Origin of the sequence: Frigoribacterium sp. VKM Ac-1396, from assembly GCF_015350895.1 — a bacterium.
Lineage (GTDB): Bacteria > Actinomycetota > Actinomycetes > Actinomycetales > Microbacteriaceae > Frigoribacterium.
This window is the reverse complement of the sequence record NZ_JADKSD010000003.1, coordinates 366,582-478,463: the sequence shown is the minus strand read 5'-3', so window position 1 is coordinate 478,463 and position 111,882 is coordinate 366,582. Positions and strand designations below refer to the sequence as shown.

Here is a 111,882-nt window from a genome sequence, read left to right as displayed (position 1 = left end):
TCCGGGAAGGACGGCTCGGGACCACTCGACGGATCGGCGTGAGAAGAGACCGGGGACGAGAAGAGCCCGACGCGAGAAGAGCCCGGGCACGAGAGGAGCCCGACACGAGAAGAGCCCGGGGACGAGAAGAGACCGGGCACGACGAAGGGCCGCCACCCGGGGGAACCCGGGCGGCGGCCCTGACGTGGTGCGTGCTGCGGCGAAGAACGCCGCACGAGGCCTACTGCAGGTAGAGCTGCAGGTCCTGGCTGACGGCCTTGGCGAACATGCGGAGGCGTGCACGGCTCTCGACGCGCGAGACGGCCTGGCGCGACGAGTGGACGCGCTTCGAGATCTCGTCGAGGGTCATCGGCTGGTCGTCGTCGAGGCCGAAGCGCATGCGGATCACGCGGGCCTCGTCGTCGGGCAGCGTCGCCACGAGGGCGTGCATGTCGCGGTTCAGCAGCGAGCTCTCGGTGGCCTGCGTGGGCGACGGGGTCTCTTCGTCCTCGATGAAGTCGCCGAGCTCGCTGTCTTCTGCATCGCCGACGACCGTGTGGATCGACACCGGCTCGTGCGAGCGGGACTTGAGCTCGATGAGGTCGGCGACCTCCATCGCGACCTCTTCGGCGACCTCGTCGACGGTGGGCGCGCGGCCCAGGTCGACGGTGAGGTCACGCTCGGCACGCGAGATGCGGTTGATGCGCTCGACCGTGTGCACCGGGATGCGGATGGCACGGGCCTTGTCGGCCAGGCCGCGGGCGATGGCCTGACGGATCCACCAGGTGGCGTAGGTCGAGAACTTATAGCCCTGCGTGTAGTCGAACTTCTCGACGGCGCGGACGAGGCCGAGGTTGCCCTCTTGGATGACGTCCATGAAGGGCAGGCCGCGCTGCGTGTAGCGCTTGGCGATGCTGACGACGAGGCGGAGGTTCGCGGTGATCATGCGGTCCTTCGCACGCTCGCCGTCGTGCTGCAGCCAGCGGAGGTCGCGCAGCATCTCGGCGTGCGCCTTGGTGCGGTTCTTCTTGACCGCGTCGGCCGCCTGCAGCTCTTTGAGCTTCTCGCCGGCGAAGAGGCCGACCTCGATGCGGCGGGCGATCTCGGTCTCTTCCGCTGCGTCGAGCAGCGGCATGCGACCGATGTGGCGGAGGTAGTCGCCGACCTGGTCGGTGGAGGCCCCGCGGACCTGCGACAGGACCTCGACCTCGGTGTCGTCGGTGGCCGTGGTGGTGTTGCGCGTGGTGACGGAAGTGGTCGTCATCGTTCTCTCCCTGCTCGAAGTACTGACCTGATGTCGCGTCGATTAGTTCGTGAAGCTCTTCGGCGTGGTTCAAGTCTGGCGTGCACCACCGTCGGGCCAGAAGTCGGTGCAGCCCCTCGCGGGCCATCTCGGAGCGCACGTCCAGAGTTTCGACGCCGACGGGGTACGAAGGCGGACGACGTTTGACAGCAGCTCGAAACGGGTATAGGCGGCCGCTAGCACGACGGGGGTACACATTCTCAGGTCCCTCACCGGAAACCTGGCAGCAAATCTGTCGGGGGTACGCACGACGGCACCGCGAGCCGAGGAGGCGCGGTGCCGTGACCCGAGGACGCCCGAGTCGACGGGGCGCCCCGGCAGGAACGAGGGAGCGGGGCTAGACCGCGCGGCGGTCGGTGGCGCCGAGGCCGGCCTCGCGGCGCGACTCGTCGCGCTCGTCGGCCTCGGCCTTGGCGCGCTCTTCGGCCTCGACCTTGGCGTAGACGGCACGCTCGGTGCGGTCGGAGCGCAGCAGGGCCCGGACGATGAACCAGAAGATGAGGCCCACGACGATGGTGGGCGTCACGGAGAAGACGATGGCTCCGGCGAGGGACTCAGGCACCCGACCAGGGTACGTCGCCCGGCTGGGGAACACCACGGGCACCTCTCGACGCCGAGACGACACACGCACGCAGACGACACAGCCACCGAGACGACACAGACGCCGAGACGACGGAGGCGCGGTGCCCGACCGGCACCGCGCCTCCTGCCCTCGAGGCGGTCGCCCGACGCGGGCCGACCGGGCCGACGCGGGCCGGCCGCGGGCCTACTTGACGAGCGGGAAGAGGATCGTCTCGCGGATGCCGAGGCCGGTGATGGCCATCAGCAGGCGGTCGATGCCCATGCCCATGCCGCCGCTCGGCGGCATGCCGTGCTCGAGCGCGGTGAGGAAGTCCTCGTCGAGGCGCATGGCCTCGGCGTCGCCGCGGGCCGACAGGGCCGCCTGCTCGACGAAGCGTTCACGCTGGATCACCGGGTCGACCAGCTCGGAGTACGCCGTGGCGAGTTCGAAGCCGCGGACGTAGAGGTCCCACTTCTCGACCACGCCGGGCTTCGAGCGGTGCTGGCGGACGAGCGGACTCGTGTCGACGGGGAAGTCCACGACGAAGGTCGGGCGGTCGAGCGACGGCTTGACGAAGTGCTCCCAGAGCTCTTCGACGAGCTTGCCGTGGGTCTCGTGCGGCACGACGAGGTCGACCGTGGCGGCCAGGGCCTGCAGGTCGGCCACGGTCGTCGACGGCGTGATCTCGACGCCCGCGGCCTCGCTGAGCGACTCGTACATCGGCACGCGGGCCCACTCGCCGCCGAGGTCGTACTCGGTGCCGTCGGCCAGGGTGACGAGGTGCGACCCGGCGACCGCCGTCGCGGCGTTCTGCACGAGCTCTTGCGTCAGGCGGGCCATCTGGGCGTAGTCGCCGTAGGCCTGGTACGCCTCGACCATCGCGAACTCGGGCGAGTGCGTCGAGTCGGCGCCCTCGTTGCGGAAGTTGCGGTTGATCTCGAAGACGCGGTCGATGCCGCCCACCACGGCACGCTTCAAGAACAACTCGGGCGCGATGCGCAGGTAGAGCTCGGTGTCGAAGGCGTTGCTGTGCGTCTGGAACGGCCTCGCCGCGGCGCCGCCGTGCATCGTCTGCAGCATGGGCGTCTCGACCTCGAGGTACTCGTACGAGTCGAAGGTGCGGCGCAGCGACGAGACCGCCGCAGCCCGGGCACGCACGGTGGCGCGGGCCTGGTCGCGCACGATGAGGTCGAGGTAGCGCTGACGCACGCGGGTCTCTTCGCTGAGCTCGGAGTGCAGGTTCGGCAGCGGCAGGATGGCCTTGGCCGCGATCGACCACTCCGACACCATGATCGACAGCTCGCCGCGACGCGACGAGATGACCTCGCCCTGCACGAAGACGTGGTCACCGAGGTCGACCAGCTCCTTCCAGTCGGCGAGACGCTGCTCGCCGACCTCGGCCAGCGAGACCATGGCCTGGATGCGGCTGCCGTCGCCGGCCTGCAGAGCGGCGAAGCAGAGCTTGCCGGTGTTGCGCGCGTGCACGACGCGACCCGCCAGGCCGACGACGTCGCCCGAGCGGCTGTCGGTCTCGAGCTCGGCGTACCGGGCCCGCACGGCGCCGATGGTGTCGGTGATCGGCACGCCGACCGGGTACGCCTCGACGCCGGACTCGAGCAGGCGGGCGCGCTTGTCGAGCCGCACCTGCTTCTGCTCCGACGCCTCGCGGGCGGCGGTGGCGGCCTCGTCGTCGGGGGTGGTGGTCGGATCGGGCGCGGCGGTCATGTGTCAGGTGCTCCTGGGGTGGTGGAGGGGGCGGGAGGCGCGGGCCGGGTCAGGCGCGCGGGTCACCGAACGCGGTGGGGCCGTCGTCGAACGAGGCCATGTCGATGGTACCGGGGCCGGCCGAGCCACCGGCCTCGCCGAGGGCGGCGTCCATGGCCGACCGCATCAGCGGGGCGAGCAGGCGGCCGGGCTCGGGCAGGCCCAGCTCGGTCAGCAGCCCGACCGACTGCTGGACGATCGCGGCCGAGAACTCGGTGGCGGTGGCGATCGCCTCGGCGTAGCGCTCCCGGTCGGCCTCGGCGACGACGACGGGCTCGGCGCCCATCTCGACGACGAGCGCCTGCCCGATCGGCTGCACGGGGGTCGGGGCGGTCACGGCGCACCAGGCGTCGCGCAACCGCACGAGGTCGATGGTCGTGCCGGTGAAGGCGAGGGCCGGGTGGATGGCGAGCGGGATCGCCCCGGCGGCGAGCGCGGGCCGCAGCACCTCGAGCCCGTGACGGGGCGAGGTGTGCACGACGAGCTGGCCCGGCTGCCAGGTGCCCGTCGCGGCCAGACCCTGCACGAGGTCGGCGAGCTGGTCGTCGGGCACTGCGAGCAGCACGAGCTCGGACCGCTCGACGATCTCGGGGACGGTCAGCACGGGCACGCCCGGCAGGATCGCCTCGGCCCGGTCGCGGCTGCGCTCGGACACGGCCGAGATGCCGACGATCGCGTGCCCCGCGGCGGCGAGCGCGGCGCCCAGCACCGGGCCGACCCTGCCGGCACCGACGATGCCGACGCCCAGGCGGCCGCTGCGTCGGTCGCCGCCGCGCGATGCCGCGCGGGGGTCGGAGCTGCGCGGGTCGGAGCTGCGGGGGTCGGTCACGGGGTCTCCTCGCTCCAGCGGTGGGTGCGGTCGGCGCGGGCGGCGGCGACCGCCTCGCGGCTGGCGGTGGTGAAGAAGCCGAGGGCGTCGTCCTGGTCGAGGGCGCCGATCTCGGCGACGATCGGCCCCTGGACGGTGTGCAGGTGCACGGTCGCGAGCCGCAGCCGACGACGCAGCGGGCCCTGCACGAGCCCCACGCTCTGCACCCGGGGCAGCGGCACGATGACGAGCTGACGCCAGATCGCACCCTTGCGCAGCAGCAGGGCGCCCGGCGCCGAGCGGAACCCGTTGCGCCGCCACGAGAACCACCGCAACACGGCGGCCCGCCGGGGCGACACCGTGAAGCCGCCGTCGGTGCCACTCGACCGGAGGCCCCCCTCGACGAGCGAGAGGGTGTGCTCGGTCGTCGTCTCGACGGCCTCGCGGACGGCAGGAGGCGCGGCGTCCGTCGGCACCGGAGGCGCGGCCGCGTCGGTCGCAGTGGCGACGGCCTCGAGGACGTCCGCCGGCGCGGTCGAGTCGACCGGCGCCTCCTCGGCGGCGACGCCCACGGCGGCCACGCCGACCAGCTCGGGCAGGATCAGTTCGAGGACGCGGCGGACGTCCTCTTCGTCGCCGACCGGCAGGATCGTCGTGTTCTCCTGCCCGGCGGCGCCCTTGGTGCTCGAGCGCGAGGCGCGGTTGATCTTGACGTCCCACCAGCCGAACGGGCGCCAGAGCAGCGGCTGGCTGACCTTGACCGAGTGGATGCGGCCGGGCGGCAACGTCTCGTTCGAGGTGGAGAAGAGCCCGTAGCCGATGCGGACGCCGTCGCGCGTGCCGGCGATCGTGTAGCGCAGCGACTTCGTGATGCGGTTGACGTAGAACCCGCCCGAGCCGAGCACGGCGGGCAACAAGGCGAAGAGCAGGAACCACTCGCCCGTCGTGATCACGCTGACGGCGATCGCGACCACCGCGGCCACGAGGAAGAGCGTGTACCCGCTCAGCACGATCGACCCGATCAGCCGCCCCGGCGACAGCTCGACGACGGACTGCGGCGGCGCCTCGTCGGGGTCGAGCTCGGGCGCGAGGAACTCGTTCGCGCGCTGCCCGACGAGACCGCCGAAGCCCGCCCGGTGCGGGGCCTGCGCGTCGGGGCCGGCCGTGGCCGAGGCGGGGTCGAGGGTGGCCGATGCCGTCGGGCCGGCGTGCGATGCGGTCGTCGCGTCGGCCGGGCCGCCCTCGGTCGCGACCGGCGCGTGCTTCTGCTGCGCGCCTCCTGCCCTCCGCAGGATCTCGCGGCGCAGGTCGTCGGCCGAGGCCGAGCGCAGGTAGGCGAGGTTGACGTTGGCGTCCTGCCCGGCCTGGTTCACCTCGAGCTTGGCGGCGCCGAAGACCCGGGCGAGCAGCGGGCGCTGGATGTTGATGCCCTGGATGCGGTCGAGTCGTGCCCGGCGGTTCGTGCGGAACACGATGCCGCTGCGCACCTCGACGACGTCGTCGCCGACCCGGAAGGTGTTCATCCGCCACGACAGCCAGGCCCCGCCGACGAAGAGCGCGATCACGACGACCACGGCGAGCAGCAGCAGCCCCAGCCAGCCCTGGTCGACGACGTAGCCGAACGGGTCGCCCTCGTCGCCGCGCCGGCCGCCCGGCACGAACAGCTCGACGACGTACTCGCGCGCGTTGTTGAACAGGATCACCATCACCGCGACGAGCGCGATGCCGCCCTTGAGCAGCGGGGTCGCCGGGTGCAGGCGGTGCCACTCGCCGTCGGTGAGGGCGGCGACCTCGGGAGGCGCGGGTCGGGCCCCGCTCCCGTCCGACCCGGTGCGGGGGTCGCTCACAGGCCGGCCCGACGCGACTCGGCCAGCTCGACGAGGCGGTCGCGCAGCCGCTCGGCCTCGTCGGCGGGCACGCCGGGGATCGTGACGGCCGACGCCGCGGCCGCGGTGACGAACTTGAGGTCGCTGAGGCCGAGCGCGCGCACGACGGGCCCGCGGTTGATGTCGATCAGTTGCATGCGGCCGTAGGGCACGGCCACGACCCGCAAGAAGAGGATGCCCTTGCGCAGCAGCAGGTCGTCCTCGCGCAGCTGGTAGCCGATCGCCCGCACGCGGCGGGGCGTGAGGGCGGCCACGACGATCGTGACGACCACCACGACCGCGGTGATCGCGTAGGTCCACCACTGGCCGATCAACCACAGGGGGGCGGTCGCGGCGGCCACGATCAGGCCGGTGACGAGGTAGCCGACCAGCTCGGGCCAGACGTACTTCGGCGAGACGCCGGTCCACTGGGCGTCGGGGATGTCGAGTCGGTCCATGTCGGCGTCTCTTCCGGTCGGCGTCGGTGTCGTGCGGTGGCGTGGCCGCGGCCGGTCAGACCGCCTGGGTGCCCGAGCCCGAGCCGCGCTCGTCGTCGGCGGGCGGGACGGTGCACATCCGCTCGGCGACGATGCCGGCCGCGAGCAACCCGGCGCCGCCGACGACGGCGACGATCGTGGGCACGAGGGAGCCTACAGCGAGCCCCACGCCCCGTGACAGGACGAACAGCAGCACTCCCCCGGCGAAGCCGCCGAACAGGGCGCCGGCCAGGCTGCTCGCCTTGGCCAGCAGAAGCACGCGCGTCGCGTAGTAGGGGTCGACGCGCTCCTTGCTCGAGCCCTGGGCCACCCGTCGCACCGGCACGGCCATCGAGACGACGACGGCTCCGATGCCGAGCAGCACGAGGCCGGTGGCGGCGGGCAGGACGATCGAGGGCTGCCGCATGGCCACGAGCACCGAGTCGAGGACGAACCCGGCCGCCACGGCCACGATGATCAGGCCGACCAGGGTCGAGGGGCGGGTGTGCTTCACGGGGCTCCTGGGCTGGGGGCGGGGGTGGGGTCGGGGGTGGGTTCGGGGGCGCCGACGGGCTCGGGGCCGGGGTCGGGGTCGAGCAACGAGGTCGCCCCGGGCACGGGGCGGCTGTGCTCGGTGAGGCGGGACGCGAGGTCGGCGACCCGCCCTGCTCCCGCGAGCCGCGCCTCCGGGTCCAGCTGCAGCCAGGGCTCGAGCACGAACGCGCGCTCGGCGGCGCGGGGGTGCGGCACCTGCAGGCGCTCGGTCTCGATGCGCTCGTCATCGAGGGCGACGACGTCGAGGTCGAGGGTCCGGTCGCCCCAACGCACGTCGCGGGTGCGTCCGTGCGTCGCCTCGATCGCCTGCAGCGCGTCGAGCAGGGCCTCGTCGTCGAGCGTGACGTCGGCCAGCAGCACGGCGTTCAGGTAGGTGGGCTTGGTCGGGTCGGGGCCGTCGAGCGTGACGGCGGTGGACGACACCGGGGCCGAGGCCGCGACGACCGTCACGCCCGGGGTCGCGTCGACGGCCCGCACGGCCTCGCGCAGCAGGGTGTCGCGGTCGCCGAGGTTCGAGCCGAGGGCGATGACCGCCCGCCGCCGGACGCGCGGCGCGGTCTGGCGAGGCGCGGCCGGGCCCGGCCCGGTCACGCGCGCTCCCGGCTGATCGTGATCGACACGTCGCCGAACGGCACGGTGATCGGGGCGCCGGGCTTGTGCACCGTGACCTCGGTCGCGACGGCCGCCCGGTGGGCGAGGACGACGGCGGCCAACCGCTCGGCGAGGGTCTCGATCAGGTCGACGGGGTCGCGTTCGACGGCGGCGACGAGTTCTTCGGCCAGCACCCCGTAGTGCACGGTCTCGCCGAGGTCGTCACCCGAGGCCGCGGGGGCCGTGTCGAGGTGCACGACGACGTCGACGACGAACTCCTGGCCGTCGCGGCGCTCGTGGTCGAAGACGCCGTGGTGCCCGGTGGCCCGGACGCCCTCGAGGCGGAGGACGTCGAGGCCCCGCGCACGCAGGGCGGCCGGTGCCGCCGCCGAGCTGCGTTCGTCCTGCGGAACGCTGTCACGCGACGCGCCGCGGTCGCTCTCGGACGAGGCATCGGACAGCCCGTCGTGGCCGGTGGCGCGGCCGCTCACGCGTGCCTCGCCGGTCGACGGGGTGCGGCGGCGCCCTCGGTCCAGGCCTGCAGCACGTCGAGGGCGGCCCGGGTGCCGGCGACGTCGTGGACGCGCACGCCCCAGACGTCGGCCTGCGCGGCCAGCACGCTGACGACGGCGGTCGCGGGGTCGCGGTCGGCGGGCGGTGCGCCCTCGGGCACGAGGTCGGCCAAGAAGCGCTTGCGCGACGCCGCCACGAGCACGGGCAGTCCGAGCCGGCCCAGCACGTCGAGGTGCGCCAGCAGCTGCCAGTTCTGCGCGCCGACCTTCGAGAACCCGAGGCCGGGGTCGAGCACGATCGACCCGGGGTCGACGCCCTGGGCGACGAGGGCGTCCACGCGGGCGGCGAGCTCGTCGACGACCGTGCCGACGACGTCGCCGTCGTAGTCGCGCGAGGCGGCGGAGGGTGCGTGACCCGAACCGTCGAGGCGCCCGCGCCAGTGCATGGCCACGAAGGTGCGCCCGCTCTCGGCCACGACCCGCGCCATGTCGACGTCGGCGAGACCGCCCGACACGTCGTTGACGATCTCGGCACCGGCCTCGACCGCGGCGGCCGCGGTCGACGCGTTCATCGTGTCGATGCTGACGCGCACACCCTCGGACGCGAGCTGGCGGACCACGGGCAGCACCCGTCGCAGCTCGTCGGCCGGTTCGACGCGGGCCGCACCGGGCCGGGTCGACTCGCCGCCGACGTCGACGACGTCGGCGCCCTGGGCGACGAGCGTCCGTGCGTGGGCGAGGGCGGCGTCGACGTCGAGGTGCCGTCCGCCGTCGCTGAACGAGTCGGGCGTCACGTTCAGCACCCCCATCACGACGGGCCCCGGTCGGCGCCGCACCGCGCGGTCGCGCGATCGCCGGAGCTCGGACGCAGGAGGCGCGGCGTGCGACCGCGGGCCGGTCGCGCCCCGGTCACGCACCACCGGTGCCGCGTACGACGCCTCGCGCTGCCGCTCGGGTCGTGCCCGGGCCTCGACCACGGGGCCGACGTCGTCGAACGACCGCTCGTGCAACGGCCCCTCGAACCGGCCGCCGGCCACGAGCCGACGCCCGGACCGGGTCGCGACCGCTCGGTCGGGCATGGGCACGGGGTCGGGGTCGGCGGCCGCGGTCGGGCCGGGCGCAGCGGCTACGGCGGCCGCCGGCGTCTCGGAACCGGCATCCGCCGAACGTGTCGTGGGCGTCCCGGACGGCAGACCGGACCCGGGCGTCGTCGCGGGAGTGTGCGTCACGGGCGGCAACTGGGCCGGCGGGCGGACGGCTGCGGTCTCGTCGAGGGCCAGGACGAGCCGCCCCTGCGTGACGAGCCCCTCGGCGGTCTCGTCGTCGGCGACACGGGCCGACGACGGTGGCGCGTCGACCACCACGTCGGCCGGGTACCGCTCTCGACCCCGGGGTCGCCTCAGCGGCGCCTCGGAGGGTGCGGCGGGGGTTCCGCCGGACTGGTCGGTCACGGGGCGGTACCTCCGTTCGGTGCTGGGGACGAGCCCTCAGGCTAGCGACCGGCTGCGCCGTGGCGCAGCCGGTCGGGCCGATCGTGCGTCAGGCCGTGGCGATGCCCGGCGTCGTGCGGGGCGGTCGCGTGCGGGCCGGCTTGGTGGTCGGCTCGGAGTCGACGCCGCCGTCGACGGCCTCGGCGTCGACCGGCGACTTCGTCGGCATGGGGATCGCCGGGCGGTCGGACACGGGGCGCTTGTCGCTCGAGAGCCACTGCGGGCGCTCGGGCAGCTTCTTGACGTCTTTGAAGATGACGGCGAGCTCGTCGTGGTCGAGCGTCTCTTTCTCGAGCAGCTCACGGGCGAGGAAGTCGAGCACGTCGCGGTTGTCGTTGATGACCTCCCACGCCTCGTCGTGCGCCTGCTCGAGCAGGACGCGCACCTCGGCGTCGACGGTCTCGGCGATGTTCTCCGAGTAGTCGCGCGAGCTGCCGTCGCGGCCCATCATCATCTCGCCCGACGCCTGCCCGAGCTTGACCGAGCCGACCTTGTTGCTCATGCCGTACTCGGTCACCATCTTGCGGGCGGTGGCCGTGGCCTTCTCGATGTCGTTCGAGGCGCCCGTGGTGGGGTCGTGGAAGACGAGCTCTTCGGCCACCCGGCCGCCCATGGCGTAGGTCAGCTGGTCGAGCAGCTCGTTGCGGGTCACCGAGTACTTGTCTTCGAGGGGCAGGACCATCGTGTAGCCGAGGGCACGACCGCGGGGCAAGATCGTGATCTTGGTCACCGGGTCGGTGTGCCGCATCGCCGCCGCCGCGAGGGCGTGACCACCCTCGTGGTACGCGGTGATGAGCTTCTCGTGGTCGTTCATGATGCGGCTGCGGCGCTGCGGGCCGGCCATGACGCGGTCGACCGCCTCGTCGAGGGCGCGGTTGTCGATCAGCTGGGCGTTCGACCGGGCGGTCAGCAGGGCGGCCTCGTTGAGGACGTTCGCCAGGTCGGCACCGGTGAACCCGGGCGTCTTGCGGGCCAGCACCTCGAGGTTGACCGAGGCCGCGAGCGGTTTGCCCTTGCCGTGCACCTCGAGGATCTGCCTGCGACCGTCGAGGCCGGGGGCGTCGACGCCGATCTGGCGGTCGAAGCGGCCGGGACGCAACAGGGCCGGGTCGAGCACGTCGGGGCGGTTGGTCGCCGCGATGAGGATCACGTTGGTCTTGACGTCGAAGCCGTCCATCTCGACCAGCAACTGGTTGAGGGTCTGCTCGCGCTCGTCGTTTCCACCGCCGATGCCGGCACCGCGGTGGCGGCCGACGGCGTCGATCTCGTCGACGAAGATGATCGCCGGGCTGTTCTGCTTGGCCTGCTCGAACAGGTCGCGGACGCGGCTGGCGCCGACGCCGACGAACATCTCGACGAAGTCCGACCCCGAGATCGAGAAGAACGGCACGCCGGCCTCACCGGCGACGGCCCGGGCGAGCAGGGTCTTGCCGGTACCGGGAGGGCCGTAGAGCAGCACGCCCTTGGGGATGCGCGCCCCGACGGCCTGGAACTTGGCGGGCTCCTTCAAGAACTCCTTGATCTCTTCGAGCTCTTCGATGGCCTCGTCGGCACCGGCGACGTCGGTGAACATGACCTGCGGCGTCTCCTTCGACGCGAGCTTGGCCTTGGACTTGCCGAACTGCATGACCTTGCTGCCGCCGCCCTGCATGGACGAGAGCAAGAACCAGAAGATGACGCCGATGATCAAGAACGGCAGCAGGATGCCGAGCAGCGACATGAACCAGCTGGTCTGCGTGACGGTGTCGTCGAAGTTCTCGAGGTTCGCGTCGTTGATCGCGTCGACGACCTCGGAGCCACGCGGCGTCGCGTAGTAGAACTGCTCGGCCTTGTCGCCGTCTTTCAGGACGAGGTCGACGCGCTGCTCGTTGCTGAAGATCGTCGCGGACTTGACCTGGTCGCCCTGGATGGCCTCGAGGCCCTTCTGGGTCGAGATCTGGGTCGTGCCGGCACCGCTGATCAGGCTCCACCCGATGCCGATGCCGATGACCGCGATCACGATGTAGATGATCGGACCGCGGAAGAGTTTCTTGAAGTCCATGTCAGTACGGGCGACGCCCGACACCTTTCTGCAGGAAGAACGTGAGCAAAAGGGTACATCGGAGCCGCTATGCGCCGGATGGGTGTTCGCCGAGGGCTTGATCCGCCCCGCCGGGGGGCGGACCGCTAGCTGTAGACGTGGGGCGCGAGCACCCCGACGCCGCGCAGGTTGCGGTACTTCTCGTCGTAGTCGAGGCCGTAGCCGATGACGAAGTCGTTGGGGATCTCGAAGCCGACGTACCGGACGTCGACGGCGACCTTGGCGGCCGCCGGCTTGCGGAAGAGCGCGAAGATCTCGACCGAGGCCGCGCCGCGCTTCTGCAGGTTCTCGAGCAGCCACGACAGGGTCAGACCCGAGTCGATGATGTCTTCGACGATGATGACGTCGCGGCCGTGCAGGTCGCTGTCGAGGTCTTTGAGGATGCGCACGACGCCCGACGACTTGGTGCCCGAGCCGTACGACGAGACGGCCATCCAGTCCATCGAGGCGGCCAGCTTGAGCTCGCGCGAGAAGTCGGCCATGACCATGACGGCGCCCTTGAGCACGCCCACCAGCAGCGGCTCGCGGCCGGCGTAGTCGGCCTCGACCTGCCGGGCGACCTCGGCGATCTTGTCGTGGATCTGCTCTTCGGTGTAGAGCACGCTGGTCAGGTCGGCCTCGATGTCGCTGAGTTCCATGGTGGTGTCGTGCTCCTGGGGTCGTGGGGTGCCGAGGGGGGATCTCAGGAGGCGCCGGTCGCCGAGAAGTGCAGCGCGCCTCCGGTGCGTACAACTGTAATGCCCGGCAGCGACACGGCCCCCTGGCCGTGCCAGTCGGTGACGAGCCGGGCGACCTCGAGGGTCTGCGCCCGCGAGAGGGAGACGCCGAACTCGCCCTGCACCGCGAGCCGGATCAGCCGTTGCCGCAGAGCCGCGGGGTTCGCGGCGAGCCCCCGGACGTCGAGCGAGATGCCGGCCTCGGCGTGGTCGGCCAGCTCTTCGGCCAGTTCGTCGGCGAAGTGGTCGAGGGCGGCGGAGTCCTCGCGGAGGGCGTCGGCGGTCCGGGCGAGCGCCTCGGTGATGCCCGGCCCGAGCTCGCGCTCGAGCATCGGCAGGACGGTCTGCCGCAGCCGCACCCGTGTGAAGGCGGGGTCGTCGTTGTGCGGATCGGCCCACGCCTCGAGGCCGGCGTCGGAGCACGCGGCCGCCGTGGTCGCGCGACCGACGCCGAGCAGGGGTCGGGCGTAGAGGCCCGACCGCGCCTCCATGCCGCTCAGGCTGGTCGCGCCGCTGCCGCGGGTCAGGCCGAGCAGCACCGTCTCGGCCTGGTCGTCACGGGTGTGACCGAGCAACACGGTGCGGGCCCCGTGCTCGGCGGCGGTCGAGGCCAGGGCGGCGTACCGGGCCGTGCGGGCCGCGGCCTCGGGGCCTCCCTCGGTGCCGACCGACACCCGCACGTCGACGACGGGGTCGAGCCCGAGGCCACGGGCCTGCTCGGCGGCGCGGGCCGCGACGGTGCGCGAGTCGCCCTGCAGGTCGTGGTCGACGACCACCGCCCCGGCGCGAAGCCCCGCGCGGGGCGCCTCGAACGCGACGCCCGCCGCGAGCGCCAGCGAGTCGGGCCCGCCGCTGAGCGCCACCAGCACGAGGTCGCCCTCGTCGTGACCGGACAAGGAGGCGCGCACGGCACGTCGGACGTCGGCCGTCGCGGGGGTCAGGCGGGGTCTGTCGGGCATCTTGTAACGTTAGCGACACCGCCGACCCGTCGGGTCGGACCCCCAACGACGCATCGCAAGGAGCACACCCATGGCCGCGTACGACGCCGTGATCGAGATCCCCAAAGGCAGCCGCAACAAGTACGAGGTCGACCACGAGACCGGTCGCGTCTACCTCGACCGCGTCCTGTTCACCGGGTTCGTCTACCCGACCGACTACGGCTTCTTCGAGAACACCTTGGGCCTCGACGGCGACCCCGTCGACGTGCTCGTGCTGCTCGACTACCCGCTGTTCCCGGGCGTGGGCGTGAAGGTCCGCCCGGTCGGCGTCTTCAACATGACCGACGACGGCGGCAGCGACGCCAAGGTCATCGCCGTCCCCGCGAAGGACCCGCGCTGGGAGCACATCCAGGACGTCACCGACGTGCCCGAGTACCTCCGCAAAGAGATCGAGCACTTCTTCGAGCACTACAAGGACCTCGAGCCCGGCAAGTGGGTCAAGACCGAGGGCTGGGGCGACGCCGCCGAAGCCGAGGCCATCGTCGAGGCGGGCATCGTGAAGCTCGCCGACGAGGGTCACTGACCCCTCGCACCCCGGCACGACGAAGGGCCCGACACCAGGTGGTGTCGGGCCCTTCGGCGTGGGTGCGGCCCGAGGCGGGCGCGGTGGCTAGAGCTTGATGCCCCGATCGGCCATGAACGGCTGCGGGTTCTGTGCGACGCCGCCGACGCGGGTCTCGAAGTGCAGGTGGCAGCCGGTCGAGTTGCCGGTCGACCCGACGTGGCCGATCTGCTGGCCGGTGCCGACGGCCTGGCCGACGCTCACCATGATGCCGCCGTTCGGCTGGTGGCCGTACCCGGTCGTGATGCCGTTGCCGTGGTCGACGAGCACGAAGTTGCCGTAGCCGCCGTACCAGCCGGCGTAGGTGACGACGCCCGCGGTGGCCGCGTAGATGGGGGTGTTGCAACCCGCGGCGAGGTCGGTGCCGGCGTGCAGGATGTACGCGTGCGTGACGGGGTTGACCCGCATGCCGAAGCCGCTCGAGATGTTGCCGCCGGCGGGGCGGGTCCAGCCCTGGGGCGAGACGACGCCGAGCGCCGTGCCGTTGGTCGCCGCAGCGGCGGCCGCGGCGGCGGCACGCGACTCCTCGACGCCCTTCTGGTACTCGGCCTCGGTGTGGTCGACGTTCGTCTTCAGGGTCTCGAGCTGGGCCTGCAGCCGCGCCTGGTTCTCCTGCTGCGCGTCGAGAGCGTCGCTGGCGGCCTGGGCGGCGTCGTTGGCGTCGGCGAGGGCCTGCTGCGCCGTGTCGGCGAGCACGGCGAGGGCCGCCTCGGCGACGGCGGCCTGGTCCGACAGCCCCTGCGCCGTGTTGCGGTCCTGGGTGGCCTGCGCGTAGATGCCGTCGGCCTGCTCGGTGAGCTTGCTCATCGCGCCGAGCTTGTAGAGCAGCTGCCCCGCCTCGCCCGGGTCGGCGAGCAGGCTGCCGCTGACGCCGTTCGTGCCCCCCGAGCGCCCGAGCTGCGCGGCCAGCTGGCCGGCGCGCTCCTCGCTCGCGGCGGCGACCGTGTCGGCGGCGTCGGCCTGCGACTGCAGCTGTGCGGTCTTGTACTGCGCGTCGTCGTACGCGGACTGGGCTTTCTGCAGCTCGTCGCCGCGCTTCTCGGCCTCGGTGTTCTTCGCGTCGAGGTCGGACTGCATCTGCGTCAGGATGCCCTCGAGGTTGGTGATCTCGGCCTGCTTCGCGGCCTCGTCGCCCCGGGCCTTCTGCACGTCCTCCCACGACGGGTAGGTCGCGGCGCTGGCCGACGACGCCGGCAGGCCGACGACTCCGGCGGTGAGCAGCAGCGACGCGGCGGCGATCGTGACGACCACCCGGGCCAGTCGCGAGGACGGCGCGAGCGGGCCCGACGTGAGGCTCGCCAGGCGGGCTCGGCCGGGTCGGCGGGTGGTGGTCATCGAAGGGGTCCGATTCGTCGTGACGGCGTCGAGTCCGTCGTGCCGGGGGTCGCCGTGTGGTCACACGCTAACCCGGGCGGGCGGTCCCGTACAGCACCGGAAGGGCAGCGCGCACGGGCGGGCCGACCCGAGGGCGGGCCCGAACTCTCGAGAACGACTTGAAACTAGCCGTCGCGGGGACCATCCCCGGTCAATCGCGACGGAGTGGCGGGCGAGTCGCGTGACCAGAACGGGGGACGAGGAGGCGCGCCCGCCGACCCGGCGTCGCCCCGTTTTGCTTTTGGCCCCGATCATCCGTATGCTCTGTGATCGGTTGCTATGACGTCCTCGGACACGGCCCCATCGTTTAGTGGCCTAGGACACCGCCCTTTCACGGCGGCAGCACGGGTTCGAATCCCGTTGGGGTCACCAGCGCCGAGCATCATGACACCGCACCACCTGCACCAACCACAAGAGAACATCGAGTACGCTGTCTCACAGCAGCAAGTTTGGCCCTGTAGCGCAGTTGGTTAGCGCGCCGCCCTGTCACGGCGGAGGTCGCCGGTTCAAGTCCGGTCAGGGTCGCCAAGGCGAGTTCATCGCCTGGGGGCTTCGGGCCCTCACGGCTGGGTAGCTCAGTTGGTAGAGCGTTCGACTGAAAATCGAAAGGTCCACGGATCGATGCCGTGTCCAGCCACAGAAGGCCCCGCTCAGGCGGGGCCTGACTCGTTTAACAGACCTGACTCGCTTAGCGGGCCTCACTCGTTCAGGAGGGCAGCCACCACGGTTGGCCGCCGGGCGGTCGCGTGAGCATCGGTCACGACCCGGCGGTCGTCCCACCGCGCAGCCGCTGGCTCGACCCCCTGGTGGCCGGTCTCGCAGCGATGCTGCTCGGTGCGGCGGCCAGCTGGGTGCCCTCGTACTGGAGCGACGAGGCGACGACGCTGCAGGTCGCCCGGTTGCCCCTCGGTCAGCTGCTGGCCTTCGTCGACCAGCGCGACGCGGTGCACACCGTCTACTACCTGCTCATGCACTTCTGGATCGGTGCCTTCGGCGAGGCCGAGGTGGTGACGAGGTTGCCCTCGGCCGTCTTCGTCGGGGCCGGTGCCGCGGGCGTGCTCGTCCTGACGCGGATGCTGACGACGCGTCGCACGGCCCTGATCGCCGCCGCCCTCTTCGCGGTGCTGCCGCGGTTCACGCTCGAAGCCGCCGAGGCCCGGCCCTACGCCCTCTCGGCCGCCCTGGCCGTGTGGGTGACCGTCCTGCTGCTCGTCGCGTCCCGGCGACACCGTCGGCGGTGGTGGATCGGATACGGCGCCGTCCTGGCCGGCTCGATCGCCACCTTCGTGCCGCTCGGCCTGATCATCGTCGTGCACGGGGTGTTCCTGCTGCTGGCGCCGGCACAGCGCCGTCGTCGCGGAGCCCGCCACCGCCTCCTCGGTTGGTCGGTCTCGACCGGGGCCGCGCTGTTCGCGACCGCGCCGGTCATCGGGACGGTCCTGGCCGAGCGTTCGCGCCTCCTCGGCGAGGCCGACCCGTCGACGGGCGCCGACATCACGTGGTTCACGGTGCTGGTCGAGCCGTGGTTCGTCACCGGGCTGGCGTTCGCGGTCGTCTCGGCGGCGTTGCTGATCCTGCTCGGGACTCGCCTGCGCGACCGGTCGCGGACGCCCGGCAGCGTCGTCCTGCTGGGAGCGCTGTGGGTGGCCCTGCCCGCGGGGATGCTGCTCGCCCTGGGTCTCGCGCTCTCACCTGTGTTCACCTCACGGCTGGTCACGTTCTCGGCCCCGGGCATGTGCCTGCTGCTGGCCGTCGCCGTCACGGGCTTCCGCCGCCGGTGGATCAGCATCGCCCTCGTCGCCCTGCTGGTCGTCGCCTCCGCCCCGACGTACGTGCTGCAGCGCCTGCCGACCGGCAAGGGCGGCGGCAGCGACCTGTCGCAGCTCTCGAGCTACATCGAGAGCCAGGCCCGACCGGGCGACGCGTTCTTGCTCGACGCGACCGGCACGGTCTCGACCCGCCCGCGCCAGGCGATCTACGCCTACCCCGGCCGCTTCGCCGCGCTCGACGACGTAGCCTTCGTCCGCTCGGGACTGCCCTCGGGCTCGTACTCGGACGTCACGCTGCGACTCGACGACGAGGACGACGCCGCCGAACTCGCCGACCGCCTCTCGTCGGTCGACCGGCTGTGGATCGCGAGGCTGTCGGTCGACGTGCTCAGCGACGCCGACCTGCGTCAGCTGCGCGACCAGGGCTACGAGATCCGACAAGAGCACCGCACGGGTCGCAGCGTCGTCTACCTGTTCGTCCGCCCGTCGGACTGACGCCCTCGCCGGGGCTCGACGGGCCCCGGCGCCGGAGGCACGGCCCGGCCCGGGTCTGGCCGGGCCGGCCCGGGCGTCAGCGCCGCAGTTCGAGGGTGCAGCACTTGACGCCGCCGCCGCCGAGCAGCAGCTCGGAGAGGTCGACGCCGATCGGGTTGTAGCCGCGCTCGCGCAGCTGGCGCTCGAAGCCCTTCGCGCGGGCGGCGATGACGACGTTGAGGCCGTCCGAGTACGAGTTGAGCCCCAGGATGGCGGCGTCCTCCTCGCTGACGAGGATCGCGTCGGGGAACCGCGTGCGCAGGATCGCGAGCGACGCGTCGTCGAAGGCGCTCTCGAGGTAGGCGATGGTGTGCCGACCGTCGACGGGCTCGGGGTCGAGCACGGCGATCGCGGTGTCGAGGTGGTAGAAGCTCGGGTTCACCAGGGTGAGGCTGACGACCTCGCGGCCGTAGACGCGGCCGATCTCGTCGTGCGAGCTCGAGTCGCTGCGGAACCCGGTGCCGGCGAGGATCACGTCACCCACGAGCAGGAAGTCCCCCTCGCCCTCGTTGGTCTCGGCGGGCTCCGCCACCTCGAAGCCGGCCGAGGCGAACCACCGCATGTACGCCGGGCCCTCGGCCTGCCGCTCGGGGAAGGTGAAGCGCGCGCCGTAGGCGACGCCGTCGAGGACGAAGCCGCCGTTGGCCGCGTAGACCATGTCGGGGAGGCCCGGTTCGGGTTCGATGAGCTCGACGTCGAAGCCGAGGCCGACGTAGGTGTCGTAGAGCGTCTGCCACTGCTCCAGGGCCCGTGCCGTGTCGGTAGGCTGGGCCGGGTCCATCCAGGGGTTGATCTTGTAGCTGACGGTGAAGTGCTCCGGTCGGCACATCAAGACGGTGCGGTGGCTCGCCACGCGGGCGGCGTCCCGTCGGGCGGTCGCGTCGGGCAGGTCGGTGGGTTCGATCGTCAGGCTCACCGGATCAGTGTCACATCGCCGGCGCGCACGATGCCGAGCTCCGACGCACTTTTCTTGCGTATTTGTGAGCCTTCATGCAGTTTTCGGGCGTATCGTCCTCGTGTGGACAACCTCGATTACGGCATCATCGACCTGCTGCGCCAGAACGCCCGCGCCGGGTACGGCGACATCGGCGCCTCGGTCGGCCTCAGCGCCTCGGCCGTGAAGCGGCGCGTCGACCGGCTCGTGGCCGACGGGGTCATCAAGGGCTTCACCGTCCAGGTCGACCCGGCCGTCGACGGGCTCGGCACCGAGGCCTACGTCGAGCTCTTCTGCCGAGGGACGGTCTCGCCCCAAGAACTGCAGCGCATCCTCGGCACGGTCCCCGAGGTCGTCGACGCCGGCACGGTCACCGGCAGCGCCGACGCCATCGTCCACATGCGCAGCCGCGACATCCCCTCGCTCGAAGAGGCCCTCGAGCGCGTCCGCAACGCCCCGAACGTCGATCACACGCGCAGTGCCATCGTCCTGTCGAAGCTGATCAGCCGCCGCTCGGCCTGACTCCGGCGCACGCCGTCGGGCCGCGCCTCAGAGACGGAGGTCGGCCAGCGCGGGCTCGAGCCGACCGTAGCGGTGGGCCGTGATCGAGACGGACTGCTCGCGGACGAAGGTCAGCAGCTCGATGCGACCCTCTTCGGTCACCTCGCCCGACACGATCGTCACGTCGGGGCTGCCCTGCACCGCTCGGGCCAGGGCCGCCGGGTCACCGCCGACCAGGCGGATGCGCAGCCCGCGGTAGGCCCGCACCGCCTCGGGCGACGCGACGGGCCTCGAGTCGTCGACCCGCGCCTCCTCACGCGACGCGGGTTGGCCACCCGCGGCCTCGGCCAGCAGGTCGAGCACGTCGGGGCCGGCCGCGTCGGCCGCCTCGCCCTGCAGGGCCCCCGCCGCGGCGCGGGCGACGAACGACGCGTCGCTCTCGACCACGACGTCGCGCACCCGGACCGGGGACGAGGAGGCGCGCCACAGGTGCACGAGCCCGGCCGGCACCGGCACCGCCGAACTGATCGTCAGGGTCGCCCCCGCGCGTGCCCCGGCGGCCACGAGCCGGATCAGCCCGGCCGGGTCGGCACCGGCCGAGAGCCGCACGGTGACCGCGTGCGGGCGGTAGCGCAGGACGTTGCGCTCGACCACGAGACCCGAGACGTCGCGCGCCAGGCCGAACTCGGCCTCCCAGGCGTGCTGGTCGCTCTCGACGGCGGTGCGGAGCGAGTCGAACTGCTCGAACGACAGGGACGGTCGGGCGGCGTCGACCAGACGGGTCACACCCCCGGAGACGTCGTGCAGCCGCAGCGACGGACGAGGCTCGTGCGGCAGGTGACGCCACGAGCCCTGACCGACCAGGGCATGGGGGCCGACCGGCTTGAGACCCCGGCCCAGGGCGCGCCGACCCCAGCCCCCGGTCGGGCGCCGACGGACCCGGGCCCCGGTGGTCGGGCGGCCGACCACCAGGTCGCCGGCGCGCACCGTGTGCAGCCACTCGTCGACCTCGTCGACGTCGAGCGTGTGCAGGCCCGCCACGTCGCCCCCGCCCTCGGCGTTCTGCAGGGCGACGGCTTCGGCCAGCGTCTCGACCACGACGAGACCCACGACGGGTACGGCGTGCGGAGTGGAGGCGAAGGCGCCCCGGGGGTCGACGACGACGCGGACCCCGGGCGAGCACAGGGACCCCGTCTCGTCGAGCGGCCGGGGCTCGAGCAGCCACGACTCGCCGGGGCCGAGCACGGTCAGGGCGTCGAGGTCGGTGCCGGTGGGCGTGGCGCCGAGCGGGCCCACCGTGGTCGTGACGACGTCGGCCGGGCCGACGGAGACCGCCTCGAACGCCTCGCGCAGCAGTCGCCGGAACGTCGCGCCGTGGCCGACCGAACCGACGGCGATCACGAGGTCGAGTGCTCCGTGGCCGCGACCGGCGTGGTCGACGACGCTCGTCACGACGTCGGCGGCGGCGCGCTCGAGGTCGGCGGCGGGGGTGACGACGATCGAGGTGACCCCGGTCGTCCGCACGGCGAGGTCGAGCTCGGGGCGCGCCTCTCGGAGGGCCACGACGGCGTCGACCGTCGAGTGCCCCACGACCCGGTCGACCGACGGGTGGAGGAGCAGGGCACGGTCGTGGTCGGGGTCGTCGGCCTCGACGAGGGCCAGCAGCGAGTCGGGCACGCCGACGGCCCAGAGCGCCTCGGCGACGACGGCGACCGTCCGGCGGCGGGTGCGCGGCAGCCGGACCACCACCGCGCTGCCCGCCCCGAACGCGGCGAGCGTGGCCTCGACCGTGCTGGCCACGGGGGTGACGGGGTCGGGCAGCACGACGGTGAGGCGCGGCGGCCGGTGCTCGGCGGTGACGATGGTCGCGAGGTCGCGGGTCAAGCCGGCCAGCCGGTGCGCGGCGTCGACGGCGGCACCGACCTCGTGGTCGGCCTCGGACAGGGTCGCGCCCGACTCGCTGATCGACACCTCGATCAGTCGTGACCGCCGGAGCGCGAGCTCGCGTCCCGCGAGGTCGAGCAGTTCGGCCCGCGTGGCCGGTTCTTGCCGGCCCCAGGCCGCGCCCGCCTGGGAGGCGCGGGTCGTCAGGGCCTCGACGGCGTCGGCCTCGAGGGTGGGCGCCGCGTCGGCGGTGTCGACGCCGGCCGTCGACCGCCGTGCCCGACCGAGCACGCCCCGGCCCCAGCGCCGGTTGCCGTCGAGCGACGGGTCGGTGTCGGCCTCGGCGACGAAGTCGAGGACGTGGTCGGCGCCCTCGTCGAGCGGACCCGAGCGGTCACGTCGACGACGCGGGGTGGTCGTCAACTCGTCGACCGCCCCGAGGGCCCGTTCGTGCCGACGGGTCTCTCTCGCGAAGGCCGCCTCGTGGTCGACGTCGAGGGTGCTCACGAGGAACCCGGCGGGGTCGGCGAGCGCGTCGAGCCTTCCGACGAGGTGCCGCACCGCGGAGTCGAACCGGTCGGGGTCGATCACCGGCACCTGCAGGACGAGCCCGGGCAGCTCGGACCGAAGGACCTCGGCGAGGCCGGGCGTCAGCCCCGACCACAGCTCGACGTCGAGCAGGTGCTCGGTGCCGTGGCGGCGTGCGACCGTCACCGCGTGGGCCACGTCGAAGACGTCGTGCCCCGCGAGCCCGACGCGGGCGACGGCCGCGTTCTCGGGTCGGAGGGCGAAGTCGACCAGGCGGAGGTGGCTCGCGTCGGTCTCGTGCTTGGCGTCGAAGGTGACGACGGGCCAGTCGTTCAGGCGGGCGTCGACGATCTCGTCGAGCCGCGACCCGCCCTTGACCAGCCGCACCGTGATCGGGGCGCCGCCACCGTCGACGCGCGCCCGGGCCCAGTCGGTCAGCAGCCGCAGCGAGTCGAGCGCCTCGGGGACGTACGACTGCACGACGATGCCCGCCGTGTCGGACTCGTGACCCGGCCGGTCGAGGAGGCGCGTGAAGACGTCGATGGTCAGGTCGACGTCGGCGTGACGGTCGACGCCGAACGTGAGGAGGGTGCCCGAGGTCGCGGCGAGGTCGACGAGGGGCCCGAGCCTCGAGACCGCCAGGTCGCTCGTCTCGTCGAACGCCCACGGCGACGTGGGCCCCACGAGCTCGCGCACGGTCGTCGTGACGCGCTCGACGTCGGGCCGTTCGACGAGCGCCGTGGTGGCGGCGAGCCGTCGGTCGGCCTCGGCCGGGCCCGACACCGTGGGCCCCCAGGCCGTGACGTCGAGCCGGACGCCGTCGCGTCGCAGGGCGCCCAGGGCCTGCCCGAGCTTCTCGGGTGGCGCGTCGACGAGCAGGTGGCCGACCATGTGGCGGAGCGCCCGGCGGGCGACCGGCATGATCGGTCGTGGCGCGATCGGGCCGAAGCCCCCGCCGAACGAGATCGCCGCCCGCAGGTGCCAGGGCAGCAAGGCCGGGGTGCGGCGGCTCAGCGCGTCGAGGGCGGCGGCGGCCACCCGGTCGTCTTCGGGGCGCACCACGCGGTCGGCGAACCCCCGGGCGAAGTCGAGGCCCTCGGGGTCGCGCAGCACCTCGGTCAGCCGGGCGGCGGAGCCCTGCACCGGGACGGCGTGGGCGGCGTCCCACCAGCGGCGGGCTGTCTCGATGGTCTGCTGCGTGACCTCGTCGGCGTGAACATCGGACATGGCTCGAGGATATGCCGCACCACCGTCCCTACACTGGGCGAATGGCCGACGAACTCACCGACGAGGAGTGGGTCGTCTGGGACTCCTTCTACGTCATGAGACGGCGACTCGACCGCGCGCTCGAGGTGCGCCTGCAGAGCGACTCCGGGGTCTCGGCACCCGAGTACGAGATCCTCGTCGGGCTGGGTCGCAGCAGCGATCGACGCTCACGCGTCCGCGACATCGCCGAGCAGATCGGCTGGGAGAAGAGCCGGGTGAGCCACCAGGTGACGCGCATGGAGCGCCGGGGCCTCGTCCGCCGGACGGAGTGCTCGTCGGACGCCCGCGGCACGTGGGTCGAGCTCACCGCCGACGGCCGCCGGGCCATGCTCGCGGCGACCCGGGGCCACACGGCTGCGATCAAGCGCTACTTCACCGACGTGCTGGCCGGCGACGACGACGTCGTGCGTGACTTCTCGCACCGGGTGCTCGAGGCGATCGGCACCGACGCGTCGCCCGACGGGGTCGTCGGCCCGGGCACCGGCGACCGCACGAGCCGCCTCGACCAGCAGGTCGGGGCCGCCGACGTCGACGCCACCGACACCAGCGACTGCGCCCGCTCCGCCGTCTGACCGAGGTCGCGTGGGCCGAGCCCGGTCAGTGGAAGCGGTGGTCCTGGATGGTCATGCGCGGGCCGAAGCGCGGCTTCGCGAAACCGCTGCCGGTGATCAGTCGCATGACCCGTTCGCGCTGACCGCGCCACGGCTCGAGCAGCTCGAGCATGCCGTCGTCGTCGACCGGGCGGCCGATCAGCGCCCACCCCACGAGGGCGGGCAGGTGGTAGTCGCCGACGCTCGGGCTGTCGGGGTCGCCGTGGGCGCGCTGCGTCGTCTCGGCTGCCGTCCACACGCCGACCCCGGGGATCGACCGCAGGCGCCGCGAGACCTCGTCGCCCCCGCGGCCGAGCGCGAGGGTGCGCTCGAGGGCCGGGGCCACCGCACAGACCCGCATGACGGTGGCCGACCGCTGGGGGCCCACCCCCGCGCGGTGCCACTGCCAACTGGGCACGCGCCTCCAGCCCTCGGCGTCGGGCGGGGCGACGAGCCCCTCGGGCACCGGGCCGGGGGCGGGTTCGCCGTGCCGTCGGACGAGCTCGCGCCACGCACGCCAGGCCTCGACGCTCGTGACCTTCTGCTCGAGGACGGCGGGGACGAGCATCTGCAGCACCTGGTTGGTGCGGGTGAGCCGGAGGCCGGGCGAGCGGTGTCGCGCCGCCGACAGGAACGCGTTGCCCGAGACGTCGAGCCCCGACCAGTCGTCGCCCCGCCCGAGCATCTCGGGGGCGTGGCGGACGGCCCACTCGGCGCCCGGCCCCCACGCGCTGATCGCCACGGACGAGGAGGCGCGGCTCGCCGAGACGACGAGGCTCGCGACCCCCTCGGGCGTTCGCAACGCCCGCCACACGCGGTCGCCGTCGACACGGAACGTCGGGTCGCCACTGCCCCGACCCAACGGCCGGAGCGCGGCGCGCACGTCGACAGGAGCCTCTGGTCGGTAGACGTCGTCGACGCGCCGGACCGGGCGAGGGTCGGCGACGGGAGCGTGGACGGACGAGGGCACGCCGTGATGCTAACCCGGCCCGCCGACACTCACGGTTCGCTCGTGGGCGTCGCGGCGGCGGGTGCGAGCGCGTCGAGCAGCGCGGTCACGGCCCGGCCCCGGGTGCCGTCGGAGCGCGTCAGCCCCACGCGGACGCTCGTCTCGAAGGCCTGCCACGCCCCCACCGGCAACTCGAGCCCCAGGCTGATGACCGCGTGGCCGAGACGGGGCCCGACGTCGTCGAGGGTCCGCGCCAGGGCACCCGACGCCGGCACCGACGCCATGAGGCGCAGGACGCTCGACGCAGGACGCAGCGAGACCGCGGTCAGCGGACGGCCCTCGACGCGGTGGGCCCACGGTCGCACGCCCGTCAGCAGCCGGTCGACCTCGTCGGGGTCGGGGCCGCCGTCGGCCGCGGGCCGGTCGATCGACCAGGCCAGCAGGTGCGCGTAGAGCGACCGCGCGTCGTCGAGGTCGTCGGCGTCGGGCAGGGCCACCCGCGTGTACCGGTTCGCCGCGAGCAGGACCAACCCCCCGTCGCCGAGGCGTTCGAGGGCGGTGCGGATGGGCGTCCGCGAGACGCCCAGCCACGCGATGAGCTCGTCGTCGACCAGGCGTTCGCCCGGCGCGAGCACCCCGTCGAGCACGGCCCGCGAGAGGACGGCGTGGACGCCCGAGCTCAACGTGGCCCGGCCCGGCCCGATCACGGTGGCCGACGACGGGGCCGGAGCGACGGGGCCGGGCCCCGCCATCGCGACCAACCGGGCGGCGAGCCCGCCCAGCACGGTCGCGACGTCGGCCCCGATGGTGTCACCGGCGGTGTGGCCCACGGCGTCACCCGCGGTGTCACCGGCGGTGCCGCCCGCGGCGTCGCCGGAACGTGGCGCGGCGTCGAGCGGCGGAGGCGCCGAGAGGACCGCCCGCAGGTCATCGAGGGCCTCGAGCACGGCCCGGCCCGCCTCGCGGTCGAGGGCGGGCAGGTGGTGCCGCAGGACGAGGCCGGTCGTCTCGAGCCGGCGCCGCAGCAGCTCGTTCGACCCGGCGACGCCCGTCAGGCGGGACGCCACCTGCACCGCGTCGTCGACGAGCCCGGCGGCCGTCGCGCCCGCCCCTCGGCCGGCCGTCGGTCGCCCCGCTCGTCCCCCGCCGCCGAGCAGCCCACCGAGCGGCCCGTCGGGCAGCCCGTCGGGCAGGCCGTCGAGCAGCCCGTCGAGCAGCCCGTCGAGGGCCTCGGCCAGCTCGGCCCGGACGCCGGCCCCCTGGGTGGCGGAGGCGTCGACGACCGCGAGGCCGGCCAGGACGCAGCCCGTCGCCAGAATGTCGGCGGCGGCCCCGGCGCGGCGCCGCACCACCCGGGTCTCGCGCGTGGAGGCGGTCTCGACGAGCCCCAGGCCGGCGAGTCTCGCGAGGGCCACGCGGATGGGGGTCCGCGAGACGCCCAGCCAGCGTTCGAGGTCGACGTCGCGGAGGCGCTCGCCCGGTGCCAGCGAACCGTCGAGGATCGCCGCCACGAGGTGGTCGAAGACGGCGTCCTTGTGCAGTCGGCGCGGGATGGCGTGTTCGGCGGTGATGGGGACGGGCATGTCGGCCTCTCGTCGGCGTGTGTCACATGTCGCATGAAAGCATAGGGCATACATGCCCTGTGCACGGTGCCCTTCCGGTAGGCTCCCGCCGTGTCGACCCCCAAGATCGTGCTGTTCTACTCGTTCACCCCCCTGGCCGACCCCGAAGCCGTGCGGCTGTGGCAGCACACCCTCGCCGAGCGGCACGGGCTGACCGGCCGGGTGCTGCTGTCGCGGCACGGGGTCAACGGCACCCTCGGCGGCGACCTGCCCGACGTCAAGCGATGGCTGCGCGCGACCCGGGGCTACGGGCCCTTCTCGGGTCTCGACGTGAAGTGGAGCGAGGGCACGGGCCGGGACTTCCCGCGATTGTCGGTCAAGGTGCGCGACGAGTTGGTGACCTTCGGCGCCCCCGACGAGCTCGAGGTCGACGAGCACGGCGTCGTCGGGGCCGGCACCCGACTGTCGCCCACCGAACTGCACGACCTCGTCGAACGCGAGGACGTGACGTTCTTCGACGGGCGCAACGCGTTCGAGTCGCGCATCGGCCGGTTCCGCGGGGCGGTGGTGCCCGACGTCGCCACCACGCGCGAGTTCGTGGCCGAGCTCGACAGCGGCCGCTTCGACCACCTGAAGGACGAGACCGTCGTCACCTACTGCACCGGAGGCGTGCGGTGCGAGGTGCTGAGCTCGCTGATGGTCGCCCGCGGGTTCACCCGGGTGCACCAGCTCGACGGCGGCATCGCGCGTTACGGCGAGCAGTACGGCGACGACGGCCTCTGGGACGGCTCCCTGTACGTCTTCGACGGGCGTGGCTCGGTGGAGTTCAGCGACCACGCCGCCGTCCTCGGTCGGTGCGTGGCCTGCTCCGGGGCCACCAGACGCATGCAGAACTGCGTCGACCGCGACTGCCGCGAGCAGCTCGTGGTCTGCGACGCGTGCGCGTCGGAGGGCGAGGTGCCCTGCTCCGCCCACCGCGCCTCCCGGGTGGTCGCCGTCGCCGGGTGACCGTCGCCGCACGCAGCGGCCTGTGACCACGGGCACGCCCCGGGCGTAGGGTCCGCGACATGACTGAGACCAACGACAGCAGCAAGATCGGCGAGGTCCTCGACGCGGGCCGCATCGGCATCCTCACCACCCAGAGCAGCAACGGCCACCTCGTGAGCCGTCCGCTCGCCCTGGTCGACCGGGACTTCGACGGCAAGGTGTACTTCTTCACGCGCGACCCCTCCCCCAAGGTCGACGACGTCACGGCGCACCCGCAGGTGAACGTCGCCGTCGAGACCGGCAAGGGCTACCTCTCGCTGGCGGGCACGGCGTCGGTCGTGAAGGACCCCGCCCTCATCGACGAGCTGTGGACCCCCGGCGCCGAGGCGTGGTTCGACGAGGGCCGCGACGACCCGGGCGTGGCGCTGCTCGAGGTCGACGTCGACACGGCCGAGTACTGGGTCAGCAACGAGCCCAAGGCCGTCACCCTCTTCAAGTACGCCAAGGCCGCCGTGACCGGCGGGCACCCGAAGAACGTCGCCGACACCGGCACCGTCTCGCTCTAGCCGAGGAGGCGCGCGCGGGTCGTCCGGGACGGCCCGCGCGCCTGCCCCGTCGGGTCAGCCGCAGGTGACGGTCTGGCCGTCGGCGTTGACGTAGTCGCCCGGGCCGAGTTGCGCGCACGCGGTCGCGAGCTGCGAGTAGTAGCCGAGGGCCGAGACGGCCCACGCGATGCTCAGCACGATGACGACCGAGGCGACGACGACGCCGACGAGGGCCAGGGTGGCCGGTCCGCCGGCGGCCCGTGCCCGGCGGGCGGCCACGATGCCGAAGACCAGGCCGAGCGGCGCGAAGAAGACGCCGAAGACGACGGCCGCGACGGCGAGACCGCGCCCCCCGTCGTCGGAGCGGGGCGGGGACGACGACCAGTCGTCGTCCGCGGGGAAGAAGTACGAACCGAGGCCGGCGTTCTCGGCGCGGGCGTCGCTCGGTCCCACGGCGGTCGGCGCGGGGTCGGCCGTCGGCGCCCATACCTGGCGGCCGTCGGAGCCCCAGGTGGGCGAGCCCGCGGGCTGCCCGACGGGCTGCGACGGGAACGGCTGCTGCGCGGGGACGGGCTGCGGGGCCACGGGTGCGTCGAGCGGCCAGCCGTGGTCGGTCGGGGTCGCCTCGGGGTGCACCGGCCGAGGCGGGCCGAACGGGAACTCGCCGCGCTCGGGCTCGCTCGACGCGGGTCGGGCGAAGCGTGCCCACGGCGACGGCGGGCGCGCCGGCTGCTCGTTGCTCATGCAGGCGAGGGTAGTACGACCGCCTGCGCGCCCCGGCCGTGAGGCGACCGGCGTCGCGGACGGGTGCCGCGCCTCCTGGTGGTCCATGATGGGACTCGACCTCGGCCCGTCGACAGGGCCCCTCGATGCGATGGAGCCCCTCGATGCGAATCGGCATTCTCACCAGCGGCGGCGACTGCCCCGGTCTCAACGCGGTCATCCGCGGAGCCGTGCTCAAGGGCACGCAGATCCACGGACAAGAGTTCGTCGGGTTCCGCGACGGCTGGCGCGGCGTCGTCGACGGCGACGTCATGCCCCTCACCCGCAAAGAGATCCAGGGCATCGCCAAGCAGGGCGGCACGATCCTCGGCACGAGCCGCACCAACCCCTTCGAGGGCGACGGCGGCGTCGACCGCATCGCCGAGAACATGGAGCGGTTCGGCATCGACGCCATGGTCGCGATCGGCGGCGAGGGCACCCTGGCCGCCGCCAAGCGCCTGACCGACGCCGGGCTCAAGATCGTCGGCGTGCCCAAGACCGTCGACAACGACCTCGGCGCCACCGACTACACGTTCGGCTTCGACACCGCGGTGCAGATCGCGACCGACGCGATGGACCGCCTGCGGACGACCGGCGACTCGCACAGCCGGTGCATGGTCGCCGAGGTCATGGGCCGCCACGTGGGCTGGATCGCCCTGCACTCGGGGATGGCCGCGGGCGCCCACGCCATCCTCATCCCCGAGCAGGCGACCAGCATGGACCAGATCGTCGAGTGGGTGCAGTCCGCCTACGACCGCGGGCGCGCCCCGCTCGTCGTCGTGGCCGAGGGCTTCGTGCCCGACCACGAGAGCGACGTGCACTCCGAGCGCGGCCTGGACGCGTTCGGGCGACCGCGACTCGGCGGCATCGGCGAGCGCCTCGCCCCCGTCATCGAGGAGCGCACCGGCATCGAGACCCGCGCCACGACGCTGGGCCACATCCAGCGCGGCGGCACGCCCACCTCGTACGACCGCGTACTCGCGACCCGCCTCGGCATGGCCGCGAGCGACGCGGTCGTCGAGGGGCGCTGGGGCCGCATGGTCGCCCTGCGCGGCACCGAGATCGTGCACGTGTCGTTCGAGGAGGCGCTCGACAGCCTCAAGGTCGTGCCGCAGAACCGCTACGACGAGGCCGCGATCCTCTTCGGGTGAGGCGGGGGCCGGGGGCCCGACGACTCGTCCCCAGGCCCGGCGACCCCCTGACCGCTCCCGGGTCCGTCGCGCAGCCGATGTGCTCGCGGCCGGACTCTGACAGTCTCGACGCATGATCACGTTCATCGTGGTGGGGGCGATCGGGCTCCTGCTCCTGCTCGTCAGCATCGTCGTGGGCGACCTGCTCGACGTGTTCGACGTCGGTGACGGGCTCGTGTCGGGCGTCGCCCTGGGCGCGGCCCTGGCCATCTTCGGGCTCGCGGGCGTCGTCACGTCGCAGACCGACCTCGCGCCGGGCTGGACGTACGCCGTCGAGGTCGGCATGGCGCTCGTCGCTTTGGTGCTGATCCAGCTCGTCGTGCGTCGGGTGACCCGTCGCGAGAGCGGTGGCCACTGGTCGCCGGTCGGCTTCGTCGGCGTCACGACCGAGGCCACCGGCCCCGGCGGGGGCGAGGTGCGCCTCGACGGCGTCCGCGAACTCGAGCGCCGACTGGCCACCAGCGCCGAGCGCATCGAGCGCGGCGTCCGGGTCCGCGTGGTGGCCGAGAACGGCCCGCGGGTCGAGGTCGCGCCGCTCGGCGACCCGGCACCCGCTGATCCCCAGACCAACTGAAAGGAAGCCCCGTGGACTTCATCTCCTCCAACGTCAGCGTCGTCGCCATCGTCGTCGCCGTCGTCATCGTGCTCGCCCTGCTGTCGTTCGTCGCCAGCCGGGTCCGCCGCGTCCCGCCGAACGAGGCGCTCATCGTCGTCGGCCGTGGTGCCGAACGCTCCGAGGGCGGCGGCATCTCGAGCCCCCAGAAGGTCATCATCGGTGGCCGCACGTTCGTCTGGCCGATCTTCCAAGAGGGGTTCAAGCTCTCGCTCGAGCAGTACCAGACCCCGGTCGAGGTGCAGGCGATCGACGCCAACTACATCCGCACCGCGGTCAAGGCGACGGTCAACTTCAAGGTCACCGGCACCGAGGACGGCGTCCGCCGCGCGGCCCAGCGCTACCTGCTGCAGCAGCAGCAGCTGCCCGTCATCGTTCAGCAGTCGCTCGAGGGCTCGATCCGCGGCCTGATCGGTGGGCAGCCGGTCGACGACCTGGTGAAGAACTTCTCGCGGCTCGCGGCCGACGCGGTCAACGAGACCAAGGGCGAGCTCGCCGAACTCGGCCTCCAGATCGAGACCATGAACATCCGCGAGATCGAGACGCCCGGCAGCACCTACCTCGCCGACCGCGGTCGGGCCGAGGCCGCCGTCGCGAAGCAGAACGCCGACGTCGCCGAGGCCGAGGCCGAGCGCATCGCCGCCCTGGCCCGCATCGGCAACACGCAGCAGACGGCCGAGCGCCAGCTGCAGCTCGACGTCCGCCAGGCGCAGATCAAGGCCGAGACCGACCGGGCCCAGGCCGAGGCCGCCGCGGCGGGCGAGCTCGCCCGGGCCATGCAAGACAAGCTCGTCGCCGAGCAAGAGAGCATCGCCGTCGCCGAGCAGGCCAAGGTCAACCAAGAACGCCTGAACATCGAGGTCCGTCAGCCGGCCGAGGCCGCGGCCTACGCGTCGGTGCAGAACGCCGAGGCCGAGCGCGACGCCGCCAACGCCGCCGTCGAGGCCGAGGCCTTCCGTCGCACGCAGCTCGCCGACGCCGCCCGCAACGCGGCCGAGAACGAGGCGGCCGCCGTCGAGGCGGCCGGTCGCGCCGAGGCCGCCGCCATCAAGGCCAAGGGTCTGGCCGAGGCCGAGGCCGTCGACGCCCTGGCCGAGGCCCAGGGCAAGTTCGGGCAGGCCGCCCTCGCCTCGCAGGTGATCTCGCGCCTGCCCGAGATCGCTCGCGAGATGGCGGCCCCGATGGGCAACATCGACGCCCTCACGGTCGTCTCGACCGACGGCGCGAACGAACTGACGAAGTCGGTGGCCAACAACATGACGCAGCTGCAAGACGTCGTGAAGGCCACGACCGGGCTCGACCTGGTCAGCGCGCTCGGCGGGTTCCTCGGTGCCCGCACCGGGTCCGCCGACGGCGTCCCGGCCTCGCGCCCCCGCACCACCGAGGGCGCGTAGCCTCCAGCCATGCGTGCCGTCGTCGTCGAGCAGGGCCGGGGCCCGGCCCTGCTCGACCGTCCTGAGCCCGAACCCCACGACGGCGAGGTCCTCGTCGAGGTCCTCTGGTCGGGGGTGAACTACAAAGACGGCCTCGCCCTGCGCGGCGACCCCGGGGTGGCCAAGATCGACCCCCTCGTCCCGGGCATCGACGTGGTGGGGCGCGTCGTCGCGGCCTCCGGTGAGGTCGCGCAGGGTGACCTCGTCGTCGTCAACGGGGCGGGGCTCGGCGAGACCCGTGACGGTGGTTACGCCGATCGCGTCGTCGTGGCCTCGGAGTCGCTCGTGGTGCTGCCCGAGAACATCTCGCCCCGCCGGGCGGCAGCCGTCGGCACGGCGGGCTTCACGGCGATGCTCAGCGTGCTGCGACTCGAACGCGACGTGGCACCCGGCGACGGCGAGATCGTCGTCACGGGGGCGGCGGGGGGCGTCGGCTCGGTGGCCGTCATGCTGCTGAGCCGTTTGGGCTACTCGGTGACGGCCTCGTCGGGCAGGCTCGAGACCGAGTCCGACTACCTGCGGTCGCTCGGGGCGACGTCGGTGATCGACCGCGCCGAGCTCGCGAGCGAGGGGCGACCCCTCCAACGGGCGCGATGGGCGGGGGCGATCGACGGCGTCGGCAGCAGCACCCTCGCCACCCTCCTCGCCCAGACCTCGTGGGGCGGCGTCGTCACGGCGTGCGGCCTGGCCCAGGGGTCCGACCTGCCGACGACGGTGCTGCCGTTCATCCTGCGGGGCGTGACGCTGGCCGGCGTGAACTCGGTGGACGCGCCTCCTGCCCTCCGGCGCACGGCCTGGCGGCGCCTGGCCGCCGACCTCGACCTCGACCTGCTCGACACCGCGACGACCGAGGTCGACCTGGCCGACGTCGTCGACGCCGGTCGCCGGGTGCTCGCCGGCGAGACCCGCGGGCGCACCGTCGTCAGGGTCGGTGCCTGACCCGTTGCTCCGAGCCTGCCGGGACCTCTCGCCTGAAGTACCGGATACGCGATAGATTGTCGGGCATGGAAGGTGCGACATGCACCCCCAGGCGGCGTAGGGAGCCGTCGACGACCCGAGCCCAGGAGCCCCGATGCCCATCCCCCAGAACTCTGACGCGCCTCCCGCCCCTCGTCGCCTGCTGCGCGACGTCGTCTACGACAAGCTCTTCGTCGCCATCATGGACGGCACGGTCGAACTGGGCGAACGGTTGAACGACGACGAGCTGGTCGCCTGGCTGGGCGTCTCTCGCACCCCCGTGCGCGAGGCCATCGCCAAGCTCGCCGACCAGGCCATCGTCGACATCGAGGCCAACCGCTACACGCGCATCGTCGCCCCCACGATGGCCGAATTCGTCGACACCGTCGAGATCGGTTACCAGGTCTGGGCGATGTCGGCCGAGCGCGCGACCCCCGCCCTGACCGACCAGCAGCTCTCGACCGTCCTCGGGGTGCTCGACGCCCGGGTCGCCGCCTTCGAGAAGCGCGAGCCCGAAGACGCCGTGGCGCTCGACGCCATGAACGAGCTGCTGCTCTCGGCCGCGGGCAGCCCCTCGTTGGTGCGCCTGTCACTGGCGAGCGGACCGCGACTGCTGCTGCTCGTGCGCCGGGCCTTCGCCGCCGGGTTCTTCCCCTGGGACGCGGCGCTCACCTTCAGCCGCGACCTGCGGACGGCCTTCGCCGACCGCGACGCCACCGAGGTGGGACGCCTCATCCGCACCCAGCCCGAGAGCTGGACCGAGTTCTTCAGCGACGTCGAGGCCTCCGGCCTCTTCCCGGTCGAGTCCCGACGCCCCTGACCCGAACGGCCGCCCCGACGACGGCCGCACCCCACGACCGAGCATCCGAGAGGGAGCCCATGCCCATCCCCACCCCCGAGACCACCCCGGCACCGCGCCGACTGCTGCGCGACGTCGTCTTCGACAAGCTGCTGGCCGCCATCGGCGACGGCACGCTCGAACTGGGCGAACGGCTCAACGACGACGAGCTGGTCAGCTGGCTCGGCGTCTCGCGCACCCCCGTGCGCGAGGCCATCGCCAAGCTCAGCGACTTCGGCCTGGTCGACATCGAGGCGAACCGCTACACGCGGGTCGTCCAGCCGTCGATGACCGAGGTCGACGACACCCTCCACGCCGCCCTGGGCGTCTGGAGCCTCGCCGCCCGACGGGCCGCCGTCACGATGGACGACGCCCAGCGCAAGGAGTTCCGGGCGCTGGCCAAGTCGGTCACCTCCGCCCTGAAGGCGAAGAAGTCCGACCACGCCTTCGAGTTCAAGCGTCTGATCGACGGCCTCGTGGGCTACGCCGCGAGCCCCTCGCTCGCCCGGATGGAAGAGACGGTGGGTGCGCGCACGGCGCTGATCCTGCGCCTCTCCGGCCCGGCGTTCTCGGTCGAGAACGCCGTCGCCTTCACCGATTCGCTCGTCACGGCGATCGACCAGGGCGACGGCGAGGCCGCGGCCACCGTGCTCGTCGGGCCCGAGACGCAGGAGTACGCCAGGCAGCTGCTCGACGGCCTGCGCGAGCAGGGCACCTTCCCCGCCTGAGCCGTCACGGGTCGATCGTGGGCGACCTCCGACGGTCGACCTGAGACGGTCGCCCGAGACGGGAACGACGCCGCCGCCCGAGAGGGTGGCGGCGTCGTTCGTCGTGCCGGGACGGTGCGGGTCGAGCAGGCGCGCGCCCGGGTCGCCCCGAGGCCGACGACGGTCGGGCCGATCCGAGGTCGGTCGGTCTCAGCCGGGGACGACGGCGCGGGCCGCCGCGCGAGCCGCGGCGGGCAGCGCCTCGACGATGCGCGACACCGCCTCGTCGTCGTGCGCGGCCGTCACGAACCACGCCTCGAAGACCGAGGGGGGCAGGTTGACCCCGGCGTCGAGCATGGCGTGGAAGAAGGGCGGGTAGCGCCAGGCCTGTTGTGCCCGCACGTCGTCGTAGTTCGTGGGCGGGGTCGCCGTGAAGGCGAACGAGAACAACGAACCGGCGCGCTGCACGGTGTGCTCGACGCCCTCGGCAGAGAGTGCCTCGGAGACGGCTCGCGACAGGGTGTCGGACACCGCGTCGAGGTGGGCGTAGACCGCGGGCGTCGCGAGCCGCAGGGTGGCGAGCCCGGCGGCCACGGCGACCGGGTTGCCGCTCAGGGTGCCCGCCTGGTACACCGGGCCGAGTGGTGCCAGGAAGTCCATGACCTCGGCCCGCCCACCGAGGGCGGCGAGCGGCAGGCCACCACCGACGACCTTGCCGAACGTGACGAGGTCGGGCTGCCAGCCCGCGCCGTCGGGCACGACCTGCGAGGCCTCGAGGCCCCACCACCCCGCTCGACCGACCCGGAACCCCGTGAGCACCTCGTCGACGATCAGCAGCGAACCGTGGCGTCGCGTGATCTCGGAGAGGCTGCGGTTGAAGCCGCGGTTCGGCGCGAGCACGCCCATGTTGGCGGCGGCCGCCTCGACGATGACGGCGGCGATGCGCGGGCCGTGTTCGTCGAAGGCCGCTCGGACGGCGTCGAGGTCGTTGTAGGGCAACACGAGCGTCTGGGCGGCGGTCTCGGCCGTGATGCCGGCGGAACCGGGCAGCGACAGGGTCGCGACGCCCGAGCCGGCCTCGGCCAGCAGCGAGTCGGAGTGGCCGTGGTAGTGGCCGGCGAACTTCACGAGCAGGTCGCGGCCGGTGTAGCCGCGAGCGAGCCGGATGGCCGTCATGGTCGCCTCGGTGCCGGTCGAGACCATGCGCAGCTTGCCGATAGGGCGCTGGTCGTCGACGGCGACGCGTTCGCGCACGAGTTCGGCGAGCTCGGTCTCGGCCGGGGTCGAGGCCCCGAACGACAGGCCGCGTGCGGCGGCCTGCTGCACGGCCTCGAGCACCTCGGGGTGCGTGTGGCCGAGGATGGCCGGGCCCCACGACGCGACGAGGTCGACGTACTCGCGCCCCTCGGCGTCGGTGACGTACGCGCCCTTGGCTCCGACGAGGAACCGCGGCGTGCCACCGACCGAACCGTAGGCGCGGACGGGCGAGTTGACCCCGCCGGGGATCGACCGCTTCGCGCGGGCGAAGTAGGTGTCGTTGCTCTGCTCGGTCATCAGAACCGCTCTTTCTGGAGGCGCGTGGCCAGTTCGGTGGCCCAGTACGTCAGGATCGCGTCGGCGCCGGCCCGCTTGATCGAGAGCACGCTCTCGTACGAGGCGGCGTCGAGGTCGATCCAGCCGTTCGCGGCAGCCGCGTGGATCATCGCGTACTCACCGCTGATCTGGTACGCCCAGACCGGCACGGTGCTGGTCGCGGCGGTCTCGGCGAGGACGTCGAGGTAGCTCATGGCGGGCTTCACCATGACGACGTCGGCACCCTCGGCGATGTCGAGGTCGACCTCGCGCAGCCCTTCGCGACCGTTGGCGGCGTCCATCTGGTAGGTGCGGCGGTCGCCGACGAGGGTGGACTGGACGGCCTCGCGGAAGGGGCCGTAGAAGGCCGACGCGTACTTCGCCGCGTAGGCGAGCAGCGCCGTGCCCCCGAAGCCGGCCTCGTCGAGGGCGTCGCGGGCCGAGCCGATCTGGCCGTCCATCATGCCGCTCATGCCGATCAGCTGCGAGCCGGCCTCGGCCTGCACGACGGCCATCTCGTCGTAGCGCACGAGGGTGGCGTCGTTGTCGACCGAGCCGTCGGCGGCGAGGACGCCGCAGTGGCCGTGGTCGGTGAACTCGTCGAGGCAGAGGTCGGTCTGCACGACGAGGGCGCCCTGGGCGGCGTCGACCGCCACGCGGGTGGCCACGTTGAGGATGCCCTCGGGGTCGGTCGCGCCCGAGCCGACGGCGTCTTTCTCGAGCGGCACGCCGAACAGCATCACGCCGCCGACGCCGGCCTCGACCGCCTGCTCGATCGCCCGGGGCAGGCTCGACAGGCTGTGGTGCACGACGCCCGGCATGGACGAGATGGGGCTGGGCTCGTCGATGCCCTCACGGACGAACATCGGCAGCACGAGGTCGGCGGGGTGGAGGCGGGTCTCGGCGGTCAGGCGGCGCAGGGCAGGGGTTGCGCGCAGGCGGCGGGGCCGCACGCGGGGGAACTCAGACATCAGTCCTTCTCGGTGGGGGGCGTTCCGGCGGTCCGGCCGTCGAGGGCGTGGTCGACCACGGCCTCGACGAGGGCGGCCGCCGATCGGGTCTCGGCGATCAGGTGCACGGGCAGTCCCGCGGCACGGGCGTCGAAGGCGGTGCGCGGGCCGATGCACGCGACGAGCGTGGCCGCGGGCAGGGGGGCCAGTTGGGCGGCGATCTGACGGGCCACGCTGCCCGAGGTGACGAGCAGCACGCCGATCGAGCCGTCGGCGACGCCGTCGCGCACCTCGGCCGAGACGGGCACGCCGACCGTGCGGTACGCCGACACGAACTCGGCGTCGAACCCACGGGCCGACAGCCCGGCGACGAGCGTCGGTTCGGCGAGGTCGGACTGGGGCACGAGGACGCGACCGGTGACCTCGTCGGCCGGCCACTCCTTGACGAGCCCACGGGCCGAGTTGTCGCCCTCGGGCACGAAGTCGACTCGCACGCCCGCCAGGCCCAGGGCCGAGGCCGTGGTCTCACCGACGGCGGCGACGCGGGTCGACGCCGGGGGCCGGATGCCGCTGCCGACCAGCACGTCGACCGTCGTGGCGCTGGTGACGACGAGCCACTCGTAGACGCCGGCCTCGAGACGGGCGAGCGCCGCGGCCAGCAGCTCGGGGGTCTCGGCCGGGGCGAAGTTGATGAGCGGGGCGATGACCGGTGCCGCACCGCGCGATCGCAGCGAGGCCGCGACCCCGTCGCCCCACTTGCCGCCGCGCGGCACCAGGACGCGGACGCCCTTCAGGGGCTTGTCGGCCGTCACGAGGCGCTGCCCAGGGGGTCACCGCCGGACGGTCCGCCCCCGAGCGGGGCGAACTCGGCGGCACCGGAGTCGAGCAGCTCGTCGACCACGCGGCCGGCGACCTCGTGCACGTCGGCCAGGCGGGCGACGAGCGGGCCGTCGTCGAGCGAGACGGCGTGCGACGAGCTGAGTCGCCTGCTGCCGTCGGGGCTGTAGACCGTCGCGCTGAGCAACAGCAGCCCGGCGTCGACGACCGCGCTGGCCCCCACGGGTGCGGCACAACCGGCCTCGAGACCGGCCAGCACGGCACGCTCGGCCGTCACGACGAGCCGGGTGTCTTCGTCTTCGACGGCGGCCAGCCCTCGGGCGAGCGACTCGTTCGGGTCGCCTTCGCGCACCTCGACGGCCAGGGAGCCCTGACCGGGCGCACTGGGCCAGAAGCCGAGCCCCAGCAGTTCGGTCGCCGCGTCGAGCCGGCCGAGCCGACCGAGACCGGCGGCACTCAGCAGCACGGCGTCGAGGTCGTCTCCGACCCGGCCGAGACGCGTGTCGACGTTGCCCCGGATGTCGACCACCTCGAGGTCGGGGCGGCGCGACCGCAGCTGGGCGGCCCGCCGAGGCGAGCCGGTGCCGACCCGGGCCCCCTCGGGCAGCCCCTCGAGGGTGAGGCCGTCACGGGCGCACAGGGCGTCGCGGGCGTCGGCCCGGGCGGGGGTCGCCCCGATGACGAGACCGGGGTGGCTGGCGGTGGGCAGGTCTTTCAACGAGTGGACGAGCGCGTCGCACTCGTCGGCCAACAGGGCCTCGCGCAAGGCGCTGGCGAAGACCCCGGTGCCGCCGAGCGAGGCGAGCGACTCGCCCGAACCCTGCGACCGGTCGCCCTCGGTCTTGATGCGGACGAGTTCGACGTCGCGACCCGTCGCGGCCGCGATGCGGTCGGCCACGGTCGTCGACTGGGCGACGGCCAGCGCGCTGCCCCGGGTGCCGATGCGGATGGTCGCCACGGGTCAGGGGGCCAGACCGGACAGGGCCGGCTTGAACCCGAGTCGCACGTTCTCGCAGCAGCCCGGGCGGCACACGTCGTACCAGGGGCCGAGGTCGGTCACGTGCGGCCGGTCTTCGGCCGGGACCCCGTCACGACGTTCGAGCACGAGGTCGACGAGCCCGGCGACGTAGGTCGGGTCGATGCCGGGCGTCGGGGTGCGCGTCGCCCAGAAGCCGTTCTTCTCGCTGGTCTCCATCGCCTCGTTGTCCAAGTCCCACATGACCTCCATGTGGTCGCTGACGAAGCCGAGCGGCACGATGACGACGGCACGCGTGGGCCCACCGGCCAGGTCGTCGATGGCGTCGTTGATGTCGGGTTCGAGCCAGGGCATCGACGGCGGGCCGCTGCGCGACTGGTAGACGAGCTGCCAGGGCACGGTCGTGCCGCCACCCTCGGGCAGGTCGAGGTCGAGGGCGGCCTCGGCCGCGGCCATGACGACCTCGGCGACCGCCTTGTGCTGCGCCGCGTAGGCGCCGTCGGCGTCGAAGCCGCGCGCCTCGGGCCCGCTCTTGGCCGCGTCGGTCGACGGGATCGAGTGCGTCGCGAACAGCACCTGCACCTCGGTCGACAGGTCGAGGCCCTCGTTCTCGGCTCGGGCCTTCACGAGGGCGTCACGGACGCCGTCGATGAACGGCTGCACGAAGCCGGGGTGGTCGAAGAATTGGCGCACCTTGTCGATCTGCATCGTGCCTTCGAGGCCGGTGGCGTCGAGCGCCATCGCGAAGTCCTCGCGGTACTGGCGGCACGAGCTGTACGACGAGTAGGCGCTGGTCGCGACGGCGATCAGCTTGCGGAACCCGCGCTCGTCGGCCTCGCGCACGGCGTCGGCCATGTACGGCTGCCAGTTGCGGTTGCCCCAGATCACCGGCAGGTCGATGCCGCGGCTCGCGAGCTCGGCCTCGAGGGCGGCCTTGAGCTCGCGGTTGTGCTCGTTGATCGGGCTGACGCCGCCGAAGTGGCGGTAGTGGGTGGCGACCTCTTCGAGCCGCTCTTCGGGGATGCCCCGCCCGCGCGTGACGTTGCGGAGGAACGGAATGACGTCGTCCTGCCCCTCGGGGCCGCCGAAGCCCGCCAGCAGGATGGCGTCGTAGTCGGTCGGCTCGGAGACGTGCTCGGGGCCCGCGGCCGCGGCCGGGGTGGCGTTGCGGACGAGCTGCCCGTTGGTGATGTTGCTGGTGTCGGTCACGACAAGACCTCGATGATGTCGGTGGTGGGGATGCGTCGGCCCGTGTAGAACGGGATCTCTTCGCGGACGTGGCGGCGGGCCTCGGTGTAGCGCAGGTCGCGCATGAGGTCGACCAGCTGGACGAGCTCGGGAGCCTCGAGGGCGAGGATCCACTCGTAGTCGCCGAGCGAGAAGCTGGCGACCGTGTTGGTCAGCACCGCGCGGTGCTCGGAGCCCTGCTTGCCGTGGTCGGCCAGCATCTGGCGCCGCTCGGTCTCGGGCAGCAGGTACCACTCGTAGCTGCGGACGAACGGGTAGACCGTGAGCCACGTCTCGGGCGCCTTGCCGCGCATGAAGGCCGGGCTGTGGTTGCGCGAGAACTCGGCCTCGCGGTGCATGCCCATGGCGTTCCAGGTGGGCAGCAGGCCGCCGAGCACGTCGGTGCGCAGCAGCTGCCGGTAGGCCGACTGGACGGCCTCGGGCACCTCGCCGTGCAGCCAGATCATGATGTCGGCGTCGGCACGCAGCGCGCTGACGTCGTAGAAGCCGCGCACGGTGACGCCGAGGCCGGCGAGGGCGTCGACGACCGCGTCGAGCTGCGGGACGTCGTCGAGCTCGGGCGCGTAGGGGTTCTGGGGGTCACGACGCAGCACGGCCCACAGGGTGTAGCCGAGTCGCTCGGCCGTGGCCGGCGTGCTCGACGAGGCCTCGTCGGCGTCGGTCTGGGCGGGTGCTGCGGGTGATTCGGACGTCGGCAGTACGCGCGCTGCCGCGTCGGCGCTGGAACTCATGCAGTCATTCTCCCTCTCGGCTCGCTGGGAGCCCAACCAGGTTGCTCCCGGTCGAGCGAACGGGGCCGGGGCCCGGGCTGGGGACGAGACGAGCAGTCGGTCAGCGTCGCTTGACGACCGCGACGACGACGCCCGCGACGGCCAGCGCACCCGCCCCGGCGGCGGCGAGCCACGGGGTCTTGTCGCGGTCGAACGACGACTTGGCCCGGTGACCGGCGATGCCGAGCTGCTTGGGCACGTTCAGCTTGTCTTCGAGCTCGTTGAGGGTGGCCGCGAGCTCGGCGCGCGTGCGGTCGATGTTGGCCTGGATGTCGCTGCTGTCGCTCATGGGGCTCCTGTCGGGAACGGGGAAGGCGGGAGGGTCGACGAGGCGCGTCGGCGCCCGTCGAGGAGGCGCGTCAGCGGTCGTCGAGGCGGGCGCCGGGGATCGAGCCCACGCCCTTGACGGCCTTGAGGTCGGCCTTGAGGCTGGCGATGGTCTTCTCGGGGACGGCAGGCAGCCCCTTCTTGATCGCCTTGTACCCGAGGAACGCGAGCAGGGCGGCCACGAGCAACAGCACGCCCGCGACGATGAGCGCCGAGGCCCAGCCGGGCAACCAGATGGCGAGCAGCAGGACGATGCCGGTCAGCAGCACGCCGAGCATCGCGAAGACGAAGACGAGGGCCCCGACGAGGAACCCCGCGCCGATGCCGAACGCCTTGAGCGTGCCGATGACCTCGTACTTGAGCAGGGCCAGTTCGCCCTTGACGAGGTCGGTGACCAGTGACGGGACGTCCTGCACGAGGGCGAAGAGCGACCGCGGCTTCGTCTTGTGCCGCACCTTGTCGCTGCGCGTCGAGTCGGTCACTTCTTGCGACCGCCGCCGAAGAGCTTGGAGATGCCGCGGGTGATCCCCGTGACGACGGCGTCGACGCCGTCGGCCGTCTTGGCGCCGGCGAAGTCCTGGCCTTTGACGACCTGACGCTGCACCGCCCGGCTGTTCCAGACCTTGGACGCCCTCTCGGTGATCTGCTCGTACCGGTCGTGACCGGCGCGGGCGCCGAGCACGAATCCGACAGCGGCTCCGGCGACGAAGATCAGTTTGCCTCGCACGGGGACTCCATTCGTGGTCGTACGCGCGACGGCATGTGCCGCACACGTCCGTCCAATGTAGCCCGAGCGGGCTGCCGGACGCCCGCGCCGGACCGAACCCGACCGACCCCGTGGGCTCAGTCGCGCGGCGGGGACGACGTGAGCGACGCCACGAGGGTGGCGGCCTGACGACGCGAGTGCGCGACGATCGCGGCGAGCCCGCGGCCCGCCACCGCGCCTCCTGCCTGCACGACCTCGACCACGGGCGTGGTCACGGCCGCCGCCTCGGCCCGGCGCGGGGAGTCCCAGGTGGCGCGGCCGAAGCCGACCAGGTGGCGGTCGGCGAGGTCGACGCCGAGCAGCGTCGAGGCGTCGGCGAGCGCCGCGTCGCGCACCTCGGCGTCGGGCGTGCCCCGGTCGACGACGGGCGAGTCGAAGCTGAGCCGCAGCACGTGGCGCCCTTCGGCGAGGTCGGCGAGCCAGCTCCACTTGACCGTGGCGTGGGTGAGCGCCTTGGCGCGCAGGCCGGTCGAGCCGGGGGCGACGAGGACGCCCGTGCCGCGGGGGGCCGCGTCGAGCTCGGGGCGCTCGACGACCAGGGTCGCGAGCGTGATCGCCCCGGGCGGCACCGAGGAGGCGCGGGTCGTCAGGGCCACCGCGTCGTGGTCTCCGACGGCGAGCACGACCCGTCGCGCCCGGACGTGCGCACCGTCGGCGGTCTCGACGCCCGTCTCGTCGATCGACCGGACGCGGGTGCCGAGGCGGACGTCGACCCCGAGCCGGTCGAGGTCGGCGACGATCGGGTCGACCAGCCGGGCCAGGCCGCCCCGGATGCCGGCCACCGCCGAGCCGGCCGGGGCGAGCGCGCGCAGCCCGAGCACGGCGGCGGCGAGGCTGCCCTCGCGCTGCAGGGCCGAGCGCAGCCCCGGGGCGACCCGGTCGGCGGCGAGCAGGTCGGGGTGCAGCGAGTGGACCCCCGAGACGATGGGGCTGACGAGCCGATCGACGACGGCGTCGCCCATGCGGGCGCGCACGAGACCCCCCAGCGTGGTTTCTTCGGACCCGACGTCGGCGGGCAGGTCCGCGTCGGCGAGCGCACGCCGCACCCCGACCTCGCCGACCACGGCCCGGACGTCGGGCGCGGTCGGGTCGCCGGGGATGCCGAGCAGCCCCGTGCGCGGGATGGGAAAGGACTCGCCGTCGGCCTCGTGCAGCCAGGCGCCGCGCGGGTCGGGCAGGACGATGTCGTCGCCCAGGCCGAGCTCGGTCGCGAAGCCGGCGACGGTGCCGCCACGGGTCGCGAAGCTCTCGGCCCCGGCGTCGAGGGCGATGCCGGCGACCACGTGGCGCGAGACCTCGCCGCCGAGCCGGTCGGACGCCTCGAAGAGCACGACGCCCAGCCCGGCGGCGGCCAGGTCGCGGGCGAGCACGATGCCGCCCATGCCGCCGCCGACCACGGCGACGTCGACGGCGCCGCCCGAGGTGGCGACGGGCGGGGTCACAGCGTGTGGGCGAGCTCGACGATGCGTGTCAGCACGTCGGGGTCGGTCTCGGGGCTGACGCCGTGGCCGAGGTTGAGCACGTGGGCGGGGGCCGCCCGACCGCGCTCGACGACCTCGCGCACGTGGGCCTCGAGCACGGGCCAGGGCGCCTGCAGCATCGCCGGGTCGACGTTGCCCTGCACGGGGGTCGCCCCGCCCAGCCGACGCGAGGCCTCGTCGAGCGGGATGCGCCAGTCGACGCCCACCGCGTCGGTGCCCACGTCGCGCATGGCGGCGAGCACCTCGCCGCTGCCGACGCCGAAGTGGATGCGCGGCACGTCGAGGTCGGCCACGTGCGACAGGGCGCGGGCCGAGTGGCGGGCGACGTGCGCGGTGTAGTCGGCGAGCGACAGCGAGCCGACCCACGAGTCGAAGAGCTGGGCGGCGCTGGCGCCGGCGAGCACCTGCGCCCGCAGGAAGGCACCCGTCACGTCGGCCGCCCAGGTGAGCAGGGCGTCCCAGGTCTCGGGGTCGCCGTGCATCAGGGCGCGGGCCCGGATGTGGTCCTTCGACGGGCCACCCTCGACGAGGTAGGCGGCAAGGGTGAAGGGGGCACCGGCGAACCCGATCAGCGGCGTGCTGCCGAGCTGCGCGACGGTCTGGGCGACGCCCGCGGCGATCGGGGCCAGCGCCTCCTGGTCGATCGGCCGGAGGGCCGCGACGTCGGCCGCCGTGCGGATCGGCGTCTCGAGCACCGGCCCGCGACCGGGCACGATGTCGACCGCGACGCCGGCCAGCTTGATCGGCACGACGATGTCGCTGAAGAAGATGCCCGCGTCGACGCCGTGGCGGCGCACCGGCTGCAACGTGATCTCGCTCGCCAGGTCGGGGGTGAGGCAGGCGTCGAGCATCTTGGTGCCGACGCGCAGCTCGCGGTACTCGGGCAGCGAGCGCCCCGCCTGGCGCATGAACCACACCGGCACCGTCTCGGGTCGGTCGCCGCGCAGGGCACGGACGAGCGGCGACCGGGTCGTGAGGCCGGTGGCCAGGGGGTGCTGATCGGGCAGGGCGGGGTTCTGGGTCACGGGGTCGATCCTCCCATCGCCCGCTGGGCGTCGAGTCGACGAGGCGCGTCGGGTCAGCGAGGCGCGTCGGGCCGAGGAGGCGCGGGTCACGAGACCTTGACGACCATCTTCCCGACGTTGTCACCGCGCATCAGCCCGGTGAAGGCGTCGAACGTCGAGTCGACGCCCTCGACGACGGTCTCGTCGTACACGACGTCGCCCGCGGCGAGCCACGGGCCCATCTCGGACTGGAACGCCGGAGCGAGGTGGCGGTAGTCGCCGAGCGTGAAGCCCTTCATGGTCAGCCCGCGGGTGACCATGTTCGTCATGCCGGTGATGCCGACCGGGGCGCCGGTCGAGTTGTAGTTCGCGATCGAACCGCAGAGGGCGGCGCGACCGCCGGTGCGGAACGAGGCGAGGGCGGCCGAGAGGTGGTCGCCGCCGACGTTGTCGAAGTAGAGGTCGATGCCGTCGGGCGCGGCCTCGGTGAGCAGCTCGGTGACGTCGCCGTCGCGGTAGTTGAAGGCGGCGTCGAAGCCGTACTTCGAGGTGAGCAGCTCGACCTTCTCGGCCGAACCGGCGCTGCCGATCACGCGCGAGGCGCCCTTGAGCCGGGCGATCTGGCCGACCATCGTGCCGACGGCCCCGGCGGCACCCGAGACGAAGACGACGTCGCCCTCGCGGATGCCGGCGATCTCGGTCAGGCCGACGTACGCCGTGAGGCCGGTGAGGCCGAGCACGCCCAGGTACGCCGACAGGGGCACGCCGTCGACCGGCTGCACGGCACGGAACGCGGCCGCGCCTCCCTGGGCCACGTCACGCCAGCCCTGCTCGTGCAGCACGACCGTGCCGACGGCCAGGTCGTCCGAGCGCGACTCGACGACGCGCCCCACGGCACCGCCGGTCATGGTCTCGCCGAGGGCGAACGGCGGGACGTACGACTTCACGTCGTTCATCCGACCGCGCATGTAGGGGTCGACCGACAGGTACTCGTTCTGCACGCGCACCTCGCCGTCGGCGAGCTCGGGCAGCGTCACCTCGACGCGGGCGACGTCGTCGGGGGTGGGCTCGCCGTGCGGGCGGGCGACGAGCTGCCACTGGATGCTGGTGGTCGAGGTCATGGTGTCTCCTTGGTCGATGCGGGGCGGGCCCGGTCGGAATGCGAGGCCGGGCCCTCGTGTTGCAAGTTGCAACCGTCGTGCGGCATTCCCGGCCACTCGACGTCGAGTCAACGCCCAGCCGAAAACGCCGATCAGAGTTAGGATCACCCAGTGCTCATCTGCCTCACGGCGTCCCACCGGAACGCCAGCTTCGACCTCCTCGAGAGGCTGAGCATCGGCGCACCCTCGGCGGTGGGCACCTTGGTCGACGGCAGCGACTTCGTCAGCGGCGCCGTCGTGCTCGCGACCTGCAACCGCTTCGAGGCCTACCTCGACGTCGACGAGCCCCTCACCGCGGGCAGCGCCCTCGCCGTCGAGGCGACCATCGAGACGATGAGCACCGCCAGCGGCGTCGAGGCCGACGACCTGCGCGACAGCGTCCGGGTCATCACGGGCGACGAGGTCGTCGAGCACCTCTTCGCCGTCAGCTCGGGCCTCGAGTCGGTCGTCGTCGGTGAGGACGAGATCTCGGGCCAGGTGCGACGCTCGCTCGAGCGCGCCCGTCACGACGGCACCACCTCGCGCGACCTCGAACGGCTCTTCCAGAAGGCGTCGCAGACCTCGCGCGGCATCAAGAACCAGACGAACGTCGGAGGCGCGGGTCGGTCCCTCGTCCGCCTCGCCCTCGAGCTGGCGTCCTCGCGCGTGACCGACTGGGCCGAGGCGCGCGTCCTCATCGTGGGCACCGGCCAGTACGCGGCCACCACCGTCGCGGCCCTGCGCGACCGGGGCGCCGACCAGTTGGCCGTCTACTCGGGCTCGGGCCGAGCCGAGTGGTTCGGCCTCAAGCACGCCGCGACGCCCTACGACGACCTCGCGACAGCCGTCGCCTGGAGCGACGTGCTGATCACCTGCACCTCGACCACCGAGCCGGTCGTCACCCGCGACGTCGTGCGCCCCGGCGGCCGCCGCCTGGTCATCGACCTCGGCCTGCCCCGCAACGTCGACCCGCTCGTCTCCGACGTCGAGGGCGTCGAGCTGCTCGACCTCGAGACCATCAGCTTGCACGCCCCGCTGCCCCAGCTCAGCGCGGCCGACGACGCCCGCGCCCTCGTGTCGTCGGCGGCCGCCGAGTTCCAGGCCGTCGCCGCCGAACAGTCGCTCACCCCCTCGGTCGTCGCGCTGCGCAAGCACGTCTTCGACCTGCTCGACGCCGAGATCGAGCGCGCCCGGTCGCGCGGCGACTCGTCCGAGCGCACCGAGTCGGCGCTGCGCCACCTCGCCGGCGTCCTGCTGCACACCCCGTCCGTCCGGGCACGCGAGCTGGCCCGCGAGGGCCGCGGCGACGAGTTCCGCGACGGTCTCGAGGCGCTGTTCGGCGTGACCGACGCGCGCCGCGCCTCCTCGTCCTCGAGCCTGCGGGCCGTCGACGACGACCGTCGGGCCTCGGCGGGCTGACCGGCCGCCGGTCGGCCGTGCGCCGGCCCACCGTCGTCGTGCCCGAAGATGGCCTGATGGACACCATCGTCGTCAGCGCGCTCGCCCTCGTCCGCGACCGGCGGATGCTCATGGTCACCGCGCGCGACCGTGACGTGTTGTACCTGCCGGGCGGCAAGCTCGAGCCCGGCGAGACGTCGGCCGAGGCCCTCGTCCGCGAGTCACGCGAAGAGGTCGGCGTCGAGCTCGACCCGGCGACCGTGGCCGAGCTGTTCACCGTCGTGACGCAGGCGCACGGTGAGCCCGAGGGGCGCCAGGTGGCGATGACGGTCTTCGCCGCCGACCTCGACCCGACCAGCCCCGAGCCGGCACCCGCGGCCGAGGTGGGCGCGGTGCACTGGGTGACGTCGGCCGACGCCGACCGCTGCCCCCCGGCGGGCGTCGCCACGCTCGACCGCCTGCGGGGGCTCGACCTGGTCGACTGACCCGGGCGGGCCGGGTCGCGGAGCCGGCCGGCCGGCCGTGCAGGGCCGGGCAGGGCAGGGCCGCGAAGGGCCCGAGGCGGGTCAGTGCACGTACTCGAGCGCGTCGGTCCCCACCGCGCGCACCGCCTCGAGGGCCCGGAGGCGGTGGGCGAGGGTGAGTTCGTCGAACGTCACGACGACGCAGTAGGCGACGCTGCGCCGGGGCCCGCGCAGCACGCCCAGCTCGGCCCGCACGCCCGCGTCGCCACCGGTCGCGTGGACGATCTGGAGGTCGTGGTCGAGCCGCCGGTGCCCGAGCGGGTCGAGGCCGAACGGTGCCGCGACGAGCGAGGTGTCGGCGCCGAGCGACAACCAGCCGAGCACCCGGTTCGACACCGACCGGTCGACGACCTCGCCGCGGGCCAGCGACACCGCCAGCCCGGCGAGCTCGTGGGCCGTGCCGACGGCCAGCGCCGGTGCGTCGTCCGGCCCGCGCGTCGCCCGCGTCACGTCGAGCAACGCGGTCTTCGTCAGGCCGAGCGACTCGCCACGGGCGCGGACGGCGGCCAGGCCCACCAGGCCGATCAGGGCGTCGATCGCGGCCGCGTCGCGGAACGCCCCCACGAGGGTGGCCGCGTCGGTCACCGGCAGGCGCGTGCGACGCAGGTAGGGCCAGACGCCGCCCGGCCCCTGGTCGCCGGGGGCGCCGGGGCGCTCGAGCTCGTCGAGGGGACGCAGCGTGCCGTCCTCGATGCGGGCCGACACCTCGATCAGCAGCAGCACGGCGCCGAGCTGGCCGACCGGCAGCGCCAGGTGCTCGTCGACGCTCAGCAGGTCGTCGCCCGAGTCGAGGTCGCTGACCGACGCCGAGACCTGCCCGCCCGCGAGCGCCAGGTCGCCGAGCGCCGCGAACGACGAGGCGAACGACTCGAGCGCGCGACCGCCGCCGTGACGCGGTTCGTGGTCGGAGTCGTCGTCGCCCCCGCGTCGGGCGCGGCGGCCGGGCCCGGGGTCTACCAAATCGTGACGCGCTCCTCGGCCGGCAGCCACAGGGCGTCGGTCTCGGTCACGCCGAAGGTGTCGTAGAACTCGTCGATGTTGCGGACGATCTGGTTGCACCGGAACTCGTTCGGCGAGTGAGGGTCGATCGAGATCAGCCGGACGGCCTCTTCGTCGCGCAGCGTGATCTGCCAGGCCTGGGCCCAGCTGAGGAAGAACCGCTCGGCGCCGGTCAGGCCGTCGATCACGGGCGGCTCGGTGCCGTCGAGCGAGATCAGGTAGGCCTTCCAGGCGATCGAGAGGCCGCCGAGGTCGCCGATGTTCTCGCCGATGGTCAGGGCGCCGTTGACGTGGTGGTCGGGCACCTGCTTCGGGGCGAGCGCGTCGTACTGCGCGATGAGCGACGAGGTCAGCTTCTCGAAGGCCTCTCGGTCGGCAGGGGTCCACCAGTCGGTGAGCTTGCCGTCGCCGTCGTACTTGGAGCCCTGGTCGTCGAAGCCGTGGCCGATCTCGTGGCCGATGACGGCGCCGATCGCCCCGTAGTTGGCGGCCGCGTCGCGGGTCTCGTCGAAGAACGGGAACTGCAGGATCGCCGCGGGGAACACGATCTCGTTCATGCCGGGGTTGTAGTACGCGTTGATGGTCTGCGGCGTCATGAACCACTCGTCGCGGTCGAGGGGCTTGCCGATCTTGCCCAGCTCGCGGTCGAACCCGAACGCGGCGGTCGCCCGCACGTTGCCGACGAGGTCGGTCGGGTCGATCTCGAGCGCCGAGTAGTCGCGCCACGTCGAGGGGAACCCGATCTTGGGCGTGAACTTCTCGAGCTTGTCGAGGGCGCGGGCGCGGGTCTCGTCGGTCATCCAGGCGAGCTGCGAGATGCTCTGCCGGTAGGCCTCGACGAGGTGGGCGACGAGGACGTCCATCGCGGCCTTGGCGTCGTTCGCGAAGTGCCGCTCGACGTAGATGCGGCCGACGGCCTCGCCGAGCGCGCCCTCGACGAGCGAGACGCCGCGCTTCCAGCGGGCCCGCTGCACGGGGGTGCCGGTCAGGGTGCGACCGTAAAAGCCGAAGTTGGCCTGGACGAAGGGCGTCGACAGGTAGGCCGCCATCGAGCGGACGATCTGCCAGCGCAGCCAGTCGCGCCAGGCGTCGATGCGGTCGTCGGTCAGCAGCGTGGCCAGGCCGGTCACGAACGAGGGCTCGCGCACGACGAGCTCGTCGAAGACGCCGGCCGGCCCGCCGACGGCGTCCCGCCAGACCGTCAGGTCGACGCCCTCGGCGAGCGCGTCGAATTCGGCCCACGGCATCAGGTTGTAGGTCTTGTCGCTGTCGCGCGTGGCGACGTTGCTCCAGTGGTGCGAGGCCAGGTCGACCTCGAGGGCGACCACGCGGTCGGCCCGTGCGCCCGGCTCGTCGAGCCCGGCGAGGTCGAGCATCTGCTCGACGAAGGCGCGGTACGCGGTGCGCACCGACTCGAACTTCTCCTCGCGGTAGTACGACTCGTCGGGCAGCCCGAGGCCGCCCTGCTCGGCGAACACGACGTAGCGCTCGGGGTCGCCGGGGTCGTTGTCGACGAAGAGCTGCACGACGCTCGGCACGCCCTGCTTCTCGAGCGAGCCGAGGAGGCCCGTGAACGAGGTCACGTCGGTCACGTCGTCGACCTGGGCCAGCAGTGGTTCGAGGGGGGCGGCACCCAGCGCCTCGACGTGCTCTTCGTCGGTGAAGCTGGTGAACAGGTCGCCGACCTTGCGGGCCTCGGTGCCGGGCTCGGCCGACTGCGACTCGACGACGATCTCGTGGACGGCCTTCTCGGCCTCTTCGGCCAGCAGGTAGAAGGAGCCGTAGCGCGCCTTGTCGTCGGGGATCTCGGTGCGGTCGATCCACTTCCCGTTGACGTGCCGGAAGAGGTCGTCCTGCGGGCGGACCGCCGGGTCGAGTTCGTCGGTCTGGATTCCGCTGCTCAGTGCATCGCTCGTCATGCCCGCCAGCCTACGGCGGCCCCGCCGCTACAGTTCTGGGCATGGCACTCCCCTGGTCGCTGCACGGCGACGGACGAACGGTCGACGCGACCGAGATCGTCGCACCCGAAGAACGACTCACCTGGCCGCGCACCATCGGGCTGGGCGGCCAGCACGTCGTGGCGATGTTCGGCGCGACCTTCCTGGTGCCGATCCTCACGGGGTTCCCGCCGAGCACGACCTTGCTCTTCTCGGGCATCGGCACCCTGCTCTTCCTGATCATCACGAAGAACCGGCTGCCGAGCTACCTCGGCTCGTCGTTCGCGTTCCTCGCACCGATCGCTGCGGCGCAGGACGTCGGCGGCATGCCCCTGGCGCTCAGCGGCATCGTGGTGGTCGGCGTGCTGCTCGCGATCGTCGGCGTGGTCGTCAACCTGGCGGGCACCCGGTGGATCGACGCGTTGCTGCCGCCGGTCGTCAGCGGCGCCATCGTCGCGCTGATCGGCTTCAACCTGGCCCCGGCCGCCCGCGACAACTTCGCGGAGGCCCCGCTCACCGCGATCATCACGCTCGCCGCCGTCGTGCTCAGCGCCGTGCTGTTCAGGGGACTCCTCGGCCGCCTGTCGATCTTCGTGGGCGTCGTCGTCGGCTACGTCGCCGCGCTGCTGCTCGGCGAGGTCGACTTCGGCGCGGTGGGCGACGCCGCCTGGGTGGGCCTGCCGACCTTCACGGCCCCCGCCTTCGACCCGGGTGCCCTGCCGGTCTACCTGGGGTTCCTGCCGGTCGTGCTCGCCCTGATCGCCGAGAACGTCGGACACGTCAAGGGCGTCGGCCAGCTGACCAGGCGCAACCTCGACCCGCTCACCGGCCGCGCCCTCTTCGCCGACGGCCTCAGCACGGTGTTGGCCGGCCTCGGCGGCGGCTCGGCGACGACCACCTACGGCGAGAACATCGGCGTGATGAGCGCCACCCGCGTCTTTTCGACCGCCGCGTACTGGGTCGCCGGCGTCGTCGCGATCCTGCTCGGCCTGTCGCCCAAGATCGGTGCCGTCATCTTCACGATCCCGCCCGGCGTGCTGGGCGGCGTCACGACGGCGCTCTACGGCCTGATCGGCGTCATCGGCATCCGCATCTGGGTCGAGAACAAGGTCGACTTCAGCCGCCCGAAGAACCAGCTGACCGCCGGCATCGCCCTCATCATGGGCATCGCCGACTTCACCCTCGCCCTCGGCGGCGCGACGTTCGGTGGCATCATCCTCGGCACCGTCGCCGCCATCGTCGTCTACCACCTCATGTCGGCCGTGGGTCGGGCCCGGGGCACCGACTGACGGTGGCGCCCGACCCCGGCGAGCCGTCGTCGACGACGACCTCGCGCCTCCGTTCGCCCTGGGACCGCCGCATCGTCGGCCTCGCGGGGCCGGCGCTCGGCGCCCTGATCGCCGAACCGCTGTTCCTGCTGACCGACACGGCGATGATCGGGCACCTCGGCACGGTCCCGCTCGCCGGGCTCGGCATCGCGAGCGTGGTGCTGCAGACCGCCCTCGGGCTGCTGATCTTCTTGGCGTACGCGACGACGCCGACCGTGGCCCGGCGGCTCGGTGCGGGTGACCGACCCGGGGCGATCCGGGCCGGCGTCGACGGCCTGTGGTTCGCGCTGCTGATCGGCGTCGTCCTGGCCGGCACCGGGGCCCTCGTCGCCCGCCCCCTCGTCGGGCTCTTCGGCACCGACCCGGCAGTCGTCGACGCGGCCACGACGTACCTGACCGTGTCGATGATCGGCCTGCCGGGCATGCTGCTCGTGATCGCCGCGACGGGGCTGCTGCGTGGCCTGCAGGACACGACCACGCCGCTCGTCGTCGCCACCGTCGGCTTCGCGGCGAACGCGGGCCTCAACGCGGTCTTCCTCTACGTCTTCGGCTGGGGCATCGCCGGCTCGGCCGCCGGCACCGTCGTCGCCCAGTGGGGCATGGCGGCCGTCTACGTCGTGATCGCCGTCCGGGCCGCGCGGGCCGTCGGGGCTCCGCTGCGCCCGGGGCTGGCCGGCGTCGGGCGGACGGCCCGGTCGGGGGCGTGGCTGCTCGTGCGCAACGCGTCGCTGCGGGTCGCGATGATCGCGACCGTCTGGGCCGCCGCCTCCTCGGGGGTGACGGGGCTCGCCACGATCCAGGTGGCGTTGACGCTGTTCAGCACGCTGGCGTTCGCGCTCGACGCGCTGGCCGTGGCCGGCCAGGCGCTCGTGGGCCACTCGCTCGGTCGGGGCGACCGCGACGCGGTGCGCGCGATCACCCGGCGGCTCATGGTGTTGGGCGTCGGTGGCGGCCTGCTGCTCGGCGTGCTGCTGGCGGCGGTCTCGCCCCTGCTCGCCCCCGTCTTCAGCGGCGACGACGCGGTCCGCGAGCTGCTGCCGCGGGTCGTGCTGGCGATGGCCGTCGGCATCCCGCTGGCCGGGTTCGTCTTCGTGCTCGACGGCGTGCTGCTCGGCGCGGGCGACGCCCGCTACCTGGCGCTGGCCGGCGTGCTCAACACGGTCGTGTACCTCGCGATCCTGATCCCCCTGGAGGCGCGGGTCGAGCCGGGCGCGCAGGGCACGGTCGCCCTGTGGCTGGCCTTCGGCCTCGGGTACATCGGCGTCCGCGCCGTGACGCTCGGGCTGCGGGCGCGGTCGGACCGGTGGATGGTCGTCGGGAAGGACTGAGCCGGGCGGGCGGGGACGGGCCGGGGCTGGCCACCGGGCCCGTCGTCAGCGCCGGGGTGGCGCCGTCGTCGAGCCGGGCCGGAACACGCTCGTGAAGGTCGTGCCCTCAGCGGTCTCACCGGCCAGCAGGGCGAGCACGGCGCGACCGGCCGCACGGCCCTTCTCGACGGCGGGCTGCACGACCGTGGTGAGGTCCGCCGCCCGCGGGTCGTCGAGGCGCACGCCGTCGTAACCCACGACGCTGAGGTCGCCCGGCACCGACAGGCCCAGCTCGTGCGCCGCCGCGATGACGCCCGAGGCGAGCAGGTCGCTCTGGGCGACGATCGCCGTGGGCCGCTCGGCCTCGGGCACGTCGAGCAGGCGCAGTCCCGCCCGGTGCCCCTCGCTCGTCCAGCTGCCACGCGTCGCCAGACCGCCCACGCCGGGGAAGACCTGGCGGGTGCCGCGCAGCCGTTCGAGCGTCGGCCACGAGGTGCCCCGGGCCACGCGCTCGTCGGTCAGCTCGTCGTCCGTGCCGCCGGTCGACCGACCGGGGCCGAGCTCGAGGGCGACCACGGCGACGCGACGGTGGCCGAGGTCGTGCAGGTGCTGCGCGAGGAGGCGGGACGACCCGACGTTGTCCTCGGCGATGTCGAGCACGCCCTCGGTCGGCGGGGCCTCGATCGACACCACGGGGATGCCCCGGCGACGCATGATCGACACCGACTCGTCGAGGCGGGTGCTGCAGCCGAAGAGGACGACGGCGTCGACGGGGGCGTCGAGCAGCCGCGAGCGCTCGCCCGCGGTCTCGGTGAGCAGCAGCAGCGAGGCGTCGGCCGGCCCGGTGACGTCGGCGATGCCGTCGAGCATCGCGACGTTGATCGGGTCGCGGAACGCCGTGCTGAGCGTCGACTCGAGGACGGCCCCGACGATGCCGGAGCGACCTCGGCGGAGCGACCTCGCCCGCGGGTCGGGGCCCGCGTAGCCGAGGGCGTCGGCCGCGGCGAGCACCCGCGCGCGGGTCTCGTCCGACACGGGGCCGGTGCCGCTGAAGGCCAAGGAGGCGGTGCTCGCGCTGACGCCGGCGGCTCGCGCCACCGACGCGAGGGTCGGTCTGGCGTCGTCGCCCTCTGCCCGGCTCATGGTGCCGCAGCCTAGCCGACGACGCCTCGGGGCCCGGTCGCCTCAGTCGTGCTGGGCGACGCGCGGTTCGTCGAGGCCGAGCGCCGTGACGTAGTCCGCCGCGAGCACCGGCACCTGGGCCCAGTCGCCGTAGTGGGCAGCGACCTCGATCAGGTCGACGATCGCGCCGCGCACGGTCGCGCCGAGGGCGGGGGTCATGCCGTGGGCGACGACGGCGCTCGTGCTGCAGAGGATCTCGAGCGGCAGCAGCACGTCGTCGAGGACGTGCTGTCGGGCCGACGGCGACAGCACCTGGACGATCGAGCGGGCCAGGTCGAGGAAGTGCGCGACGTCGGGCTCGAGCTCGAGGCCGTGGGCGACGCAGGCGGGCACCCGGTGCGCCGGTTCGTCGAGCTGCTCGAACGACGGGGCCCGCGTCGCCGCGACCGCGATCATGCGGACGAGGTCGTCGAGCAGCACCTCGTTGAAGCGACGGTGCCAGACGACGACGTGGGCGTGGCTGAACGGCGCCCGGACGACCACGCGCATCCGCCGCAGCTCGTAGAAGGCGAGCTGGACGTCGCCGGGGGTGACGCCGTGCTCGCGGACGATCGTGGCGAGGTCGAGGGTGTCACCCGGGGCGTACCGACCGCGGGCGATGTCGACGAGCACGAGCTCGGCCGCGTCGTGGAGGACGCGCGTGCGGGTCGCGGTGCTGGTGCTGGTGCTGATGCTGGTGCTGGTGGAGTGCATCGGGGTGCTCATCGTTCCTCCGGGTCGAGTTCGGGGTGAGGTCGTCCTGCCGACCATCTGGAATGAACGTATTTCACATTTTCATGTTCGTCAAGCGTCATCTCGGCAGATGCCGCCGCGCCCTAGGATCGACGGGTGCGCCTCGTCATTGCCCGCTGCTCGGTCGACTACGCCGGTCGGCTCTCCGCCCACCTGCCCCTGGCCACGCGCCTCCTGATGATCAAGAGCGACGGCAGCCTGCTGGTGCACTCGGACGGGGGCAGCTACAAGCCCCTCAACTGGATGAGCCCGCCGTGCACGATCCGCTCGGTCGAACCCGACGACGACCAGCGCGCCGCCGGCGTCGTCGAACTGTGGAAGGTCACGCAGGCCAAGACCGCCGACATCCTCGCGGTGTCGATCCACGAGGTGCTGCACGACTCGTCGCACGAGATGGGGGTCGACCCGGGCCTGACCAAGGACGGCGTCGAGGCCGACCTGCAGAAGCTGCTCGCCGAGCAGATCGACCTGCTCGGCGAGGGCCACACGCTGGTCCGCCGCGAGTACATGACGGCCATCGGTCCGGTCGACATCCTCGCCCGCGACGCGAAGGGCGCGGCGGTGGCGGTCGAGCTGAAGCGTCGGGGCGACATCGACGGCGTCGAGCAGCTCACGCGCTACCTCGAGTTGATGAACCGCGACCCGCACCTCGCCCCGGTGACCGGGGTGTTCGCCGCCCAAGAGATCAAGCCGCAGGCGCGGACGCTCGCGCACGACCGGGGCATCCGCACCCTGCTGCTCGACTACGACGCCATGCGCGGACTGGACGACTCGCACTCGCGTCTGTTCTGATCGATCCGACCGAACCCTTGTGACGGTCACATATCAGGGTTATATTTCTCCTACGACATCGACCGCAGGAGCAACCCGTGACCTCACCCATCTTCGACACCCTCTCCGCCGAGCGCGAGGCGACGCCCGTCTTCGAGTCCTTGACCCGAGGCCTCGACGACCCGATGTGGTCGTTCGAGACGATGGCGCCGCCGTCGACCAGGGGTGCCCGGACCCATGGCAGCCCGGCCCGCGGGGCCGCCGGCGGCACCGCCACGACGCGTTCCGCGGTGACCGCCGTCGCGACGTGGCCGCTGCGGACGATCACCTGCTGACCCGGTTCCGTAAGCTGAGGGCGATGACTCTCCCCTACACGGCCGTCCTCTACGACCTCGACGGCACCATCGCCGACTCGGCGCCCGCGATCACCGCCAGCCTCTCGCACACCATCGAGCGACTGGGCCTCGCGGTCCCCTCGCCCGACGACCTCATGGCCTGGGTCGGGCCACCGTTGCCCCAGAGCTTCGAGGTGCGCCTCGGGCTCGACGGCGACCGCCTGGTCGAGGCCATGCGCCTCTACCGCTCGCACTACCTGGCGAACGGCGCCCTCGAGGGCGAGGTCTTCCCGGGGGTCCCCGACCTCATGGCGGCCGTCCACGCCGCCGGCATCCCGACCTCGACCGCGACCTCGAAGCCCGAGACGCCGGCCACGGCGATCCTCCGGGCCCACGGCCTCGACCGCTACCTCGACGTCATCACCGGCGCCTCCGACGACGAGGTGCGCAACACCAAGGCCGACGTCGTCGCCGAGGCCCTGACGAGGCTCCGAGTGCGGGGCGCCGACGTCTCGCGGCCCGTGTTGATCGGCGACCGCCACCACGACGTCGAGGGCGCCGCCGTCCACGGCGTGCCCACGATCATCGTCGGCTGGGGCTACGGCGAGCCCGACGAGCACGTCGGGGCGGTCGCCGTCGCCGACGACGTCGACCAGCTGGCCGAGCTGCTCGGCGTCACGCTGCTGCGCGGCGCCGCGTGACCCGCGCCGCGACCGTCGTCCGGTCGCCGGCCGCCTGGCTGCTCACCCTGGCGATCGTCCTGATCGCACTGAACATGCGGGGGCCCATCGTGGCCCCGGCCCCCGTGCTCGACCAGATGAGTGCCGACCTCGGGCTCACCGCGGTCGTGGCCGGGCTGCTCACGAGCATCCCCGTGCTCTGCTTCGCCGTGGCGAGTCCGTTCGCCTCGGCCCTGATCGGCCGCATCGGCGCCGAGCGGGCCGTCACCCTGGGCCTCGCCGGCGTGCTGCTCGGCACGCTGCTGCGGACGGCGGGCGGCACGGTCTGGCTCTACGTCGGCACCGTCGTGATCGGCGTGGCCATCACGATCGGCAACGTGGTGCTGCCCGTCGTCATCCGCCGCGACTTCAGCCCCGAGCGCGCCGGCTTCGTCACCGGCATCTACACCTCGGCCCTCAACGTCGGGTCGATGATCACCTCGCTCGCCACGGCGCCGATCGCCTCGGTCGTGGGCTGGCCGCTGGCCCTCGTCACCTGGGGGCTCCTGGCCGTCCTCGCCGCCGTGGTCTGGTCGGTCGCGGTCGGGCCCCGTGTGGCGGTGCTCGGCGGCAACGTGGCCGTGGTGCCGGGGTCGCAGGCCGAGGTCGACGACCGGCACCGCGCCTCCTCGGCCACCGACGTGTTCACCGGCGGCATCGACGTCGTCGAGCCCGGCGAGGCCGAGGCCGACGCCCGCGAGCGCCGTCGCTCCGCCACCCCGTTGCTGCGTCGTGCGACGACGTGGGGGCTGACGCTCGCGTTCGCCGGCCAGGCCTTCGGCTACTACGGGCTCACGGCCTGGATGCCCACCCTGCTGCGCGACGAGGTCGGGCTGACGCGCGAGGCCGCGGGGGCGAGTTCGTCGGTCTTCCAGATCCTGGCGGTCGTGGGTGCTCTGGGCGTGCCGTTCCTGGCACTGCGGGTGCGACCGGCCGTGGTCATCGGCCTGATCGCCTTGTTCTGGTCGGCGATGCCGCTGGGTCTGCTCTTCGCCCCCGAGCACTGGCTGCTGTGGTCGGTCTTCGGCGGCGCAGCCCAGGGCGGCGGCATCACGATCATCTTCATCGTCATCGTGCGCATGGCTTCGACCGACGTCGAGGCACGCCGCCTGTCGGCCCTGGTGCAGGGCGGCGGCTACGCGATCGCGGCCCTCGGCCCGCTCGCGATCGGCGGGCTGCACGACGTCAGCGGCAACTGGCAGATCCCGATGATCGGCATCGCCGCGGCCGTCGTCGTGCTCGGGGTCAGCGGCGTGCTGTCGTCACGGCGCGTGCCCTGACGCCTCAGCCGCGCACTCCCCCGGCGAACAGCACCTCGAGCGTCAGCGGGTCGCGGCCGGTGAGGTCACGCACGGCCGTCGTCACCGTCGCCACCTCGCCCGAGGCCATCGACGTGTAGGTGCTGACCCAGGCGTCGGCCTGGAACGGTTCGGGCTCGAAGACGCGTCTCGACTCGTACGCCTCGTCGACGGTCTCGTCGACGAACGTGAACGCGCGCCCGCCGAGGGCCGTCAGCCGTGCGGCGGCCTCGGTCAGGGTGAACGCCTCGGACCCGGTCAGGTCGTAGGTCGCGCCCGCGTGCGACTCGTGGTCGAGCAGCACGACCGCCGCGACGGCGGCGACGTCGGCCCGGGCCACGGCCGCGACGCGCCCGTCACCGGCCGGCCCCCGGATGACGCCCTGCTCGTCCGCGAACAGCGGGACGAAGTCGAGGTAGAAGTTGTCTCGCAAGAAGGTGAAGCCGAGGCCCGAGGCCCGGATGTGCTGCTCGGTCGCGAAGTGGTCGCGTCCCAACGTGAACACCGACTCCGCCGACGCCCCGGCGAACGACGTGTAGACCACGTGCCGCACGCCCGCCTCGACGGCCGCGTCGACGAACGCGCGGTGCTGGTCGACCCGGTCGGGGGCCTCGGCGGCCGACACCATGAAGAGCGTCTCGACGCCGCGCAGGGCCTCGACCGACGCGGCTCGGTCGCCGTAGGTCGCCACGGCGACCTCGGCCTCTGCACCGTCGAGTCGCGGTGCCCGCGCGGCGTCGCGCACGACGAGTCGCAGCGGCACGCCCCGCTCCGACAGGTGCGCCGCCACGATCCCGCCGACGGCACCCGTCGCACCCGTGACGGCGACGAGCGACGAGGAGGCGCGGGCGGGGTCCCCCACGCGGGCGGACGAGGTCTCGGTCGAGTCGGTCATGCCTCACTGAACCATGCAGGGGGCGCGGGCTCCCAGGCGGGGTCGACCCGCGCCTCCTCGTCCGTCGTCCGGGCGGTCGACCGCGGCGTGCGCGCGTCGGATCGCCGCCCCTGCAGGGATCGAGACTCGTTATCGACTGGCCGGATCGACGGCGGAGGTCGGTGGGCGACGGTAGATTCGACGCCGGTCCGGCACCCCGGGCCACCACCCGACGAGAGGCGCCCATGGGTCACGACCACGGTCACGGACACGTCGCCGCCGACGGGCGTCGCCTGCGCCTCGCGATCGCGATCGTCGCGCTCGGCCTCGTCGCCCAGCTGGTCGGTGCCTGGCTCTCGGGTTCGCTCGCGCTGCTGGCCGACTCGGGGCACATGCTGTCCGACCTCGCCGGGCTGGTCATCGCCCTGGTCGCGACCATCGTCGCCGCCCGGCCCGCGAGCGGACGCCAGACCTACGGCTACCGACGGGCCGAGGTGTTCGCCGCCTTCGTCAACGGTCTCGTGCTGCTCGCCGTCTCGCTCTCGGTCGCCGTCGCGGCGGTGTCACGGCTGGTCGCGGTCGGCGAGCACGAGGTGCTCGGCCTGCCCATGCTGGTCGTCGGCCTGGTCGGCGGCGCGACCAACGTCGCCGCCCTGCTCGTGTTGCGCGGTGGGGCGACGCACTCGATCAACATGCGCGGGGCCTACCTCGAGGTGCTCGGCGACCTGCTCGGCTCGGCGGCCGTCGTGGTCGCGGCCGTCGTCGTGCTGACCACGGGCTTCACCCACGCCGACTCGGTCGGGTCGCTGATCATCGCCGCGATGATCGTGCCGCGGGCGTGGTCGCTGTTGCGCGAGGCGATCCGCGTGCTGTTCGGCTCGGCACCCGGCGACATCGACCTCGAGTCCGTCCGCACGCACATCGGCGACACCCCGGGCGTCGTCTCGGCGCACGACGTCCACGCCTGGCAGATCACCAGCGGGGCGACCGTGTTCTCGGCGCACGTCGTCGTCGAACGCGAGGTGTTCTGCGACATGAAGGTCGACGAGACGCTCGACGCCCTCGACCGCTGCCTCGCCGCCCACTTCTCGGTGGAGCACGCGACGTTCCAGCTCGAGCCGGCCGACCACGCCGGGCACGAACGCGAGACGCACGCCTGACGCTGCATTCCTCGACGCCCTCCCCCGGAGGCGTGGGTCGAGTGGGCGGGAATGGTCCTTCCCCAGTCGGCGTGCCCATGATCAGGTCGACGAGCCCGTCAGGTCGTCGGGGCCGTCAGGCCAACGAGGCCGTCAGGCCAACGAGGCCGTCAGGCCGACGAGCCGAGCCACAGGCCGAGGGACGCGAAGCCGACGCACGCGACGAGCATGCCCAGGCCGTTCGCGACCGCGGCCCCGCGACGCCCGGTGGCCAGCAGTCGCACCGTCTCGACGCTCGCGGTGCTGAACGTCGTGTACCCACCGAGCAGGCCGGTGCCGAGGACGGCCTTCCACTCGGGCGCGACGACCGCCTGCAGGGCGAGGCCGGTCAGCAGCCCCAGCGCGAACGAGCCCGACACGTTGATGACGGTCGTGCCCCACGGGTAGGCCGCGCCCAGGCGGTCCTTAACGAGCCCGTCGACGACGAAGCGGACGGCGGCACCGATCCCGCCGGCCGCCGCGACGGCGACGACGAGCAGCGGGCTCACGAGGCCCGTCCGGCGAGACGTGCGCCGACCCGGATGCCGGCCGCCGCGGCGAGCACCCCGAACACCAGGCTCAGCAGCCCGTAGAGCCCGGCCACGGCGAGGTCGCCTCCGCCCGCCCCGGCGAGCTGCGCGGTCTCGGTCGCGAGCGAGCTGTAGGTCGTGAACCCGCCGAGGACACCCGTCCCCACGAAGAGTCGGGCCCGGCGGCGCCCGCCCTCGTCGGGCCCGGAGCGCAGCAGCCGCTCGAGCAGCAGGCCGAGCACGAAGGCCCCGACCACGTTGATCGCGAAAATCGCCGTGTCGAACGCACCCCACGACGGCACCACGAGCGTCACCCCGACCCGCGCGGCCGTCCCGAGGGCGCCGCCCAGCGCGACGAGGGCGATCAGGGACGGACGGAGGTGCGGGGCACGAGGGCGCGCAGCCCCCGTCACCGGCGGCCTCGCGTCACAGCTCGTCCTCCCACGGCAGCGTCTGGCTGCGGGGGACGGGGGCGAGCGGAACGACGACGACCGGGCGGTGCTGACGGTGACTGAGGTGCAGGGCGACCGAACCGGCGAAGAACTCGCGGACGCTGCCCCGCAGGCCGGCCTCGCGACTGCCGACGACGATCAAGGGGGCGTCGAGCTGCTCCGCCAGGTGCGACAGGCACTGGGCGGGGTCGCCGGCGACGACCGAGGTGCGCAGCTCGACGCCGCGAGCCGAGGCGATCGGCCGCAGCCGCGCCTCCATGTCGACGTCGAAGGACAGCGTCTCGGTGTAGTCGTCGGGGTCGAGGGGGTACGACAGGACGGTGCCGTCGATGCCCTCGGCGAAGGCGAGCCGGTCGGGCTCGACCGAGACGCACAGCAGGCCGGTGCCGAAGCGTGCCGCCAGGTCGGCCGCGGTCGACACCACGGACTCGCCCGAGTTCGGCACGACGCCCACGACGACGAAGCCGTGGGCGGGGTTCTGCTCGTCGGACATGGTCACCACCCTCTCACCGCGTCGCCACCTCGCGCGGCGACACGGCCACAGTGAACCACCGCCGCACGCTCGCGCGGAAGAGCAGACTGGCGGCATGTGCGGTCGCTACGTCGTTGCCCGGGCCACGTCCGATCTGCTGCCGAGCCTGCTCGACGGCCTCGGGCCCCTGCCCGACGACTTCAACGTCGCCCCGACGACGGTCGTGCCGGTCGTCCGCGAGCGCCACGGCGAGCGGCAGCTGCCCGGTGCCCGCTGGGGCTTCGTGCCCTCGTGGTACCCCGACCTGAAGAAGCGGCCGCAACCGATCAACGCCCGCGTCGAGACCGTCGCGACGAGCGGCATGTTCCGCCGGGCCTTCGCCACGAGTCGCTGCATCGTGCCGGCCCAGGGGTACTACGAGTGGGTCGTCACCGAGACCGGCAAGCAGCCGCACTACGTGCACCAGCCCGACGCCGGCCTCGCCATGGCCGGCCTCGTGGGCGCCTGGCCCGATCCGACGAAGGCCGAGGACGACCCCGACCGCTGGGTGCTGTCGACCACGATCATCACGCGCGACGCCCACGTGGCGCCGGGCGAGGTGCACGATCGCATGCCGGCCTGCCTCACGCCCGACTCGTACGACGACTGGCTGGGTGACGGCCTCGACGCCGACGAGCTGCTGGCGCTGCTCGACCGGGACTCGTTCGAGGTCGCGCACGACCTCGTGCAGCACGAGGTGAGTCGCGACGCGAACAACGTCCGCAACAACGGCCCGCACCTGATCGAGCCCCTGGGCTGACGCCCCCCACCCGCCCGCTGCGGGCCCAGGACCCGTCGACCGAGGAGGCGCGGGTCGCCTCCCCCGCGGACGCGCGGCCCGCCGCCTCAGCGCGCGTCGCGGTGGCTGGCCAGGCGTTCGCGCAGGTACGACACGAGTTCGGTCTGGGCCCGTCGGGACTCACGGGTCAGCCGGTTGAGGGGGACGCGGCCGCCGGCCGCCAACGCGGGGTCGCGCGGGACGACGACGAGCGACCGCCGGCCGAACTCGTTCTGCAGGGCCTCGCTCGCGCGCGTCGTGCGGTGCTCGCCGAAGACGCCGACGACCACGAGCATCACCCGGCGCAGGCCGCCGACTCCGTGTCGCTCACGGATGCGGCCCAGCACCCGCTGCGCGTCGGCGAAGCCGACCGGGGTCGTGGGGGCCACGACGACGCCGAACACGCTCGGATCGTCGAGCAGGTCGAGCAGTGCGCCGTCGGCGTGCGCACCGAGGTCGTGCAGGGTCAGTTCGCGATCGACGCTCGACGCGTCGTCGCCCCCGGTCAACCGCGACCCGAGGTCTCCACCGGAGTGGTCGACGAGCCGGGGCACGGACCCACCGGAGAGCTGGGTGAAGAGCAGGGCCGTGACCGTCGTCGTCCCGACGCCGCCGGCGACTCCCGCCACGACGACGGTCCGGCCCGTCACGCGCGTCCCCCGTCGGCCCCGGCGCTCGAGTCGGCCTCGAACCGTGCCACCTGGACGATGCGGGGGGCCTGACCGCGCCGCACGAGGCGGCCACGACCGGCCGTCATCTGCTCGGCGTAGACCTGCGGCACGATCGGTCCCTCGCTGCGCTCGCCCGACATGACGAACGACGACCCACCCGTGTCGCGGAGTGTCTGCAGCGCCGGGTCGTAGAGCGCCCGCGCCGAACCCGCGACGGGCCGGCTGATCAGCACGTGCAGCCGGAGGTCGCGTGCGGACGGCAAGAAGGGCAGCAGCGGCTTGAGCGGCTCCGTGCCGCCCGAGGCGACGATGTCGTAGTCGTCGACGACCACCACGATGCGGGGGCCGGCGTCGCGATCGCCGGCCTGGCGCTTGGCGAGCTCGTCGGCGACCGCCACGGCGAGGGCGCGGGCGTCGGTGCTGGTCGACGCGTGACCACCGAGGTAGTCGTCCGGCACCTCGGCGACGAGGTCGCCGCGCAGGTCCATCAGGGCCACGACGAGCTCGTCCGGGGTCGCCCGGTCGACGAAACCGCGGACGAGTCCGCGCAGCAGGGTCGACTTGCCGGCCTTCGAGTCGCCGAAGACGAGCAGGTGCTGGTCGGTCGCCGGGTCGAGGGCGACCGGCTGCATCGTGTCCTGGCGCAGACCGAAGGGGATCGCCTCGGGCTCGTCCAGCGCGTCGGGCAGCTCGTCCGGCGAGAGCTCGGTGGGCAGCAGCCTGATCGGCGCGGCCGCCGGCCCGTTCCAGCTCGCCGCCGACCGTCGGGCGAGCGCCTCGAGCGCGTCGCCGACCTCGTCGTCGTCCGTGTCGTCGAGCACCGGCAACGCCACCTGGGCGAACAGGCCCTCGTCGGTCAGTGCCCTGCCGGGCTGGTCGGCCCGGATGGTCTGGGCGAGCTTGCGACCGATCACCGAGTCCGCCGGGTCGTTCAGGTGCAGCTCGACCCGGGTGCCGACGAGCGGCTGCTGGGCCATCCGCAGCTCGTTCCAGCGCGTCATGCCCAGGACGACGTGCAGCCCGTAGCTGCCGCCGCGCAGCAGCAGGTCGCCGAACGCGGTCTCGAGCTCGGCGAAGTCCCCGCGCAGTTGGCCCGTGCCGTCGACGACCAGCACGACGTCGGCCGAGATCAGTTCGGGCACGTCGCCCGCCGCGTGCAGTCGACGCAACATGGCGAGCGAGTCGATGCCGTGGTCCCTGAAGACCCGCTCGCGGGTCGTCAGCATGGCGGCGAGCTCCTCGAGCAGCCGCAGGAGGCGGTCCTTGCTCGCCCGGGTCGCGACGCCGCCGACGTGCGGGAACCCCTCGATGCGACCGAGTCCGCCGCCCGTCAGGTCCATGCCGTAGATGCCCACCTGCTGTGGCGTGTGCGTCAGGGCGAGCGAGGCGACGAGCGTGCGCAAGAACGTGCTGCGTCCGGTCTGCGGCGCCCCGATGACGGCGACGTGGCCGCCGGCCCGGCCGAGGTCGAGCAGCCAGGGTGCCTGTCGTTGGCGGGCCGGATCGTCGAGCAGCCCCATCGGCACCCGCAGCCCGCCGGCCTGGTCCGCGCCGACGACCCGCGAGAGCGCCAGGCGGTCGGGCAGGGGCGGCAGCCAGACCGGGTCGACGTCGCTTCCGCCGCCCATCAGGCGGTCGACGGCCTCGTCGATCACGGCGCGACCGACGTCGGGACGCGACAGCTCTTCTTCGCCGTCCTCGTCGTCGCCCCCCGCGATGCCGTTGTACGTCGGCAGCAGCAGGGCGGTCGGGCGGGCGTCGTCCCCGGCGAGCGCCCGGGCCGCCTCGGTCGGCAGCGGGCCCGAGACGTAGCCCGCCCGGAACCGCCGGTACACCGAGGTGTCGACCTTCAAGAAGCCGAAGCCGGGCACGGCCGGCAGGTGGAACGCGTCCGGTCGGTCGAGCACGATCGAGCTCTCGGCCTCCGAGAAGGTGCGCAGGCCGATGCGGTACGAGAGGTAGGTGTCGAGGCCGCGCAGCTTGCCCGCCTCGATGCGCTGGCTCGACAGCAGCAGGTGGACGCCGATCGACCGTCCGATGCGTCCGATGGTGAGCAGCAGGTCGACGAACTCGGGTTCTGCGGTGAGCAGCTCGCCGAACTCGTCGATGACGACGAACAGGTGGGGCATGGGCGGCAGCTCGGGCCGACCGACGCGCATCTCGCGGTAGTGGCTGATCGACGAGGCGCCGCCGGCGTCGCGCAGCTGCTCCTGACGTCGGACGACCTCGCCCTGGATGCTGACGCGCGCCCGCTCGGTGAGCTGCGCGTCGTCGGCCAGGTTGTCGATCAATCCGGCGACGTGGGGCAGCCCCGCGAACGGGGCGAACGCCGCGCCTCCTTTGTAGTCGACGAGGATCATGCTGAGGTCGTCGGGCGAGTGCGACAGGGCGAGGCCGAGCACGAGCGTGCGCAGCAGCTCGCTCTTGCCCGATCCGGTCGCGCCGATGCAGATGCCGTGGGGGCCCATGCCGAGCTGGGCGGACTCCTTGAGGTCGAGCAGCACCGGTGCCCCGAAGTCGTCGAGGCCGATCGGCACCCGCAGGAAGTCACGTGGCGAGCGAGGCGTCCAGGCGGACGCGGGCGTCAGCGTCGTGACGTCGTCGATGCCCAGCAGGTCGGTGATCTCGACGGCCTGGGCCGAGTCGACCTCGTCCTGACGGCTGAGGCTGAGGCGCAGCGGGGTGAGGGTGCGGGCGACGGCCTCGAACAGCTGCGGGGTCGTGGCGTCGACGGTCGCGGTCTGCACGCGGACCTGACCGTCGTCCTCGACGCGGGCGTCGGTCACGACCGCCGTGTCGCCCTCGACGGTGATGCGCAGGGTGACGTCCGACGGCTCGTGCAGCCGGTCGCTCAGCAGGTGCACCGTCGTGACGCCCAGGTCGGTCGGCGAGAGGTCGGCGTCGGGCACGGGGATGCTCGAGGCCACGTGACCCCAGTCGTCGACGAAGACGACGAGGCGCGACCCCTCGGTCCGTGCGGTGGTGCCGATCGAGCGCTTCGTGGTGGCGGCCTCCTGGGCACGGTCGCCCAGCTCGCCGCCGATCACCGAGAGCAACGAGGAGGCGCTGGTCGCCACCCGGCGCGCCGGCACCGGTCCGTCGTACAGCGAGTCGTCGACCGCGTGCGGCACCAGGTCGAAGCCGCGCCAGTCCGCGGCTGCGGCCTCGGGGAACGCCGCCGCCAGGTGCACGTCGTCGGGCGAGTGCAGGGCGGCGAGCTGCAAGATCATCGAGCGGGCGACCCGCAGGGCGCCCTCGCGGTCCCCCAACACGGCGACCGAACCGGCACGGTCGAGGTCGACCGTGATGGGCATGCCCCGCACGGTCGCGAGGTGCTCGACCACGGACTCGGCCTCGCTGGCCATGATCGGGTCGAACGGCTGCACGGGGTTCGGGTCGTCGGGCACCGACATCGGGAACCAGGTCAGGTCGCCCTCGCCGATCCGCACCGACAGGAAGTCGTCGTGGTGGCGTCGGCGCTCCCAGAGGCGGGCCGGGTCGCGCACCAGCTCGAGCAGGGCCGCCGGCTCGGGGTCGAGCACGGCCGCCGTCGCCCGGACGGCGCGCGCCTTCGTGCGCATGCGCGACCGCAACCGCTCGAGGAAGTCGAGGTAGCGCTCGCGCTGCAGCCGACGCTGCCGGGCCGCGTTGCCCCGTTGGCTGAGGGTGACGGCGAGGCCGCCGACGAGGGCGACGATCAGCAGCACGGCGCCGACCAGCAAGAACAGCGGGTTCGAGCTGCCGCGGTAGACGACGATCATCACCACGCTCGAGAGGGCGCCCACGACGGGCAGCAGGGCCTGCACCGGCACGCCGCCGACCTTGCCGTCGGCGAGTTGGGGCGGTGGCGTGATGTCCTCGTGCTCGGCGGGCTGGACGGGTCGCGTGATGCGGGTGGGCCGGTGGACGAGCTTGACGGTCATCGTCGCGCCTCCAGGTCGTCGGCGATCGCCGGACGGGCGTCCCGACCCCGCGCCTGGCGGCGTTCGGAGGGGCGGTGATCGGTCGCGGAGGACGCCGGGCCGGGGTCGTCGACGGGTGGGGTGCCCCTCGGGGCCGACGGGACGTCGAGGGGCAGCAGGGCCGCCGCGAGCCGGGCGTAGGCGATGCGGGTGCGCGTGCCGAGGGCCGCGCTCGACACCGGTCGCCCGCCGGAGCGGGCCGCGTCGTAGGGCACGCGCACGACGGGCACCGTGGGGTCGTCGCCGACCGTGACCGGGGCCGCACGACCGGCGTCGCCGACGTCGACCAGGGCGATGACCACCTCGGGCCGGTCGGGGTGGTCCTTGACGGCCCGCACGAGTGCCGCGGCCTCCTCGGCGGCATGGCGGTCGGCGCGGGCCACGATGCAGACCGTCCGGCTTGCCGACACCACGTCGGTGAGGTCGGCGCGCCAGTCGCGAACCCCCCAGTCGGTCACGACGAGGTCGAAGAACCGGCTGATCGGCGTCACCTCGTCGAACCAGCCCGCCGCGGCGGCCACGGCCCGCGACTCGCCCCGCGGGTCGAGCGAGAGCGCGTACAGGCCCGAGGGCGTCCGCGGCAGGCCGTCGACGGCGTCGACCGACCGGCGGGCCGTCCGCCGCCGTGAGCTCGGGGCAGCACTCGACCCGGCCGGGACGCCGGCCTGCCACAGCATGCCGCGGGGGCCGCGTGACGCATCCACGCCGAGGACGAGCCCCGGGCGGCGGCGCGCGAGCAGGGCGGCGACGTAGCCGGCGGTCGAACTGGCCCCTGTCCCGCCCCGCGCCTGGACGAACCCGATGCGGCGCGACACCGGCAACGGACGCCGGACGATCTCGTCCACCGCCGTGACCTCGTGGACGCGGGCGCTCACGCTGCCGAGCAGGGCGAGCGGCGCCGACCGGACGAAGGCGTCGAAGGCGCTCACGAGAACGCCCCCAGCAGGTCGGCGTAGACCCCGAACACCCCGAGCAGGACGGGCAGCAGGGCCACGACGCCCAGCGACTCGACCAGGTTGCCGACCCGCCGCAGCGAGGCGCGCTGGTGGGCCACGGGGTCGACGCCGCCGGCCACGACGGCCACGACGACCCCGATCGCGAGCACGACCACCACGAGCCACGAGGGGGCGAGCGGTTGCACGAGCAGGCCACCGAGCAGGCCGACGAGGGCGGCGGCCCAGAGCACCCAGCCCTGCGCGGCGATCGGCAGCGCCCGGGTGCGGGCAGCGACGACGAGCACCACGGCCGCGCCGAGCCCGACCTGCCACGGGTCGGCCGATCCGACGGACGAGACGGCCGTGACGGCCAACGGGCCGGCGACGGCGAAGGTCGACCAGGTGAGGGTCCGGTAGGCGTCGCCGACCGTCAGCAGGACGTCGTCACGGCGACCCCGGCGTCCGTCGACGACCTGGTCGTCGAGTCCCGTCAAGCCGGAGGCGCTCATGGCGTACCAGGGCAGCAGACCGCAGACGACGACGGCCAGCACGGCACCGACGCCGACGGCGCCCGCGTCCGGGACGCCGAGCGATCGCAGCACGATCGGCACTGCACCCAGCACGACGCCGAGCACGCCGCCCCACCACGCGGACCGCGAACCGAGGCCGGCACCCGCGCCGAGGGCCAGGGCGACCCAGGCGAGCACGACGACGGCGAGCGCGACGTCGACCGGCGGCAGCCCGAGGGCCGGAGTGGCCCCGAGCACGACGGCCAGCGGCGCCGCGCAGCCGAGCGCGACCGAGGTCGCGGCGACGGCGAGCCACCGCCCGCCGAACCGGCCGGAGACGAGGGCGACCACGATCGCGAGACCGTAGACGACCGGGATCGTGCCGACGGGGTCGACGTCGGGCGTCCTCGTCAGCACCACCGAGAGGACCAGCGAGAGCAGGCCGACGGCGACGGCCGCCGTCGCCGTGCGCGACCGCCGCGTCCACAGACCCGGTCGGCCGGCGAGCGACTCGGCCAGCACGTCCGTGACGTCCGCGACCTCGGGAGGCGGCGGTGCCGCGTCCTCGCGGAGCAGGCGCAGCAGCTCGCCGTCGACGACGCGCTGCTCGGCCACCGACAACGAGGTGTCGAGCTGCTCGCCGGTCGAGCGGACGAGGGTCAGGGGGCGCGAGACGGCGCCCGGACGCTCGTCGAGCAGCTCCATGAGGCGGGGGATCAGGCCACCGATCGGCTCGTCGGCGGGCACGACCAGCTCGGCCTTGCGTGCCGTGCCGACGATGGTCAGCCGGGTGTAGTCGGTCATCGGGGCTCCCTGGTGGGGGTGGGGTCGGGGGCGTCGGTCGACGAGGGGGACGGTGACGGCGGGTCGGTGACCGGCACCGCGCCTCCCGACCCTCCGGTCGTCTGCGACTGGTTCGTCCGTTGGTCGGCGAGCACCGAGAGCACGAAGGACGTGCCGGCGCAGCCCGCGCAGGCGACCGCCGCGATGACCAGGCCGACGATCAGGCGGCGGACGTTGTCGTTGACGAGACGCCGTTCGTCGAGCTCGCCGAAGAGCAGCGCCGAGACCAGGCGCGACCGGTGCGTCTTGACCGTCTCGAGCAGGACGACGTCGCGATCGCCGCTCATGCGTCCACCACCCCCGACGGCTGCACGGTCAGCCGGCGTTCACCGAGCTCGACCACGTACCCCGGGGCCGCCGGGCCGCGGAGGCCCGCGACGAGCGGCTGCCGGGTGCCGTCCGGCGCGACGAGCGACGACCCGTTGGTCGAACCGAGGTCGGTGACCCAGAGCACGGCGCCCTCCCACGCGAAGAGGGCGTGGGTCTTCGTCAGGCTGCGTGCGAGGTCGGCCCAGGCGAAGATCGGGTGCTCCTCGCCCTCGCGGTTGACCGGCGCGCGGCCGATCACCAGGGTCGTCTCGAGGTCGAGGCGTTCACCGCTGTCGAGCTCGAGGACGATCGACGGGGCGGCGGCCGGCGGGCGGCCCTGTCCCGTGCGTCCGAAGGTGTTCTCGTCGGGGCGGCCGGCGCCGTCGAGCGGGTCGGCGGGGTGCGGTGGCAGCGGAGCGGCCGCCGCCGCGGGCAGGGCGGGCCGTTGCCCGAGCGGGGGCGAGGACGTCATGGGGTCGCGGCCCCGGCGCAGGTCGACCGTCACCGCCTGCCGGCGGAAGCTGAAGCGGCCGCGCCGGTCGACCCTCAGCACGGCCGGCGGGCGTCCGGTCAGATCGTCCACGGTGCGCAGCGAGAGCAGCAGTCGGCCCACCGAGCGGCCGCCGCGCACGTACAGCACGACGTCGAGCACCACGAAGGCCAGGGCGACGACCACGACCGCCACCTCGACGGGGACGGGGACGAGTGCGTCGCCGGGCGTCACGGACGACGAGCCCGTGACGACCCCGACGACGAGGACGCCGAGCAGCACGAGGGGCACGCCCCAGTCGACGGCGACCGCGCTGCGCCGCCTCGACGGCGTGGCCGTCTGCACGCCGGCGAGCAGCCCCGAGTACGTGCCGATGGCGCTGCCGGTGGCCGCCGAGACGATGCGCACGCCGCACCAGAAGCACCAGGTGGCGCCCGCGCCGAGCGGCTGGCCGCAGCGCCCGCAACTTCGTGCGCCCACCAGTGCGCCCACGGTGCCGCCTCTCGCCTGCGGGGTGATCGGACCAGGTCGTCGAGACCGACGGTGCACGATCGCCCGCGTCCCCGGAGCGCGCGATCGGCCCCAGGCTAGCCGACCCCGCGTCCCCCGGTGGGACACCCGTTCCGGGGTCGGCACCCACCCGTCCACCACTCGGGTCCCCCGACGTGTACCCCTCCACCGGGTGGCGATCGAGACGAAATCGTGATTTCCTCATGAGTCGACCGCAGACGGGTCGCCATCAGATCGACGCAAGGGGAGAACGACATGATGAAGTTCGCCATGGGGAGCGAGACCCTCACGCAGCTGAGCCAGAAGACGAGCGGGGCCGGCGACGACCTCGGTGCGCTCGTCCGCCAGCTCGCCGATGCGGCCGAGCCGCTCGAGGGCCGGTTCAACGGCGCGGGCCGCGCCGCCTTCGACCGCTTCAAGGGCGAGGTCGACGGCATCTCGGTCGAGCTGAACGCGGCCCTGTCGTCGGTGCTGACCGGCATCACCGGCCAGAACCGTGCCTTCGTCGAGGGCGAGCAGCAGATCGCCGACGAGACCACCGCGGCCCAGTCCGGTGCCGGATTCGAGAGCGCCCGCTTCGGCGGCTCGCGCGCATAAGGGGGAACGACCATGGCCAACGCAACCGACCGCCGCGACTTCGACCTCGGAGCCTCGGGCAACGCGCAGGACAACTTCAACGCCGTCGCCAGCCGCCTCGAGGCGCTCATCACGCAGCGCGACGCCGACGTCAAGACCGCGATGGCGGACTACCAGGCCGACGGCTCCAGCGAGGAGTACGCGGGCAAGGAGCAGCGCTGGAACCGCGTCGCCACCGAGGTGCGCACGATCATCAACACCCTGCGCCAGTCGCTCGCATCGAACGACGAGTCGGCCCAGACCGCCATGCAGCGGGCCAAGGCCGCCGTCGACGGCATCTAGGCCCCGCCCGTGAGCGACTCACGGGCGACCACCCTGCCGCACCCGCTCGCCGACGCGAGCGGGCCGGGCTGGATCGCGACGATCAGCACGGCTCCCGTCGTCGGGCTGACCTCGGGCCGACAGGCCCTGATCGCCGACGCCACGCGGGCCGGCGTGCGGGTGGTCGTGGTGACCCACGACGACGCCCGGCTCAGCGGGGCGCTGTACCAGGCCCTGCGCCTGGTGGCCGGTGCCTGGCTGGTCAAGGACGCCGCAGGCGGGCTCCGTCACGCGATCGGCGGCGCCCGCGTCGCCACGTACGACGAGGCCCTGCTCGACCCGCTGGGCGACCCCGTCGAGCGCGCCGCCGGGGTCACGGCCCCCGAGGCCGAGCTCGCGACGCTGCCGCAGCCACCCGAGGCGGCGACGCGCCCCTGGCTGCAGTTCTCGGTCGCCGTGCACCACGCCGCGAGGGCCGAGGCCCTCACGGGCTCGACCACGGAGGCGCTGGTCACCGCGGTCGCGGGCGTCGCGCCCACCGTGTGGGGCACCTCCGAACCCCCCGCCACCGTCTGGGACCGCGGTCGGATCACGGCCCTGGCCCGCGCCCGCATGCCCCGGGACTCCCGCGTGCACGTCGCCGGCTCCGCGCCCGACGGCACGGTCTGGACCGGCACGATCCGCATCGCCCGCAGCGAGACCGGCCTCACCGAAGAGACCCGCCTGCTGTTCGCCCTGCCCGAGGCGACCGGCGTCGACGACGCGACCCGCGCCTCCTCGGCCCTGCGCAGCCTGTCCGAGCGCCAGCAGGTGCTGCTGGCGACGGCGTGGAGTCTGCGGGGCGCGGCCGACGCGACCATCACGCCGTACCGCCCCACGACGCCGCAGCCCCTCGCCGCGGTGGTCGGCGCGCGGGCCGTGCGCCGGTTGGGCCTCGACGCGGCCGCCTTCGCCGCCGAGCACGGCGGGACCACCACCGGCAACGCCCGCACCCCCTCGCTCGTGGTGCCGTTCGGCGCCGACGCGACCCGGTGGCAGCGCTTCGCGGCGGCCCTCGACGCGATCGGCCCGGGCGTCGTCGCCGACGCGCTCGTCCCTCCGGGGGTGCGCCGTGCCCCGTGAGTTCGTGATCCTGTCGCCCGAGCCCGTGACGGCCGTCGAGGTCGTGACCGCGGCCGCGGCGGTCGACGGCGGCCTCGGTGCCGGGCGCCTCTGGCAGGGCGGCGGCATCCAGATCGCGTCGACCGAGGGCCTGGTGCTCGCCGTGCTGCGCAGCACGCAGCTCGAGGACCCGAGGGAGGCGCGGCGCGGCCTCGGCCTGCCGGTCACCGACCCGGCGTCCTCCGACCACCCCGCGGACCGACCGACGGACGGTCCTGCCACCGACCGCTGGTGGACCGAGGCCTACGGCCCCTTCGACGGGCCGCTCACCCAGGCGCTGGCCCGGCGCCTGGCCGACGACGTGCAGGGCACCCTCGTGACGACAGGAGACGACCGATGAGCTCGTGGAGCATCCAGACCGACGGCGTGGTGAGCGTCCTGACCAAGGTGCAGGCCTCGGCCGAGACGTTCGCGGCGACGTTCACCGGCGTCGACACCGCCCAGGGCGAGCTCAACGCCGGCGTGGGCAGCGACATCCTCGTGTCGTCGGCCGTCGCCGTCGTCGACCTGATCTCGTCCGAGGCGTCTCGCGTGCAGGGCATCAACGCGCGCATCCTCGCCTGCGCGACCGGGGCCGGCGACGCGACCCTGGCCTACGTGAACGGCGACGAGGAGATGGCGGCGCAGACGCAGTCCGCCGCGATCCAGGCGGCCGGGTCGGGCGACCTGAGCTTCTTCGAGGGGGGCCGCTGATGGCGACGAAGGGGTCGCTGATCGACCCGTCCGAGTTCTACGGGCTCGACATCGTGCCCGAGTCGATCGCGTCGTCGGCGGCGAGCTACAAGTCGACGTCGACCGCGGTCACGACGAACGCCGAGGCGGTGGTGACGGACTGGTCGGGACTGTCCGCGTCGTACACCGCGCCCGAGGGGCCGCAACTGTTCGCCTCGATGGATCCGGTGCGCACCGACGCCGAGGTCGTCGCGGGCAAGCTCTCGACCGTGGCCGACCTGCTCGACACGCTGGCAGAGGCGGTCACGGCACCCGTGGCGCGCATCAAGGAGCTCGTCACCGAGGCGAACGCCTTCCGCGCCTCGGTCGCCGGCGGCGTCACGCTCGACTTCTACGACCCCGACAACCCGCTCTTCCAGGCCAGCCAGATGAACGGAGGGGTCCCGGTCGTGCTCGAGGGCCAGGGCGAGACGACCATCCCGTGGAACGAGCACACGCCGTCGGTCGAGCGCAACAACGAGCTGCAGTCGCAGTACAACGCCGAGATCGCGAAGATCGATGCGGCCCGGGTCGAGTTCGAGAACGGCGTCAACGCCCTCCGCGACGACCTCTGCGTGGCTCCCCAGACCGCCGTCACGGGTGAGCAGCTCGACGCCGCGGAGGACAACCCGTGGGGCGCCCAGGGCAAGGGCGAGCGGTCCTGCCAGGAGTCGGTCGGCGACGGGCTGGTCGAGTTCGGCACCAGCTTCGTCGAGGGCACGGTGTCGCTCGTCGGCTTCGACGCCGCGAACGGCTGGAAGCACGACTGGTCGTTCGCCGGTGAGGCCTGGACCGGCATGCTGACCGGTCTCGGAGCACTCGCCATCACGGTGGCCTTCCCGGCGGCGCCCGCCCTGGCGAACCTGCCCGACTCGGCCGTGCCCGAGTCGTTGCGCGGCCTCCGCGACAACTACAAGCAGACGATGGACGGCCTCGTCGGCGGCATCGTCGGCACGCCCGAGCAGTGGGAGGAAGACCCGGTCGCTGCGGGCACCTTCGCCGTGGCGAACGTCGCGTCGTTCTTCATCCCGGGCGCGGGCCAGGTCGGAGCGGGCCTCAAGGTCGGGTCGGGTGCGGCCCGGGCGGCGACCCTCACCGGCCGGCTGGCCGAGGTGGCGGAGGACGCGTCGCACCTGCCGAAGGGTCTGTCGCGGGTCGAGGACCTCGTCGCCGAGTTCGGCGAGCACGCCGGCGGCCTGTCGAAGCTCGACGACCTCGACGGTCTGACCGACACGATGGCCGCCCTCGAACGCATGACCGACGTCGAGTTCTCCGGTCTCACCGGCGCCCTGAAGGCGGGCGAGACGGTCGACTTCGGCTCGCTGTCGAAGCTCGAGGACTTCGCCGACTACGGCGACCTCGGTCGAGCAGCCGAGGAGGCGCGGGCCGCGTCCGCCACGCACGCCGACGCGTCCGCCCACGCGGGTGGTGGCACCGGTTCCGACCCGGCCGCCGGTGCCGCCCGCGCCGCCGACCCTGGATCGGGCGGCACGACGCTGCTCGAACGTGGCGACGGAGGCGGAGCGTCCGATGCCGGACGGGCCGACGGTGCCGGATCGAGCGACGCAGGTCGCGCGGACGGCCCCGGTTCGAGCGACGCAGGTCGGGCCGACGGGCCCGTCGACGGCGGCGACGCCACCCCGGACCGGGCGGCCGACGATGGCCGCGGTGCCGATGTCGAGGACCTCGACCTGTTCGGTCCGGACGAGACGCCCGGTCCGGGAACGGACACCCCGGGAACCGGTCCGACGCCGCACCCTACACCGGCCGTCGAGCACCACGTCACGGTCTCCGGCTCCGACCTGCCGACGAAGCAGAAGCCGTTCGCGCACGGTCAGGTCCTCGCCCCCGACACGGCGTACACGGTGCCCGGCCGAGGAGTGTTCTCGACCGACGCGACAGGTCGCATCGTCCACGTCGAGACCGAGTACGGCGGCAAGGGCAACCTGAACTACGACCTCATGAAGCCCGCCGCGGACACGACCTACGTCGTCGGTGGAAAGCACGTCTACGTCACCGACCACGCCAGCCGCACGGTGCTCGCCGAGTTCGACGACCTCCAGCTCGGCGATGCCGACCGGTCCGAGTCGGTGCAGAAGCGCATCGGCAAGGAGGGCGGTGTCGGGTACGAAGGGGGCCACCTCCTGGCCAACATGTTCGGCGGCGGCGGCGAGAAGATCAACATCGTGCCGATGCTCCAAGAGGTGAACCGCGGAGCCGGGCATTCCCTCGGTAACCTCGAAAGGGACATCCGTCAGTTCGCCGGTGCCTCCGATCACGCGGTCATCACGCTCAGCGTCAGACCCCGGTATTCCGGGACGAATACCGTTCCCGCCAGCTTCCAAGCCGTGTTCCATGCCGAGGGATCGATTCCCAGACAGGAGTTCTACTCGAATGTCCGATGATGACAAGGCCAAAGGCCTCGAGGGCGAGCGTGCAATTCTGCGGCAGATCGGAGTCCAACTCTTCGGTCTGCTTCCCCAAGGGTTCGACCGCATCGTCATGAAGACCAGCATGGCGGGCGGAGTGATGGCAGGCGAGACCGTCCTGCTCCGTCCTGACGGGAGCGAAGGCTACGCGCTGCCTGACGAGACGACCTTCGAGACAGCACGGGACCTCAGGAAGATGATGCACAAGGCTGGGGCAGGAACATGGTTCACGGCTGTCTTCACCGTCACCGACACCGGCAAATTCAGCGCGAGATACGACTATGACCACGAGCCGGAGATCGGTCACTTCGCGGCCGAGGCCTATCGTGCCGACTTCGAGGATTTTCCTCGGACGGCCGAGAACACGCCCGAGTGGCTCGCCGCCATCCTCGCGGGTGCGCCCACCCGGCACGACCTCGTCGGCCGTGACGAGGATCCCGTCTGAGAGGCGTGACATGGACTCGCGCAACAGGGGTGGAGTCGCGTGACGCAGCCGTCGCCATTGATGCCAGGACCTCCACTGTCCTCCGCCAGCCTCGACGCCGCCGTCGAGCGTCTGCCCGACGACGTCGTGGCCCTGTGGCGTGACCACGGGCTGGGCGCGACGGCTGACGGGTACCTGCGCATCGTCGACCCCACCGGGTGGCAGGAAGTCCTCGCGGAGGTCGCACCTCGATTCGCGGCGGCCACGCCCCTGATGTCGTCCGCCCTCGGAAACCTGGTCGTCTGGCTCGACGGCCGAGCGCACCTCCTCGAATTCCGACTGGGCACGAGCCGGATCATCGCCAACAGGCTCTCGACGCTCCTCGTCATCCTCGGCTACGAGTCGTTCCTGGCCGACCCCGACTACTTCGATTGGAGCCCCTTCCCGGAGGCGCGGGAGCGTCTCGGGGTGCCCCGCTCCGACGAATGCTTCGGCTTCAGCCCGCTGCTCGCCCTCGGAGGCCGACGATCTGCTGCGTCCCTCGAGGTCGTCGACCTGCGCGAGCACGTCCTCCTGATCTCCTCCGTCGCGGGCCCGCTCCCGTGAGCGGGCCCGGCCGCACGGACATCGCCACGTCACCCTCGCCCCCTGATGACGCTGCGCAGAGGATGCGCTTGGTGGAACGCTGGCGAGCCGGTCCCCCCACCTGGAGGGCCGTGTGGGGCCCTCGCCCCGAGGAGCCGGAAGTCGTCGCGTCGAAGATGCGCCAAACGCTCAGCGCTCTGCACCGTTTGGGTGGTGTCTTCGACGCTCCGTGGTCATCACTCGAGGGAGATGCCCTCCCCGATGACGACCGCGGATGGACCGACCTCGTGGCGGCGGCGATCGAGCACGACGACAGAGGCACTCCCCTGCCCGTGCGGGGTCATCGTCTCGGCTTCGTCACGCCGGGCATCGACTCGGTCGGTGGCGCCTTCGCCCGGTTGAGCTTCGTCACGTCGAGCGCCGTCGCGTCCTCGAAGCGCCCGAGCAACTCGGTCACGCTCCATGTCGAGGGCCGTGACGATTCGCACCTCGTCCATCCGCCCCTCGCCGGCTCCGCTCCCGAGATCACGCGCCTCCTGGCGGCCATCTGGGATCCCGTTGCGGTCGAGCTCCTCGACAGGGCGATCGTCGACGCCCATTTCGACGTCTTGCACCGCCCGGGCTCGTGGCCACGAGTCGGAGGCGACACATCGCCCGATGCGTACCTCGAGGCATGCCTCACGACCTCGAGAGAACTAGCGGACTCAGGAGTACTCGGGCCCGTGCCGTCCGCTCACGACTCGGAGCCCCACGGCATGCCTGCCGAGAGGGACGCACTCCGCATCCTCGGCAAAGCGCTCCATGCCGTCATCCCGCGCGACCACGATCGAGTGATCGCCCGGATCAGCGTGGTCGGCGGAGTGACAGCCGGCACGATCGAGTTGCATGCCGTCGACGGCAGCTCGACCTCTCTCTCGTCCGGTCGTGGCGTCTTCCGGGCGGCCCGCGATCTCCGGAGGGTCATGAGCAAACCCGAAGCCGGGACGTGGTTCACGGGAGTGTTCACCGTCACCGCCGGGGGGAAGCTCAGTGCGAGGTACGACTACGACCACGAGCCCGAGCTCGGGTCTTTCGCCGCCGAGGCGTACCGCGCCGATTTCGACGAGTTCCCCCGCACGACGAAGAACACCCCCGAGTGGCTGGCCGCCATCCTCGCCGGTGCCCCGACCCGCCACGACCTCGTCGGCAGGGTTGGCACACATGAGTCGAAGCATGAGTCGAAGGGAGAACCCGAGTCATGACACGACATGAGAACCCACCCGGGCTCGAGCAAGAGCGCTCTGCGCTGAGAGGGGTCGGTCTGGCCCTCCATGGCGAGATCGCCGCGGGCTTCGATCGCATCGAGGCCGAGATCAGCATCGTCGGTGGTGTCTCCTCCGGGAGGAAGCGCCTCTACCGCCCGGACGGGACGGACGACTCCATCATGGGCACGAGGGACTCCACCCTCCGAGCTCGTGAACTCAGAGAGGCCATGTACAGGCCGGGGGCCGGAACATGGTTCACCGCCTGGTTCACGGTCACGGCGGAAGGGAAACTCCGCACGCGATTCGACTACGACCACGAGCCCGAACTGGGCCACTTCGCCGCCGAGACTTACCGAGCCGACTTCGACGAGTTCCCCCGCACGCCCGAGAACACCCCCGCCTGGCTCGCAGCCGTCCTCGCCGGTGCCCCGACCCGCCACGACCTCGTTCGCCTCGGACACGATGACCGGCGCTGAGGAGAGCCGCTCTGCTTCGGCAGATGACCAGCTGATGACGGGCGTCGAGGCCGAGCGCGCGATCCTGCAAGAGATCGGCGGACAGCTGTACGGGCTGCTCCCGTCCGGCCTAGACCGGATCGTCATGACGACCAGCATGGCTCGAGGTGTGATGGCCGGCGAGACGCTGATGTCGGCAGCCGACGGCTCCCAGGAGTCGGCTGCTCCCGCGCGACGCACGTTCGAAGCGGCTCGTCGACTGAGGCGCCTGATGTACAAGCCAGGGGCAGGCACGTGGTTCACCGCCGTCTTTACCGTCACGGCCGCCGGGAAACTCAGCGCACGGTACGACTACGACGACGAACCCGAACTAGGCCACTTCGGCGCCGAGGAACGTCGTGCCGACTTCGAGGATTTTCCCCGGACGGCCGAGAACACGCCCGAGTGGCTCGCCGCGATCCTCGCGGGTGCGCCCACCCGACATGACCGCGTCGGCCGTGACGACGGTCCCCTCGTCCCGTGATGACGACACGATGACCAGCGCTGACGAGAGCCGCTACGTTTCTCCCGACGGGCAGCCGGCGGGACTCGAAGCCGAACGCGTCCGACTGCGCGCCATCGGTCGTCTGCTGTATCCGACTCTGAACTCAGAACACGATCGTGTCGAGATGCAGGTCAGCGTGGCTGGCGGCGTCCTCGCCGGCCGGACCCGTGTCCATCGACTGGACGGTTCGCTCGAATCGATCGTCGGGCCTGTCGATGCGTTCGAGGCGGCCGAAGTCCTCCGCGACGCCATGCACCGTCGAGATGCGGGGACCTGGTTCACCGCGGTGTTCACGGTCACGGCGGCCGGCAAGATGAGTGCGTCGTACGACTACGACCACGAGCCGGAGTTGGGGCACTTCTCCGCGGATGCCTACCGGGCCGATCTCGATCGATTCCCCCGCACCCCCGAGAACACCCCGCATTGGCTGGCTGCCATCCTCGCCGGCGCCCCGACCCGCCACGACCTGGCCGGCCGAGCCGACGGTGGCGGCGGGGCCGAGCGATGAGCGAACACGACGACGACCACGGCCGCGTGCCGACCGAACGTGATGCCCTCCGTCGGGTGGGTCTCGCCGTCCACCGCATGATGCCTCGAGGCTCCGTCCGGGCGGAGTTCGACTTCTCCGAGGTCGGAGGCGTCCGGGTGGCATCCGTGGGCTTCTTCGACGAGGCCGGCCACGAGTCGTCGACTCCCGACACGGACGAGGCGGGCGCCGCCGCCTCGGACCTCCGACGGCTCATGTACCGAGCCGACGTCGGAACGTGGTTCAGTGCCCGCTTCCGGGTCACCGCCGCCGGCAAGCTCGGCACCTCGTTCGACGTCGACCACCGCGCTCCTCACACCTGGATCGACGACCAGGCGTACCTCGACGATCTCGAGGCGTACCCACGGCCCGCCGAGGCGATCCCCGGCTGGCTCGCCGCCGTCATCGCCTCGCGATCGGCCGGAGGCTCTCCGTGACCGGCCTCACCCGCTGATCGGGCCGCGACGTCTCAGAGCGGCAGCACGGCCTCGAGGGCGAGCGGGTCGCCGTCGATCGCGATGTCGTTGAGCTGCCGGCCGACGAACTCCGCGGCCTCGACCGTGTCCGACTCGATCCGGTGCCCCGTGCCCTCGACGACGAGCGCCCAGGCGACCGGCCCCCCGGAGGCGCGGGTCACCTCGAGGCGACAGCGCGTCAGTTCGCGATCCTGTCCGAATCGCATGTCCGACAGGTCGGCGATGACCATGCACTCGAGGTCGTCGCGGAACCCGTGGAGCGTGGCGTCCGTCGCGATCTCGAACCGCGCCTCCTCGTCGAGGTCGTCGGCGGCCGAGGTGAAGCGAGTGCCCTCGATGGTCCGGACGATCCACGAGACGAGGTCGCCGACGGTGACGAAGGACTGCATGCTGCTGACCCTCGGCCCGATGTCGGCGTGCGCGTACACCGGGGGCAGGTCGGTGACGCTGACCACGACGCCGTCGCGGCGACCCACCACGCGGCGGTCGGAGTCGACGACGATGCCCTGGTTGCGGGGCACCCACGGGTCCTTCGCCAACTCGTCGAAGAGCATCTCGTCGAACGCGAACACGACCCCGCTCTGCTGGTTCATGGCACCAGCCAAGCACCTGCGGGCCGGTGAGCAGGCCCGGAAACGGGCCCGAGAAAAAGAGAAGGCCCACCCGGAGGTGAGCCTTCACGTTCGTGCGCGAGGGGGGACTTGAACCCCCACGCCCTTTCGAGCACTGGCACCTGAAGCCAGCGCGTCTGCCAATTCCGCCACTCGCGCGAACTCGTAGACTTTAGCACGCGTCGGATGGCCGGAAGAGCACCGGTGAGTACCTTTCACTCGTTCGGGCTAAGATCGGGCGACCAGAGACCCCGAACCTGGAGACCCATGGGACTGCTCGACAACTTCGAACGCGGGCTGGAGCGCGCCGTCAACGGCGCCTTCGCCAAGACGTTCCGTTCGGGCGTGCAACCACTCGAGATCACGAACGCCCTGCGTCGCGAGCTCGACACCAAGGCTGCCGTGGTCTCGCGCGACCGCATCCTCGTGCCCAACGAACTCCAGGTGCGCCTCGCCCCCGTCGACTACGAGAAGATGTCCGGCATCGGCCCGGCCCTGATCGACGAGCTCACCCAGCTCACGCAGCGCCACGCCACCGCCCAGGGGTACCAGTTCGCCGGCCCCCTCGGCATCCGCCTGCGTGAGGACGACTCGCTCAGCGTCGGCATCATGTCGGTCGACTCGCGCAACCTGCGCGGCGAGGTGACCTGGAAGCCCTTCGTCGAGATCGACGGCAAGCGCCGCGAGCTCAGCGGTGCCCGCACCATCATCGGCCGCGGCAGCGACGCCGACATCACCGTCCAAGACACCGGCACCTCCCGTCAGCACGTCGAGATCCTCTGGGACGGCTCGCGCGCCCAGGTCCGCGATCTCGGCTCGACGAACGGCTCCAAGCTCAACGGCAACCCGCTGACGAAGGCGCCGTTGCAGCCCGATTCGGTGATCCAGATCGGTCGTACGCGTATCGTGTTCCGCGTGCTCCCCCAGTCATCGACGCCCGACCCCTTCGACGGGCCCGACTCGACGGGTGGCCGACGATGACCTCAGCCCTCACCCTGCTGGTGCTCCACTTCGGCTTCCTGGCCGTCCTGTGGCTGTTCGTCTTCGTGATCGTGTTCGCGCTGAGAAGCGACCTCTTCGGGCAGCGGGCGCGCAAGATGCCCGCCGACGCGACACCCGGCAAGGCGAGTTCGACCGCCACCGCGCCTCCTGCGCCCTCTGCCCGCCCGGCGCCCGTCGCGCCGACGCCGAACCCTCAGGGTGACGGCCGTGCGACGCGCCTCGTCATCACGAAGGGTGCCAAGGCGGGCCTCGAGATGCCGCTCGGCGACGGCCCTCTCACCATCGGCAGGTCGCAAGAGAGCAACCTCGTGATCCGCGACGACTACACCTCGACCCACCACGCGCGCCTCATGCTCTGGAACGGCCGCTGGGTCGTGCAAGACCTCGACTCCACCAACGGCACGTTCCTCGCCGGTGAGCGAGTGTCGGTCCCCACCCCCGTGCCCACCGGCGCGACCGTGACGATCGGGCAGACGAGCTTCGAGCTCCGACGGTAGGCACTCATGACGACTCACGCCAAGAGTGCCGCCCTGTCCAACGTGGGCAAGATCCGCTCCAACAACCAAGACAGCGGGTACGCCGGCACGCAGCTCTTCGTCGTGGCCGACGGCATGGGCGGGCACGCGGGCGGCGACGTGGCCTCGGCCATCGCGATCCGTCGGATACGTGAGACCGACCGCGTCTACACCTCGCCCGGCGACGCCGAGTTCGCCCTGCAGTCGTCGCTCATCGCGGCCAACCAGCTGCTGGCCGAGACCGTGTTCGAACACCAAGAGCTCACCGGCATGGGCACGACCGTCAGCGCGATGCTGCGCGTCGGCGACAGCATGGCCATCGCCCACATCGGCGACTCGCGCATCTACCTGTACCGCGAGGGCGAGCTCAGCCAGATCACCGCCGACCACACCTTCGTGCAGCGCCTGGTCGACAGCGGCCGCATCACGCCCGAAGAGGCCGCCGTGCACCCGAGGCGCAGCGTGCTCATGCGCGTGCTCGGCGACGTCGACGCGGCCCCCGAGATCGACACGGCGACCCTCGGCACACAGCCCGGCGACCGCTGGTTGATCTGCTCGGACGGCCTCAGCAGCTACCTCGCCGAAGAACGCATCAAGAAGGCGCTGGCCATGGGCCTCGACGCCGAGCAGACCGCCAAGCGCCTGGTGAAAGAGACCCTCGACCACGGCGCACCCGACAACGTCACCGTCGTCATCGTCGACGTCGACGAGTCCGGCGACTCGGCCCTCGACGAGCCCGTCACCGTCGGTTCGGCCTCCGCCCCCCTCAGCTTCGACAGCGACGCCGGACGCAAGCAGCTGCGCCTGCCGACGATCCTGCTGCACCCGCTCAAGGTCGCCACGACGCCGGAGGACAGCCACTTCGAGCCCGAGAGCGACGAGTACCTCGCCGAGCTCATCGCCGAAGACAAGCGCCGACGCCGACGCCGCCGCATCACCTGGCTGACGGCCCTGGTCGTGGCGGTCGCCGCGCTCGTCGCGGGCCTCGTGCTCACCTACCAGTGGACCCAAGACCACTACTACGTCGGCGAAGAACGCGGCACCGTCGTCATCTACAAAGGCGTGCAGCAGAGCCTCGGGCCGATCACCCTCTCGAGCGTCTACGAGACGACCGACGTCCAGGTCGACGACCTGCCGAACTACACGCAGACGACCGTCGAAGACACCATCAACGCCGGCTCCCTCGCGGACGCCCGGGCGATCGTCGAGAGGTTGGCCGATGCCAGCAACCCCTGACGCCCCCGGCGGCGACGCCACCGAGGTCATCGGTCGCGTAGGAGGCGCGCGCGGCTCGTCCGCGAAGGCGTCGCGTCCCACGAACATGACGCAGGCGATCTCGTTGCGCCTGCGCGAACCCGCACGCCTGCGCAACCTCGAGCTGCTCATGCTGCTGATCGCCTGCGGCGTCGCGGCCGGCGCGATGGTGCTCGTGCAGCTCGGCGCGACCGGCGAGGTCGACCCGACCGTGCTGATCGCGGGGTCGATGGTGCTCGGGCTCGCGCTGATCTTCCACGTGGTGCTGCGCGTCGTGGCCCGAGAAGCCGATCCCTTCGTCATGCCGATCGCGGTCACGCTGAACGGCATCGGGATCGCCATGATCTACCGCCTCGACCTGGCCGAGGGCCGCGAGGGCTGGGCGGCGCTCGGCATCAAGCAGATGGTCTGGACGGTTTTGGCCATGGTCATCGCCCTCGCCGTGCTGCTGGTGATCCGCAACTACCGCGTGCTCTCGCGGTACCGCTACATCGCCATGTTCGTCTCGATCGTGCTGCTGCTGCTGCCGCTGCTGCCCGGCATCGGCCGCGAGGGCCTCAACGCCCGCGTGTGGATCGACATCGGCCCGTTCTCGTTCCAGCCGGGCGAGATCGCGAAGATCACGTTGGCGATCTTCTTCGCCGGCTACCTGGTCACCGCCCGTGACAACCTGTCGCTCATGGGGCCGAAGATCCTCGGCATGCGGTTCCCCCGCCCTCGAGACCTCGGGCCCATCCTGATCGTCTGGCTCGTGGCGATGGGCGTGCTGATCTTCCAGCGCGACCTCGGCACCTCGCTGCTGTACTTCGGGCTCTTCCTCGTCATGATCTACGTCGGCACCGGGCGGGCGAGCTGGATCATCCTCGGCCTCGGGCTCTTCGTCGGCGGCGCACTCGTCGCCAGCACCTTCCTCGGCTACGTGCAGGGTCGCTTCGCCGCCTGGCTGAACCCGTTCGCCCAGTCCGAGTACGACGCCGTGGGCGGGTCGTTCCAACTCGTCCAGGGGCTCTTCGGCCTGGCCAACGGCGGCCTGATCGGCACCGGGCTCGGTCAGGGCCGACCCGAGACGACGCCGCTCGCCGAGAGCGACTACATCTTCGCGTCGCTCGGCGAAGAGCTCGGCCTCGCCGGCCTCTTCGCGATCCTCGCGCTCTACCTGCTGCTGGTCTCGCGCGGCTTCCGCATCGGCTTCGTGGGGCAGGACGACTTCGGTCGCATGCTCGGCGTCGGCATCGCCTTCGTCGTGGCCCTGCAGGTCTTCGTCGTCATGGGCGGCGTGACGCGGGTCATCCCGCTCACCGGCCTGACGGCCCCCTTCCTCGCCGCGGGCGGCTCCTCGCTCGTGGCCAACTGGATCATCGTGGCCCTGCTGCTGCGACTGTCCGACTCCGTCCGCGACCAACCGAGGCTGGTGATCGGCTGATGAACAAAGAACTCCGACGCGTGAGCTACGTGGTGCTCGCCATGTTCGTCGCGCTCTTCCTCTCGACGACCTACATCACGGCGTTCCAGGCGGACGCCCTGAACGCCGACGCCCGCAACTCCCGGGCGCTGCTCGAGAGCTACTCGGCACAGCGCGGGCCCATCCTCGTCGGGGGGCAGGCGGTCGCACAGTCCACCCCGGTCGACGACCAGTACGAGTTCCAGCGCACCTACTCGCAGCCCGACCTCTACGCGCCCGTCACCGGCTACTACACGCTCGGCCAGGGTGCGCGCGGCATCGAGGACGCGATGAACCGCTACCTCACGGGCAACGCGAACTCGCAGTTCTTCGACCAGGTGAACTCGCTGCTGACGGGGCAGGACCCCGAGGGCGCCACCGTCAACCTGACCCTCGACCCCACGGTGCAGCAGGCCGCCTACGACGCGCTCGGCTCGAACTCGGGCGCGGTCGTCGCGATGGACCCGAAGACGGGCAAGATCCTCGCCATGGTGTCGAAGCCCAGCTACGACCCGAACCCGCTGGCCAGCCACGACCGCCAGACCGTCACCGACGCCTACGACTCCCTGATCGCCGACCCCTCGGCGCCGCTGCAGAACCGGGCCATCCAGGGCGACCTCTACGCACCCGGTTCGACGTTCAAGCTGATCACGACGGCAGCGGCCCTCGAGAGCGGCGACTACACCCCCGACAGCGAGTTCCCGAACCCGTCGACGCTGACGCTGCCCGGCACCACCACCGACATCAACAATGCCGAGGGCGGAAGCTGCGGCGGCGGCGAGACCGCGACCATCGCCACGGCGTTGCGGCTGTCGTGCAACATCCCCATGGCGCAGCTCGGTCAGGCACTCGGGGCCGAGGCCCTCCAAGAGCAGGCTCAGAAGTTCGGCTTCGGTGACGACTCGATCGGCATCCCGCAGGCCGTCACGCCGAGCCAGTTCCCGATCGAGGACTCGAAGGGTCAGGCGATCAACGACGCGACCCTGATGCTGCAGTCGTTCGGGCAGGGCTCCGACCGGGTGACCCCCCTGCAGATGGCCATGGTCTCGGCCGCCATCGCCAACGGCGGCACCGAGATGGACCCGACGCTGATCGAGAGCGTCCTCAACCCCGACCTGAGCCCGGTCGAGGACTTCTCGCCGTCCGAGTACGGCAAGCCCATCAGCTCCCAGACTGCGGCCACGATGACCGACATGATGGTGCAGGACGTCGCGAACGGTGCGGCGAGCAATGCAAGAATTGACGGCGTCGACGTCGCCGGCAAGACAGGGACGGCCGAGAACGGCCCCGGCGATCCGTACACCCTCTGGTTCACCGGGTTCGCACCCGCGGCCGACCCCGAGGTGGCGATCGCCGTCGTCGTCGAGAACGGCGGCGGGCAAGGCCAGTCCGCATTCGGCAACAGTGTCGCGTCACCGATCGCGAAGAAAGTACTAGAGGCGGTGCTGAACAAATGAGACCATCCGGCGGAGTCACCTTCGGTGGGCGTTACCAGCTGTCGACCCGAGTCGCCATCGGCGGCATGGGCGAGGTGTGGGAAGCCACCGACCTCGTCATCGGCCGCACGGTCGCCATCAAGATCCTCAAGGACGAGTACCTCGGCGACCCCGGGTTCCTCGAGCGCTTCCGCGCCGAGGCGCGCCACGCCGCCCTCGTCAACCACGAGGGCATCGCCAACGTCTTCGACTACGGCGAAGAAGAGGGCAGTGCCTACCTCGTGATGGAGCTCGTCCCGGGCGAGGCCATGTCGACCGTCCTCGAACGCGATCGCGTGCTGCCCACCGACAAGGTCCTCGACATCGTCGCGCAGACGGCGTCGGCCTTGCAGGCCGCCCACGCGGCGGGTCTCGTGCACCGCGACATCAAGCCCGGCAACCTGCTCGTGACCCCCGACGGCCGGGTGAAGATCACCGACTTCGGCATCGCACGCATCGCCGACCAGGTGCCGCTGACGGCCACGGGTCAGGTCATGGGCACCGTCCAGTACCTGTCGCCCGAGCAGGCCAGCGGCCACCCGGCGTCACCGAGCACCGACATCTACTCGCTCGGCATCGTCGCCTACGAGGCCCTGGCCGGCCGTCGCCCCTTCACGGGCGAGTCGCAGGTCGCCATCGCCATGGCCCAGATCAACGAGCAGCCGCCCGACCTCCCGTCGACCGTGTCCGAGCCCGTGCGCCGTCTCGTCCTGTCGTGCATCGCCAAGAAGCCCGGCGAGCGTCCCGCCACCGCCTCGGCCCTCGCCCAGGCGGCTCGCGCGCTGCGTCGCGGCGACGTCGCCGCGGCGACCGTCGCCGTGCCGGCCATCGGAGCGGCCGCCAACACGCCGGTCGACGCCCCGACCCAGGCCTTCAACGCGCAGGACGCCACGACCCAGCTCTTCGACCCCCTCGCCACGCGCGCCCAGAGCGCCGCCGGTGGCGCGGCCGCGGGCTACGTGGCCGGCTCGGCCGATCCGGACGCACTGCGCGACGGCGACGACGAACTCGACGAGAAGAAGAAGCGCAGCCCCTGGTTCTGGCCGCTGATCGTGCTCGCCGTCCTGGCGGTCGTCGCGCTCGTGGTGGGCATCGTCTTCGCCGTGGGCAACACCGACGACCCGGCCCCGGTGCCGACGACGTCCAGCGCGACTCCGTCACCCAGCCGCACGACGACGACGCCGTCACCGACGCCCACCACGGTCACCGTCTCGTCCGGCGACTACGTCGGCCTGACCGAGGCGGCGGCGCGCGCGGCCCTCGAGGACCTCGACCTGCAGGTCGACTCGGCCGATGCGGGCTCGAGCGCCCCCAGCCCCGACCAGGTCGGCACCGTCGCGAGCATCGACCCCACGGGCGTGCTCGAGAAGGGGTCCTCGGTGACGATCTACATCTACCGCGCCGCCCCGACGCCGGCACAGCCGTCGACTCCGACGGCGAGTCCCGGTGAGATCGAGGCCGGCGACACCGCCACGATCAGCTGGCCCGCCTACACGGGTTGCCCCACCGGCTACTCGCTGACCGGCTACTCGTACACGATCACCGGCGGCTCCGACACCTCCGGCCAGGCGGCCGGCGGTCTCGGCGCGAATGCGACGTCGCTGACGGTCACGGCCTCCACGGCCGGAAACCTCACCGTCAGCTACGTGGCGAACTGCGGCCAGATCGCCTCCGAGCCGTCGCCCGGCGTGACCGTCACGGTCACCGCCGCGCCGACGACGGACCCGAGCGCCGAGCCGAGCGAGAGCGCCGGCACCGGCGAGAACGACCCGAACCAGTGAGCCCGATCGTGACCCCGGACGCTCGTCCGCCCGGGGTCACGATGCCCTGACAATCATCCCCGCGACCGAGGCCCGTACCCAGTCCGGGGGAGTCCGCCCCGGTACACTGGCTCCGACCGTGTCGCCAGACAGGGGTGGGTCGTTGGGAGAACAGGCGTGGCTGAAGGTGTGAGAGAGAGCATCCATCTCCTCGCCAACCGGTACCAGATCGGTGACCTGATCGGCCGCGGTGGCATGGCCGACGTCCACGTCGGCACCGACGCCCGTCTCGGTCGCAAGATCGCCGTCAAGCTGATGAAGCCCAGCCTGGCCACCGACCCGGCCTTCCGGTCGCGGTTCCGGCAAGAGGCCCAGGCGGCCGCCCGCATGGCGCACCCGACCATCGTCCGCGTCTTCGACGCCGGCGAAGAGGTCGTCCGCGACAGCCGTGGGCTCGACGTCGTGGTCCCCTTCATCGTCATGGAGTACGTCGAGGGCCGCCTCCTCAAAGACATCGTCGCCGAGGGTCCGCTCGACCCCGACGAGGCCGTCCGCATCACCGCGGGCGTGCTCACGGCCCTCGAGTACTCGCACCGGGCCGGCGTGGTCCACCGCGACATCAAGCCCGGCAACGTCATGCTGACCAACTCCGGTCAGGTCAAGGTGATGGACTTCGGCATCGCGCGAGCCATCAGCGACTCGGCCGCCACGGTCGCCCAGACCACGGCCATCCTCGGCACCGCACAGTACTTCAGCCCCGAGCAGGCCCGCGGCGAGACGGTCGACGCGCGCACCGACCTCTACTCGACCGGCGTCATGCTGTTCGAGCTGCTCACGGGCGAGCCGCCCTTCACGGGCGACTCCGCCGTCGCGGTCGCCTACCGTCACGTCAGCGAGCCGCCGGTCCCGCCCAGCACGGTCCGGCGGGCCGTCAGCCCTGCGCTCGACGCCGTCGTGCTGCACGCCCTCACCAAAGACCGCTTCGACCGCTTCCAGAGCGCCGCCGAGTTCCGTGACGACCTCGAAGCCGCCGCCGCCGGGCGCGCGCCGGCACGTCGACCGCATGCCGTCGACGCCGGCTCGACGCTCTTCGGGGTCAACCCGCTCGCGAGCGCCGGCAGCGAGGCTGCGCTGAAAGAGTTGCAGTCCGACGACACCGGCCGACCGCAGCGGACCCAGACGCGACCCCCCGTGGCATGGATCTGGGCGGGCATCGTCCTCGTGGCCGTCGTCATCGTGGCCGTCGTGTTCTGGGTCGTGAACCTCACCCCGCCGACGGTCGACAACGCGCAGTCCTCGCGCATCCCCGACCTCGTCGGGGTCAGCTTCGAGACGGGCTCGGCCCGTCTCGACGACCTCGGCCTGACGGCCGTGCGGGCCGAGGCGACCAGCCAGACCATCGACGCCGGCGACATCATGTCGACCGACCCGCAGCCCGGCACGTCCGTGCCCAAAGAGTTCGCGGTCACGGTGACGGTCTCGACCGGGCCCGAGCTCACCTCGATGCCCGACGTCACCGACCAGACGGTCGACGCCGCGTGGCAGGCGGTCACCGACGCCGGTCTCGAGCGGGGCCAGCAGAAGACCGACTATTCTCCGACGGTGCCCGAGGGCTCCGTCCTGTCGAGCGACCCCGAGTCGGCTGCCCAGGTGGCCCTCGGCTCCAGCGTCGACCTGGTGATCTCGAACGGCCTCGTGCAACTGCCCGACGTCACCCGTCAGCCGTCACAAGAGGCGATCACGACCCTGCAGGACGCGCTGGGCCTGACGGTCACCCCACAGTCCGACCCCGGGTGCACCGGCGAGACCGTGTCGGGCATGAGCGTCCCCCCCGGCGACGTCGCGCAGGGTTCTGCGATCACGCTCCGCATCTGCACCGGCTGAGCCCGCCGGCTCACGTCTCGCTCGACCGAGGTCGGTCGAACCCGCCCGAGCTCAGCCCAGGTCGACGAGCGGGTCCAGCCCCGTGGCCGTCTCGGCGGCACCGGGCAGGCCCGCGACCGACAACCAGTTGCCGATCATCTGGTAGCCGCCCTGGGTGAGCACGGACTCGGGGTGGAACTGCACGCCGTACAGCGGCGACGACCGGTGTCGCAGACCCATGATGACCCCGCCCACCGTCCGTGAGGTGACCTCGAGCGTCTCGGGGACCGTCTCGTCCACGACCGCCAGCGAGTGGTACCGCGTGGCGGTGAACGGCTGGGGGACTCGGTCGTAGAACGCGCTGTCGTCGTGCTCGACCTTCGACGTCTTGCCGTGCATCAGCTCGTCGGCGTGGGTGACCGTGGCCCCGAGGGCCTCGGCGATGGCCTGGTGACCGAGGCAGACGCCCAGCAGCGGCTTGTCCGCCGCCACGGCCGCGTGCACGACGTCGATCGACACGCCGGCCGCCGCGGGCGTCCCGGGGCCGGGAGACAGCAGCACGCCGTCGTACTCGGCGATCCGGTCGGCGGTCTCGGCGGCGGCGAACGCGTCGTTGCGGACGACGTCGGTCTCGGCCCCCAGCTGCTGGAGGTAGCCGTTCAACGTGTAGACGAAGCTGTCGTAGTTGTCGAGGACGAGGATGCGCGTCATGGTTGCTCCACGGTGACGTCGGGGGCGGGCAGGAGTTCGTTGACGTACGGGAAGACCCACTCGACCAGGGCGAACAGCACCACGGCCACGAGGACGAGCACGAGCAGCAACCGGACCCACCAGGGCCCGGGCAGCAGCCGCCAGAGTGCGGAGTACATCGTCAGCCTCCGATCCCGGCAGCCGCGAGCTCGGCGGGAGCGCCGGCCGTCAGCGGTTGCCACGAGTCGAACACGCCGTACGCGACGATGCGTTCTTGGGCGGTGAACATCGGGTTGCAGCTCGTCAGCGTGATGAGTCGGTCGCCCGAGGTGGCCGACACGTCGGGGGCGTCGGGCACCGGCTGGAGCACCGAGACCTGCGTCGCCGGGACGTACTGCAGGTTGCGGAACGAGTAGGTGAACCATCCGTCCTGCGTCTGGACGTACATCTTGTCGCCCTCTCGGAGGTCGGCGATCTTGTTGAAGGGCGCCCCGTAGGTCGTGCGGTGGGCGGCGATGCCGAAGTTGCCGACCTGCCCGGGCATCTGGGTCTCGTCGTAGTGACCGATGCCGATCTTGTTCAGGGTGCGCACCGTACTCGTGCCCCCCGCGATCGGCACGGCGTAGTCGGCGCCGAACCGCGGCACGTAGAAGTTCGCGAACTTCTCGGTCTCGGCCGGTGGCGTCCCGGCCGGCGGTTCGCCGTACGACCCGTCGGCGTCGGGGGCCGGGGCCTTGGTCGCGGACTGTGCGAACTGCTGGCTGAGCTGGGCCGCGTCGCCCTTGTACTCGTCCGCCACGACGAGGTCGTTGAACCACTGCTGCCAGCCGATGAAGAGCAGCACCAGCACGCCGGCCGTGATCAGGAGCTCACCGAGGACGCTGACGAAGGAGGCGCGGGGTCGTGGCCGCCGACTCGTGCGTCGTGCGCGCGGGGCGTCGCCCCCGTGGTCCGTCATGATTCGATCCTAGATGGGCGCCCGTCCCCCCGAGACGGTGGCCCCCCTCTGTGGAGGACATGTGGAGAGGATGTGGAGAAGTCCGTCGGCCCGAGGTCGCAGGGCACGGGCCTCCCAGACCCGAAAAGCGGCCCACGGTACACTGTGCGCCATGGCCAAAGACACGAACCGCAGCACGAAGCCCGCCCGCACCGCAGAGGACGCGCCGAACCCCGTGTGGTTCAAGCCCGTCATGTTCGGCTTCATGCTGGTCGGGCTCGCCTGGATCGTGGTGTTCTACGTCAGTCAGAGCACACTGCCCGTGGCGTCGCTCGGTTCGTGGAACATCTTGGTCGGCTTCGGCATCATGTTCATCGGATTCTTGATGACCACTCGCTGGCGCTAGAACGCACCTTCGAACTTACACGCCTGTAACTATCCCCATTGTGGGAAACCCTGTGGATAACTTGTCTGTGGATAAGTCCGACGGGTGAGGTGTCGTCGGCCGACGAGAAGAGGCGGCTCCCCGATGGGGAGCCGCCTCTCGTCGTTCGTGGGTCGAGCCGTCAGATGAGGCCGACCAGTTGGGCCGATCGCGCGAGCAGCGCGGCGAGCACGATCACCCCGATCGCGACGAGCACGGCGATCTGCAGCGCGTGCTTGGACCGGTGACGGGTCTTCGAGAACAAGAACGCGATGGCCCCGCCGACGACGATGCCCCCGAGGTGGGCCTGCCACGCGATGCCCGGGATGATGAACCCGATCGCCAGGTTGATGCCCACGAGCACCAGCAGCTGGATGCTGCGGCCGCCGAGGCTGCGGGCGATGACGAAGAACGCGGCCATCAGACCGAAGATGGCGCCGGACGCACCCACGACGAGGCTGCCGGGTGCCAGCAGCGCGACGGCGGCCGAACCGCCGATGCCCGAGATGACGTACAGGGCCGCGAAGCGCCCCCGACCGAGCTGGCGTTCGAGCTCGGCCCCGAAGATGTACAGCGAGTACATGTTGAACAGGATGTGGAAGAAACTGCCGTGGACGAGCATCGTCGTCACGGCCCGCCACGGCTGGCTGATCTCGAGCGGGGCGTAGAACGCCAGGGCCTGCGTGACGAGGCCGTTGCCGGCCCCACCCGTCACCAGCTGAGCCAGGAAGACCGCGACCGTCACGCCGATGATGGCGTACGTGACGACCGGCGCGCCACGCCGGGAGGCGCTGCGGACGCGGGTGACGACCTGCGGTTGGAGGCGCGGTGCGTTGCCCCGCGCCTCCTTCACGCACTCGGGGCAGTGGACTCCCACGGCGGCGGGCGTCTGGCACTCACCGCAGATGGTGCGACCGCACCGCTGGCACAGGACGAAGCTCTGCCGGTCGGGGTGCCGGTAGCAGTAGTTCGCCCGGTCGTGCGGATCGCTCACCTAGACCTCGTCGATGGTGACGCTCTGGAGCACCACGTCGTCGAGCGGCTTGTCACGCGCGTCGGTCTTGACGGCCTCGATCGCGTCGACGACCTTCTTGGACTCGTCGTCGGCGACCTCGCCGAAGATGGTGTGCTTGCCCTGCAGCCACGGGGTCGGGACCGTCGTGATGAAGAACTGCGAGCCGTTGGTGCCCTTGCCGCCGCGCGAGCCGGCGTTGGCCATGGCGAAGATGTAGGGAGCGTTGAAGTTCAGCTCGGGGTGGATCTCGTCGTCGAACTGGTAGCCGGGTCCGCCGACGCCCTGGCCGAGCGGGTCGCCGCCCTGCAGCATGAAGTCCTTGATGATGCGGTGGAAGACGACACCGTCGTACAGCTTGTCGGTGCTGACCTTGCCCGTGGCGGGGTGGGTCCACTCTTTGGTGCCGGTGGCGAGGCCGACGAAGTTGGCGACGGTCTTCGGGGCGTGGTCGCCGAAGAGGTTCACCTTGATGGTGCCGTGGTTGGTCGTGAGGGTGGCGACAGCGGTGTGCGATGACATGCCGTCATTCTTCCACAGCGACCTCGACGCGCCAGCGAGTCCTCAGGTAGCGTGCCGTGACCTGTCAGGAAGCTCCGTGCCACACTGGGACGGGCCAGCAACTCTGGCTCCACTGCCTACTCGTTGGAGGAACGTTCATGGCCCTGTCACGCAAGCAGAAGAAAGAACTCAAGAAGTTCAAGAAGCACGCTGCGGCGGTGTGGGGTGAACAGCGCGGCGTGATCGATCACGCGGGCAAGGTGATCGGTGGTTACCGTGACGACGCCGTGAAGATCGCGAACAAGAAGGTCGTGCCGCAGATCAAGAACGCGGTGGACTCGAACGTCCGCCCCGTCGTCTCGCAGGGACTGTCGACCGGCTCGCACTACGCGTCCGTCGCCCAGGACCGCCTCAAGCACGACGTCTACCCCGCGTTCTCGTCGGCGCTCGGCAACATCGACCTCGCGAACGACCCCCGGGTCAAGAAGGCCGTCAAGAACGCGAAGAAGCAGGGCAAGAAGGCTGCGTCGAAGTACGTCCCCCACCAGCAGAAGTCGGGCCCCGGCGTCGGCGGAGTCCTGCTGATCGGCGTCGGCGTCATCGCCCTCGGCGCCTTGGTCTTCGCGGCCGTGCAGACGTTGCGTGCCGACGACGAGCTCTGGGTCGCCGACGACGACGCCGACACCAAGGCCTAGTCACCCGCACCCCCACGAAGGGCCCGCCTCCCCCCGGAGGCGGGCCCTTCGTCGTCCCCGCCCCCGCAACAGCGGCAGCGGACCCCAGCCCTGGCCTCAGATCCAGCCCCTACCCCGCTGAACGTCGCACTCCCCGTCGGCGAAGCCGACACGGGCCCGGAGGGCCCCATACCAGCACGCCGCTCCTGCGCCGCAGGGGCGGCGGCGCAGCGAAGAGCACAGAACGAGAATTGCCCCTGCTAGCTGACGAAGTCAGCGAGCAGGGGCAAGGCAATCGAGTGGAGCCTGGGAGAATCGAACTCCCGACATCCTGCTTGCAAAGCAGGCGCTCTACCAACTGAGCTAAGGCCCCGGCCCCCCGGTCGCCGGGGGAACGAGCACGATCTGGCCTTCGCCGTCGGCGTGAGCCGAGGTGGAGACGAGACCGGTACTGCGTGGGGCTAATAGGACTTGAACCTATGACCTCTTCGTTATCAGCGAAGCGCTCTAACCGCCTGAGCTATAGCCCCCGGACCGTCGTAAAGCCTACAGCACCACGACGGCGAACTCGAATCGGCGGGTCGCGCCGACTCGAGCGGTGGATCAGTTGTTGGTGAAGCCGACGAGCAGACCACCGGTGATGCGGACGCTCAGGTTGTAGAGGACGGCGACGATGGCCCCGAGGACCGTGCCGACGACCACGTTGAGGATGGCGACCACGATCGAGAAGAGCATGATCTGGCCGACGTTGAAGGTGTCCTGGATCGAGAAGTTCGAGTCACCGAGGATGTCGCGCAGCAGGGCGTCGAGGTCGTCGAAGATGCCGGTCTGGTTGAGGATGGCCCAGATCAAGAAGGTGGCGACGACGGTGATGATGCCGATCGCGACCGAGATCAGGAACGCCAGCTTCACGACCGACCAGAAGTCGATGTAGACGAGCTTCAGGCGGACCTGCTTGGTACCGGACGGTCGTTTCGCCTTCTTCTGCAGTCTCTCGGCGACACTACTCATTGTTCGTTTCCTCTCCGGCGGTTCCGGTGGCCTCGTCGTCGGTCGACTCGGCTTCGACCGACGTGGCGACGGTCGTGGGGATCTCGTTGTCGGCGTCGAGGGAGTCGACGGCCTCGACAGACACTACGGCCTCGGCCACGGCGTCCGCACTCTCGTCGACCTCGGCCACGAGATTGCGTTCGCTGTTGCGGGCCACGGCGATGATGCGGTCGTCGCTGGCGAAGCGGGCGAAGACGACGCCCATGGTGTCGCGTCCCTTGGCCGGCACCTCGGAGACGGCCGACCGGACCACCTTGCCTCCGGACAGGACCACGAGCACCTCGTCGTCCTCGCCGACGATCAGGGCGCCGGCGAGGTCGCCCCGCGCCTCCGCGAGCTTCGCGACCTTGATGCCGAGGCCGCCACGGTTCTGGACGCGGTACTGGTCGGCGGCCGTCCGCTTGGCGTAGCCGCCCTCGGTGACGACGAACACGTAGCCCTCTTCGCCGACGACGGAGGCGCTGAGCAGCGTGTCGTCGTCGCGGAAGGTCATGCCCTTGACGCCCGAGGTCGAGCGCCCCATGGGCCGCAGCGAGTCGTTCGTGGCCGTGAAGCGCAGCGACATGCCGTGTCGTGAGACCAGCAGCAGGTCGTCGTGCTCGTCGACCAGCAGGGCGGAGACGAGCTCGTCGTCGTCGCGCAGGTTGATGGCGATGATGCCGCCGGTGCGGTTCGTGTCGTACTCGGTCAGCGCGGTCTTCTTGATGAGGCCGTCCCGGGTGGCGAGCACCAGGTAGTCGGCGACCTCGTAGTCGCGGATGTCGAGCACCTGCGAGATCTGCTCGTCGGGCTGCAGGGCGAGCAGGTTGGCCACGTGCTGGCCCTTGGCATCACGGCCGGCCTCTTGCAGCTCGTACGTCTTGGCGCGGTAGACCCGACCCTTGTTCGTGAGGAACAACAGCCAGTGGTGCGTCGTGGTGACGAAGAAGTGGTCCACGACGTCGTCGGCGCGCAGCTGGGCGCCGCGAACGCCCTTGCCGCCGCGGTGCTGGCTGCGGTAGTTGTCGCTGCGCGTGCGCTTGACGTAGCCGCCGCGCGTGATGGTCACGACCATCTCTTCTTCGGGGATGAGGTCTTCGACGCTCATGTCGCCGTCGAAGCCGAACATGATCTCGGTGCGGCGGTCGTCGCCGAACTTGTCGGTGATCTCGGCGAGCTCGTCGCTGACGATGGTGCGCTGGCGTTCGGGCTTGGCCAGGATGTCCTGGTAGTCGGCGATCTCGCGCTCGAGCTTGTCGGCGTCGTCCTGGATCTTCTGACGCTCGAGGGCGGCCAGGCGACGCAGCTGCAGGTTCAGGATGGCCGAGGCCTGGATCTCGTCGACCTCGAGGAGGTCCATGAGGCCCGCGCGCGCCTCCTCGACGGTCGGCGACCGACGGATGAGCGCGATGACCTCGTCGAGGGCGTCGAGCGCCTTGAGGTAGCCGCGCAAGATGTGCGCGTCGGCTTCGGCCTTCTTGAGGCGGAACTGCGTGCGACGGACGATGACGTCGATCTGGTGGTCGACCCACGCCGAGATGAAGCCGTCGAGGGCGAGGGTGCGGGGCACGCCGTCGACGATCGCGAGCATGTTCGCGCCGAAGTTCTCTTGCAGGCTGGTGTGCTTGTAGAGGTTGTTCAGCACGACCTTGGCGACGGCGTCGCGCTTGAGCACGATGACGAGCCGCTGGCCGGTGCGGCCGGAGGTCTCGTCGCGGATGTCGGCGATGCCGCCGATCCGACCGTCTTTGACGAGCTCGGCGATCTTGATCGCGAGGTTGTCGGGGTTGACCTGGTACGGCAGCTCGGTGACGACGAGGCAGGTGCGGCCCTGGATCTCTTCGACGGACACCACCGCGCGCATGGTGATCGAGCCACGACCCGTGCGGTAGGCGTCCTGGATTCCGCGGACGCCGAGGATCTGCGCGCCGGTCGGGAAGTCGGGGCCCTTGACGCGCTGCATGAGCGCCTCGAGCAGCTCTTCGCGCGTGGCGGTGGGGTTCTCGAGGTACCACTGGGCGCCCGAGGCCACCTCGCGCAGGTTGTGCGGCGGGATGTTCGTCGCCATGCCGACGGCGATGCCGACCGAGCCGTTGACCAGCAGGTTCGGGAACCTGCTCGGCAGGATCGCCGGCTCGCGCGTGCGGCCGTCGTAGTTGTCCTGGAAGTCGACGGTGTCTTCGTCGATGTCGCGCACCATCTCGAGCGCGAGCGGAGCCATCTTCGTCTCGGTGTACCGGGGGGCGGCGGCACCGTCGTTGCCGGGCGAACCGAAGTTGCCCTGACCCAGCGCGAGGGGGTAACGGAGGCTCCAGGGCTGGACGAGCCGGACGAGGGCGTCGTAGATGGCCGTGTCGCCATGGGGGTGGAACTGACCCATGACGTCGCCCACGACACGCGAGCACTTCGAGAAGGCGCGGTCGGGGCGGTAGCCGCCGTCGTACATCGCGTAGATCACGCGGCGGTGCACGGGCTTCAGGCCGTCACGCACCTCGGGCAGGGCGCGCCCGACGATGACGCTCATCGCGTAGTCGAGGTACGACCGCTGCATCTCGAGCTGCAGGTCGACCTGCTCGATGCTGTCGCGCTTCGGTGCCGCGGCGAAGGTCTGTGCCCCCTCGGCGTCGGTGCCCTCGGGGGTGTCTGTCGGCTCGTCGGCCATGATTCTCCGTTTGTCGTGGTCTGCCCCGTGGTGCTCGTCGGGGCGCGGGCGTGCTCCGGATCAACCGGAGGCGCGCATCAGATGTCGAGGAAGCGGACGTCTTTCGCGTTCTGCTGGATGAAGTTGCGGCGCGACTCGACGTTCTCGCCCATCAGGGTGTCGAAGATGGTGTCGGCGGCCACGGCGTCCTCGAGCGTCACCTGCAGCAGCGTGCGGGTGTCGGGGTCCATCGTGGTCTCCCACAGCTCTTTGTAATCCATCTCGCCGAGGCCCTTGTAGCGCTGGATCGCGTTCTCTTTCGGGATGCGCTTGCCGGCGGCACGACCCGACACGAGCACCGCGTCGCGCTCGGCGTCGCTGTAGACGTACTCGTGGGCGGCGTTGCTCCACTTGAGCTTGTAGAGCGGCGGCTGCGCGAGGTACACGTAGCCGAGGTCGATCAACGGACGCATGTACCGGAACAGCAGGGTCAGCAGCAGTGTCGTGATGTGCTGGCCGTCGACGTCGGCGTCGGCCATCAGGACGATCTTGTGGTACCTCGCCTTGTCGGGGTCGAAGTCCTCACCGATGTCGGCACCGAAGGCCTTGATCATGGCCTGCACCTCGTTGTTTCCGAGGGCGCGGTCGAGACGGGCCTTCTCGACGTTGAGGATCTTGCCCCGCAGCGGCAGGATCGCCTGGGTCTCGGGGTTGCGACCCTGGACGGCCGAGCCGCCGGCCGAGTCGCCCTCGACGATGAAGATCTCGCTGCGCGAGGGGTCTTTGCTCTGGCAGTCCTTGAGCTTGCCGGGCATGCCGTTCGACTCGAGCACGCCCTTGCGGCGGGTCTGCTCGCGCGCCTTGCGGGCGGCCAGCCGGGCCTGCGAGGCGAGGATGCCCTTGCGGACGATCTCGGCTGCCTGCTTCGGGTTGCGGTCGAACCAGTCGTTCAGCTGCGAGCCGGCGACCTTCTGCACGAACGACTTGGCCTCGGTGTTGCCGAGCTTGGTCTTGGTCTGCCCCTCGAACTGCGGCTCGCCGAGCTTGATCGAGATGACCGCCGTCAGGCCCTCGCGGACGTCGTCGCCCGAGAGGTTGTCGTCTTTCTCCTTGAGCAGGTTCTTCTCGCGCGCGTAGCGGTTGATCAACGTGGTCAGCGCGGCACGGAAGCCCTCTTCGTGGGTGCCGCCCTCGTGCGTGTTGATCGTGTTCGCGTAGGTGTGGACGCTCTCTTGGTACGAGGTGTTCCACTGCATGGCGACCTCGAGCGAGATCTTTTTCTCGGTGTCTTCTTGCTCGAAGGCGATGATGTCGTCGTGGACCGTCTCGACCTTCTTGGTCGTGTTCAGGTACTCGACGTAGTCGACGAGGCCCTTCTCGTAGTGGAAGACGTCGTGGCGGGGCTCGGCGTCGTCTTCTTGCACGCGCTCGTCGCTGAGCTCGATGCGCAGGCCCTTGTTCAAGAACGCCATCTGCTGGAACCGGGTGCGGAGCGTCTCGTAGTCGAACTCGACGGTCTCGAAGATCTCGGCGTTGGGCCAGAAGGTGATGGTCGTGCCGGTGGTGCCGTCTTCTTCGCCCTTGGCCAGCGGCGCCACCGGGACGCCGTCGGTGAAGCTCTGGCGGTAGACGTTGCCCTGTCGGCGGACCTCGACGTCGAGCTCGCTCGAGAGCGCGTTGACCACCGAGCTGCCGACGCCGTGCAGACCACCCGACACCGCGTAACCGCCGCCGCCGAACTTGCCGCCGGCGTGCAGCACGGTCAGGACGACCTCGACGGTCGACCGGCCCTCGATCGGGTGCACGTCGACGGGGATGCCGCGGCCGTTGTCGACGACGCGCACGCCGCCGTCTTCGCGCATCGTGATCTCGATGTGGTCGCAGTGGCCGGCGAGGGCCTCGTCGACGGAGTTGTCGACGATCTCGTAGACCAGGTGGTGCAGGCCGCGGGGGCCCGTCGAGCCGATGTACATGCCGGGGCGCTTGCGCACGGCCTCGAGACCCTCGAGGACCTGGATCGCACTGGCGCCGTAGGTGTCGTCGGGCTGGGCGTCGGTGGGATCAGCTGACATGTGCGTGGGGGCTCCTGCCGGACGGGACGAGTGTGCGCCGACCGGTCGCGACCGCTCTCTCAGCGGCCCACGGACGACCTTCCGAGTCTACCGCAGGCCCGTCCGTCACGGGGCGAAATCCGCCCTCAGACGGATTTTCCCACCGCACTTGGACGATTCACCCCGGTCAACCGTAAGTATCGCGAGGGCCCCGCCCTGGAACCGATCTGGGGCCGCGTTTCCAGGTCGGGGCGTTGGGTGCCAAGAATCGCACCGACTGGATGCCCGCGTCGGGGTACCTCCGCACGATGGTCGTGGTGACCTGCGTGCGCATCAGCCGCAGCTGGGTCGCCCAGGCCGTCGAGTCGCACTGCACGGTCAGCGTGCCGTCGTCGATCGAGACCGGATCCGAGTGCGCGGCCAGCTCGGCGCCGACCATGTCGGGCCAGGCGGTCATCAGCTCGGACTGGGCCAGCGGGCTGTTCCACCCCAGCTCGTTGGTGACGGCCGAGAGCACGTCGGCGATGCCGCGCGGCTCACGCCCCGTGCCGAAAGGCTGGCTCGGCGAACCGAGCTTGATCGCCTTGCGCTTCCGGGCGTCGCGCGAGCGCGAGTTCGGGTCGCCGAACACCCGCCGGAACCGCAGGTAGACCCGCTGGGCCTCGCTGTCGGGCTGCGCCTCGGGTTCAGGAGGCGCGGGTGGCGTGGACGCCGGAGGCCGCGGTGCGTCGTCGGCGCTCACCGCGCCTCCTCGGTGTGCCCGGCCCCGTCGGCCTCGTCCGCTCCGTCGACGATCGTGCCCCGGGCGATGCGGACCGTGTGGGCCTTGAGGCGCGACGGCACGTCGCCCTCGACAGCGGCGGTGATGAGCACCTGCTCGTAGTCGGCCACGGCGTCGGCCAGGCGTTCGCGACGGGATCCGTCGAGTTCGGCGAAGACGTCGTCGAGCACGATGACCGGGTCGCCGGTCGGCGAGTCGACCCGCACGACGGCGGCCGACGCCAGCTTCAGGGCGAGGGCGAACGACCACGACTCGCCGTGGCTGGCGTACCCGCGGGCCGGCAGCCCGTTGAGCGAGAGGAAGAGGTCGTCGCGGTGCGGGCCGACGAGGGTCAGCCCGCGCTCGAGCTCGGTCGGCCGGACGCGCGCCAGCGCCTGGCGGAACACCTCGGGCACGTCGTCCGCGGGGATCGACTCGGTCGGCCCCTCGGCCGCCGTGGTCTCGTCGTCGGGGGTGGCGCCCCGGATGCTCAGCACGGTCGAGAGCTGCGCCGCGTGGTCGGCCCCGGCCACCGCCGCGTAGGCACGGGCGACCTCGGGGGCCAGGTCGGCCGCGAGCCGGTCGCGCGCGACAACGAGCTCGCTGCCGAGGGCGACGAGGCGTTCGTCCCAGATGTCGAGGGTGCCGAGCTGTGCAGCCTTCACCCCGGAGGCGCGGGCCGACTTCAAGAGCGTGTTGCGCTGCTTGAGCACCCGCTCGTAGTCCGTCTGGACGCCGGCGAGGCGGGGCGAGCGGGCCACCAGCAGTTCGTCGAGGAACCTCCGACGACCGGACGGTTCTCCGCGGACGAGCGCCAGGTCTTCGGGGGCGAACAGGACGCTGGTGAAGTAGCGCGGAAGCTCGCGGGGTTTGATCGCGCCCCGGTTCACCTGTGCGCGGTTCGGTGACGACCGGTTGATCTGCACCTCGGCCAGCAGTTCGCGGTCGTCGGCGAGCAGTCGTGCCCGGACGACGGCCGAGTCGCGGCCCTGACGGATCAGGGCCGCGTCCGACGACACCCGGTGGGATCCGAGGCTCGAGAGGTAGCCGAGCGACTCGACCAGGTTGGTCTTGCCCTGGCCGTTGCTGCCGACGAAGAGGTTCGGCCCGCGCGCGAGGCTGACTTCGGCAGACGTGTAGTTGCGGAAGTCGGTCAGGCTGAGATGCAGTACTCGCACGCGGGCCGGTGGAGGCGCTAGGCCTTCTTGACGGCGTGGCCGCCGAACTGGTTGCGGAGGGCGGCGACGGCCTTCATCGTCGGCGAACCCTCGCCCTGGCGCGAGACGAAGCGCGCGAAGATCGACGCGCTGATCGCAGGCATGGGCACGGCGTGGTTGATCGCCTCTTCGAGCGTCCAGCGACCCTCGCCGCTGTCCTCGACGTAGCCCGAGATCTCGGCCAGCTTCGGGTCGGCCTCGAGGGCCAGCACCATGAGCTCGAGCAACCACGAGCGCACGACGGTGCCGCGCTGCCAGGCCTTGAAGGTGCCGGTGACGTCTTTGATCAGGTCGCTGCGGGCCTCGAGCAGCTCGTAGCCCTCGCCGTAGGCCTGCATGATCGCGTACTCGATGCCGTTGTGGACCATCTTCGCGTAGTGGCCGGCACCGGTGTCGCCCGCGTGGACGAAGCCCTCTTCGCGGGGGCCCTCGGGGCGGAGTGCGTCGAAGACGGGCTGGGCCATGGCGACGTTCTCGGCCGAACCGCCGACCATGAGGCCGTAACCGTTGTCCTTGCCCCAGACGCCGCCCGAGACGCCGGCGTCGACGTACTTGATGCCGTTGCCGCCGAGCAGCTTCTCGTTCGCGAAGTCGCTGGTGAACTTCGAGTTGCCGCCGTCGATGACGAGGTCGCCCTCGGAGAGTTCTTTCGAGAGCTCTTCGATGACGCCGGCGGTGATGTCGCCCGCGGGCACCATGACCCAGACGATGCGGGGGGCGGGCAGCGTGCTGGCGAGCTCGGCGAGGCTGGCGACGTCGGAGACGGCGGGGTTGGCGTCGTAACCGGTCACCTCGATGCCGCTGTCGCGCAGGCGGGCGCGCATGTTGTTGCCCATTTTGCCGAGACCGACGAGGCCGATGTGCATGAGGATCCTTTGTTCGTGGCGGTGGGGCCCGAGGGCGGCACCGTTGCGTGCAGAGCGCTCTTAGCGCAGGAGGAGGTTGGGCTGCAGCAGGTACTTGTAGCTGTCAGCCCCGGCCTGGTCCTTGGACGACTGACTGGTGATCAGCACGGGACCGGGCTTGTTCGGGTTCTCCGTCTTGGTGAAGGAGATGCGGACGAACTCGGAATGAACCGCTCCGAGACCGTCGAGGAGGAACTGCGGCTTCAACGAGACCACCGTGTCCTCGCCCGTCAACAACGCATCGATCGACTCTGACGCCTGCGCTTGTTCGCTTCCGATGGCCTCGAGGGTGAGGCCGTCGATCGTGAACGTGAACCTGAGGGCCGCCTCGCGCTCGAGCACGAGCGAGACGCGGCGGACCGACTCGACGAGTTCGGCCGTGTTGATCACGGCGTAGTTCTCGACGGTGTCGGGGAAGAGACGCTTCACCGGGGGGAAGTTGCCCTTGATGAGCAACGAGGTGACGGTCTTGTTGTCGGCCTGGAACGCGATGAGCTCGCGTTCGTCGGATCCGGTGATCGAGACGGCGACGGTGCCGGCGTTGCCGAAGGTCTTGCCGACCTCTTGCAGGGTGCGTGCCGGGACGAGGGCCGTGGTGGTTGTCTGGCTCGCGACGATGCCCGGGTCGAACTCGATGCCGCGGACGGCGACGCGGTAGCGGTCGGTGGCCACGAGCGAGAGGGCGTTCTCGGTCACCTCGAGCTGGACGCCGGTGATCACCGGGGTGACGTCGTCGCGCGAGGCCGCGACGGCCACCTGCGAGACGGCCAGGGCGAACGAGTCACCGGGCACGACGCCCGAGCGGTCGCCGACCGTGGGCAGGGTGGGGTACTCCTCGACGGGCATGCTCAGCAGCGAGAAGTTCGCGGATCCGCAGCTGACCGCGATGCGGTTCTCGTCCGTCGAGAACGTGACGGGAGCGTTCGGCAGTCGGCTCGCGATGTCGGCGAGCAGCCGCCCCGAGACGAGGATCGTGCCCGGCTCGTCGATCTCTGCGGGGATGCTCGTCTGGGCCGAGACCTCGTAGTCGAACGACGAGAGCGTCAGGCCGTCCGCGTCCGCCTCGATGAGCACGCCGCTCAGGATCGGCAGGGTGGTGCGCTGGGGCAACAGCTTGACGGCGAAGGAGACCGCATCGCTGAAGACGTCACGGTTGACCTGGAACTTCACGCGGGGACCCCTATCGACTTCGCACTCGTGGATGGCCGCTCAATACTGGCACAGCATCGGGGTCAGCCCTTCCGGGAGGAGAAAGCCGGGGCCCGAGGCCCGGATCGATCCACAAGGTTGTCTCTCGATCAATTTCTTGTAACCAGGATTAACAGTCTTAACCGTTGTGCACAGTGTGGATAACCTGTTTAAAACCCCGTGGCTCAGGCGAACTACACGCGTGTGACTTGTGGAGGGCGTGTGGAACCGAATGACAAGAACCGTCGCGGTCCCCACCTCGCCTCGAGCGGGATCCCACAGGTGCGACGGATCCCTGAACAGCGTCGACGCGGTTATCCACGAGTTTCCACAAGTTATCCACACTGTGTGGAACGTGCGTCCCCAGGGCCCTCCAGGAGGCGCTGGGCACCCCGAGGACGACGAACGGGCGCCGACACGTGGTCGGCGCCCGGACGAGGGGGTCGTGGCGGACGGGCCGGCCTGGCCCGCCGAACGCTCACTTGTAGCGGGTGTCCTGCTTGATGCGGCTGGTCAGCTCGGTCACCTGGTTGTAGATCGAGCGGCGCTCCTTCATGAGCTCGCTGATCTTCTTGTTGGCGTACATGACCGTCGTGTGGTCGCGGTTGCCGAAGAGCTGGCCGATCTTGGGCAGCGAGAGGCTGGTGAGCTCTCGGCAGAGGTACATGGCGATCTGACGAGCCGTGGCGATCGCCTGCGAGCGGGACGACCCGTAGAGGTCGTCGACCGTGAGCTTGAAGTAGTCCGCCGTGTGGTTGATGATGTCGACCGGCGCGATGATGTTGTCCTCGTCGAGCGTGATCAGGTCTTTCAGGACGGTCTGCACGAGGGCGAGGTCGACGGCCGTCCGGTTGAGGCTCGCGAAGGCCGTCACCCTGATCAGGGTGCCCTCCAGCTCGCGGATGTTGCTCGACACCTTCGTCGCGATGAACTCGAGGACCTCGTCGCGGATCTGCAGCTTCTCGCTCTGCGCCTTCTTGCGGAGGATGGCGATGCGGGTCTCGAGGTCGGGCGCCTGCACGTCGGTGATCAGGCCCCACTCGAAGCGCGACCGCATGCGGTCCTCGAAGCCCGTGAGGTGCTTGGGCGGCAGGTCGCTGGTGATGACGAGCTGCTTGTCGTGGTCGTGCAGGGTGTTGAAGGTGTGGAAGAACGCCTCTTGGGTGCTGTCCTTGCCCTGGAGGAACTGGATGTCGTCGATCAGCAGGATGTCGATCTCGCGGTACCTCTGCTGGAAGAGGCTGGAGCGGTTGTTCGCGATCGAGTTGATGAAGTCGTTCGTGAACTCCTCGCTGCTGACGTAGCGGACGCGGATGCCCGGGTACATAGTCTCGGCGTAGTGGCCGATGGCGTGCAGCAGGTGGGTCTTGCCGAGCCCCGACTCGCCGTAGACGAAGAGTGGGTTGTAGGCCTTGGCCGGAGCCTCGGCGACGGCGACCGCGGCCGCGTGGGCGAAACGGTTCGAGGCGCCGATGACGAAGTTGTCGAAGCTGTACTTCGGGTTCAGGCGGGAGTCGTTGCGCTTGCCGCTGGCGCTGGACTCGACCGGGGCCGGCACGAACGGGGCCTCGATGTAGTGGACCGGCTCGGACTGCTCGACCTGCTGGGTGAGGGTGTCGGGGGTGATGTCGGGGTTGACCGTGATGGCGAAGCTCGAGACCGAGGTGTCGCCGAGCCCGGCGATCGACTCGAGCAGGGGCTCACGGATGCGTTGCTCGAGCATGCCGCGCGTCAGGTCGTTGGGCACCTCGAGGTAGAGCGTCCCGCCCAGGACGCCCTTCGGCTCGACCAGGCTGATGAAGCCGTGCAGCTGGGGCGTGATGCGGTCGTCGGTCGTCAACGTCGCGAGGACGGAACGCCACAGGTCCTGGACCGGGTCGACGGTGTGCGCCACTGGGAGTCTCTTTCTCGCGGTGCGGGCGTCGGACTGCTCCGAGTGCCTCCGCGTGCGGGTCGCGTTCACCCGCCGGTGTTCGAAGGGTACGAGTGCGGGACGAGTTGTGCACAGCTTTCTCCACCGATCGGCTGGCTCCGTCCGGGGCCGGGAGTGCTGTGCGTTCCCCGTCGTCACGCGGATGCACCGCGAGAAGTACCCACCTTAGTTCGCCAGGGTGTGGACTTCGCAACAGGAGTTTTCAACACTGTGGACAACCGCCTCCCAGGCTGCCGTTTGACCAGGGCTCCGATCACGCGTACTTTTAATCAGTTGATTTCAGCCGCGTTGGCTGTACAAGACTTCTCGGATCGTGGCAACAGGCCTGGTCCGCTTTCCTGGAGGACCCCCATGAGCAAGAGAACGTTCCAGCCGAACAACCGTCGTCGCGCCAAGAAGCACGGCTTCCGTGCCCGCATGCGCACCCGCGCCGGCCGCGCCATCCTCGCCGCCCGTCGTGGCAAGGGCCGCACCGAGCTCTCGGCGTAGCCACTCCCGTGTTGGCCAGGGCCAACCGGATCGTCCGCGCAGACGACTACCGAACCACCGTGCGCCGTGGCCGCAAGTCGGGCACGGCGCACTCGGTCGTCTACGTGCGTCGTCGTGACGACGGCATGGTCCGGTTCGGCTTCATCGTGGCCAAGACCGTCGGCAACGCGGTCGTCCGCAACACGGTCCGTCGCCGGCTCAAGGGCGTCTGCCACGAGCTGCTGCCGACGCTGCCCCCAGGGGTCGACGTCGTGATCAGAGCCTTGCCAGGCAGCCCTGACGTTGCGTGGTCTACCCTGCTGACGGACATCTCCGAGGTGGTCGACAGGGGCGTGAGAGCGTGACGAGAGCGGTGCAGTTCGTGGGGTTGCTTCCCCGCAACGCGTGCGTGCTCGTCCTCCGCGTCTACCGCGCCGTCGTCTCCCCGCTCTACGGCGACGTCTGCCGCTACTACCCGTCGTGCTCGAGGTACGCCCTCGAGGCCATCCAGCTGCACGGCGTCGTGCGCGGCGTGGCGATGGGCAGCTGGCGCATCGCCCGGTGTCACCCCTGGGCAGCCGGGGGCGTCGACGACGTCCCCGAACCCCGTACACAGAAGTACCACGTCACGAAGTCCGGCTTCGTGACACCGCGATCCACCACCGCCACCGCCGACCTCGTCGGATCCGGCCGGATCGCCGCACAGAGCCACGGAAAGGGCTGACCCGAACACCATGGACTTCATCGGCACCATCCTCTGGCCCCTGAGATGGGTCGTCGAGGCGATCCTCGTCGGCTTCCACAACGTGCTCACCTCGTTCGGCATGGACACCGCGGCCGGCAGCACGTGGGTGCTGTCGATCGTCGGACTCGTCCTCGTGGTGCGCGCCTGCCTCATCCCGATCTTCGTCCGGCAGATCAAGAGCCAGCGCCGCATGATGGAGATCGCGCCCCGGCTGAAGAAGATCCAGGACAAGTACAAGGGCAAGCGCGACCAGTTCAGTCGCGAGGCGATGTCGCGCGAGACCATGGCGCTCTACAAAGACACGGGCACCAACCCGCTCAGTTCGTGCCTGCCCCTGTTGATCCAGATGCCGATCTTCTTCAGCCTCTACACGGTGCTGCACAACGCCCAGCAAGAGAAGGTGGGCATCGGCCTGCTCAACGCAGCGCTCTCGAACTCGTTCGGCGAGTCGGCGCTCTTCGGCGCCCCCCTGAAAGAGACCTTCCTCGGTGCCACGACGTGGGAGGTCCGCCTGATGGCCGGCGCCATGGTGGTCATCATGACCGCGTCGCAGTTCATCACCCAGCTGCAGATCGTCTCGAAGAACATGTCGCCCGAGACCAAGGCGAGCCCCATGTTCAAGCAGCAGCGCATGCTCCTCTACTTCCTCCCCCTGGTCTTCGTCTTCTCGGGTCTGTCGTTCCCGCTCGGCGTCATGTTCTACTGGCTGACGTCGAACATCTGGACGATGGTGCAGCAGTTCCTGGTCATCCGGAACATGCCCACCCCCGGCAGCGAGGCGGCGCTCGCCCGTGAGGAGCGCCTCGCCCGCAAGCAGCAGCGCAAGGGCTTGCCCACCATCACCGTGACCGAGATCGAGTCGGCACCCGCCATGCCCAAGACGACCCAGCGGACGCAGCCCGTCGGCAAGAACCGCGCCAAGAAGCAGAACGGCCCCAAGAAATGACCTCTGACGACTCCACGACCGACATCGTCGAGCCCGCCGCCGAGAACGGCGACGACGCCGCCTCGACCGACACCCAGGAGGCGCGGGTCGGTTCCGACGGCGAGGCCGACGTCCTCGACGAGGGCGACATCGCAGCCGACTACATCGAAGAGCTGCTCGACATCTGCGACTTCGACGGCGACATCGACATCGAGGTGCGCGGGGGCCGCTCGTACATCTCGGTCGACTCGAGCGGCGAGCAGAAGCTCCGCCTGCTGTCCAAGCCCGACACGGTGAACGCCCTGCAAGAGCTGACCCGGATCGCCGTCCAGACGAAGACGGGCGAGTTCTCCCGCCTGATCCTCGACATCGGCGGGTCGCGCGCGACCCGTGAGACCGAACTCGAGCGGCTGGTCGACCACGCCGTCGCCAAGCTCGAAGACGGTGCCACGTCGGCCTCCCTGCCCCCGATGTCGTCGTACGAGCGCAAGCTCGTCCACGACGTCGTCGCCGCCCGTGGCTTCACCTCGGAGTCCGAGGGTGAAGGCCGCGACCGGCACACCGTCATCACGCGTCCCTGAGCCGACGCATGACCGACACGTCGACCCTCGAGGCCGAGCCGGCCGTCGCCACCGAGATCTTCGGTGACCGCATCGACGTGGTCCGGCGGTACGTCGCCGACCTCGCGCAGCACGGCGAAGAGCTGGGCCTGATCGGCCCCCTCGAACTCCCCCGCCTGTGGACGCGCCACGTCGTCAACTGCGGCTTGTTGGCTCCCCTGCTGGTCGCCGGCCGCGTCGGCGACATCGGATCGGGTGCGGGCCTGCCGGGCCTCGTCCTGGCTGCGGCACGGCCGGACTCCACGCTCGTCCTCATCGAGCCGATGGAGCGGCGGGTCGACTGGCTGACGGCCGAGGCCGAGCGGATGGGGCTCGACAACGTCGAGGTCGTTCGAGCCCGCGCCGAAGAGGTGCAGCTCGACGGGTGGCTCGACCAGGCGACGGCCCGGGCCGTCTCCGCCCTGTCGAAGCTGATCCCGCTCACGGCACCCCTGGTCAGGACCGGGGGGCAGCTGTTGCTGATGAAGGGCGCTCGCGTCGACGACGAGATCGCTGCGGCCCGCAAGGTCATCGCACGACACCACCTCATCGACGTCGAGGCCCGCGAACTGGGTGTGGGTCTCGTGGACGAGACGACCCGCGTCTTCATCGCCACCCTCGACTAGCCCTCCGGACAACCCGAAATAGCCTCTGGCCAGGCATTCGTACCAGTCACATTCGACCTGCCACGAGGATGGGCCTGCCATCGCGACGGGACGCGCCTGGTGGGTCCGCCGTCAGCGTCGGGTGCTCGCGATAGACTCGGCCTTCGATCCCCGACGACCGTGAGCCGCCTCCTGGAGGCTGTGGTCACTCCTCCGGGCTGATCGTTTCACGTGAAACATGGCGATACGGAGACCCCCTCAGTGAGTCCATCGGCTGACGACGACAGAAGCACTCCCCTGGCTCGAGAACTCGCCGACCTCAACCGTCGGAAGCAGGCCTTGTCGCGTGAGCCCCTGCCGGCCCCGGCGAAGACGCGGGTGATCACCGTGTCGAACCAGAAGGGTGGGGTGGGTAAGACCACCACCACCGTCAACCTCTCGGCCGCCCTGGCGCGCAGCGGTGCCAAGGTGCTCGTCATCGATCTCGATCCGCAGGGCAATGCGTCGACGGCTCTCGGAGTCGAGCACCGAGCCGAGACGCCGAGTGTCTACGACGTCGTCGTCAACGACGGTGCCGTCGCCGACGTCGTCCAGAAGAGCCCCGAGTTCGACACCCTCTTCTGCATTCCGGCCACGATCCACCTGGCCGGGGCCGAGATCGAACTCGTCTCGCTCGTGGCGCGCGAGCAGCGACTGAGCCGCGCCCTGTCGGAGTACCTGACCGACACCGAGAAGGCCGGAGATCGGTACGACTACGTCTTCATCGACTGCCCTCCGTCGTTGGGGCTCTTGACCATCAACGCGTTCGTCGCGGCGAGCGAGGTGCTGATCCCGATCCAGTGCGAGTACTACGCACTCGAGGGCCTGAGCCAGCTGTTGCGCAACATCCAACTGATCGAGAAGCACCTGAACCCCCAGCTCAAGGTGTCGAGCATCCTGCTGACCATGTACGACGGCCGGACGAACCTGGCACAGCAGGTCGTCGCCGACGTCCGCGAGCATTTCCCTGATGAAGCACTCAACACGCTCATCCCGCGGTCGGTGCGCATCAGTGAGGCACCCGGTTACGGCCAGACCGTGATCAGTTACGACACCAACTCCCCCGGGTCGATCTCGTACCTCGAGGCGGCCGCCGAACTAGCACGTCGAGGAGCACCCCAGTAATGGCAACCAAGAGAACCGGCCTCGGTCGCGGCATCGGAGCCCTCATCCCGGTCTCGGACGAGAGCCAGGATCGTCCGGTGGACGTGTTCTTCCCGACGGCCCAGCAGACAGCTGACGAGCTCATCGCGGTTCCTGGTGCCCGTCTCGCGAACCTCAACCCGCTCGACATCACGCCGAACGCGCAGCAACCGCGGGCCGAGTTCCGTGCAGAAGAGCTCGCCGAGCTCGTGACGTCCATCCGCGAGGTGGGGGTCTTACAGCCCATCGTGGTTCGGCCGGTGAAGAAGGCGGGCAAGGGCGCCGCACAATACGAACTCGTCATGGGTGAGCGTCGGCTGCGCGCCACCAAAGAGTTGGGCCTAGCGACGATCCCTGCGATCGTCAAAGACACCGCCGACGATGCCATGTTGCGCGATGCCTTGCTCGAGAACCTGCACCGGGCAGAGCTCAACCCGCTCGAAGAAGCGTCCGCCTATCAGCAACTTCTCGCCGATTTCGGCATAACGCAAGACGAATTGGCGACGCGCATCGGTCGCAGTCGTCCCCAGATCACGAACACCCTCCGGCTGCTTCGTCTGCCGGCCGCGGTCCAGCGCCGGGTCGCTTCGGGTGTGCTCACGGCTGGTCATGCGCGTGCCATCCTCAGCACGGGTGACCCCGTCCTCATGGCACGACTCGCCGATCGGATCGTCAACGAAGACCTGAGCGTCCGTGCGGCTGAAACGATCGCCGCCGGTGGTACTGCGAAGCCGAAGTCGACCCGCACGGCGACCCCCGGCAAACACCAGGCTCACCTCGACGAGGTGGCCGAGAGCCTCGGGGACCGCTTCGAGACCCGAGTCAAGGTGTCACTGGGTGCTCGCAAGGGGTCGATCACCATCGACTTTGCCTCCATGCAAGACCTGAATCGCATCCTCGGTCAGCTCGGTCACGAGCGGGAGGGCTGACCACCGTCCCGGTCTACTCGGTTTCACGTGAAACATGGTGCCCCGGTGAGTTACCCAGGGCGGAGTGCTCGTCAAGACTGACCCTGTCGTGGTTGGTCGCTACTTCATGTTTCACGTGAAACCCACCGGCCGTTGTGACCAAGAGCAAATTACACGGGCCCAGCTGAGGCCGCTTCCCCGTAGCGAGCGGGCGATGTGCTGCCAATCAGATCTCGTCACGTCGGCTCTTGTGGGGTAGGTGACCTGGACCAGGTCACGGCTGAATCGGTCTCATCGATCATGCCTTCTCGAGTCACCTTCGCTCCCCCAGGTGTCGAGATCGTTTACGGAAACCTACGCGTCACGGCCTGTTTTCGTCGCGGCAGCCATGTAGACGACGCCAGCTGACACGTGCATGGCGGTTCGATCATGCAGGGCCGTGGAGCACGCAAGGGCATCGGCCTTGACGCCCTCGCGACTCGTCACAGCCTTGTGGTCCGTCGGGCGACGCCGGTGGCCAGGTCGTAGCGATGTCGGATCACTTCTGCTGGACCAGGGCAGGAGCACATCAACGTGTCGACAGCGTCCATGGGTCAGGAGTCGCCATGTGGTGGCAGATGACGATCACGAACACCGCTGCTGTTGCGCCACCTCGTCCTGGAGCCCTCCATGCCGGGCACGGCACTCGCTCACGTAGGCTCTGCCGCTGGCCGTGTGCCATCCGACTGCGTTCAGCAGTGCCATCGAAGCTCGGCTGACGTTTCACGTGAAACGTCCGT

At 71.6% G+C, this 111,882-nt stretch carries 111 protein-coding genes and 6 tRNA genes; 55 read left to right on the top strand and 62 right to left on the bottom strand.

The window, feature by feature from the left end:
• Positions 1-220 precede the first annotated feature (220 nt).
• The 13 genes from ITJ55_RS14580 to tilS form a co-directional block, all read right to left on the bottom strand.
• On the bottom strand, positions 221-1,243 hold the full coding sequence (locus ITJ55_RS14580; protein WP_071256028.1) for a sigma-70 family RNA polymerase sigma factor: 1,023 nt from the start codon (positions 1,241-1,243) through the stop codon (positions 221-223).
• Positions 1,244-1,619: 376 nt separating this feature from the next.
• Positions 1,620-1,844, bottom strand: a complete 225-nt coding sequence (locus ITJ55_RS14575) for a hypothetical protein (protein ID WP_194596026.1) — start codon at positions 1,842-1,844, stop codon at positions 1,620-1,622.
• A gap of 204 nt (positions 1,845-2,048) precedes the next feature.
• Complete coding sequence (gene lysS, locus ITJ55_RS14570; RefSeq protein ID WP_194596025.1) at positions 2,049-3,569, bottom strand: lysine--tRNA ligase; 1,521 nt, start codon at positions 3,567-3,569, stop codon at positions 2,049-2,051.
• Positions 3,570-3,618: 49 nt separating this feature from the next.
• The gene (locus ITJ55_RS14565; RefSeq protein ID WP_194596024.1) at positions 3,619-4,437 is read right to left on the bottom strand and encodes a Rossmann-like and DUF2520 domain-containing protein; all 819 of its coding nucleotides are present in this window, start codon (positions 4,435-4,437) and stop codon (positions 3,619-3,621) included.
• On the bottom strand, positions 4,434-6,263 hold the full coding sequence (locus ITJ55_RS14560) for a PH domain-containing protein (protein ID WP_194596023.1): 1,830 nt from the start codon (positions 6,261-6,263) through the stop codon (positions 4,434-4,436). Before ITJ55_RS14560 ends, ITJ55_RS14565 begins: the two co-directional genes overlap by 4 nt.
• Positions 6,260-6,739, bottom strand: a complete 480-nt coding sequence (locus ITJ55_RS14555) for a PH domain-containing protein (protein WP_194596022.1) — start codon at positions 6,737-6,739, stop codon at positions 6,260-6,262. Before ITJ55_RS14555 ends, ITJ55_RS14560 begins: the two co-directional genes overlap by 4 nt.
• A gap of 55 nt (positions 6,740-6,794) precedes the next feature.
• On the bottom strand, positions 6,795-7,271 hold the full coding sequence (locus tag ITJ55_RS14550) for a DUF3180 domain-containing protein (protein ID WP_194596021.1): 477 nt from the start codon (positions 7,269-7,271) through the stop codon (positions 6,795-6,797).
• Positions 7,268-7,903: a 2-amino-4-hydroxy-6-hydroxymethyldihydropteridine diphosphokinase gene (gene folK / locus ITJ55_RS14545; RefSeq protein ID WP_194596020.1), complete on the bottom strand. Its 636-nt coding sequence runs from the start codon at positions 7,901-7,903 to the stop codon at positions 7,268-7,270. Before folK ends, ITJ55_RS14550 begins: the two co-directional genes overlap by 4 nt.
• Positions 7,900-8,394 carry a dihydroneopterin aldolase gene (gene folB / locus ITJ55_RS14540; protein ID WP_370544188.1) on the bottom strand — a complete coding sequence of 165 codons (495 nt, stop codon included), beginning with the start codon at positions 8,392-8,394 and terminating at the stop codon, positions 7,900-7,902. The genes folK and folB overlap by 4 nt, the downstream gene beginning before the upstream one ends.
• Positions 8,391-9,224, bottom strand: coding sequence for a dihydropteroate synthase (gene folP, locus ITJ55_RS14535; RefSeq protein ID WP_194596076.1), 834 nt, complete (start codon positions 9,222-9,224; stop codon positions 8,391-8,393). The genes folB and folP overlap by 4 nt, the downstream gene beginning before the upstream one ends.
• 730 nt (positions 9,225-9,954) lie before the next feature.
• Entirely contained in the window at positions 9,955-11,946 is a 1,992-nt protein-coding gene (gene ftsH / locus ITJ55_RS14530; protein WP_194596019.1) for an ATP-dependent zinc metalloprotease FtsH, read from the bottom strand.
• Positions 11,947-12,071: 125 nt separating this feature from the next.
• Positions 12,072-12,623, bottom strand: coding sequence for a hypoxanthine phosphoribosyltransferase (gene hpt / locus ITJ55_RS14525; RefSeq protein ID WP_194596018.1), 552 nt, complete (start codon positions 12,621-12,623; stop codon positions 12,072-12,074).
• A gap of 44 nt (positions 12,624-12,667) precedes the next feature.
• Positions 12,668-13,660, bottom strand: coding sequence for a tRNA lysidine(34) synthetase TilS (tilS, locus tag ITJ55_RS14520; RefSeq protein WP_194596017.1), 993 nt, complete (start codon positions 13,658-13,660; stop codon positions 12,668-12,670).
• A 70-nt stretch (positions 13,661-13,730) separates the two neighbouring features.
• Between tilS and ppa the strand changes: the two genes are divergently transcribed.
• On the top strand, positions 13,731-14,222 hold the full coding sequence (gene ppa / locus ITJ55_RS14515) for an inorganic diphosphatase (protein WP_194596016.1): 492 nt from the start codon (positions 13,731-13,733) through the stop codon (positions 14,220-14,222).
• A gap of 87 nt (positions 14,223-14,309) precedes the next feature.
• Here ppa and ITJ55_RS14510 read toward each other — a convergent pair whose 3' ends face one another.
• Positions 14,310-15,596 (bottom strand): M23 family metallopeptidase, encoded by a 1,287-nt coding sequence (locus ITJ55_RS14510; protein ID WP_194596015.1) that lies wholly within the window; start codon positions 15,594-15,596, stop codon positions 14,310-14,312.
• A gap of 335 nt (positions 15,597-15,931) precedes the next feature.
• On the opposite strand from ITJ55_RS14510, the gene ITJ55_RS14505 reads away from it, so the two are divergent.
• The 4 genes from ITJ55_RS14505 to ITJ55_RS14490 all read left to right on the top strand — a co-directional run bounded on the left by ITJ55_RS14505 (position 15,932) and on the right by ITJ55_RS14490 (position 17,899).
• Positions 15,932-16,007: transfer RNA gene (locus ITJ55_RS14505), tRNA-Glu, on the top strand.
• A gap of 79 nt (positions 16,008-16,086) precedes the next feature.
• Positions 16,087-16,163: transfer RNA gene (locus ITJ55_RS14500), tRNA-Asp, on the top strand.
• A 36-nt stretch (positions 16,164-16,199) separates the two neighbouring features.
• Positions 16,200-16,272: transfer RNA gene (locus ITJ55_RS14495), tRNA-Phe, on the top strand.
• 109 nt (positions 16,273-16,381) lie between these two features.
• Positions 16,382-17,899, top strand: a complete 1,518-nt coding sequence (locus ITJ55_RS14490) for a glycosyltransferase family 39 protein (RefSeq protein ID WP_194596014.1) — start codon at positions 16,382-16,384, stop codon at positions 17,897-17,899.
• Between the two features lie 76 nt (positions 17,900-17,975).
• Here the strand turns inward: ITJ55_RS14490 and ddaH are convergent, their stop codons facing one another.
• Complete coding sequence (ddaH, locus tag ITJ55_RS14485; RefSeq protein ID WP_370544187.1) at positions 17,976-18,854, bottom strand: dimethylargininase; 879 nt, start codon at positions 18,852-18,854, stop codon at positions 17,976-17,978.
• A 102-nt stretch (positions 18,855-18,956) separates the two neighbouring features.
• Between ddaH and ITJ55_RS14480 the strand changes: the two genes are divergently transcribed.
• Positions 18,957-19,394: an Lrp/AsnC family transcriptional regulator gene (locus tag ITJ55_RS14480; protein ID WP_043593232.1), complete on the top strand. Its 438-nt coding sequence runs from the start codon at positions 18,957-18,959 to the stop codon at positions 19,392-19,394.
• Positions 19,395-19,421: 27 nt separating this feature from the next.
• On the opposite strand, the gene ITJ55_RS14475 is transcribed toward ITJ55_RS14480, so the two are convergent.
• Complete coding sequence (locus ITJ55_RS14475) at positions 19,422-23,012, bottom strand: proline dehydrogenase family protein (RefSeq protein WP_194596013.1); 3,591 nt, start codon at positions 23,010-23,012, stop codon at positions 19,422-19,424.
• Positions 23,013-23,053: 41 nt separating this feature from the next.
• Between ITJ55_RS14475 and ITJ55_RS14470 the strand changes: the two genes are divergently transcribed.
• The gene (locus ITJ55_RS14470; RefSeq protein WP_194596012.1) at positions 23,054-23,623 is read left to right on the top strand and encodes a MarR family winged helix-turn-helix transcriptional regulator; all 570 of its coding nucleotides are present in this window, start codon (positions 23,054-23,056) and stop codon (positions 23,621-23,623) included.
• A 25-nt stretch (positions 23,624-23,648) separates the two neighbouring features.
• On the opposite strand, the gene ITJ55_RS14465 is transcribed toward ITJ55_RS14470, so the two are convergent.
• Positions 23,649-24,611, bottom strand: a complete 963-nt coding sequence (locus ITJ55_RS14465) for a DNA-3-methyladenine glycosylase (protein WP_370544186.1) — start codon at positions 24,609-24,611, stop codon at positions 23,649-23,651.
• A 29-nt stretch (positions 24,612-24,640) separates the two neighbouring features.
• Entirely contained in the window at positions 24,641-26,173 is a 1,533-nt protein-coding gene (locus ITJ55_RS16580; protein ID WP_370544185.1) for a GntR family transcriptional regulator, read from the bottom strand.
• A 90-nt stretch (positions 26,174-26,263) separates the two neighbouring features.
• Between ITJ55_RS16580 and ITJ55_RS14450 the strand changes: the two genes are divergently transcribed.
• Complete coding sequence (locus tag ITJ55_RS14450) at positions 26,264-27,160, top strand: rhodanese-related sulfurtransferase (RefSeq protein ID WP_194596011.1); 897 nt, start codon at positions 26,264-26,266, stop codon at positions 27,158-27,160.
• A 59-nt stretch (positions 27,161-27,219) separates the two neighbouring features.
• Positions 27,220-27,705 (top strand): pyridoxamine 5'-phosphate oxidase family protein, encoded by a 486-nt coding sequence (locus tag ITJ55_RS14445; RefSeq protein WP_194596010.1) that lies wholly within the window; start codon positions 27,220-27,222, stop codon positions 27,703-27,705.
• A gap of 54 nt (positions 27,706-27,759) precedes the next feature.
• Here the strand turns inward: ITJ55_RS14445 and ITJ55_RS14440 are convergent, their stop codons facing one another.
• On the bottom strand, positions 27,760-28,428 hold the full coding sequence (locus ITJ55_RS14440; RefSeq protein WP_194596009.1) for a hypothetical protein: 669 nt from the start codon (positions 28,426-28,428) through the stop codon (positions 27,760-27,762).
• A 143-nt stretch (positions 28,429-28,571) separates the two neighbouring features.
• Between ITJ55_RS14440 and ITJ55_RS14435 the strand changes: the two genes are divergently transcribed.
• The 6 genes from ITJ55_RS14435 to ITJ55_RS14410 all read left to right on the top strand — a co-directional run bounded on the left by ITJ55_RS14435 (position 28,572) and on the right by ITJ55_RS14410 (position 34,205).
• Positions 28,572-29,597 (top strand): 6-phosphofructokinase, encoded by a 1,026-nt coding sequence (locus ITJ55_RS14435; protein WP_056260133.1) that lies wholly within the window; start codon positions 28,572-28,574, stop codon positions 29,595-29,597.
• 112 nt (positions 29,598-29,709) lie between these two features.
• Positions 29,710-30,210, top strand: coding sequence for an NfeD family protein (locus ITJ55_RS14430; protein WP_194596008.1), 501 nt, complete (start codon positions 29,710-29,712; stop codon positions 30,208-30,210).
• Between the two features lie 11 nt (positions 30,211-30,221).
• Entirely contained in the window at positions 30,222-31,643 is a 1,422-nt protein-coding gene (locus ITJ55_RS16375; protein ID WP_056260137.1) for an SPFH domain-containing protein, read from the top strand.
• A gap of 9 nt (positions 31,644-31,652) precedes the next feature.
• Complete coding sequence (locus ITJ55_RS14420; RefSeq protein ID WP_194596007.1) at positions 31,653-32,621, top strand: MDR family oxidoreductase; 969 nt, start codon at positions 31,653-31,655, stop codon at positions 32,619-32,621.
• Positions 32,622-32,754: 133 nt separating this feature from the next.
• Entirely contained in the window at positions 32,755-33,459 is a 705-nt protein-coding gene (locus tag ITJ55_RS16105) for a GntR family transcriptional regulator (RefSeq protein ID WP_228498534.1), read from the top strand.
• A 59-nt stretch (positions 33,460-33,518) separates the two neighbouring features.
• The gene (locus ITJ55_RS14410) at positions 33,519-34,205 is read left to right on the top strand and encodes a GntR family transcriptional regulator (protein ID WP_194596006.1); all 687 of its coding nucleotides are present in this window, start codon (positions 33,519-33,521) and stop codon (positions 34,203-34,205) included.
• A 189-nt stretch (positions 34,206-34,394) separates the two neighbouring features.
• On the opposite strand, the gene hemL is transcribed toward ITJ55_RS14410, so the two are convergent.
• The 12 genes from hemL to ITJ55_RS14350 all read right to left on the bottom strand — a co-directional run bounded on the left by hemL (position 34,395) and on the right by ITJ55_RS14350 (position 45,236).
• Entirely contained in the window at positions 34,395-35,738 is a 1,344-nt protein-coding gene (hemL, locus tag ITJ55_RS14405) for a glutamate-1-semialdehyde 2,1-aminomutase (RefSeq protein ID WP_194596005.1), read from the bottom strand.
• Complete coding sequence (hemB, locus tag ITJ55_RS14400; RefSeq protein WP_194596004.1) at positions 35,738-36,727, bottom strand: porphobilinogen synthase; 990 nt, start codon at positions 36,725-36,727, stop codon at positions 35,738-35,740. Before hemB ends, hemL begins: the two co-directional genes overlap by 1 nt.
• On the bottom strand, positions 36,727-37,518 hold the full coding sequence (locus ITJ55_RS14395) for a uroporphyrinogen-III synthase (protein WP_194596003.1): 792 nt from the start codon (positions 37,516-37,518) through the stop codon (positions 36,727-36,729). Before ITJ55_RS14395 ends, hemB begins: the two co-directional genes overlap by 1 nt.
• Positions 37,515-38,501: a hydroxymethylbilane synthase gene (gene hemC / locus ITJ55_RS14390; RefSeq protein WP_194596002.1), complete on the bottom strand. Its 987-nt coding sequence runs from the start codon at positions 38,499-38,501 to the stop codon at positions 37,515-37,517. Before hemC ends, ITJ55_RS14395 begins: the two co-directional genes overlap by 4 nt.
• 3 nt (positions 38,502-38,504) lie before the next feature.
• Complete coding sequence (locus ITJ55_RS14385; protein ID WP_194596001.1) at positions 38,505-39,728, bottom strand: ferrochelatase; 1,224 nt, start codon at positions 39,726-39,728, stop codon at positions 38,505-38,507.
• A complete protein-coding gene (hemQ, locus tag ITJ55_RS14380; RefSeq protein ID WP_194596000.1) occupies positions 39,725-40,498 on the bottom strand; it encodes a hydrogen peroxide-dependent heme synthase in 774 nt (257 codons plus the stop codon). The genes ITJ55_RS14385 and hemQ overlap by 4 nt, the downstream gene beginning before the upstream one ends.
• A gap of 100 nt (positions 40,499-40,598) precedes the next feature.
• Positions 40,599-40,826 (bottom strand): DUF3618 domain-containing protein, encoded by a 228-nt coding sequence (locus ITJ55_RS14375; protein ID WP_194595999.1) that lies wholly within the window; start codon positions 40,824-40,826, stop codon positions 40,599-40,601.
• Positions 40,827-40,896: 70 nt separating this feature from the next.
• Positions 40,897-41,346 (bottom strand): phage holin family protein, encoded by a 450-nt coding sequence (locus ITJ55_RS14370; RefSeq protein ID WP_370544184.1) that lies wholly within the window; start codon positions 41,344-41,346, stop codon positions 40,897-40,899.
• On the bottom strand, positions 41,343-41,591 hold the full coding sequence (locus ITJ55_RS14365) for a hypothetical protein (RefSeq protein WP_056260155.1): 249 nt from the start codon (positions 41,589-41,591) through the stop codon (positions 41,343-41,345). The genes ITJ55_RS14370 and ITJ55_RS14365 overlap by 4 nt, the downstream gene beginning before the upstream one ends.
• Before the next feature lie 116 nt (positions 41,592-41,707).
• On the bottom strand, positions 41,708-43,072 hold the full coding sequence (locus ITJ55_RS14360; protein ID WP_370544183.1) for an NAD(P)/FAD-dependent oxidoreductase: 1,365 nt from the start codon (positions 43,070-43,072) through the stop codon (positions 41,708-41,710).
• Positions 43,069-44,136 (bottom strand): uroporphyrinogen decarboxylase, encoded by a 1,068-nt coding sequence (gene hemE, locus ITJ55_RS14355; protein WP_194595998.1) that lies wholly within the window; start codon positions 44,134-44,136, stop codon positions 43,069-43,071. The genes ITJ55_RS14360 and hemE overlap by 4 nt, the downstream gene beginning before the upstream one ends.
• Before the next feature lie 86 nt (positions 44,137-44,222).
• Positions 44,223-45,236: an NADP-dependent oxidoreductase gene (locus ITJ55_RS14350; RefSeq protein ID WP_194595997.1), complete on the bottom strand. Its 1,014-nt coding sequence runs from the start codon at positions 45,234-45,236 to the stop codon at positions 44,223-44,225.
• Between the two features lie 150 nt (positions 45,237-45,386).
• On the opposite strand from ITJ55_RS14350, the gene ITJ55_RS14345 reads away from it, so the two are divergent.
• Positions 45,387-46,673 (top strand): glutamyl-tRNA reductase, encoded by a 1,287-nt coding sequence (locus ITJ55_RS14345; protein WP_194595996.1) that lies wholly within the window; start codon positions 45,387-45,389, stop codon positions 46,671-46,673.
• Positions 46,674-46,729: 56 nt separating this feature from the next.
• Positions 46,730-47,137: an NUDIX domain-containing protein gene (locus ITJ55_RS14340; protein WP_194595995.1), complete on the top strand. Its 408-nt coding sequence runs from the start codon at positions 46,730-46,732 to the stop codon at positions 47,135-47,137.
• Positions 47,138-47,218: 81 nt separating this feature from the next.
• Here the strand turns inward: ITJ55_RS14340 and ITJ55_RS14335 are convergent, their stop codons facing one another.
• A complete protein-coding gene (locus ITJ55_RS14335; protein ID WP_194595994.1) occupies positions 47,219-48,136 on the bottom strand; it encodes a serine hydrolase in 918 nt (305 codons plus the stop codon).
• A complete protein-coding gene (locus ITJ55_RS14330) occupies positions 48,130-50,094 on the bottom strand; it encodes a M13 family metallopeptidase (RefSeq protein ID WP_194595993.1) in 1,965 nt (654 codons plus the stop codon). The genes ITJ55_RS14335 and ITJ55_RS14330 overlap by 7 nt, the downstream gene beginning before the upstream one ends.
• A 41-nt stretch (positions 50,095-50,135) precedes the next feature.
• Between ITJ55_RS14330 and ITJ55_RS14325 the strand changes: the two genes are divergently transcribed.
• Together ITJ55_RS14325 and ITJ55_RS14320 are read left to right on the top strand one after the other, a co-directional pair.
• Positions 50,136-51,401, top strand: coding sequence for a uracil-xanthine permease family protein (locus ITJ55_RS14325; protein ID WP_194595992.1), 1,266 nt, complete (start codon positions 50,136-50,138; stop codon positions 51,399-51,401).
• Between the two features lie 2 nt (positions 51,402-51,403).
• Positions 51,404-52,768 carry an MATE family efflux transporter gene (locus ITJ55_RS14320; protein WP_194595991.1) on the top strand — a complete coding sequence of 455 codons (1,365 nt, stop codon included), beginning with the start codon at positions 51,404-51,406 and terminating at the stop codon, positions 52,766-52,768.
• Positions 52,769-52,813: 45 nt separating this feature from the next.
• On the opposite strand, the gene ITJ55_RS14315 is transcribed toward ITJ55_RS14320, so the two are convergent.
• Both ITJ55_RS14315 and ITJ55_RS14310 read right to left on the bottom strand, forming a co-directional pair.
• Complete coding sequence (locus tag ITJ55_RS14315) at positions 52,814-53,890, bottom strand: LacI family DNA-binding transcriptional regulator (protein ID WP_194595990.1); 1,077 nt, start codon at positions 53,888-53,890, stop codon at positions 52,814-52,816.
• Between the two features lie 42 nt (positions 53,891-53,932).
• Entirely contained in the window at positions 53,933-54,622 is a 690-nt protein-coding gene (locus ITJ55_RS14310; RefSeq protein ID WP_194595989.1) for a hypothetical protein, read from the bottom strand.
• Positions 54,623-54,757: 135 nt separating this feature from the next.
• Between ITJ55_RS14310 and nucS the strand changes: the two genes are divergently transcribed.
• The 4 genes from nucS to ITJ55_RS14290 all read left to right on the top strand — a co-directional run bounded on the left by nucS (position 54,758) and on the right by ITJ55_RS14290 (position 57,766).
• Complete coding sequence (nucS, locus tag ITJ55_RS14305) at positions 54,758-55,453, top strand: endonuclease NucS (protein ID WP_056260177.1); 696 nt, start codon at positions 54,758-54,760, stop codon at positions 55,451-55,453.
• Between the two features lie 77 nt (positions 55,454-55,530).
• A complete protein-coding gene (locus tag ITJ55_RS14300; protein ID WP_194595988.1) occupies positions 55,531-55,767 on the top strand; it encodes a hypothetical protein in 237 nt (78 codons plus the stop codon).
• Positions 55,768-55,790: 23 nt separating this feature from the next.
• Positions 55,791-56,468: an HAD hydrolase-like protein gene (locus ITJ55_RS14295; RefSeq protein ID WP_194595987.1), complete on the top strand. Its 678-nt coding sequence runs from the start codon at positions 55,791-55,793 to the stop codon at positions 56,466-56,468.
• Entirely contained in the window at positions 56,465-57,766 is a 1,302-nt protein-coding gene (locus ITJ55_RS14290) for a CynX/NimT family MFS transporter (RefSeq protein ID WP_370544182.1), read from the top strand. The genes ITJ55_RS14295 and ITJ55_RS14290 overlap by 4 nt, the downstream gene beginning before the upstream one ends.
• A 4-nt stretch (positions 57,767-57,770) precedes the next feature.
• Here the strand turns inward: ITJ55_RS14290 and ITJ55_RS14285 are convergent, their stop codons facing one another.
• Positions 57,771-58,679, bottom strand: coding sequence for an SDR family oxidoreductase (locus tag ITJ55_RS14285; RefSeq protein ID WP_194595986.1), 909 nt, complete (start codon positions 58,677-58,679; stop codon positions 57,771-57,773).
• Positions 58,680-58,903: 224 nt separating this feature from the next.
• Here ITJ55_RS14285 and ITJ55_RS14280 point away from each other — a divergent pair, with 224 nt between their 5' ends.
• Positions 58,904-59,818, top strand: a complete 915-nt coding sequence (locus ITJ55_RS14280) for a cation diffusion facilitator family transporter (protein WP_194595985.1) — start codon at positions 58,904-58,906, stop codon at positions 59,816-59,818.
• 149 nt (positions 59,819-59,967) lie between these two features.
• On the opposite strand, the gene crcB is transcribed toward ITJ55_RS14280, so the two are convergent.
• The 3 genes from crcB to ITJ55_RS14265 are packed head-to-tail and all read right to left on the bottom strand — an operon-like array spanning position 59,968 to position 61,311.
• A complete protein-coding gene (crcB, locus tag ITJ55_RS14275; protein ID WP_194595984.1) occupies positions 59,968-60,345 on the bottom strand; it encodes a fluoride efflux transporter CrcB in 378 nt (125 codons plus the stop codon).
• On the bottom strand, positions 60,342-60,779 hold the full coding sequence (locus tag ITJ55_RS14270; RefSeq protein WP_194595983.1) for a CrcB family protein: 438 nt from the start codon (positions 60,777-60,779) through the stop codon (positions 60,342-60,344). Before ITJ55_RS14270 ends, crcB begins: the two co-directional genes overlap by 4 nt.
• Before the next feature lie 13 nt (positions 60,780-60,792).
• A complete protein-coding gene (locus ITJ55_RS14265; protein ID WP_194595982.1) occupies positions 60,793-61,311 on the bottom strand; it encodes a universal stress protein in 519 nt (172 codons plus the stop codon).
• Positions 61,312-61,405: 94 nt separating this feature from the next.
• Here ITJ55_RS14265 and ITJ55_RS14260 point away from each other — a divergent pair, with 94 nt between their 5' ends.
• Entirely contained in the window at positions 61,406-62,089 is a 684-nt protein-coding gene (locus ITJ55_RS14260) for an SOS response-associated peptidase (protein ID WP_194595981.1), read from the top strand.
• A gap of 86 nt (positions 62,090-62,175) precedes the next feature.
• On the opposite strand, the gene ITJ55_RS14255 is transcribed toward ITJ55_RS14260, so the two are convergent.
• From ITJ55_RS14255 to ITJ55_RS14230, 6 genes are read right to left on the bottom strand one after another with little or no spacing between them, the layout of a single operon-like run.
• Positions 62,176-62,757 (bottom strand): hypothetical protein, encoded by a 582-nt coding sequence (locus tag ITJ55_RS14255; RefSeq protein ID WP_194595980.1) that lies wholly within the window; start codon positions 62,755-62,757, stop codon positions 62,176-62,178.
• Positions 62,754-66,701, bottom strand: a complete 3,948-nt coding sequence (gene eccCa / locus ITJ55_RS14250; protein WP_194595979.1) for a type VII secretion protein EccCa — start codon at positions 66,699-66,701, stop codon at positions 62,754-62,756. The genes ITJ55_RS14255 and eccCa overlap by 4 nt, the downstream gene beginning before the upstream one ends.
• Positions 66,698-67,669, bottom strand: a complete 972-nt coding sequence (locus ITJ55_RS14245; protein WP_194595978.1) for a hypothetical protein — start codon at positions 67,667-67,669, stop codon at positions 66,698-66,700. The genes eccCa and ITJ55_RS14245 overlap by 4 nt, the downstream gene beginning before the upstream one ends.
• Positions 67,666-68,988 carry an EsaB/YukD family protein gene (locus ITJ55_RS14240; protein ID WP_194595977.1) on the bottom strand — a complete coding sequence of 441 codons (1,323 nt, stop codon included), beginning with the start codon at positions 68,986-68,988 and terminating at the stop codon, positions 67,666-67,668. The genes ITJ55_RS14245 and ITJ55_RS14240 overlap by 4 nt, the downstream gene beginning before the upstream one ends.
• The gene (locus ITJ55_RS14235) at positions 68,985-69,314 is read right to left on the bottom strand and encodes a hypothetical protein (protein ID WP_194595976.1); all 330 of its coding nucleotides are present in this window, start codon (positions 69,312-69,314) and stop codon (positions 68,985-68,987) included. Before ITJ55_RS14235 ends, ITJ55_RS14240 begins: the two co-directional genes overlap by 4 nt.
• Positions 69,311-70,318, bottom strand: coding sequence for an RDD family protein (locus ITJ55_RS14230; protein WP_194595975.1), 1,008 nt, complete (start codon positions 70,316-70,318; stop codon positions 69,311-69,313). The genes ITJ55_RS14235 and ITJ55_RS14230 overlap by 4 nt, the downstream gene beginning before the upstream one ends.
• Positions 70,319-70,591: 273 nt before the next feature.
• Here ITJ55_RS14230 and ITJ55_RS14225 point away from each other — a divergent pair, with 273 nt between their 5' ends.
• The 13 genes from ITJ55_RS14225 to ITJ55_RS14165 all read left to right on the top strand — a co-directional run bounded on the left by ITJ55_RS14225 (position 70,592) and on the right by ITJ55_RS14165 (position 79,749).
• The gene (locus ITJ55_RS14225; RefSeq protein ID WP_354594006.1) at positions 70,592-70,933 is read left to right on the top strand and encodes a hypothetical protein; all 342 of its coding nucleotides are present in this window, start codon (positions 70,592-70,594) and stop codon (positions 70,931-70,933) included.
• A 12-nt stretch (positions 70,934-70,945) separates the two neighbouring features.
• Positions 70,946-71,254 (top strand): pore-forming ESAT-6 family protein, encoded by a 309-nt coding sequence (locus ITJ55_RS14220; protein ID WP_123519868.1) that lies wholly within the window; start codon positions 70,946-70,948, stop codon positions 71,252-71,254.
• Between the two features lie 9 nt (positions 71,255-71,263).
• Complete coding sequence (locus tag ITJ55_RS14215) at positions 71,264-72,355, top strand: DUF6177 family protein (protein ID WP_194595974.1); 1,092 nt, start codon at positions 71,264-71,266, stop codon at positions 72,353-72,355.
• Positions 72,345-72,734, top strand: coding sequence for a hypothetical protein (locus ITJ55_RS14210; protein WP_194595973.1), 390 nt, complete (start codon positions 72,345-72,347; stop codon positions 72,732-72,734). Before ITJ55_RS14215 ends, ITJ55_RS14210 begins: the two co-directional genes overlap by 11 nt.
• Positions 72,731-73,087, top strand: coding sequence for a DUF6507 family protein (locus tag ITJ55_RS14205; protein ID WP_194595972.1), 357 nt, complete (start codon positions 72,731-72,733; stop codon positions 73,085-73,087). Before ITJ55_RS14210 ends, ITJ55_RS14205 begins: the two co-directional genes overlap by 4 nt.
• Positions 73,087-75,510 (top strand): DNA/RNA non-specific endonuclease, encoded by a 2,424-nt coding sequence (locus tag ITJ55_RS14200; protein ID WP_194595971.1) that lies wholly within the window; start codon positions 73,087-73,089, stop codon positions 75,508-75,510. The genes ITJ55_RS14205 and ITJ55_RS14200 overlap by 1 nt, the downstream gene beginning before the upstream one ends.
• The gene (locus ITJ55_RS14195) at positions 75,500-75,979 is read left to right on the top strand and encodes a hypothetical protein (RefSeq protein WP_194595970.1); all 480 of its coding nucleotides are present in this window, start codon (positions 75,500-75,502) and stop codon (positions 75,977-75,979) included. The genes ITJ55_RS14200 and ITJ55_RS14195 overlap by 11 nt, the downstream gene beginning before the upstream one ends.
• 60 nt (positions 75,980-76,039) lie before the next feature.
• Positions 76,040-76,564, top strand: coding sequence for a T6SS immunity protein Tdi1 domain-containing protein (locus ITJ55_RS14190; protein WP_194595969.1), 525 nt, complete (start codon positions 76,040-76,042; stop codon positions 76,562-76,564).
• A 71-nt stretch (positions 76,565-76,635) separates the two neighbouring features.
• Complete coding sequence (locus tag ITJ55_RS14185; protein ID WP_194595968.1) at positions 76,636-77,784, top strand: hypothetical protein; 1,149 nt, start codon at positions 76,636-76,638, stop codon at positions 77,782-77,784.
• Positions 77,781-78,263, top strand: a complete 483-nt coding sequence (locus tag ITJ55_RS14180) for a hypothetical protein (RefSeq protein WP_194595967.1) — start codon at positions 77,781-77,783, stop codon at positions 78,261-78,263. Before ITJ55_RS14185 ends, ITJ55_RS14180 begins: the two co-directional genes overlap by 4 nt.
• Positions 78,250-78,765, top strand: a complete 516-nt coding sequence (locus ITJ55_RS14175; RefSeq protein WP_228498532.1) for a hypothetical protein — start codon at positions 78,250-78,252, stop codon at positions 78,763-78,765. The genes ITJ55_RS14180 and ITJ55_RS14175 overlap by 14 nt, the downstream gene beginning before the upstream one ends.
• 10 nt (positions 78,766-78,775) lie before the next feature.
• Entirely contained in the window at positions 78,776-79,294 is a 519-nt protein-coding gene (locus ITJ55_RS14170; RefSeq protein ID WP_194595965.1) for a hypothetical protein, read from the top strand.
• Complete coding sequence (locus tag ITJ55_RS14165; protein WP_194595964.1) at positions 79,291-79,749, top strand: hypothetical protein; 459 nt, start codon at positions 79,291-79,293, stop codon at positions 79,747-79,749. The genes ITJ55_RS14170 and ITJ55_RS14165 overlap by 4 nt, the downstream gene beginning before the upstream one ends.
• Positions 79,750-79,781: 32 nt before the next feature.
• Here ITJ55_RS14165 and ITJ55_RS14160 read toward each other — a convergent pair whose 3' ends face one another.
• Together ITJ55_RS14160 and ITJ55_RS14155 are read right to left on the bottom strand one after the other, a co-directional pair.
• Positions 79,782-80,381: a hypothetical protein gene (locus tag ITJ55_RS14160; protein ID WP_194595963.1), complete on the bottom strand. Its 600-nt coding sequence runs from the start codon at positions 80,379-80,381 to the stop codon at positions 79,782-79,784.
• Between the two features lie 93 nt (positions 80,382-80,474).
• Positions 80,475-80,558, bottom strand: a tRNA-Leu gene (locus ITJ55_RS14155).
• Between the two features lie 108 nt (positions 80,559-80,666).
• On the opposite strand from ITJ55_RS14155, the gene ITJ55_RS14150 reads away from it, so the two are divergent.
• The 7 genes from ITJ55_RS14150 to pknB all read left to right on the top strand — a co-directional run bounded on the left by ITJ55_RS14150 (position 80,667) and on the right by pknB (position 89,730).
• Positions 80,667-81,380: a DUF3662 and FHA domain-containing protein gene (locus ITJ55_RS14150; RefSeq protein ID WP_194595962.1), complete on the top strand. Its 714-nt coding sequence runs from the start codon at positions 80,667-80,669 to the stop codon at positions 81,378-81,380.
• Positions 81,377-81,898, top strand: a complete 522-nt coding sequence (locus tag ITJ55_RS14145) for an FHA domain-containing protein (protein ID WP_194595961.1) — start codon at positions 81,377-81,379, stop codon at positions 81,896-81,898. The genes ITJ55_RS14150 and ITJ55_RS14145 overlap by 4 nt, the downstream gene beginning before the upstream one ends.
• A gap of 6 nt (positions 81,899-81,904) precedes the next feature.
• Positions 81,905-83,152: a PP2C family serine/threonine-protein phosphatase gene (locus ITJ55_RS14140; RefSeq protein ID WP_194595960.1), complete on the top strand. Its 1,248-nt coding sequence runs from the start codon at positions 81,905-81,907 to the stop codon at positions 83,150-83,152.
• Between the two features lie 85 nt (positions 83,153-83,237).
• A complete protein-coding gene (locus ITJ55_RS14135) occupies positions 83,238-84,593 on the top strand; it encodes an FtsW/RodA/SpoVE family cell cycle protein (protein ID WP_194596068.1) in 1,356 nt (451 codons plus the stop codon).
• Positions 84,593-86,068 carry a penicillin-binding protein 2 gene (locus tag ITJ55_RS14130; protein ID WP_056260203.1) on the top strand — a complete coding sequence of 492 codons (1,476 nt, stop codon included), beginning with the start codon at positions 84,593-84,595 and terminating at the stop codon, positions 86,066-86,068. Before ITJ55_RS14135 ends, ITJ55_RS14130 begins: the two co-directional genes overlap by 1 nt.
• Positions 86,065-87,867 carry a protein kinase gene (locus tag ITJ55_RS14125; RefSeq protein ID WP_194595959.1) on the top strand — a complete coding sequence of 601 codons (1,803 nt, stop codon included), beginning with the start codon at positions 86,065-86,067 and terminating at the stop codon, positions 87,865-87,867. The genes ITJ55_RS14130 and ITJ55_RS14125 overlap by 4 nt, the downstream gene beginning before the upstream one ends.
• A gap of 156 nt (positions 87,868-88,023) precedes the next feature.
• Positions 88,024-89,730: a Stk1 family PASTA domain-containing Ser/Thr kinase gene (gene pknB / locus ITJ55_RS14120; protein ID WP_194595958.1), complete on the top strand. Its 1,707-nt coding sequence runs from the start codon at positions 88,024-88,026 to the stop codon at positions 89,728-89,730.
• Positions 89,731-89,781: 51 nt separating this feature from the next.
• Here pknB and ITJ55_RS14115 read toward each other — a convergent pair whose 3' ends face one another.
• The 3 genes from ITJ55_RS14115 to ITJ55_RS14105 are packed head-to-tail and all read right to left on the bottom strand — an operon-like array spanning position 89,782 to position 91,357.
• Positions 89,782-90,420 carry an aminodeoxychorismate/anthranilate synthase component II gene (locus ITJ55_RS14115; protein ID WP_194595957.1) on the bottom strand — a complete coding sequence of 213 codons (639 nt, stop codon included), beginning with the start codon at positions 90,418-90,420 and terminating at the stop codon, positions 89,782-89,784.
• Entirely contained in the window at positions 90,417-90,578 is a 162-nt protein-coding gene (locus tag ITJ55_RS14110; RefSeq protein WP_194595956.1) for a hypothetical protein, read from the bottom strand. Before ITJ55_RS14110 ends, ITJ55_RS14115 begins: the two co-directional genes overlap by 4 nt.
• Positions 90,579-90,580: 2 nt before the next feature.
• Entirely contained in the window at positions 90,581-91,357 is a 777-nt protein-coding gene (locus ITJ55_RS14105; RefSeq protein WP_194595955.1) for a class E sortase, read from the bottom strand.
• 70 nt (positions 91,358-91,427) lie between these two features.
• Between ITJ55_RS14105 and ITJ55_RS14100 the strand changes: the two genes are divergently transcribed.
• A complete protein-coding gene (locus ITJ55_RS14100; RefSeq protein ID WP_194595954.1) occupies positions 91,428-91,742 on the top strand; it encodes a cell division protein CrgA in 315 nt (104 codons plus the stop codon).
• Between the two features lie 160 nt (positions 91,743-91,902).
• Here ITJ55_RS14100 and ITJ55_RS14095 read toward each other — a convergent pair whose 3' ends face one another.
• The gene (locus ITJ55_RS14095; RefSeq protein WP_194595953.1) at positions 91,903-92,754 is read right to left on the bottom strand and encodes a rhomboid family intramembrane serine protease; all 852 of its coding nucleotides are present in this window, start codon (positions 92,752-92,754) and stop codon (positions 91,903-91,905) included.
• Entirely contained in the window at positions 92,755-93,294 is a 540-nt protein-coding gene (locus ITJ55_RS14090; protein WP_056260212.1) for a peptidylprolyl isomerase, read from the bottom strand. It abuts the gene before it with no gap.
• Between the two features lie 137 nt (positions 93,295-93,431).
• Between ITJ55_RS14090 and ITJ55_RS14085 the strand changes: the two genes are divergently transcribed.
• Complete coding sequence (locus ITJ55_RS14085) at positions 93,432-93,968, top strand: hypothetical protein (RefSeq protein ID WP_194595952.1); 537 nt, start codon at positions 93,432-93,434, stop codon at positions 93,966-93,968.
• Positions 93,969-94,247: 279 nt separating this feature from the next.
• On the opposite strand, the gene ITJ55_RS14080 is transcribed toward ITJ55_RS14085, so the two are convergent.
• The 10 genes from ITJ55_RS14080 to dnaA form a co-directional block, all read right to left on the bottom strand.
• Positions 94,248-94,320: transfer RNA gene (locus ITJ55_RS14080), tRNA-Ala, on the bottom strand.
• Between the two features lie 83 nt (positions 94,321-94,403).
• Positions 94,404-94,477 (bottom strand) — tRNA-Ile (locus ITJ55_RS14075).
• A gap of 73 nt (positions 94,478-94,550) precedes the next feature.
• Positions 94,551-94,958: a DUF3566 domain-containing protein gene (locus tag ITJ55_RS14070; protein ID WP_194595951.1), complete on the bottom strand. Its 408-nt coding sequence runs from the start codon at positions 94,956-94,958 to the stop codon at positions 94,551-94,553.
• On the bottom strand, positions 94,951-97,638 hold the full coding sequence (gene gyrA, locus ITJ55_RS14065; protein ID WP_194595950.1) for a DNA gyrase subunit A: 2,688 nt from the start codon (positions 97,636-97,638) through the stop codon (positions 94,951-94,953). Before gyrA ends, ITJ55_RS14070 begins: the two co-directional genes overlap by 8 nt.
• 77 nt (positions 97,639-97,715) lie before the next feature.
• Positions 97,716-99,689 carry a DNA topoisomerase (ATP-hydrolyzing) subunit B gene (gyrB, locus tag ITJ55_RS14060; RefSeq protein WP_194595949.1) on the bottom strand — a complete coding sequence of 658 codons (1,974 nt, stop codon included), beginning with the start codon at positions 99,687-99,689 and terminating at the stop codon, positions 97,716-97,718.
• Positions 99,690-99,855: 166 nt separating this feature from the next.
• Positions 99,856-100,410: a DciA family protein gene (locus tag ITJ55_RS14055; RefSeq protein ID WP_194595948.1), complete on the bottom strand. Its 555-nt coding sequence runs from the start codon at positions 100,408-100,410 to the stop codon at positions 99,856-99,858.
• Entirely contained in the window at positions 100,407-101,606 is a 1,200-nt protein-coding gene (gene recF, locus ITJ55_RS14050; RefSeq protein ID WP_194595947.1) for a DNA replication/repair protein RecF, read from the bottom strand. The genes ITJ55_RS14055 and recF overlap by 4 nt, the downstream gene beginning before the upstream one ends.
• A gap of 17 nt (positions 101,607-101,623) precedes the next feature.
• Positions 101,624-102,511, bottom strand: a complete 888-nt coding sequence (gene gnd / locus ITJ55_RS14045; protein WP_056260219.1) for a phosphogluconate dehydrogenase (NAD(+)-dependent, decarboxylating) — start codon at positions 102,509-102,511, stop codon at positions 101,624-101,626.
• 60 nt (positions 102,512-102,571) lie between these two features.
• Positions 102,572-103,720 carry a DNA polymerase III subunit beta gene (gene dnaN / locus ITJ55_RS14040; protein ID WP_194595946.1) on the bottom strand — a complete coding sequence of 383 codons (1,149 nt, stop codon included), beginning with the start codon at positions 103,718-103,720 and terminating at the stop codon, positions 102,572-102,574.
• A 496-nt stretch (positions 103,721-104,216) separates the two neighbouring features.
• Positions 104,217-105,632 (bottom strand): chromosomal replication initiator protein DnaA, encoded by a 1,416-nt coding sequence (dnaA, locus tag ITJ55_RS14035; RefSeq protein WP_194595945.1) that lies wholly within the window; start codon positions 105,630-105,632, stop codon positions 104,217-104,219.
• A 390-nt stretch (positions 105,633-106,022) separates the two neighbouring features.
• Here dnaA and rpmH point away from each other — a divergent pair, with 390 nt between their 5' ends.
• From rpmH to ITJ55_RS13995, 8 genes are all read left to right on the top strand, one after another.
• Positions 106,023-106,160 (top strand): 50S ribosomal protein L34, encoded by a 138-nt coding sequence (gene rpmH / locus ITJ55_RS14030; RefSeq protein WP_043595303.1) that lies wholly within the window; start codon positions 106,023-106,025, stop codon positions 106,158-106,160.
• An 8-nt stretch (positions 106,161-106,168) separates the two neighbouring features.
• On the top strand, positions 106,169-106,504 hold the full coding sequence (gene rnpA, locus ITJ55_RS14025) for a ribonuclease P protein component (protein WP_056260224.1): 336 nt from the start codon (positions 106,169-106,171) through the stop codon (positions 106,502-106,504).
• Positions 106,501-106,863 (top strand): membrane protein insertion efficiency factor YidD, encoded by a 363-nt coding sequence (yidD, locus tag ITJ55_RS14020; RefSeq protein ID WP_194595944.1) that lies wholly within the window; start codon positions 106,501-106,503, stop codon positions 106,861-106,863. Before rnpA ends, yidD begins: the two co-directional genes overlap by 4 nt.
• Positions 106,864-106,873: 10 nt before the next feature.
• Positions 106,874-107,830: a membrane protein insertase YidC gene (gene yidC / locus ITJ55_RS14015; RefSeq protein ID WP_194595943.1), complete on the top strand. Its 957-nt coding sequence runs from the start codon at positions 106,874-106,876 to the stop codon at positions 107,828-107,830.
• Complete coding sequence (locus ITJ55_RS14010; RefSeq protein ID WP_194595942.1) at positions 107,827-108,390, top strand: R3H domain-containing nucleic acid-binding protein; 564 nt, start codon at positions 107,827-107,829, stop codon at positions 108,388-108,390. Before yidC ends, ITJ55_RS14010 begins: the two co-directional genes overlap by 4 nt.
• A gap of 8 nt (positions 108,391-108,398) precedes the next feature.
• Positions 108,399-109,034 carry a 16S rRNA (guanine(527)-N(7))-methyltransferase RsmG gene (rsmG, locus tag ITJ55_RS14005; RefSeq protein ID WP_194595941.1) on the top strand — a complete coding sequence of 212 codons (636 nt, stop codon included), beginning with the start codon at positions 108,399-108,401 and terminating at the stop codon, positions 109,032-109,034.
• 240 nt (positions 109,035-109,274) lie between these two features.
• Complete coding sequence (locus tag ITJ55_RS14000; protein ID WP_194595940.1) at positions 109,275-110,177, top strand: ParA family protein; 903 nt, start codon at positions 109,275-109,277, stop codon at positions 110,175-110,177.
• A complete protein-coding gene (locus tag ITJ55_RS13995; protein WP_194595939.1) occupies positions 110,177-111,124 on the top strand; it encodes a ParB/RepB/Spo0J family partition protein in 948 nt (315 codons plus the stop codon). The genes ITJ55_RS14000 and ITJ55_RS13995 overlap by 1 nt, the downstream gene beginning before the upstream one ends.
• Positions 111,125-111,882 lie beyond the last annotated feature (758 nt).

Excerpts from the sequence above, each read along its gene's own strand:
- ITJ55_RS14090 (WP_056260212.1), bottom strand. The coding sequence starts at position 93,294 with ATGTCATCGCACACCGCTGTCGCCACCCTCACGACCAACCACGGCACC.
- lysS (WP_194596025.1), bottom strand. The coding sequence starts at position 3,569 with ATGACCGCCGCGCCCGATCCGACCACCACCCCCGACGACGAGGCCGCC.
- ITJ55_RS14340 (WP_194595995.1), top strand. The coding sequence starts at position 46,730 with ATGGACACCATCGTCGTCAGCGCGCTCGCCCTCGTCCGCGACCGGCGG.
- ppa (WP_194596016.1), top strand. The coding sequence starts at position 13,731 with ATGGCCGCGTACGACGCCGTGATCGAGATCCCCAAAGGCAGCCGCAAC.
- ITJ55_RS14265 (WP_194595982.1), bottom strand. The coding sequence starts at position 61,311 with ATGTCCGACGAGCAGAACCCCGCCCACGGCTTCGTCGTCGTGGGCGTC.
- ITJ55_RS14105 (WP_194595955.1), bottom strand. The coding sequence starts at position 91,357 with ATGACGGACCACGGGGGCGACGCCCCGCGCGCACGACGCACGAGTCGG.
- ITJ55_RS14325 (WP_194595992.1), top strand. The coding sequence starts at position 50,136 with ATGGCACTCCCCTGGTCGCTGCACGGCGACGGACGAACGGTCGACGCG.
- ITJ55_RS14165 (WP_194595964.1), top strand. The coding sequence starts at position 79,291 with ATGAGCGAACACGACGACGACCACGGCCGCGTGCCGACCGAACGTGAT.
- ITJ55_RS14135 (WP_194596068.1), top strand. The coding sequence starts at position 83,238 with ATGACGCAGGCGATCTCGTTGCGCCTGCGCGAACCCGCACGCCTGCGC.
- ITJ55_RS14315 (WP_194595990.1), bottom strand. The coding sequence starts at position 53,890 with ATGAGCCGGGCAGAGGGCGACGACGCCAGACCGACCCTCGCGTCGGTG.
- ITJ55_RS14085 (WP_194595952.1), top strand. The coding sequence starts at position 93,432 with ATGGCCCTGTCACGCAAGCAGAAGAAAGAACTCAAGAAGTTCAAGAAG.
- folP (WP_194596076.1), bottom strand. The coding sequence starts at position 9,224 with ATGGGGGTGCTGAACGTGACGCCCGACTCGTTCAGCGACGGCGGACGG.
- ITJ55_RS14115 (WP_194595957.1), bottom strand. The coding sequence starts at position 90,420 with ATGACGCGCATCCTCGTCCTCGACAACTACGACAGCTTCGTCTACACG.
- ITJ55_RS14150 (WP_194595962.1), top strand. The coding sequence starts at position 80,667 with ATGGGACTGCTCGACAACTTCGAACGCGGGCTGGAGCGCGCCGTCAAC.
- ITJ55_RS14145 (WP_194595961.1), top strand. The coding sequence starts at position 81,377 with ATGACCTCAGCCCTCACCCTGCTGGTGCTCCACTTCGGCTTCCTGGCC.
- ftsH (WP_194596019.1), bottom strand. The coding sequence starts at position 11,946 with ATGGACTTCAAGAAACTCTTCCGCGGTCCGATCATCTACATCGTGATC.
- ITJ55_RS14430 (WP_194596008.1), top strand. The coding sequence starts at position 29,710 with ATGATCACGTTCATCGTGGTGGGGGCGATCGGGCTCCTGCTCCTGCTC.
- ITJ55_RS14420 (WP_194596007.1), top strand. The coding sequence starts at position 31,653 with ATGCGTGCCGTCGTCGTCGAGCAGGGCCGGGGCCCGGCCCTGCTCGAC.
- ITJ55_RS14260 (WP_194595981.1), top strand. The coding sequence starts at position 61,406 with ATGTGCGGTCGCTACGTCGTTGCCCGGGCCACGTCCGATCTGCTGCCG.
- ITJ55_RS14580 (WP_071256028.1), bottom strand. The coding sequence starts at position 1,243 with ATGACGACCACTTCCGTCACCACGCGCAACACCACCACGGCCACCGAC.
- gyrA (WP_194595950.1), bottom strand. The coding sequence starts at position 97,638 with ATGGCCGACGAGCCGACAGACACCCCCGAGGGCACCGACGCCGAGGGG.
- ITJ55_RS14240 (WP_194595977.1), bottom strand. The coding sequence starts at position 68,988 with ATGACCGACTACACCCGGCTGACCATCGTCGGCACGGCACGCAAGGCC.
- ITJ55_RS14010 (WP_194595942.1), top strand. The coding sequence starts at position 107,827 with ATGACCTCTGACGACTCCACGACCGACATCGTCGAGCCCGCCGCCGAG.
- ITJ55_RS14220 (WP_123519868.1), top strand. The coding sequence starts at position 70,946 with ATGGCCAACGCAACCGACCGCCGCGACTTCGACCTCGGAGCCTCGGGC.
- ITJ55_RS13995 (WP_194595939.1), top strand. The coding sequence starts at position 110,177 with ATGGCAACCAAGAGAACCGGCCTCGGTCGCGGCATCGGAGCCCTCATC.
- ITJ55_RS14330 (WP_194595993.1), bottom strand. The coding sequence starts at position 50,094 with ATGACGAGCGATGCACTGAGCAGCGGAATCCAGACCGACGAACTCGAC.
- ITJ55_RS16105 (WP_228498534.1), top strand. The coding sequence starts at position 32,755 with ATGCCCATCCCCCAGAACTCTGACGCGCCTCCCGCCCCTCGTCGCCTG.
- ITJ55_RS14170 (WP_194595965.1), top strand. The coding sequence starts at position 78,776 with ATGACCAGCGCTGACGAGAGCCGCTACGTTTCTCCCGACGGGCAGCCG.
- rpmH (WP_043595303.1), top strand. The coding sequence starts at position 106,023 with ATGAGCAAGAGAACGTTCCAGCCGAACAACCGTCGTCGCGCCAAGAAG.
- hemQ (WP_194596000.1), bottom strand. The coding sequence starts at position 40,498 with ATGAGTTCCAGCGCCGACGCGGCAGCGCGCGTACTGCCGACGTCCGAA.
- tilS (WP_194596017.1), bottom strand. The coding sequence starts at position 13,660 with ATGCCCGACAGACCCCGCCTGACCCCCGCGACGGCCGACGTCCGACGT.
- gyrB (WP_194595949.1), bottom strand. The coding sequence starts at position 99,689 with ATGTCAGCTGATCCCACCGACGCCCAGCCCGACGACACCTACGGCGCC.
- ITJ55_RS14470 (WP_194596012.1), top strand. The coding sequence starts at position 23,054 with ATGGCCGACGAACTCACCGACGAGGAGTGGGTCGTCTGGGACTCCTTC.
- rsmG (WP_194595941.1), top strand. The coding sequence starts at position 108,399 with ATGACCGACACGTCGACCCTCGAGGCCGAGCCGGCCGTCGCCACCGAG.
- ITJ55_RS14410 (WP_194596006.1), top strand. The coding sequence starts at position 33,519 with ATGCCCATCCCCACCCCCGAGACCACCCCGGCACCGCGCCGACTGCTG.
- ITJ55_RS14140 (WP_194595960.1), top strand. The coding sequence starts at position 81,905 with ATGACGACTCACGCCAAGAGTGCCGCCCTGTCCAACGTGGGCAAGATC.
- ITJ55_RS14175 (WP_228498532.1), top strand. The coding sequence starts at position 78,250 with ATGACCGGCGCTGAGGAGAGCCGCTCTGCTTCGGCAGATGACCAGCTG.
- ITJ55_RS14235 (WP_194595976.1), bottom strand. The coding sequence starts at position 69,314 with ATGAGCGGCGATCGCGACGTCGTCCTGCTCGAGACGGTCAAGACGCAC.
- ITJ55_RS14205 (WP_194595972.1), top strand. The coding sequence starts at position 72,731 with ATGAGCTCGTGGAGCATCCAGACCGACGGCGTGGTGAGCGTCCTGACC.
- ITJ55_RS14160 (WP_194595963.1), bottom strand. The coding sequence starts at position 80,381 with ATGAACCAGCAGAGCGGGGTCGTGTTCGCGTTCGACGAGATGCTCTTC.
- ITJ55_RS14225 (WP_354594006.1), top strand. The coding sequence starts at position 70,592 with ATGATGAAGTTCGCCATGGGGAGCGAGACCCTCACGCAGCTGAGCCAG.
- ITJ55_RS14200 (WP_194595971.1), top strand. The coding sequence starts at position 73,087 with ATGGCGACGAAGGGGTCGCTGATCGACCCGTCCGAGTTCTACGGGCTC.
- ITJ55_RS14180 (WP_194595967.1), top strand. The coding sequence starts at position 77,781 with ATGACACGACATGAGAACCCACCCGGGCTCGAGCAAGAGCGCTCTGCG.
- ITJ55_RS14100 (WP_194595954.1), top strand. The coding sequence starts at position 91,428 with ATGTGGAGAAGTCCGTCGGCCCGAGGTCGCAGGGCACGGGCCTCCCAG.
- ITJ55_RS14440 (WP_194596009.1), bottom strand. The coding sequence starts at position 28,428 with ATGAGCAACGAGCAGCCGGCGCGCCCGCCGTCGCCGTGGGCACGCTTC.
- ITJ55_RS14445 (WP_194596010.1), top strand. The coding sequence starts at position 27,220 with ATGACTGAGACCAACGACAGCAGCAAGATCGGCGAGGTCCTCGACGCG.
- yidC (WP_194595943.1), top strand. The coding sequence starts at position 106,874 with ATGGACTTCATCGGCACCATCCTCTGGCCCCTGAGATGGGTCGTCGAG.
- ITJ55_RS14295 (WP_194595987.1), top strand. The coding sequence starts at position 55,791 with ATGACTCTCCCCTACACGGCCGTCCTCTACGACCTCGACGGCACCATC.
- hemB (WP_194596004.1), bottom strand. The coding sequence starts at position 36,727 with ATGTCTGAGTTCCCCCGCGTGCGGCCCCGCCGCCTGCGCGCAACCCCT.
- ITJ55_RS16580 (WP_370544185.1), bottom strand. The coding sequence starts at position 26,173 with ATGCCCGTCCCCATCACCGCCGAACACGCCATCCCGCGCCGACTGCAC.
- ITJ55_RS14130 (WP_056260203.1), top strand. The coding sequence starts at position 84,593 with ATGAACAAAGAACTCCGACGCGTGAGCTACGTGGTGCTCGCCATGTTC.
- hpt (WP_194596018.1), bottom strand. The coding sequence starts at position 12,623 with ATGGAACTCAGCGACATCGAGGCCGACCTGACCAGCGTGCTCTACACC.
- ITJ55_RS14510 (WP_194596015.1), bottom strand. The coding sequence starts at position 15,596 with ATGACCACCACCCGCCGACCCGGCCGAGCCCGCCTGGCGAGCCTCACG.
- ITJ55_RS14375 (WP_194595999.1), bottom strand. The coding sequence starts at position 40,826 with ATGAGCGACAGCAGCGACATCCAGGCCAACATCGACCGCACGCGCGCC.
- ITJ55_RS14555 (WP_194596022.1), bottom strand. The coding sequence starts at position 6,739 with ATGGACCGACTCGACATCCCCGACGCCCAGTGGACCGGCGTCTCGCCG.
- ITJ55_RS14350 (WP_194595997.1), bottom strand. The coding sequence starts at position 45,236 with ATGACCTCGACCACCAGCATCCAGTGGCAGCTCGTCGCCCGCCCGCAC.
- ITJ55_RS14280 (WP_194595985.1), top strand. The coding sequence starts at position 58,904 with ATGGGTCACGACCACGGTCACGGACACGTCGCCGCCGACGGGCGTCGC.
- gnd (WP_056260219.1), bottom strand. The coding sequence starts at position 102,511 with ATGCACATCGGCCTCGTCGGTCTCGGCAAAATGGGCAACAACATGCGC.
- ITJ55_RS14475 (WP_194596013.1), bottom strand. The coding sequence starts at position 23,012 with ATGTCCGATGTTCACGCCGACGAGGTCACGCAGCAGACCATCGAGACA.
- ITJ55_RS14435 (WP_056260133.1), top strand. The coding sequence starts at position 28,572 with ATGCGAATCGGCATTCTCACCAGCGGCGGCGACTGCCCCGGTCTCAAC.
- hemL (WP_194596005.1), bottom strand. The coding sequence starts at position 35,738 with ATGACCGAGCAGAGCAACGACACCTACTTCGCCCGCGCGAAGCGGTCG.
- ITJ55_RS14190 (WP_194595969.1), top strand. The coding sequence starts at position 76,040 with ATGCCAGGACCTCCACTGTCCTCCGCCAGCCTCGACGCCGCCGTCGAG.
- ITJ55_RS14125 (WP_194595959.1), top strand. The coding sequence starts at position 86,065 with ATGAGACCATCCGGCGGAGTCACCTTCGGTGGGCGTTACCAGCTGTCG.
- eccCa (WP_194595979.1), bottom strand. The coding sequence starts at position 66,701 with ATGACCGTCAAGCTCGTCCACCGGCCCACCCGCATCACGCGACCCGTC.
- ITJ55_RS14195 (WP_194595970.1), top strand. The coding sequence starts at position 75,500 with ATGTCCGATGATGACAAGGCCAAAGGCCTCGAGGGCGAGCGTGCAATT.
- ITJ55_RS14110 (WP_194595956.1), bottom strand. The coding sequence starts at position 90,578 with ATGTACTCCGCACTCTGGCGGCTGCTGCCCGGGCCCTGGTGGGTCCGG.
- ITJ55_RS14070 (WP_194595951.1), bottom strand. The coding sequence starts at position 94,958 with ATGAGTAGTGTCGCCGAGAGACTGCAGAAGAAGGCGAAACGACCGTCC.
- ITJ55_RS14310 (WP_194595989.1), bottom strand. The coding sequence starts at position 54,622 with ATGCACTCCACCAGCACCAGCATCAGCACCAGCACCAGCACCGCGACC.
- ITJ55_RS14285 (WP_194595986.1), bottom strand. The coding sequence starts at position 58,679 with ATGACCGACTCGACCGAGACCTCGTCCGCCCGCGTGGGGGACCCCGCC.